Source organism: Bifidobacterium pullorum DSM 20433, from assembly GCF_000771405.1.
GTDB classification, from domain to species: Bacteria; Actinomycetota; Actinomycetes; order Actinomycetales; family Bifidobacteriaceae; genus Bifidobacterium; species Bifidobacterium pullorum.
Genome location: NZ_JDUI01000002.1, coordinates 57,672 through 173,014, shown reverse-complemented (window position 1 = coordinate 173,014; position 115,343 = coordinate 57,672). Strand labels below are relative to the sequence as shown.

General features: G+C 65.0%; 93 protein-coding genes and 2 tRNA genes (1 of these 95 only partly in view). 66 read left to right on the top strand and 29 right to left on the bottom strand.

What is annotated here, in order from left to right:
- From OU11_RS02050 to OU11_RS02025, 6 genes are all read left to right on the top strand, one after another.
- Positions 1-156: the final stretch of a DUF4192 family protein gene (locus OU11_RS02050; protein WP_052122550.1), read on the top strand. 462 nt of this gene lie to the left of the window's left edge; only the last 156 of its 618 coding nucleotides appear in the window; its start codon lies off the left edge, out of view; its stop codon occupies positions 154-156.
- Positions 157-296: 140 nt separating this feature from the next.
- Complete coding sequence (locus tag OU11_RS02045; protein WP_033514187.1) at positions 297-1,688, top strand: RNA polymerase sigma factor; 1,392 nt, start codon at positions 297-299, stop codon at positions 1,686-1,688.
- Positions 1,689-1,948: 260 nt separating this feature from the next.
- Positions 1,949-4,306 (top strand): DNA gyrase/topoisomerase IV subunit B, encoded by a 2,358-nt coding sequence (locus tag OU11_RS02040; RefSeq protein WP_033514186.1) that lies wholly within the window; start codon positions 1,949-1,951, stop codon positions 4,304-4,306.
- A 218-nt stretch (positions 4,307-4,524) separates the two neighbouring features.
- Positions 4,525-5,706 (top strand): MFS transporter, encoded by a 1,182-nt coding sequence (locus OU11_RS02035; RefSeq protein ID WP_033514185.1) that lies wholly within the window; start codon positions 4,525-4,527, stop codon positions 5,704-5,706.
- Positions 5,707-5,806: 100 nt separating this feature from the next.
- Positions 5,807-10,747 carry a DEAD/DEAH box helicase gene (locus OU11_RS09135; RefSeq protein ID WP_033514183.1) on the top strand — a complete coding sequence of 1,647 codons (4,941 nt, stop codon included), beginning with the start codon at positions 5,807-5,809 and terminating at the stop codon, positions 10,745-10,747.
- A gap of 126 nt (positions 10,748-10,873) precedes the next feature.
- On the top strand, positions 10,874-12,577 hold the full coding sequence (locus OU11_RS02025) for an ATP-binding cassette domain-containing protein (RefSeq protein WP_033514181.1): 1,704 nt from the start codon (positions 10,874-10,876) through the stop codon (positions 12,575-12,577).
- A gap of 15 nt (positions 12,578-12,592) precedes the next feature.
- On the opposite strand, the gene OU11_RS02020 is transcribed toward OU11_RS02025, so the two are convergent.
- Entirely contained in the window at positions 12,593-15,271 is a 2,679-nt protein-coding gene (locus OU11_RS02020) for a DNA gyrase/topoisomerase IV subunit A (protein ID WP_033514180.1), read from the bottom strand.
- A 241-nt stretch (positions 15,272-15,512) separates the two neighbouring features.
- On the opposite strand from OU11_RS02020, the gene OU11_RS02015 reads away from it, so the two are divergent.
- Entirely contained in the window at positions 15,513-16,736 is a 1,224-nt protein-coding gene (locus OU11_RS02015) for an alkaline phosphatase family protein (RefSeq protein WP_033514179.1), read from the top strand.
- Positions 16,737-16,749: 13 nt separating this feature from the next.
- Here the strand turns inward: OU11_RS02015 and sepH are convergent, their stop codons facing one another.
- Positions 16,750-17,658, bottom strand: a complete 909-nt coding sequence (gene sepH / locus OU11_RS02010; RefSeq protein ID WP_033514178.1) for a septation protein SepH — start codon at positions 17,656-17,658, stop codon at positions 16,750-16,752.
- A 149-nt stretch (positions 17,659-17,807) separates the two neighbouring features.
- Here sepH and OU11_RS02005 point away from each other — a divergent pair, with 149 nt between their 5' ends.
- From OU11_RS02005 to OU11_RS01995, 3 genes are all read left to right on the top strand, one after another.
- On the top strand, positions 17,808-18,101 hold the full coding sequence (locus OU11_RS02005; protein ID WP_033514177.1) for a DUF4193 domain-containing protein: 294 nt from the start codon (positions 17,808-17,810) through the stop codon (positions 18,099-18,101).
- Positions 18,101-18,580: a dUTP diphosphatase gene (gene dut / locus OU11_RS02000; RefSeq protein WP_033514175.1), complete on the top strand. Its 480-nt coding sequence runs from the start codon at positions 18,101-18,103 to the stop codon at positions 18,578-18,580. Before OU11_RS02005 ends, dut begins: the two co-directional genes overlap by 1 nt.
- Positions 18,581-18,653: 73 nt before the next feature.
- Positions 18,654-20,984 carry a RelA/SpoT family protein gene (locus OU11_RS01995; protein WP_033514290.1) on the top strand — a complete coding sequence of 777 codons (2,331 nt, stop codon included), beginning with the start codon at positions 18,654-18,656 and terminating at the stop codon, positions 20,982-20,984.
- Positions 20,985-21,266: 282 nt separating this feature from the next.
- Here the strand turns inward: OU11_RS01995 and OU11_RS01990 are convergent, their stop codons facing one another.
- From OU11_RS01990 to OU11_RS01980, 3 genes are all read right to left on the bottom strand, one after another.
- Positions 21,267-21,806, bottom strand: a complete 540-nt coding sequence (locus OU11_RS01990; protein WP_033514174.1) for a peptidylprolyl isomerase — start codon at positions 21,804-21,806, stop codon at positions 21,267-21,269.
- A gap of 89 nt (positions 21,807-21,895) precedes the next feature.
- Positions 21,896-22,378, bottom strand: a complete 483-nt coding sequence (locus OU11_RS01985) for a GNAT family N-acetyltransferase (RefSeq protein ID WP_033514173.1) — start codon at positions 22,376-22,378, stop codon at positions 21,896-21,898.
- Positions 22,369-22,647 (bottom strand): type II toxin-antitoxin system TacA family antitoxin, encoded by a 279-nt coding sequence (locus OU11_RS01980; RefSeq protein WP_033514171.1) that lies wholly within the window; start codon positions 22,645-22,647, stop codon positions 22,369-22,371. The genes OU11_RS01985 and OU11_RS01980 overlap by 10 nt, the downstream gene beginning before the upstream one ends.
- Before the next feature lie 317 nt (positions 22,648-22,964).
- Here OU11_RS01980 and OU11_RS01975 point away from each other — a divergent pair, with 317 nt between their 5' ends.
- The 4 genes from OU11_RS01975 (at position 22,965) to OU11_RS01960 (ending at position 26,774) form a co-directional block, all read left to right on the top strand.
- Positions 22,965-23,681 (top strand): DUF969 domain-containing protein, encoded by a 717-nt coding sequence (locus tag OU11_RS01975; protein ID WP_052122549.1) that lies wholly within the window; start codon positions 22,965-22,967, stop codon positions 23,679-23,681.
- 4 nt (positions 23,682-23,685) lie between these two features.
- The gene (locus tag OU11_RS01970) at positions 23,686-24,630 is read left to right on the top strand and encodes a DUF979 domain-containing protein (RefSeq protein WP_033514170.1); all 945 of its coding nucleotides are present in this window, start codon (positions 23,686-23,688) and stop codon (positions 24,628-24,630) included.
- A gap of 313 nt (positions 24,631-24,943) precedes the next feature.
- Positions 24,944-25,600, top strand: coding sequence for a pyroglutamyl-peptidase I (gene pcp, locus OU11_RS01965; RefSeq protein ID WP_262975275.1), 657 nt, complete (start codon positions 24,944-24,946; stop codon positions 25,598-25,600).
- A 52-nt stretch (positions 25,601-25,652) separates the two neighbouring features.
- Positions 25,653-26,774 carry an SLC13 family permease gene (locus OU11_RS01960; protein WP_033514168.1) on the top strand — a complete coding sequence of 374 codons (1,122 nt, stop codon included), beginning with the start codon at positions 25,653-25,655 and terminating at the stop codon, positions 26,772-26,774.
- 25 nt (positions 26,775-26,799) lie between these two features.
- Here OU11_RS01960 and OU11_RS01955 read toward each other — a convergent pair whose 3' ends face one another.
- Positions 26,800-27,606: a Cof-type HAD-IIB family hydrolase gene (locus OU11_RS01955; RefSeq protein ID WP_033514167.1), complete on the bottom strand. Its 807-nt coding sequence runs from the start codon at positions 27,604-27,606 to the stop codon at positions 26,800-26,802.
- A 67-nt stretch (positions 27,607-27,673) separates the two neighbouring features.
- Here OU11_RS01955 and OU11_RS01950 point away from each other — a divergent pair, with 67 nt between their 5' ends.
- From OU11_RS01950 to OU11_RS01880, 15 genes are all read left to right on the top strand, one after another.
- A complete protein-coding gene (locus tag OU11_RS01950; protein WP_033514165.1) occupies positions 27,674-29,371 on the top strand; it encodes an NAD+ synthase in 1,698 nt (565 codons plus the stop codon).
- Positions 29,372-29,582: 211 nt separating this feature from the next.
- Positions 29,583-31,958, top strand: coding sequence for a formate C-acetyltransferase (gene pflB, locus OU11_RS01945; protein WP_033514164.1), 2,376 nt, complete (start codon positions 29,583-29,585; stop codon positions 31,956-31,958).
- A 307-nt stretch (positions 31,959-32,265) separates the two neighbouring features.
- Positions 32,266-33,147: a pyruvate formate-lyase-activating protein gene (gene pflA / locus OU11_RS01940; protein WP_033514163.1), complete on the top strand. Its 882-nt coding sequence runs from the start codon at positions 32,266-32,268 to the stop codon at positions 33,145-33,147.
- Positions 33,148-33,323: 176 nt separating this feature from the next.
- Positions 33,324-33,953, top strand: a complete 630-nt coding sequence (locus OU11_RS01935) for a DUF3000 family protein (RefSeq protein WP_033514162.1) — start codon at positions 33,324-33,326, stop codon at positions 33,951-33,953.
- Entirely contained in the window at positions 33,928-35,229 is a 1,302-nt protein-coding gene (locus OU11_RS01930) for an HRDC domain-containing protein (RefSeq protein ID WP_033514161.1), read from the top strand. The genes OU11_RS01935 and OU11_RS01930 overlap by 26 nt, the downstream gene beginning before the upstream one ends.
- Positions 35,230-35,282: 53 nt before the next feature.
- Positions 35,283-36,653: a trigger factor gene (gene tig, locus OU11_RS01925; RefSeq protein WP_033514160.1), complete on the top strand. Its 1,371-nt coding sequence runs from the start codon at positions 35,283-35,285 to the stop codon at positions 36,651-36,653.
- 102 nt (positions 36,654-36,755) lie between these two features.
- A complete protein-coding gene (locus OU11_RS01920; RefSeq protein ID WP_223224139.1) occupies positions 36,756-38,033 on the top strand; it encodes a chloride channel protein in 1,278 nt (425 codons plus the stop codon).
- Positions 38,034-38,153: 120 nt separating this feature from the next.
- A complete protein-coding gene (locus OU11_RS01915; RefSeq protein WP_129238298.1) occupies positions 38,154-38,765 on the top strand; it encodes an ATP-dependent Clp protease proteolytic subunit in 612 nt (203 codons plus the stop codon).
- 19 nt (positions 38,766-38,784) lie between these two features.
- Complete coding sequence (locus OU11_RS01910) at positions 38,785-39,486, top strand: ATP-dependent Clp protease proteolytic subunit (protein ID WP_033506082.1); 702 nt, start codon at positions 38,785-38,787, stop codon at positions 39,484-39,486.
- A 106-nt stretch (positions 39,487-39,592) separates the two neighbouring features.
- Positions 39,593-40,927 (top strand): ATP-dependent Clp protease ATP-binding subunit ClpX, encoded by a 1,335-nt coding sequence (gene clpX, locus OU11_RS01905; protein ID WP_033514159.1) that lies wholly within the window; start codon positions 39,593-39,595, stop codon positions 40,925-40,927.
- A gap of 67 nt (positions 40,928-40,994) precedes the next feature.
- A tRNA-Arg gene (locus OU11_RS01900) sits at positions 40,995-41,068 on the top strand.
- A gap of 26 nt (positions 41,069-41,094) precedes the next feature.
- Positions 41,095-41,171 (top strand) — tRNA-Arg (locus tag OU11_RS01895).
- Positions 41,172-41,375: 204 nt separating this feature from the next.
- Entirely contained in the window at positions 41,376-42,551 is a 1,176-nt protein-coding gene (locus tag OU11_RS01890) for a MalY/PatB family protein (protein ID WP_033514158.1), read from the top strand.
- Positions 42,552-42,692: 141 nt separating this feature from the next.
- On the top strand, positions 42,693-44,084 hold the full coding sequence (locus tag OU11_RS01885; RefSeq protein ID WP_188599675.1) for a Na+/H+ antiporter NhaA: 1,392 nt from the start codon (positions 42,693-42,695) through the stop codon (positions 44,082-44,084).
- On the top strand, positions 44,077-44,892 hold the full coding sequence (locus tag OU11_RS01880) for an LOG family protein (protein WP_373869307.1): 816 nt from the start codon (positions 44,077-44,079) through the stop codon (positions 44,890-44,892). The genes OU11_RS01885 and OU11_RS01880 overlap by 8 nt, the downstream gene beginning before the upstream one ends.
- A 33-nt stretch (positions 44,893-44,925) precedes the next feature.
- On the opposite strand, the gene OU11_RS01875 is transcribed toward OU11_RS01880, so the two are convergent.
- Genes OU11_RS01875 through OU11_RS01865 form a run of 3 tightly spaced genes read right to left on the bottom strand, consistent with a single transcriptional unit; the run spans position 44,926 to position 48,463 of the window.
- Positions 44,926-45,597, bottom strand: coding sequence for an O-methyltransferase (locus OU11_RS01875; protein ID WP_033514157.1), 672 nt, complete (start codon positions 45,595-45,597; stop codon positions 44,926-44,928).
- Between the two features lie 30 nt (positions 45,598-45,627).
- Positions 45,628-46,557 carry a succinate dehydrogenase/fumarate reductase iron-sulfur subunit gene (locus tag OU11_RS01870; RefSeq protein WP_033514156.1) on the bottom strand — a complete coding sequence of 310 codons (930 nt, stop codon included), beginning with the start codon at positions 46,555-46,557 and terminating at the stop codon, positions 45,628-45,630.
- A gap of 58 nt (positions 46,558-46,615) precedes the next feature.
- Positions 46,616-48,463, bottom strand: a complete 1,848-nt coding sequence (locus OU11_RS01865; protein WP_033514155.1) for an FAD-binding protein — start codon at positions 48,461-48,463, stop codon at positions 46,616-46,618.
- A gap of 50 nt (positions 48,464-48,513) precedes the next feature.
- On the opposite strand from OU11_RS01865, the gene OU11_RS01860 reads away from it, so the two are divergent.
- Entirely contained in the window at positions 48,514-48,909 is a 396-nt protein-coding gene (locus tag OU11_RS01860; protein ID WP_308747441.1) for an MGMT family protein, read from the top strand.
- A gap of 6 nt (positions 48,910-48,915) precedes the next feature.
- Here the strand turns inward: OU11_RS01860 and dprA are convergent, their stop codons facing one another.
- From dprA to OU11_RS01840, 4 genes are all read right to left on the bottom strand, one after another.
- On the bottom strand, positions 48,916-50,208 hold the full coding sequence (gene dprA / locus OU11_RS01855) for a DNA-processing protein DprA (RefSeq protein ID WP_425541728.1): 1,293 nt from the start codon (positions 50,206-50,208) through the stop codon (positions 48,916-48,918).
- Between the two features lie 212 nt (positions 50,209-50,420).
- Positions 50,421-51,953 carry a YifB family Mg chelatase-like AAA ATPase gene (locus tag OU11_RS01850; protein ID WP_033514154.1) on the bottom strand — a complete coding sequence of 511 codons (1,533 nt, stop codon included), beginning with the start codon at positions 51,951-51,953 and terminating at the stop codon, positions 50,421-50,423.
- On the bottom strand, positions 51,953-52,402 hold the full coding sequence (locus OU11_RS01845) for a YraN family protein (RefSeq protein ID WP_052122561.1): 450 nt from the start codon (positions 52,400-52,402) through the stop codon (positions 51,953-51,955). The genes OU11_RS01850 and OU11_RS01845 overlap by 1 nt, the downstream gene beginning before the upstream one ends.
- Before the next feature lie 246 nt (positions 52,403-52,648).
- Positions 52,649-53,521 carry a bifunctional hydroxymethylpyrimidine kinase/phosphomethylpyrimidine kinase gene (locus OU11_RS01840; RefSeq protein WP_033514153.1) on the bottom strand — a complete coding sequence of 291 codons (873 nt, stop codon included), beginning with the start codon at positions 53,519-53,521 and terminating at the stop codon, positions 52,649-52,651.
- A 336-nt stretch (positions 53,522-53,857) separates the two neighbouring features.
- Between OU11_RS01840 and OU11_RS01835 the strand changes: the two genes are divergently transcribed.
- The 3 genes from OU11_RS01835 (at position 53,858) to OU11_RS01825 (ending at position 58,876) form a co-directional block, all read left to right on the top strand.
- Positions 53,858-55,159 (top strand): O-acetylhomoserine aminocarboxypropyltransferase/cysteine synthase family protein, encoded by a 1,302-nt coding sequence (locus tag OU11_RS01835; protein WP_033514152.1) that lies wholly within the window; start codon positions 53,858-53,860, stop codon positions 55,157-55,159.
- Between the two features lie 190 nt (positions 55,160-55,349).
- On the top strand, positions 55,350-56,210 hold the full coding sequence (locus tag OU11_RS01830; RefSeq protein WP_081963382.1) for an ABC transporter ATP-binding protein: 861 nt from the start codon (positions 55,350-55,352) through the stop codon (positions 56,208-56,210).
- Positions 56,211-56,251: 41 nt separating this feature from the next.
- The gene (locus tag OU11_RS01825) at positions 56,252-58,876 is read left to right on the top strand and encodes an ABC transporter permease (RefSeq protein WP_033514150.1); all 2,625 of its coding nucleotides are present in this window, start codon (positions 56,252-56,254) and stop codon (positions 58,874-58,876) included.
- Positions 58,877-59,034: 158 nt separating this feature from the next.
- On the opposite strand, the gene OU11_RS01820 is transcribed toward OU11_RS01825, so the two are convergent.
- Positions 59,035-59,748, bottom strand: coding sequence for a response regulator (locus OU11_RS01820; protein ID WP_033514149.1), 714 nt, complete (start codon positions 59,746-59,748; stop codon positions 59,035-59,037).
- Positions 59,749-59,847: 99 nt separating this feature from the next.
- Complete coding sequence (locus OU11_RS08595) at positions 59,848-62,559, bottom strand: sensor histidine kinase (RefSeq protein ID WP_152597032.1); 2,712 nt, start codon at positions 62,557-62,559, stop codon at positions 59,848-59,850.
- A gap of 211 nt (positions 62,560-62,770) precedes the next feature.
- On the opposite strand from OU11_RS08595, the gene OU11_RS01810 reads away from it, so the two are divergent.
- The 3 genes from OU11_RS01810 (at position 62,771) to ychF (ending at position 66,105) form a co-directional block, all read left to right on the top strand.
- Positions 62,771-64,117 carry an alpha/beta fold hydrolase gene (locus tag OU11_RS01810; protein WP_033514148.1) on the top strand — a complete coding sequence of 449 codons (1,347 nt, stop codon included), beginning with the start codon at positions 62,771-62,773 and terminating at the stop codon, positions 64,115-64,117.
- Between the two features lie 88 nt (positions 64,118-64,205).
- A complete protein-coding gene (proC, locus tag OU11_RS01805; protein WP_033514275.1) occupies positions 64,206-64,994 on the top strand; it encodes a pyrroline-5-carboxylate reductase in 789 nt (262 codons plus the stop codon).
- 16 nt (positions 64,995-65,010) lie between these two features.
- Positions 65,011-66,105, top strand: a complete 1,095-nt coding sequence (ychF, locus tag OU11_RS01800) for a redox-regulated ATPase YchF (RefSeq protein ID WP_033514147.1) — start codon at positions 65,011-65,013, stop codon at positions 66,103-66,105.
- A 110-nt stretch (positions 66,106-66,215) separates the two neighbouring features.
- Here ychF and OU11_RS01795 read toward each other — a convergent pair whose 3' ends face one another.
- Together OU11_RS01795 and OU11_RS01790 are read right to left on the bottom strand one after the other, a co-directional pair.
- A complete protein-coding gene (locus OU11_RS01795) occupies positions 66,216-67,694 on the bottom strand; it encodes an LCP family protein (protein WP_478209780.1) in 1,479 nt (492 codons plus the stop codon).
- 98 nt (positions 67,695-67,792) lie between these two features.
- Positions 67,793-68,926: a CDP-glycerol--glycerophosphate glycerophosphotransferase gene (locus OU11_RS01790; protein WP_033514145.1), complete on the bottom strand. Its 1,134-nt coding sequence runs from the start codon at positions 68,924-68,926 to the stop codon at positions 67,793-67,795.
- 222 nt (positions 68,927-69,148) lie between these two features.
- Between OU11_RS01790 and OU11_RS01785 the strand changes: the two genes are divergently transcribed.
- The 13 genes from OU11_RS01785 (at position 69,149) to OU11_RS01725 (ending at position 81,299) form a co-directional block, all read left to right on the top strand.
- Positions 69,149-70,789: a CDP-glycerol glycerophosphotransferase family protein gene (locus OU11_RS01785; RefSeq protein WP_223224111.1), complete on the top strand. Its 1,641-nt coding sequence runs from the start codon at positions 69,149-69,151 to the stop codon at positions 70,787-70,789.
- Positions 70,789-71,883 (top strand): acyltransferase family protein, encoded by a 1,095-nt coding sequence (locus OU11_RS01780; protein ID WP_338069910.1) that lies wholly within the window; start codon positions 70,789-70,791, stop codon positions 71,881-71,883. The genes OU11_RS01785 and OU11_RS01780 overlap by 1 nt, the downstream gene beginning before the upstream one ends.
- A 147-nt stretch (positions 71,884-72,030) precedes the next feature.
- Entirely contained in the window at positions 72,031-72,747 is a 717-nt protein-coding gene (locus OU11_RS01775; RefSeq protein WP_033514143.1) for an IspD/TarI family cytidylyltransferase, read from the top strand.
- 31 nt (positions 72,748-72,778) lie between these two features.
- Entirely contained in the window at positions 72,779-73,822 is a 1,044-nt protein-coding gene (locus OU11_RS01770; protein WP_033514142.1) for an NAD-dependent epimerase/dehydratase family protein, read from the top strand.
- A gap of 52 nt (positions 73,823-73,874) precedes the next feature.
- Positions 73,875-74,681, top strand: coding sequence for an ABC transporter permease (locus tag OU11_RS01765; RefSeq protein ID WP_033514140.1), 807 nt, complete (start codon positions 73,875-73,877; stop codon positions 74,679-74,681).
- Entirely contained in the window at positions 74,671-75,462 is a 792-nt protein-coding gene (locus OU11_RS01760) for an ABC transporter ATP-binding protein (RefSeq protein WP_033514138.1), read from the top strand. The genes OU11_RS01765 and OU11_RS01760 overlap by 11 nt, the downstream gene beginning before the upstream one ends.
- Before the next feature lie 122 nt (positions 75,463-75,584).
- Positions 75,585-75,794 (top strand): zinc ribbon domain-containing protein, encoded by a 210-nt coding sequence (locus OU11_RS01755; protein ID WP_033514137.1) that lies wholly within the window; start codon positions 75,585-75,587, stop codon positions 75,792-75,794.
- A 193-nt stretch (positions 75,795-75,987) separates the two neighbouring features.
- Positions 75,988-76,644: a haloacid dehalogenase-like hydrolase gene (locus OU11_RS01750; RefSeq protein WP_033514136.1), complete on the top strand. Its 657-nt coding sequence runs from the start codon at positions 75,988-75,990 to the stop codon at positions 76,642-76,644.
- 17 nt (positions 76,645-76,661) lie between these two features.
- Complete coding sequence (locus OU11_RS01745) at positions 76,662-77,456, top strand: alpha/beta fold hydrolase (RefSeq protein ID WP_033514134.1); 795 nt, start codon at positions 76,662-76,664, stop codon at positions 77,454-77,456.
- A gap of 95 nt (positions 77,457-77,551) precedes the next feature.
- Entirely contained in the window at positions 77,552-78,517 is a 966-nt protein-coding gene (locus tag OU11_RS01740) for an AEC family transporter (RefSeq protein ID WP_033514133.1), read from the top strand.
- A 17-nt stretch (positions 78,518-78,534) separates the two neighbouring features.
- Complete coding sequence (locus OU11_RS01735) at positions 78,535-79,362, top strand: LysR family transcriptional regulator (protein ID WP_033514132.1); 828 nt, start codon at positions 78,535-78,537, stop codon at positions 79,360-79,362.
- Positions 79,363-79,461: 99 nt separating this feature from the next.
- Complete coding sequence (locus OU11_RS01730) at positions 79,462-80,532, top strand: YeiH family protein (protein ID WP_033514131.1); 1,071 nt, start codon at positions 79,462-79,464, stop codon at positions 80,530-80,532.
- A gap of 311 nt (positions 80,533-80,843) precedes the next feature.
- Positions 80,844-81,299, top strand: coding sequence for an Hsp20/alpha crystallin family protein (locus OU11_RS01725; protein WP_033514130.1), 456 nt, complete (start codon positions 80,844-80,846; stop codon positions 81,297-81,299).
- Between the two features lie 196 nt (positions 81,300-81,495).
- Here the strand turns inward: OU11_RS01725 and OU11_RS09525 are convergent, their stop codons facing one another.
- Positions 81,496-81,621 (bottom strand): hypothetical protein, encoded by a 126-nt coding sequence (locus OU11_RS09525; RefSeq protein ID WP_262975276.1) that lies wholly within the window; start codon positions 81,619-81,621, stop codon positions 81,496-81,498.
- A 171-nt stretch (positions 81,622-81,792) separates the two neighbouring features.
- Between OU11_RS09525 and OU11_RS01720 the strand changes: the two genes are divergently transcribed.
- The 3 genes from OU11_RS01720 to OU11_RS01710 all read left to right on the top strand — a co-directional run bounded on the left by OU11_RS01720 (position 81,793) and on the right by OU11_RS01710 (position 85,315).
- Positions 81,793-82,569 carry a helix-turn-helix domain-containing protein gene (locus OU11_RS01720; protein WP_223224112.1) on the top strand — a complete coding sequence of 259 codons (777 nt, stop codon included), beginning with the start codon at positions 81,793-81,795 and terminating at the stop codon, positions 82,567-82,569.
- 310 nt (positions 82,570-82,879) lie between these two features.
- Positions 82,880-83,692: a histidine phosphatase family protein gene (locus OU11_RS01715; RefSeq protein ID WP_033514129.1), complete on the top strand. Its 813-nt coding sequence runs from the start codon at positions 82,880-82,882 to the stop codon at positions 83,690-83,692.
- 333 nt (positions 83,693-84,025) lie between these two features.
- A complete protein-coding gene (locus OU11_RS01710; RefSeq protein ID WP_033514128.1) occupies positions 84,026-85,315 on the top strand; it encodes a uracil-xanthine permease family protein in 1,290 nt (429 codons plus the stop codon).
- Positions 85,316-85,490: 175 nt separating this feature from the next.
- Here the strand turns inward: OU11_RS01710 and OU11_RS01705 are convergent, their stop codons facing one another.
- Positions 85,491-86,279 (bottom strand): ABC transporter permease, encoded by a 789-nt coding sequence (locus OU11_RS01705; protein WP_033514127.1) that lies wholly within the window; start codon positions 86,277-86,279, stop codon positions 85,491-85,493.
- Position 86,280: 1 nt separating this feature from the next.
- On the bottom strand, positions 86,281-87,129 hold the full coding sequence (locus OU11_RS01700; protein WP_052122545.1) for an ABC transporter ATP-binding protein: 849 nt from the start codon (positions 87,127-87,129) through the stop codon (positions 86,281-86,283).
- 267 nt (positions 87,130-87,396) lie between these two features.
- Here OU11_RS01700 and OU11_RS01695 point away from each other — a divergent pair, with 267 nt between their 5' ends.
- The 6 genes from OU11_RS01695 to OU11_RS01670 all read left to right on the top strand — a co-directional run bounded on the left by OU11_RS01695 (position 87,397) and on the right by OU11_RS01670 (position 93,332).
- On the top strand, positions 87,397-88,095 hold the full coding sequence (locus tag OU11_RS01695) for an SDR family oxidoreductase (protein ID WP_033514126.1): 699 nt from the start codon (positions 87,397-87,399) through the stop codon (positions 88,093-88,095).
- 135 nt (positions 88,096-88,230) lie between these two features.
- Complete coding sequence (locus tag OU11_RS01690) at positions 88,231-88,650, top strand: cupin domain-containing protein (RefSeq protein WP_033514270.1); 420 nt, start codon at positions 88,231-88,233, stop codon at positions 88,648-88,650.
- A 193-nt stretch (positions 88,651-88,843) separates the two neighbouring features.
- A complete protein-coding gene (locus OU11_RS01685; RefSeq protein ID WP_033514125.1) occupies positions 88,844-89,614 on the top strand; it encodes a response regulator transcription factor in 771 nt (256 codons plus the stop codon).
- Positions 89,607-91,016 (top strand): sensor histidine kinase, encoded by a 1,410-nt coding sequence (locus tag OU11_RS01680; protein WP_033514124.1) that lies wholly within the window; start codon positions 89,607-89,609, stop codon positions 91,014-91,016. Before OU11_RS01685 ends, OU11_RS01680 begins: the two co-directional genes overlap by 8 nt.
- 63 nt (positions 91,017-91,079) lie before the next feature.
- Entirely contained in the window at positions 91,080-92,633 is a 1,554-nt protein-coding gene (locus tag OU11_RS01675; protein WP_033514123.1) for an FtsX-like permease family protein, read from the top strand.
- Between the two features lie 51 nt (positions 92,634-92,684).
- On the top strand, positions 92,685-93,332 hold the full coding sequence (locus tag OU11_RS01670; protein ID WP_033514121.1) for an ABC transporter ATP-binding protein: 648 nt from the start codon (positions 92,685-92,687) through the stop codon (positions 93,330-93,332).
- 36 nt (positions 93,333-93,368) lie between these two features.
- Here the strand turns inward: OU11_RS01670 and OU11_RS01665 are convergent, their stop codons facing one another.
- The 5 genes from OU11_RS01665 to OU11_RS01645 all read right to left on the bottom strand — a co-directional run bounded on the left by OU11_RS01665 (position 93,369) and on the right by OU11_RS01645 (position 98,504).
- Positions 93,369-94,013 (bottom strand): YitT family protein, encoded by a 645-nt coding sequence (locus tag OU11_RS01665; RefSeq protein ID WP_033514269.1) that lies wholly within the window; start codon positions 94,011-94,013, stop codon positions 93,369-93,371.
- Between the two features lie 146 nt (positions 94,014-94,159).
- Complete coding sequence (gene brnQ / locus OU11_RS01660) at positions 94,160-95,554, bottom strand: branched-chain amino acid transport system II carrier protein (protein WP_052122543.1); 1,395 nt, start codon at positions 95,552-95,554, stop codon at positions 94,160-94,162.
- 103 nt (positions 95,555-95,657) lie between these two features.
- A complete protein-coding gene (locus OU11_RS01655; RefSeq protein ID WP_033514118.1) occupies positions 95,658-96,842 on the bottom strand; it encodes a MalY/PatB family protein in 1,185 nt (394 codons plus the stop codon).
- Between the two features lie 94 nt (positions 96,843-96,936).
- Positions 96,937-97,824 (bottom strand): DUF3737 family protein, encoded by an 888-nt coding sequence (locus OU11_RS01650; protein ID WP_033514268.1) that lies wholly within the window; start codon positions 97,822-97,824, stop codon positions 96,937-96,939.
- A gap of 179 nt (positions 97,825-98,003) precedes the next feature.
- The gene (locus OU11_RS01645; protein ID WP_206538215.1) at positions 98,004-98,504 is read right to left on the bottom strand and encodes a cyclophilin-like fold protein; all 501 of its coding nucleotides are present in this window, start codon (positions 98,502-98,504) and stop codon (positions 98,004-98,006) included.
- Between the two features lie 208 nt (positions 98,505-98,712).
- On the opposite strand from OU11_RS01645, the gene OU11_RS01640 reads away from it, so the two are divergent.
- Positions 98,713-99,627, top strand: coding sequence for a LysR family transcriptional regulator (locus tag OU11_RS01640; RefSeq protein ID WP_206538214.1), 915 nt, complete (start codon positions 98,713-98,715; stop codon positions 99,625-99,627).
- Positions 99,628-99,702: 75 nt separating this feature from the next.
- Here the strand turns inward: OU11_RS01640 and OU11_RS01635 are convergent, their stop codons facing one another.
- Entirely contained in the window at positions 99,703-101,013 is a 1,311-nt protein-coding gene (locus OU11_RS01635) for a glycoside hydrolase family 3 N-terminal domain-containing protein (RefSeq protein WP_052122542.1), read from the bottom strand.
- 154 nt (positions 101,014-101,167) lie between these two features.
- Between OU11_RS01635 and OU11_RS01630 the strand changes: the two genes are divergently transcribed.
- The 6 genes from OU11_RS01630 to OU11_RS01605 all read left to right on the top strand — a co-directional run bounded on the left by OU11_RS01630 (position 101,168) and on the right by OU11_RS01605 (position 111,104).
- Positions 101,168-104,419, top strand: a complete 3,252-nt coding sequence (locus tag OU11_RS01630; RefSeq protein ID WP_033514116.1) for a UPF0182 family membrane protein — start codon at positions 101,168-101,170, stop codon at positions 104,417-104,419.
- 234 nt (positions 104,420-104,653) lie between these two features.
- The gene (locus tag OU11_RS01625) at positions 104,654-105,160 is read left to right on the top strand and encodes a GNAT family N-acetyltransferase (protein ID WP_033514115.1); all 507 of its coding nucleotides are present in this window, start codon (positions 104,654-104,656) and stop codon (positions 105,158-105,160) included.
- Between the two features lie 233 nt (positions 105,161-105,393).
- Positions 105,394-105,993, top strand: a complete 600-nt coding sequence (pth, locus tag OU11_RS01620) for an aminoacyl-tRNA hydrolase (RefSeq protein WP_033514114.1) — start codon at positions 105,394-105,396, stop codon at positions 105,991-105,993.
- The gene (gene mfd / locus OU11_RS01615) at positions 105,983-109,543 is read left to right on the top strand and encodes a transcription-repair coupling factor (protein WP_033514113.1); all 3,561 of its coding nucleotides are present in this window, start codon (positions 105,983-105,985) and stop codon (positions 109,541-109,543) included. Before pth ends, mfd begins: the two co-directional genes overlap by 11 nt.
- Before the next feature lie 94 nt (positions 109,544-109,637).
- Entirely contained in the window at positions 109,638-110,543 is a 906-nt protein-coding gene (locus OU11_RS01610; protein WP_081963379.1) for a formate/nitrite transporter family protein, read from the top strand.
- Positions 110,544-110,588: 45 nt separating this feature from the next.
- Positions 110,589-111,104, top strand: coding sequence for a GNAT family N-acetyltransferase (locus OU11_RS01605; protein ID WP_033514263.1), 516 nt, complete (start codon positions 110,589-110,591; stop codon positions 111,102-111,104).
- 45 nt (positions 111,105-111,149) lie between these two features.
- On the opposite strand, the gene OU11_RS01600 is transcribed toward OU11_RS01605, so the two are convergent.
- The 3 genes from OU11_RS01600 to OU11_RS01590 form a co-directional block, all read right to left on the bottom strand.
- Complete coding sequence (locus tag OU11_RS01600) at positions 111,150-111,812, bottom strand: ABC transporter ATP-binding protein (protein WP_478209779.1); 663 nt, start codon at positions 111,810-111,812, stop codon at positions 111,150-111,152.
- Between the two features lie 34 nt (positions 111,813-111,846).
- Entirely contained in the window at positions 111,847-112,830 is a 984-nt protein-coding gene (locus OU11_RS01595; RefSeq protein WP_169743494.1) for an ABC transporter substrate-binding protein, read from the bottom strand.
- Between the two features lie 100 nt (positions 112,831-112,930).
- Positions 112,931-113,707 carry an ABC transporter permease gene (locus OU11_RS01590; protein ID WP_033514110.1) on the bottom strand — a complete coding sequence of 259 codons (777 nt, stop codon included), beginning with the start codon at positions 113,705-113,707 and terminating at the stop codon, positions 112,931-112,933.
- Between the two features lie 278 nt (positions 113,708-113,985).
- On the opposite strand from OU11_RS01590, the gene eno reads away from it, so the two are divergent.
- Complete coding sequence (gene eno, locus OU11_RS01585; protein WP_033514109.1) at positions 113,986-115,278, top strand: phosphopyruvate hydratase; 1,293 nt, start codon at positions 113,986-113,988, stop codon at positions 115,276-115,278.
- Positions 115,279-115,343 lie beyond the last annotated feature (65 nt).

Genomic DNA, 115,343 nt, shown 5'->3' with positions numbered 1-115,343 from the left:
CCGTTGACGATCATCGCGTACGTCCTATGGTGGCTGGGCGACCGGCGGGCGCCGTCCTACGCGCTGCAGGCGCTCGCCATTGATGCCGGTTGTTCGCTGGCGGCGATCGTGCTCGGCGCATTGCGTCGCGGGGCCTATCCGGTATGGCTGCGGTGAACACGCCGGATCCGGGTGTCCGCGGTGTCGGACGGGAATAATCGTCCTTGGAAGATGGTTAACTCCAAATAGTTGACGATTTGCCCTTGCTAGAAGTGCGCCCATATGCTACCGCGCTTCCGGCGGGAACCTGCAGGAGGATGAGTTTGGCCACGAAAACAGTGACGACCGAATCGGAACAGGACGAACAGACCGCTAAGGCCTCGTCGACGGCCAAGACCGCCACCACGCGCAAAGGCGCTTCGAAGAAGAAGGCCGCGTCTACGGGCAAGGCGGCCTCCGCATCGAAGCCCCAGCGCCGGAGCACGTCTCAGCCCAAGCAGACCGAAGCCGTCGAGGAGCCGTTGAAGGAGGACGCGCTGCTGGACGACGAGGACGGCGAGGTGGTCGATGACGATTTGGACGACATCGACGAGGGCATCGACAACCCCGGTGCGGGGGATGAGGATGACGATCTGGCCGATGAGTCCGAGCCCGAGCCCGAGGAGGATGAGGACGAACATCAGGACAAGCCGGAAGAGCCGAAGGAGAAGGGTGCATTCGTCGTTCGTGACGATGATGACGACGACAACCTGACCCCGTCCGGCAATCCGAAGCGTCGTGTGGTCGCCACGGGCGCCACCGCCGATCCGGTCAAGGATTACCTCAAGCAGATCGGCCGTGTCAGCCTGCTGAACGCTGAGCAGGAGGTGGACCTGTCCGAGCGCATCGAGGCGGGCCTGTACGCCCAGCATCTGCTGGACACCGAGGGTGATCAGCTGGACTTCAAGCGCCGCCGCGAGCTCAAATGGGCGGCCAACGACGGCAAGAAGGCCAAGGACCACCTGCTGGAAGCCAACCTGCGACTCGTCGTCTCGCTGGCCAAGCGCTACACCGGCCGCGGCATGCTGTTCCTGGACCTGATCCAGGAGGGCAATCTGGGCCTGATCCGCGCGGTCGAGAAGTTCGACTGGAAGAAGGGCTTCAAGTTCTCCACCTACGCCACCTGGTGGATCCGCCAGGCCATCACCCGCGCCATGGCCGACCAGGCGCGCACCATCCGCGTGCCGGTGCACATGGTGGAGGTCATCAACAAGCTTTCGCGCGTGCAGCGCCAGATGCTGCAGGATCTGGGACGCGAGCCCACGCCTGACGAGCTGGCCCGTGAGCTGGACATGCCGGTCGAGAAGGTCCAGGAGGTGCAGAAGTACGGCCGCGAGCCGATCTCGCTACACACCCCGCTGGGTGAGGACGGCGATTCCGAGTTCGGCGATCTGATCGAGGACACCGACGCCATCGCCCCGTCCGAGGCGGTCGCGTTCTCGCTGTTGCAGGAGCAGTTCAAGCAGGTGCTGGAGACCCTGAGCCCGCGTGAGGCCGGCGTCATCAAGATGCGCTACGGCTTGGAGGATGGTCAGCCGAAGACGCTCGACGACATCGGCCGCGTGTATGGCGTGACCCGCGAACGCATCCGCCAGATCGAGTCGAAGACCATGTCGAAGCTGCGTCACCCGTCCCGTTCCCAAACACTGCGCGACTTCCTTGACCAGTGACGGCCCGCTGGGCAGGCCGTCGCGCGAGGAGCGAGGAAGCCCGGTGGGCTTCCGAACGACGGAGCCATCCTTGGACGGCCCGCTGGGCAGGCCGTCACGCGAGGAGCGAGGGAGTCCAGTGGACTCCCGAACGACGGAGCCATCCTCAGCTGGCTCGCAAGAGGCACCGATTACCTTGGCGTCCTCCCCGCTCAAGGGGAGACGTCGCATCATGCCGGAAGCGTGTTGCTCCGGCGTACATCGACGATTGAATGGGGACCATGGCAAAGGAAAACTACGGCGCGGACAGTTTGACCGTTCTCGAAGGCCTTGACGCGGTGCGCAAGCGCCCGGGCATGTACATCGGCACCACCGACAGCCAGGGCCTGATGCACTGCCTGTGGGAGATCATCGACAACGCCGTGGACGAGGCGTTGGCCGGTGCCTGCGACCATATCACCGTCACCCTGCACGATGACGGTTCGGTCGAGGTGGCCGACAACGGCCGCGGCATCCCTGTGGACACCGAGCCGAAAACAGGCCTGAGCGGCGTGGAGGTCGTACTGACCAAACTGCACGCCGGCGCCAAGTTCGGCAATGCCTCCTACAACGCGGCCGGCGGTCTGCACGGCGTCGGCTCGTCCGTGGTCAACGCGCTGTCGGCGCGTCTGGACGTCGAGGTCGACCGCGACGGCAAAACCCATCACATGTCGTTCCATCAGGGGCATCCGGGCGTCTACACGGACGCCGACCCGGCCCACCCCTCGCCGGATGCGCCGTTCAAGCGTACGCGCAAGAACAAGGCGACCGAATTGGAGATCATCGGCAAGGTCAGTCCCAAGACCACAGGCACGCGCATCCGCTACTGGGCGGATCCGGAGATCTTCAACGCCACCGCCGAATTCAGCTATGAACAACTCATCGACCGCGTCCGGCAGACCAGTTTCCTGGTGCCGGGACTGAGGATCACCGTCATCGACGAGAACATTCCGGAAACCGGCGACGAATCGGTGGACGCGGTGCGTGAGATCGACGAAACGGAACCGATGTCGGGTGCCGACATGGTTGGCGACGTTGACGTTGCCGATACGACGGATGCCGCCGGTGCCGCGACCGTCGGTGTTGCCGACTCCGCCGACTCCGCCGGTGCGGCGGAGCAGGCGTCGGGGTTGGACGGATTCGTCACGGTGGGGGCGGAACCGGCGCAGCCTGCCGTGACCCAGCGGAACGTGGCGGCGGCCGCGCATGGTCACGCCCGCGTCGAGGAGTTCCTCCATACCGGCGGCGTCAAGGATTTCGTCGACTTCCTGTCCAAGGGGGAGCCCGTTTCGGACATCTGGCGCATCACCGGCGAGGACACCTATGAGGAGGAAACCCAGGCCGTCGACGACAACGGCGACCTGCATGCGCAGACGATCACCCGCACCTGCGGCGTGGACATCGCCCTGCGTTGGGTCAACGGCTACGACACCACGATGCGCAGCTTCGTCAACGTGGTCGAGACCCCCGGCGGCGGCACGCACGTCGACGGGTTCCTGGGCGGCATCACCAAGCAGATCCGCAAGGCCGTGGAGGATAACGCGCGCAAGCTCAAGGTGAACCTCAAGGACGGCGCCATGCGCGTCGAACGCGACGACATCTTGGCCGGACTGGTCGCCGTGGTCACCGTGCGCATCGCCGAACCCCAGTTCCAGGGACAGACCAAGGACGTGCTGGGCACCGCGCAGGTCAAGCCGATCGTCACCCGCATGACCGACAGACAGTTCGGCGAGATGATCACCGGCTCCAAGCGCGGCTATAAGGAGCAGTCCGGGCGCGTGCTCGAGAAGATCGTCGGCGAGATGCACGCCCGCATCCAGGCGCGCAAGACCAAGGAGGTCACGCGCCGCAAGAACGCGCTCGAATCCGCCTCGATGCCGCCGAAACTGTCCGACTGCCAGCCGGGCAACGACGACGTGGCCGAACTGTTCATCGTCGAGGGTGATTCGGCGCTCGGCACCGCCAAGGCGGCCCGCAACTCCGGGTTCCAGGCCCTGCTGCCGATCCGAGGCAAGATCCTCAACGTGCAGAAGGCCTCACTGAGCCAGATGCTCTCGAACAAGGAATGCGCGGCGATCATCCAGGTGGTCGGCGCCGGCTCCGGGCCGAGCTTCGACATCGAGCAGGCCCGGTACAACAAGGTCATCATGATGACCGATGCCGACGTGGACGGCGCGCACATCCGCATCCTGCTGCTCACGCTGTTCTACCGGTACATGCGCCCGCTCATCGAGCATGGTCGCGTGTATGCCGCGGTGCCGCCGTTGCACCGCATTGCGCTCGCCGGCTCGCATAAGGGTGAATACATCTACACGTATTCGGACGACGAGCTGGCCGGCAAGCTGGCCGATCTGGACCGCAGGCACATCGCCTACAACGACGACATTCAGCGGTACAAGGGTTTGGGCGAGATGGACGCCGACCAGCTGGCCGACACCACGATGGACCCGCGCACGCGCATGCTGCGCCGCATCCGCATGGAGGACGCCGCGCAAGCCAGCGAGATCTTCAGCCTGCTCATGGGCGACGACGTGCCGCCGCGCAAGCAGTTCATCGTGGATAACGCCGACGATTTCGACCGGTCCAAGATCGACACCTGATTCTCCCGCATCCTTCTCCGTCGCGAACGGATTGCCGTGTTGCTCTCCTCGGCGTCGCGGACGGTGACGAGGAGGGGAGGCGGCGTGTACGCCGTTCACGTTGACAGCGTTTGCAAAACCATTGGTGAAAACCGGGTTGAACGGCATGTCGTATATGGGCAGATGACAGAATGGCAACGTTGTCTACTGACCGTTTGGTATACGTTGAGGAGATGCTGATGGTCAACCTGTTGCTCGCCGTCATCTATCTGGCGTTTATCAGTCTCGGTTTGCCCGACGCCATGCTCGGCGCGGCCTGGCCGACGATGTATCACGATTTCGGCGTGCCGGTTTCGTTCGCCGGTGGCATCTCGATGGTCATCTCGGCGGGCACGATCGTCTCCGCCCTGCTCAGTGACCGGCTGACGCTGCGATTCGGTGCGGGAAGGGTGACCGCGGTTTCAGTGGGGCTGACCGCGGCCGCGTTGTTGGGGTTCTCGTTCGCGCCGAACTACTGGACACTGATCGCGCTGGCCGTTCCGTACGGTCTGGGGGCCGGCGGCGTGGACGCCGCATTGAACAACTATGTGGCGGTCCATTACTCCAGCCGCCATATGAGCTGGCTGCACGCCATGTGGGGCGTCGGCGCCTCGATCGGCCCGTACGTCATGGGATTCGCCTTGGGGCAGGGACAGGGGTGGTCCTGGGGATACCGGTATGTGGCCATCGTGCAGATCGTGCTGACCGCACTGCTGCTGTTCAGCCTGCCGCTGTGGCGGAACCGCTCCGATGAACGGCGATCGGCCGCGGAGGCTGGCGGGCAAAAGGATCCCGCCCGCAAACCGATGGGGTTGCGTGACGTGCTGTCCATCCCCGGTGCCAAGGAGATCCTGGTCATGTTCTTCTGCTATTGCGCGGTGGAGCAGACCGCCATGCTGTGGTCCAGCAGCTACATGGTGTTGGGCTGCGGCATCGACAAGCTGACCGCGGCCAGCTGGGCCAGCCTGTTCCTCATCGGCGTGACCGCCGGACGTTTCCTGAGCGGGTTCATGACCATGAAGTTCGACGATCCCGCGATGATCCGCATCGGCCAGGCGCTGGTGTTCGCCGGCGTCGTGGCCATGCTGCTGCCGTTGCCCGCCCATATGAACGTCATCGGCGGTCTGATGCTGATCGGTCTGGGGTGCGCGCCCATCTACCCCTGCGTGATTCATTCCACGCCGATGTATTTCGGTGAGGACAAGTCCCAGGCGATCGTCGGCGTGCAGATGGCCTGCGCCTATATCGGCACACTGCTGATGCCTCCGCTGTTCGGTCTGATCGCCAACCATATCGATGTGCGGCTGTTTCCGTGGTACCTGCTGGTATTCCTGCTGCTGATGATGGCCATGCATGAGCGGCTGCGCAGGCTGCGCGGCTGAACGGGCGCCGAAGGACCGGGCGCTCCGGTTGGGCGGGACCTGATGGCATGGCGTGCCGGGGTGGTTGCATCCGTCCCGGCACGCTGCCATAATCGAACATATGTACGAATGTCTGAACCTGTTCTCCGAGCCCACCGGGGCATGGTTCAGACATGCCTTCCCGCAGGGTGAGACGGAGGCTCAGCGCAAGGCGTGGCCGGTCATCGCGCAGGGTTCCGATACGCTGGTCGTTGCGCCGACCGGTTCCGGCAAGACGCTGTCCGCATTCCTGTACGCCATCGACCGGCTGATGAACCGTGCATCGGAGGCGGGGGAGACGGGGCGCTCACGCAAACCCACCAAAGGCGTCAAGGTGCTGTATGTCTCGCCGTTGAAGGCGTTGGGCGTGGATGTGGCGCGCAATTTGGAAACGCCGTTGGCTGGCATCGCCGCCCAGTGCAAGGCCATGGGGCTCGATCCGCCGTCGATTCGCGTGGCCACGCGCAGCGGCGACACCACGGCGCAGGAGCGGCGGGCCATCGCCTCGCATCCGCCGGACATCCTGGTCACCACGCCCGAATCGCTGTATCTGATCCTCACTTCCAAGGCGCGGCGCATCCTGTCCACGGTGAATACCGTCATCGTGGACGAGATCCACGCCATCGCCGGCACCAAACGCGGGGCGCATCTATCGTTGAGTTTGGAACGGCTTGATTCCCTGACGGGCGGACCTGCACAGCGCATCGGGTTGTCCGCCACGGTTCGCCCGCCCGAAACGGCGGCCCGGTTCCTCGGGGGCGCACGCACCGTCACCGTCGTCGGCGCGCAGTCGCGTCCGGCGATGGATCTGAGGATTGTCGAACCGGTCGAGCATATGCCCGAATCCGTCGGATCCTCGAATCAGGCCCAGTCCGCGGTCGGAGGCGGGAAATCGTCCGAACTCCCATCCATCAGCGGGGTCACGCCGGCCATGATGAGGCTCGCCAAGCGGCAGGGCACCGTCACGGTTCCGTCGATCCCATCCCGCGGCCCGCGCACCCATGGCGGCGCCGGGGCGGAGGAAACGACACCGGGGAACCCCTCATCGGCGGACGAACGTGCGGGGTCGGTGTGGCCCGCCGTGGAACGCAGCATCCTCAACGAGATTCTCAACCACCACACCACGCTCGTGTTCGTCAACTCACGTGGTTTGGCGGAACGGCTCACCGCACGGCTCAACGACCTGTACGCCGCCATGCCCGGTCACGGCGGCGCGGGGGAACCTCGGTCGGATGAACCGTACGCCGGCCAGCGGCATTTCGATCCCATGACGGGGCCGTCCACGAACCTCATCCATCCGCACGCGCCGGAGGACACGATCGCCATGGCCCACCACGGTTCGGTGTCCAAGGACCGCCGCAAACGCATCGAGGAGGATCTCAAGCAGGGCAGATTGCGTTGCGTGGTGGCCACCAGCAGCCTGGAGCTCGGCATCGATATGGGCAGCGTGGATCTGGTCATCCAGGTGTCCCCGCCGTTGTCGGTATCCTCCGGATTGCAGCGCGTGGGCCGCGCCGACCACCAGGTGGGCGGCGTCTCGCATGCGTTGTTCTATCCGCTGACGCGCGAGCAGATCATCGGCGCGGCGGCCACTGTGGAATGCATGGAAAGCGGTGCCATCGAGCCGCTCAACATACCGCGCTGCCCGCTGGACGTACTCGCCCAGCAGACGGTGGCCGCCGCGGCCATGGAGGACCTGAACCCCGACGACTGGTATCAGGTGGTGCGCCGAGCCGCCCCGTTCGCCGACCTGGACCGTTCCGTGTTCGACTCGGTGCTCGGCATGCTGACCGGCGCCTATGATTCGGAGGCATTCACGGCCTTCAGGCCCAGCCTGATGTGGAATCATGAGGAGCATCTGATCTCCGCACGGCCGGGGGCGCAGCGGCTAGCCGTCACCTCCGGCGGCACGATACCGGACCGCGGACTGTACACGGTGGTCCTGCCGGAGCAGGAGGCGGGCAAGGGGCCCCGCCGCGTCGGTGAGCTCGACGAGGAGATGGTCTACGAATCCCGCATCGGCGACGTCATCACGTTGGGCACCTCCACCTGGCAGATTCAGGACATCACCCATGACCGTGTGGTGGTGGTGCCGGCGCCCGGCCGCACGGCCCGGCTGCCGTTCTGGCATGGTGAGGGCTTCGGGCGCGACGCCGGATTCGGAGAGATGCAGGGGCGGTTCGTGCGGGATATGGTCAACGGCCTGCACGACGACGATCGTACGGTGTCGTCCGATCGCACAGTGTCGTCCGACCATACGGTGTCGTCCGACCATACGGTGTCGAGCAATCGCACGGCGTCACCCGAACAAGCGGCGTCATTCGCTCGTCCGGCGTCATCCGAGTGCGCGTCATCATCCGACGGCATGGCATCGTCGTCGGGTGCGGCCCCGTTCGATGACGACACGACGAATCGATTGCGGGCGGACGGACTCGACGGCAACGCCATCTCCAATCTGGCCCAACTGCTGCATGAGCAGCGTATCGCCACCGGCGCGGTGCCGACCGACCGCACGCTGGTGGTGGAACGATGCCCGGATGAGGAGGGCGACTGGCGGATCGTGCTGCACTCGCCGTACGGCAAGCGCGTGCACGAACCATGGGCGATGATCGTCGGCAACAGAATCAAGCAGCGCTACGGGTACGACGGTCAGGTCTACGCCTGCGACGACGGCATCATCCTGCTGCTGCCGCAGTCCGACGGGCATATCCCGGCCGCCGAGCTGTTCATGGTCGATCCCGATGACATCCAACGGCTGGTGGCCGAACAGGTGGGGGAGTCGGTGCTGTTCACCGCACGGTTCCGCGAATGCGCGGCGCGTTCGCTGTACCTGCCGCGCACCGACCCGGGCAGGCGCGTGCCGTTGTGGCAGCAGCGCCTACGTGGCATCCAACTGCTCAACGCCGCGCGGACGCAACGCAACTTCCCGCTGCTGCTGGAAACCACACGCGAATGCCTGCAGGACGTCTACGACCTGCCCGCGCTCCGGCGGCTGATGACACGGCTTGGCGCCGGCGAGATCGACCTGGTCGATGTTGAGACGCAGACGCCGTCGCCGTTCGCCGAAACCATCATGTTCGGCTATGTGGGGCAGGTGATGTACCAGTATGACCAGCCGCACGCCGAGCGCAGCGCGGCTCTGCTCTCGCTGGACTTCGACGCGTTGGAACGCCTGCTCGGCACCTCCGACATGACCGCCGTGCTCGACCCGGACGTCATCCGCGACGTGGAGCGGGAACTGGCCGGACGGACGTTCTGGAACGAGTTGGACGAACGGGATGTCGCGGGCCGTGTGGCCCGATACGCCAAGACGCATGGCCCGTTCACCGTCGACATGATGATGGCCGAGCTGCATCTGGACGCCGAACGTGCGGTGCGCGAGCTTGACGGGCTCAAAGCGCGCGGCGAGGTGCTGACCGGCTTGTTCATGGCGGATCCGGAACGGGGCACCGGTTCTCGCTCAACCGCCGATGATGCAGAACCTGGTGGAGGCGTGGAATCGTATGGTGGCATGGGCGGGTCTGCCGGCGGCATGGAGCAGGATGTTGCGATGGTGGATGACCATAGTCCCGTCCAATATCTGCACCGCGACGTGTTCCGTCGGATTCGCGCTCGCTCGCTGGGCAAGGCGCGTGAGGCCGTCAAACCGGTAGTGCCGGCGGTCTACCAGTCGTTGCTGCTGGACCGCCAGGGCGTCGGCCCGGTCGGCGGAGAACGGTACGACGGTGCGGACGGGCTGATGCGCGTCATCGAACAGCTGGAGGGCGTCTCCCTGCCGTTGCCGGTGTGGGAAGACGCGGTGTTTCCGGCGCGGGTGCGCGGCTACCAGCCCGCGATGCTGGACGAACTGCTCGCCTCCGGCGACGTGGTGTGGACCGGATCGAAAATCGCCGGCACCAACGCCAAAGACCCTGGACGCCTCACATTCCATCCCGCCGATTCGGAGCTGCTGTGCAATACGGCCATGGCCGGCGAGACCGGACATCTATCCGACGACGCGCATGACGCCACCGCCGACGACGATGCGGGGCGGGCGTCGCGGCCTGTGCGGACGCTGCCCGACGCCATCCTGCACGTCCTGGCGGCCGGCGGCGCGTTCCGGGCGGAACGATTGGCGGAACTGGTTCGTGCGGCATGGAGACCGGACATGGAATCGGTCGACCCCGAAACCGGGGAGATCCGTCCCCCGGGCTGGTCGAACAGCCAATTCGAGGACGCCCTGTGGTCGCTGGTCTGGCAGGGCGCGGTGACCAACAGTTCACTGACGCCGATTCGCGCCATGGCATCGGCTTCGAACTCTCGTGCCACTCGCAGCGTATCGGTGGGGCGCACGCGCCGCCGCGCCCGTGTGGCCGTGCAGGTGCCGGCGTTGATGCAGGGGCTGTGGGCGGCCGTGCCGGCCGCCGCCGTCACCGCCGAGCAGCGTTTGCTGGCGCAAGTCGAGATCCTTCTGGACAGATACGGCATCATCGCCCCTCCGTTGATCGACGTCGAGGATGTGCCGGGCGGCTTTTCCGCACTGTATCCGGTGCTGCGGCGCATGGAGGAACACGGCACGCTGGTGCGCGGCATGTTCGTGCAGGGGTTCGGCGCCGCGCAGTTCGCCCGCCGCGACACCGTGGATCAGCTGCGTCATGCCGGGGAGGGACACAGCCGGTCCTGCGTGGCCATCGAGGTCATGGATCCCGCCAACCTGACCGGTGCGGCCGTGGCCTGGCCGCACTATGACGGCAAGGCCACCAAACCGTTGCGGCGTGCGGGAGGCATGGTGGTGCTGGACCACGGCAGTCCGGTGGTCTATGCCGCGGTCAAGGGCCACCACCTGACCACGTTCACCGACGACGGGGACACATTACGCCGGGCCTTCACCGAACTCGCCTATACCTTGCAGCGCCGCCCCTCCGGCAGCGTCACCTTCGCCGACCTCAACGGCGAGCCGTTAACCGCCCGCACCGAAGCCGCCCGCATCCTGCACGCCGCCGGCTTCACCCCCTGCCCCCAGGGCATGAAGCTGTACCGGTGATGGGGCGTCCACGTTGTGGATGATGCCTGCTTCGGTCGGAAACCCGAGGGGTAGTCTGTCGAAGGTTTGATCGGTACCGTTGGGCGGGTTCCGGTGGATATTGAAGGGAAAGAGAGAGGGGGAGGCATGTTCAAGGTGCATAAGTCCCGTTGGGCGCGTCAGATTGTGCTGTGCATGGTTCTTGCCGTGGTGACGGTGGGTGACTCATTCATCATCCAGATGCTGATGGACGCCGTGCAGCAATCCCAGTGGAATCGTTTCGGGTGGCTGTGCGCGTTGAGCGTCGTGTGGATCGCCTTGCACGTGTTCATGTTTTTCTACCGCATGACGGATGCCGACAAGCTGGCGAATACGATGATCGCCGACCTGCGTGACGACCTCATCGATCGGCTCGACGGCTCCGTGCTGGTGAAGGCGTCGGACAACGCCGACCTGCTCTACTCCCAGTTCGCCTCGCAGCTGGAGGTGGTGAAGCGGGATTATCTGGATACGCTGCTGTGGGCGTTGTATCTGTTGTGCCAGCTGGCGCTTTCCGCGGTCGCGGTCGTCTGCCTGAACCCGGTGCTCGCCGCGGTGGCGCTGGTATTGTGCATCCCCATGGCGTTCGTGCCGGTATTGGCCAAACGCGTGGTGGAACGGGCGCGGCGGCGTCTGTCCTCCAGCGTGGACGAGCTCAACGACGCGACCGGCGACGTGCTGCACGGCCTGGTTGACTGGAGGCTGGCCGATGCCGGCCGATGGTTCCTGTGTTCCGTGCACGGGAAGGTGAAGGGGTGGCTGTTTGCTGCGAACCACGAGGCGACGGTCCGTCAGGGCGTGGATACCATCAGCCACACGCTGACGATCGTGGTGGTGTTCGGGGTCTGGATCGGCGGCGGCCTGCTGATCATGCAGGGCACGATGTCCGTTCCGCAGATTGTGGCGTTCTACAGCCTCATCGGCAACATCTCCGTGCCGCTGTTCCAGATGTCGGGACTGGTGGCGCAGTACCATGCCGGTGCCGCGGTGCTGGAACGGGTCAGGCGGACCTTCGACGAGTGCGTGTCTTCCGCCGGGCTCCCGGCTGCGTCGCATCAGGAGCCGGATGCCGGACGGCAGACAACCGCGGACACCGGCGTGCACATCATCACCTATGAGAGCGTCCGCTTCCACACGCGGCAGTCGGAGTCCGACCAGACCCAAAGCCCGGCGATCTCGGTGACCCTGTGTACGGATCGGCGGTATCTGGTGGTCGGCCCGAGCGGCGCCGGGAAATCCTCGCTGATCCGTCCGCTGTTCAGGCTGGATGATGACTACCAGGGGACGATCAGCGTGGATGGTGCCGATCTGCGGACGATGGGCGACGTCGGCATCGGCACGATGGCGGGGCTGCTTTCTCAATCGAGCCACATCTTCAACGCCGCGGTGCGGGAGAACATCCGCATGATGGACGAGCGTATCGGTGACCGATCCATCCTGGACGCCTGCGACCAGGCGATGATAGGCGACTGGGTCAGGCGGCGTGGTCTGGATACCGTCATCGACAACACGTTGACCTCGGTCTCGGGCGGCGAACGCCAGCGATTGCTGCTGGCCCGTCTGCTGGTCCGCAAACCGGCGTTCTGCGTGTTCGACGAGCTGGTCACCGGTCTGGACAACCGGACCGCGGCGATGGTCGAGGAGACGATGTTCCGCGCGGTTCAGGGGTTCGTGTACATCACCCATCACATCAATGACACCGTGCTGGAGCATGTGGATGAGGTGCTGGTCATCACCAAGCAGGGATTGACCGAGTTCGCCGATCCCGATGAGGCACGCCCCATGTTGGAGCAGCTAGGCCTTTTGGCGTAGCTGCTCCAACATCGTTCAGCCCGCGAATGCGATCGGCGCGGCCAGCTCGGTGCCCGATCCATCGCGGCGCATATCCGGCTTCGGCAGCTCCACCGGGTTGCCGCCCTCGGTCGAGGCGTGCAGCGGGTACAGGCCCACCCACGCGAAGATCAACGTGTTCTGGCCCTTGAGGAAGCGCTGCGACCGTACGCCGCCGGTGGCCCGGCCCTTGGTCGGGTACATCTCCAACGGGGTGACCTTGGCCGACCCGTTCTCGGTGCCGGGCAGCGCGTCCGCGTCACCGGCCACGGTGAGCACCACCGCGCCGGAGGCGGAGAACAAACCGTTCTCGCCCTCCTCATAGGTCCATGCCACCTTGCCGGCCGGAATCACGTTGAACGCCATCACCTGGCAGCCGTCGGCCAGTTTGATGCCGGCCATGCCGCCGGCCGTACGACCCTGCGGGCGCACATTGCCGGCCTCATAGGTCAGCAGCGAGGAGTCCGAGGAGACGAACACCAGTCGGTCCTCGTCGGCGGCGGGGGCGGCGAATACCACCGTGTCGCCGTCCTTCAGATCGATCACGCCCCACGAATCCATCGTGGTCGGCGACTCACGGTTCCACCGCTTGACCACGCCGTGGCGCGTGCCGATTGCCAACGGCGGCAACGGTTCGGCATCCGAGCCGGCAGAGGCCATCGGAACTGCCGTCACCACGCGCTCACCAATCACCGGGTCGGTATGCTCGGTGGTGGCCAGCAGCTCCTCGGCCTTGACGCCACCGGTCACGCTCAGCGTGGTGGAGGCGGGCAGCGCCGGCAGATCGGCCACATGGGCGAGCACCAGACGTCCCGCCGACGTGATCAGACCATACGAGGCCAGCGTGGTGGTCGGGAACAGGGCCACGATCTGGTCGCCATCCACGCGCGCGTCACCCGACGAACGCGACTCCCATACGTCCAAGGCACTGGGGGAGGTGCGGGCGATCAGTCCGGAGGCGCCCATCATCACCACGCACGGTTCGTCGTCCAACTGCAGCGCGGATACGGCGCCCGCATCCTCGCCGGCCTTCCTGGCGGCGGCAGCGGCGGCGGCCACGTCGGCCTCGGCGGAGGACACGGTGTGCGCGGTGCGCACGGCCTCCATCGCCCCCGCGGGCACGCCTTCGGCGCCGGCCGCGGTCACCGGACGCATCGAGCCATCCGCATCCACATCCAGCAGCACGGTGCGGCGCGGCGAGCCGTACTTGGCGGCCACGTCGTCCATTTCGGAGACCACCACGCGGTCCAGTTCGGCGGCGGACGCCAGAATGCGTTCCAGCTCCTCGATCCTGCGGCGCAGATCGTCGCGCTCGGCCTCCAGCTCGATCCGGCTCATCCGGGTCAGGCGGCGCAGCCGCAGATCCAGGATGTACTGGGCCTGCACCTCGTCCAGGTCGAACACGGCCATCAGGCGGCTCTTGGCCACGTCCGCGTCATCGGAGGAGCGGATCACCTGGATCACCTCGTCGATGTCCGCCATCGCCAGCAGCAGGCCCTCGACCAGATGCAGCCGCTCCTGCGCCTTCGTGCGGCGGAATTCGCTGCGGCGGCGCACCACCACGCGGCGGTGGTCGATCCACACCTGCAGCATCTCCTTCAGTCCCATCGTGTGCGGGCGGCCGTCCACCAGCGCCACGTTGTTCATCGTGAAGTTGTCCTGCAACGGGGTGTGCTTGAACAGCTGCACCAGTACCGCGTTCGGGTCGAACCCGGTTTTGATCTCGATGACGATGCGCGTGCCGTTATGCCGGTCGGTCAGGTCGATCGCGCCCGAGATGCCTTCGAGCTTGCGGTTCTTGACGCCCTCGGAGATGCGTTCCAGCACGCGCTCGGGGCCCACCATGAACGGCAGTTCGGTCACCACGATCGCCTTCTTGCGGGCCGTGACGTTCTCGATATGCGTGGCCGAACGGGTGGTCAGCGTGCCGCGGCCGGTCTCGTAGGCCTCACGAATGCCGTCGCGTCCGATGATGATGCCGCCGCCCGGCCAGTCCGGACCCGGCACGTAGCGCATGAGCTCCTCCAGCGTGGCGTCTGGATGCGCCATCAGGTGCTTGGCCGCGTTGATGACCTCGCCCAGGTTGTGCGTGGCCATATTCGTGGCCATGCCCACGGCGATGCCTGAGCCGCCGTTGACCAGCAGGTTCGGGATGGCGGCCGGCAGCACGGTCGGCTCCTTGAGCTTGTTGTCGTAATTCGGCGCGAAATCGACCGTGTCCTCGTCGATGTCGGCGTTCATGCCCAGCGCCGCGGGCGCGAGCCGTGCCTCGGTGTAGCGCGAGGCGGCCGGGCCGTCGTCGAGCGAACCGAAGTTGCCGTGGCCGTCCACCAGCGGCAGACGCATGGCGAACGGCTGCGCCAGACGCACCATGGCCTCGTAGATCGCCGAATCGCCGTGCGGGTGGAGCTTGCCCATCACCTCACCGACCACGCGCGCCGACTTCATGTACGGGCGGTCCGGGTTCAGGTTCATCTGGCCCATCTGGTAGACGATGCGGCGCTGCACCGGCTTCATGCCGTCGCGGGCGTCGGGCAGGGCGCGCGCATAGATCACCGAATACGCGTATTCGAGGAACGACTTGCTCATCTCCTCGTTCAACGGCGTCTCGACGATATGCTCCTTGACCGTGCGCGGGTCGAAGGCCGGCTGCGCCGTCTTGCGATGTGATGCCATGCGACAAGCTCCCAACACTGAAACCTACAAACCGAACCATGATACCGCATCGGCGGAACCAGCGGCTGGTGCGGCCATCATCCCGGACCCTGACACATCAGTCCGCAGCCGACCGCTCATCCGGACTCTGATCCATCGGGACCGTGACTCTGACACATCGTTCCGCAACCGAGCGTTATCCGGGACCTGACACATCGTGCACCCACACATGTTTTCGCCCGACGGTGGTTGAATGAACGGTATGAGTGTGGAAGTGCCCGAGATGGAGGAGCTGCTGCGGCCCATGCCGGTCGCCCGGTATGGGGATGATGCCGATGGGACGGTGCGAGGGGGAGCGTTGCACCTGTCAGCCCTGCTGCCGGCTCTGTCCTCGGCGATCGGCTGTCCGACACCGACGGCGGTGCATCGCGATCTGACCGCCCTGCAGCGGGCTTTGGGCCTGCCTGACGTGTCGTCGGCGGTTGTGGTGCTGGTGGACGGCCTGGGGTACTGGAATCTGGCGATGCGTCTGGGGCACGCCCCCTATCTGCGTTCCCTGATGAACGATGCCGCCAACCAGCGGCCGATCTGTACCTGCGCCCCCAGCACCACGGTGGCCGCGATGGGCGTCTTCGGCACCGGCACCTGCCCCGGCCTGACCGGTATGGCGGGCTACACGCAGCGCAACCCGGTGACGGGGCAGCTGGCGCAGCTGATCCAATTCCGGGATTCGATCGCGCCCCATGACCTGCAGCGGCAGCCGACGGTATTCGAGCTGCTGACGGAACGGGGCGTGCGCGTCACCAGCTCCGGGCTTCCGAAGTTCGCCGCGTCGCCGCTGACGGAGGCGGCGTTGCGCGGCACGCAATACATCTCGAACGTGATGCCCCGTGATAGGGTGCTCGCCGCCGCGCAGGCCGCGCGCGAACCGGGATTGACCTACCTGTATATCCGCGACGCCGACAAGGTAGGCCACGCCTACGGCTGGAACAGCGACAAGTGGATCGGGACCTTCGAACGCATCGACGCCCAGCTGTCGTTGTTGCGGCGCAGCGTGCCGCGGGGGACGCTGGTGGTCGTCACGGCCGATCACGGCATGGTCTCATCCGACCCCGGGCTGTGCGTCGACATCGCCGCGCAACCGGAATTGGACGAGGGCGTGGCGCTGGTCGGCGGCGAACCGCGCTCGCTGATGCTGTACGCGAAGGATGATGCCGATCCGCGGGATATCGCCGAGCGTTGGCGGAACCGGTTGGGGGAGCACGCCGTGGTCCGCACGCGACGTCAGGCGATCGACGAGGGGATGTTCGGACCGGTGGATCCCCGTGTCGAGCCGATGATCGGCGACGTGCTGGTCTCGGCCGCGGGACGGCTGACGGTCGTCGATTCACGCATCCAGACGGCGCAGGCGATGCAGCTGCCGAGCGTGCACGGCTCGCAGACGGCGTTGGAGTCGGATATCCCCTGCCTGGTGGATCTGGCCTGAGACGGTCTTCGGTTCAGTCGCCGAAGAGGATCTCGTCCCAGCTGGGGACCGCGGAACGGCCGGAGCGGCGCTTGGGCTTGGCCGTGGGTGACTGGTCCGCCGCAGCCGGAACGGGCTGGGCCGGCTCCGCCGCGGGGGCGTCTTGGGACTGGGCCGAATTGGGGGATTCGGGGGCGTCGGCCGCGCCCGAATCCTGTACCGCCGGTGCCGGGGCGTTCTCGGCGGTGTTCCATGACGACATGGTCTGCTCGATGAGCGCCGAACGCGTGGAATCGCCGGGCAGGTTCAGCGGTGCGGCGAACCCGTCGTCGGCCTCGGGATCGTCCGGCGGGGGAACGTCGGCCGGACGACCGCCGATGAGCTTGCCCGCGGTGCGGTTCAGACAGACCACCGCGTTGTCATGCATGTTCCACGACCATTCCGCCCGCACGGCGCGGCCTGCCGACATGAACTGCGCCGTGATCTTCCACGGTTCCAGGCCTCGTCGTGTGGCGCGCCACACGACTTCGTCGGGCCTGATCCGGGCGGCGGCCAGCGTGCGGTCGATCAGATCGGACAGCGTGTGGGCACGGCTCTCCTTCGGCGCCGGCACGGAGAGGAACTGTTCGATGGCGTACTGCTTCTCGGTCTCCACTGCGGACGAGAACCTGCGGACCAGGGCCTCGCTCAGCCCGTAGCGTTCGGCCACGCGCGCGGGGTCGGCGCCTGCCCGGATCAGGGATTGGATCTGCGAGATCGGCAGGGTCTGCGGCTGCGGCTGCCGCGGCGTCATCTCCGAGGTGATCTGCTTGGCCTCAAGCATGGCCCGTTCCAGCGTGTCGTCCACTGGCACGGCGAAGCGCTGCTCCCCGGCGGCGAACACCAGGCGACCCTCCCCGTCGACATGGTCGAAATGGGCTTGAACAAGCGGCTGGTCGGTCATCGGCGCATCACTTTCCTCATACGAAACGAACCTTCTACCATTGTGCCCCACGTGTCGGATTTTACGAGTATTTCACATCGTGTATCCTAAGCGGAGAAAATGTCATGTATTCTATGGCGCATACTCGCCATCGGGAAGAAAGGATCATCATGGCACAGGATTACGATTCGCCTCGCAACAAGGACGAGGACGAGGAGTCGCTGCAGGCGTTGGGCAAGGGGGCTCAGAACTCGTCGAGCGACATCGACGACGATGAGAACTCCATCGCCGAGGATTACGAGCTGCCCGGCGCCGATTTGAGCAACGAGGACGCTTCGGTGACGGTGATCCCGATGCAGGGCGACGAGTTCATCTGCTCGGAGTGCTTCCTGGTCAAGCACCGCAGCCAGCTCGCCGGCACGTCGGCGGACGGCCAGCCGGTGTGCAAGGAGTGCGCCGCCTGATGGCCTTCGACGAATCCTACAACGAGCCCGAACACGTGGAGGTGCTGATTCGTTCGGTCGACCCCTCCCATCCGGTCCAGCTGCGGTACGCGCATGCCGGTGACGCCGGCGCGGATCTGATGACCACGCAGGAGGTCACGCTCAAACCGTTCGAGCGCGCGTTGGTGCCGACCGGTGTGGCCATCGCGCTGCCCGCCGGATACGTGGCGCTGGTCCATCCGCGTTCCGGGCTGGCCGTCAAGCAGGGGGTGACGGTGCTCAACGCTCCCGGCACCGTGGATGCCGGGTACCGTGGCGAGATCAAGGTGCCGCTGATCAATCTTGATCCGGAGCATACCGTCGTGTTCCATCCCGGCGACCGGATCGCCCAGCTGATCATCCAACGGTATGTGGAGGCCAGGTTCATGCCCGCCGAGGTGTTGCCCGGTTCCGATCGCGCCGAACGCGGATTCGGCTCGACGGGGGTGTCCGCGGCCTGAACGCGACATTCCGCGCGTCCACCGATGCCCGCAAGGGTAGGATGGTGAGCATACGAGAGGAGGTACAACGATGATGTCCGATGTCGACGAGGAATATTTCTCCGCTCGTATGCTCGGCTGCGAGATCAGCGGCAACCCGCTCGATCCGTTGGAGCCGATTATGAACGCCTGTCTGGCGCACCACCCCGATGAGGATATGGACATCCTCAAACGCGCCTACCGCCGTGCGGTGCGCCAACATTCCGCGCAGCGCCGCAAATCCGGCGAACCGTACATCATCCATCCCCTGGCCGTTTCCCAGATCCTCGCCGATCTGGGCATGGGGCCGCTGGTGGTGGCCGCCGGCCTGCTGCATGACACGGTGGAGGACACCGACTACACGCTGGACGAGTGCCGCGCCGAATTCGGCGACACCGTCACCGGTCTGGTGGACGGCGTGACCAAGCTCTCGAAGATGGAATACGGCGACTCGGCGCAGGCCGAGACGATCCGCAAGATGGTGGTGGCGATGAGCCGCGACGTGCGCGTGCTGGTCGTCAAGCTCGCCGACCGCGTGCACAACGCCCGCACCTGGCGGTACGTCAAGACCTCAAGCGCGCAGAAGAAGGCGCGCGAGACGCTGGACGTCTACGCGCCGCTGGCCAACCGCCTGGGCATGAACGCCATCAAGACCGAGCTGGAGGAGCTGAGCTTCAAGGTCCTGTACCCGAAGATCTACAACGAGATCGTGGTGCTGGTGGCCCGCCGTGCCGGCCAGCGCGACGTGTACCTCAAGCAGATTCTGGCCGAGATCAACGAGGATCTGGACGCGCAGCACATCGACGCGTACGTGACCGGCCGTCCGAAGGACTATTTCTCGATCTACCAGAAGATGATCGTGCGCGGGCATGATTTCGAGAACATCTACGATCTGGTGGGCGTGCGCATCATCGTCGACTCGATCCGCGACTGCTATGCGGCGTTGGGTGCCGTGCACGCGCGGTGGAGCCCCGTGCCCGGGCGGTTCAAGGACTACATCGCGATGCCTAAGCTCAACATGTACCAGAGCCTGCACACCACGGTGGTCGGTCCCGGCGGCAAGCCGGTGGAGATTCAGATCCGCACGTGGGACATGCACCGGCGCGCGGAGTTCGGCATCGCCGCGCACTGGAAGTACAAGGCCAACGGCCAGGCCGGCCGCGCGCTGAGCTCGCCGGACACGGCCGACCGCAGGCGCGAGAACGCCGAGAACCAGGAGCTGAGCGAGGCCGACAACCTCAAGTGGATCCAGCAGCTGGCCGACTGGACTAGCGAAACCCCCGATTCGAACGAGTTCCTGGGTTCGCTCAAGGAGGATCTCGGCTCGGCCGAGGTGTATGTGTTCACCCCGAAGGGCAAGATCGTCTCGCTGCCGGCGCAGGCCACGCCCGTGGACTTCGCCTACGCCGTGCACACCGAGGTCGGCCACCGCACGATGGGCGCCCGCGTCAACGGCCGTCTGGTGCCGCTCGACACCAAGCTGGAGAACGGCGACACGGTGGAGGTGCTCACCTCCAAGTCGGATACGGCCGGTCCCTCACGCGACTGGTTGAGCTTCGTCAAGAGTCCGAAGGCCCGCAACAAGATTCGTCAGTGGTTCAGCAAGGAACGCCGCAGCGAGGCCATCGAGGAGGGGCGCGACGACCTGACCCGCGCCATGCGCAAGCGCAACCTGCCGATCGCCACGCTCATGTCGACCGAGGCGCTGATCGGTGTGGCCGACGAACTGAACTATCCGAACCCCGACAGCCTGTTCGCCGCCATCGGCGATGGGCAGGTCTCCACGCAGAACGTCATCGCCCATCTGATCAAGGACGCCGGCTCCGACGAGGTCGATGAGGAGGCCGAGCAGGAGCTGCTGCCGCTGCGCCGCACCCCGGAACGTTCCAAGCCCACGAACGCGTTGGGCATCTCCGTCAAGGGCGTCGGCGACGTGTGGGTCAAGCTGGCCCGCTGCTGCACGCCGGTGCCGGGCGACGACATCGTCGGCTTCATCACCCGCAACCAGGGCGTGTCGGTGCATCGCACCGACTGCCAGAACATGATCGACCTGCAGCACCGCCAGCCCGAACGCGTGATCCCCGTGCAATGGACCAGTACCAAGGGCCTGTTCATGGTCAAGATCCAGGTGGAGGCGCTGGACCGCCCGCACCTGCTGAGCGACGTGACCCGCGTGCTCTCGGACCACGGCGTGAACATTATGTCCGGTAACATCGCCACCGGTGCCGATCGCGTGGCCATCAGCCAGTTCTCGTTCGAGATGGCCGACCCGCAGCATCTGAACACGCTGTTGTCCGCGGTGCGCAAGATCGACGGCGTCTTCGACGTCTACCGCATCACCGGCGCTAAGGATTCCGCCGAACCGCGCCTGCGCCGCATGCAGTAGTCCAGCTGTTGTGACGCTGACGCATCGTGACCGTGATCCATACCCTCACGGACTCTGATCTATCGGTGACGTATCGGCAGGGTCCCGTACATCGCGTTTCCTGGACTCTGATCTATTGTGACTGTGATCTATTGGGTGGAATCCCAGTAAAGCCGCGGTTTTTCGTGACCGTGATCCTTCGTGTCACGGTCACGATAGATCAGAGTCACAAAAAACGGTGGTGGCGGCCCGCTGGGGAGTCGCCACCACCGATATCGATGAGTCGAACGATGGAACCGTTGCTTACTTGACCACTTCCACCGAGATGATGCCGGCGGGCTCCATCGGGCGGTCGGAACGGTCGGTCGGCAGCGCCTCGAGCTTGTCGACCACGGCCTTGGACTCGTCGTCGGCCACCTCGCCGAAGATCGTGTGATGGCCGTTGAGCCACGGGGTCGGCACGGTGGTGATGAAGAACTGCGAGCCGTTGGTGCCGTGGATCTTGCCGTCCATGCCACGGCGCAGACCGGCGTTCGCCATGGCCAGCAGGTACGGGTGGTCGAAGGTCAGCGTCGGCACGATCTCATCGTCGAAGTCGTAGCCGGGGCCGCCGGTGCCGGTGCCCAGCGGGCATCCGCCCTGGATCATGAAGTCCTTGATGATGCGGTGGAAGGTCAGTCCGTCGTAGAACGGCTCGTTGCTCTCCTCGCCGGTCATCGGGTCGCGCCAGGTCTTCTCACCGGTGGCGAGCCCCACGAAGTTGGCCACGGTCTCCGGGGCCAGGTCGTCGAACAGGTTGATGGTGATGTCACCCTCGGAGGTGTGCATGATAACTGTAGTCATGCTCCCCAGTGTCGCATGCCCGTCAGACCGGGACAACGTGGGCTGGCTCTGGCGGCTCTATCGGTTGTCACCGTAGATGGGAGGCGACGTCAAACGAGTTTGGCGAACATGCGGGTGGTGTCCTTGATATGCCTGAATCCGTAGCGCTCATAGAAGCCGATGGCGTCGTCGTCCAACGGGTCGACGATGAGGGCGCGGGCTCCGATTTGCGTGGATGCGGCAAGTGCGTGCTCTACCGCGTCCTTCAGGAGAAGAGTACCGAGTCCTTGGCCTTGGTGACGATCGTCGACGGCGAGCATACCCAGCAAGATGACGGGAATCTGTTCGGGGGTGTTGCGCGCCAGCCATCCACCGTGCACGTCACCGCGGCTTACGCTGTTTGCGGACAATGAGTAGAAGCCTGCCAGCAATCCGTTCTCGTCCATGGTCACGTAGGTGACGGCTGTTCCCCGATTCAATGCGTTGAGGGCGTGATTGAGCAGCCATGAATCCAGCAGCTCCTTGCCACAATGGAAACCTGACAGGTCATCACCCAGTTCGATCCTTCTTGGCTTGGTGAATCCTACAGCCATTGCGCGTCCCTCTTGAGCAGGTCCTGCAGCGCCTGAGGCATCGGCCCCTCCAAAGCTTCCTTGAACTCGTCGAACGCGCGAGCGGACAGGCGGATGGTGGTCTCCTCTTCGATGTCCTTCCGTGCGTCGGCCATGAGGTGATCCAGCGCCCATTGGGTGATGGTCGCACCTTTGAGAGTGGCGGCCTTGTCGATGGTGGAGCGTTGCTCGGGGGTCATCCTCACCGCCAATCGGGAGGAACGTATTGCGTCTACCGTTGTTGCAGTCATAGTTTTATTGTACGCCAAATTGGCATACAATAATAGTTGTGGTGGGTGTCCGTGACAAAATCTACTCCGAATGTTTCGGTCGTCAGCGGTCACCTTGCGGGGAATGCGTGTGATTGTCGGATTTCGCAGTGTGCGCAGTATGCAAAGCCTGGGTAACACGATGTAAATTGAACGCGCCAAACTTTATATGCATAAAAATATACGCAATCCCGAATGACTATGCATTGGGGTAATGTATCCAGCCGGTAATCATGTGGCGGGATTCGGAATCCGATTGTCCGGACCGCCCGCCCGAAGAACGAGGAAAGACTGAAGACATGGAATATCTGGTGCTGTTGGGCATCGCCGTCGTCATCGTCGGCTTCGCCCTGCGGCTGGACTCGATCCTCATCGTGTTCCTGGCCGCCATCGTCACCGCGCTGCTAGGCAATCTCGGCATCGACGGCTTCCTGACCACGCTGGGCGATTCGTTCGTCTCGAACCGCAGCGTGGCGCTGTTCATCATCATCCTGCTGGTCACCGGCACACTGGAGCGCAACGGCCTGAAACAGGCCGCCGCCGAGCTGATTGGCAAGGCCAAGGGCGCCACGCCCGGCATCATCATCGCGTTGTACGGCGTCATGCGTCTGGTGTTCGCCGCGTTCAACGTGAGCTTCGGCGGCGTGGCTGGTTTCGTGCGCCCGATCATCATGCCGATGGCTGTGGGCGCGATCGAGGCCTCCGGCCACGAGCCGGACGAGCGATACGTCGAACAGCTCAAGGGCATGGCCTCCGGCATGGAGAACGTGGCCTGGTTCTTCGGCCAGGTGCTGTTCGTCGGCACGTCGGGCGCGATCCTGGTCAAGACCACACTTGCGCCGCTCGGCTATGACGTGGACCTGCTGCGGCTGGCCATCATCGAGATCCCGGTCGCGCTGATCGCCGTGGGCGTCACCGCCTTCTACTACATCGTCAAGGACGCGCGGCTGCGCAGGAAATACTACGGCGGCGAATCCGGCGTCCGGATGCCGGCCGCGGTGAAGGAAGGGGAGTGACGTCATGGCGTTCTTCATGGATCCCGAGATTGCGTCCGCAGACAAGATCATGGAGGTGTTCTACATCGTCATGGGTCTGATGAGCATCTACGCGGGCGTGCGCAACCTGCGCGACAAGTCCAACCCGTCGCGCTACGGCACCTTCGTGTTCTGGACGCTGCTCGGCGTCGTCATCGCCTTCGGCCGGTGGATCCCGCCGATGGTCGACGGTCTGCTCATCGTCATCATGGTCGTCCCCGCCATCGCCCAGCGCGTCAAACCGGGCGTGGCCGCCAACCCGACGGATGCCGAAGTGGAGGCCAACTTCCGGCGCATCGGGCAGAAGGTGTTCATTCCCGCGCTCGCCATCGGTGTGTTCGCCATCGCCGGCGCGCTGATCCCCGCCATCGGCGCGCTCGCCGGCTGCTGCATCGGCGTGTTCGTCTCCGCGATTATCCTGTGGGCGCAGAACCGCGCCAACACGCCCGCCGTGTTCCTCGGCGACTCCGAACGACTGCTGTCCGCGATGGGCCCGCTGTGCATGCTGCCGATGCTGTTGGCCAGCCTGGGCGCGATCTTCGATGCGGCCGGCGTGGGCGACGTCATCGCGCGGATCGTCGGCGGGGTGATCCCCGAAGGCAACCGGACCGTCGGCATCATCGTGTTCGCGTTGGGCATGATGCTGTTCACGATGATCATGGGCAACGCCTTCGCCGCCATCACCGTGATGACCGTGGGCATCGGCGCGCCGTTCGTGCTGGAGCTGGGCGCCGATCCGGCCGTGGTCGGCATCCTGGCGCTGACCTGCGGCTACTGCGGCACGTTGCTGACGCCGATGGCCGCGAACTTCAACATCGTGCCCGTCGCGATGCTGGAGATGAAGGACCGCATGGGCGTGATCAAGAACCAGGTGCTGCCCGCGTTCGTGATGATTGTCGTGCAGATCGTCTATATGCTCATCGCCTGCTGAACGATTCGTGGAGTGGATGGCGGAACGCGTCCGAGTCCCTGGTTCGATGGGTAATCGGCTTGTGTTCGATAGTCAATCGCCTCGTGACTGATGGCTGATCGCTTCGTGACTGATGGCTGATCGCCTCGTGTTCGATGAAATTGCCTTGTGCTCAATGCCAATCACCTTTTGCTTGTCAACCGTCAAGTACTTGACATTTGACAAGCAAAAGGTGATTGGCATATACGTGACTATCATGGCGGACAGAGTCGTTCCGTATTGCGGAGTCGTTCCGTCTTTGAGGAAGATAAAGAAACGTGGTCGTGGAGGAGGCATGGTAATGCTGCATAAGGTTCTGGTCACCGGATTCGACCCGTTCGGCGGCGAGGCCGTCAACCCGGCGTACGAGGCGGTCAAACTGCTGCCGGACACCATTGCGGGGGCACACATCGTCAAACTGGAGGTGCCCACCGTGTTCACACGCAGCGCCCAGGCGTTGGAGCAGGCCATGGCCGCCGAACGTCCCGACGCCGTCATCTGCGTGGGGCAGGCGGGCGGCCGCAGCTGCGTGACCGTCGAGAAGGTGGCGGTTAACCTCGTCGAGGCCCGCATCCCGGATAACGACGGCGCCCAGCCGTTGGGCGAGCCGCTGCGCGCCGACGGTCCGGACGCCTATTTCGCGACCGTCCCCGTCAAGGCCATGGTCGCGAACATCCGGGCCAATCACCTGCCGGCGTTCATCTCCTACACCGCCGGCACCTACGTGTGCAACAGCATCATGTACCATGCGCTGTACCTGTGCGACAGGACGTTCCCCGGCACCATCGCCGGCTTTATGCATGTGCCGTACGAGCCCGGCCAGGTGGTCGACAAGCCCGAAGGCACCCCGTCCATGCCGCTGGACACCATCGCCAGGTCGCTGGAATACGCGATCGAGGCCGTGGTGCGCGGCGACGTGGCGGACGACATGGTGGCCGGCGCCACGCACTGACCTGACGCCGCGGCATCCGCATCCGCCGGATCCCAGTGATGGAGGGAACCACATGAGCCTGCCCGTTCGACGTGTCCTCGGTTTTCTGCGCCGCGAGACGGTGCTGTGCGTGGCCGTGGCGCTGGCCGTGATCTCGGCGTTCATCGTGCCGCCGTCCGCCGCGTACCTCGGTTACATCGACTGGGAGACGCTGGCGCTGCTGTTCTCGCTGATGGCGGTGATGAAGGGGTATCAGCAGATCGGCATCTTCGCGCGGCTGAGCGACGCGCTGCTGCAGCGGGTGGGCACCACGCGCGGCATGGTGATGACGCTGGTGTTCCTGCCGTTCTTCCTGAGCATGGTGGTCACCAACGACGTCTCCCTGATCACCTTCGTGCCGTTCGCGCTGGTGGTGCTGCGCATGGCCGGCAGGGAACGGCTGATCGTGCCGACGGTGATCCTGCAGACGATCGCCGCGAACCTGGGCAGCATGCTCACCCCGATGGGCAACCCGCAGAACCTGTACCTGTACGCGCAATCGGGGATGGACTTCGGTGAGCTGGTGGCGCTGACGCTGCCGTACGTGACGGTTTCGGGCGTGGTGCTGGCGGCGGTGATCGGTGTGGGATTGCGCCGGCCGAAACCGGTGCGGGGCGTGTCGGTTGACGTGCACATCTGCCGGCGGCGTTCGCTGGTGGGCTGCACCGGTGGTTTCATGCTCTGTCTGCTGGCCATCTTCGGTCTGGTGCCCCCGTGGACGACCGCCGCGCTGATCGCCGTCACGCTGCTTGTGGTGAACCGGCGGGTGCTGGCCAGCGTCGACTATGCGCTGCTGGCCACGTTCATCGCATTCTTCGTCTTCATCGGCAACGTGGGCAATATCGGCCCGTTCCGCGAGCTGCTGGCCACCATGCTGGAGGGGCGCGTGGAGATCGTGTCCGTGCTGGCCAGCCAGGTCGTCAGCAACGTGCCTGCGGCCCTGCTGCTGTCGGGGTTCACCGATGACTGGGCGGGGCTGATCGTCGGGTGCAATCTGGGCGGCCTGGGCACGCTGATTGCCTCGATGGCCAGCCTGATCTCCTACAAGATGGTGGTACGCGAATACCCGCAGCACCGCGGTCGGTATCTGCTGTGGTTCACCGTCGCCAACGTGGCGCTGCTGATGCTGCTCATGACGATATCCGCCGTGTGGTGAGGCGGATCGTGGGATTCGGCGGCCCCTACCGAATCACGCCGAAATGCCGCAACGCGTTCATGACGCCGTCATGGTCCACGTCGTCGGTCACGTAGTCGGCCGCCGCCCTGACCTCGTCGTTCGCGTTGCCCATCGCCACGCCGATGCCGGCGAATCGAAGCATCGCCATGTCGTTGCCGCCGTCGCCGAAGGCCATCGTCTGCTCCCGGGCGAACCCGTGATGCTCCATGAAGCAACGGATACCGCGCGGCTTGCCGCCGTCGGCCGGGATCATGTCGGTGAAATCCGGGTGCCAGCGCACGCCGGCCACGTTCCGGCACAGCCCGGTCAGCTCCGCCTCCTGCTCAGGGGTGATGAACGGGCTGATCTGGAACGTCTCGTGCGTCAGCGGCCGGGTGTGCGGGTCGTCGATGTACCGCGTGGGCGCCGTCTTGCCCAGCTGCCGCCATGTCTGCTCCATCGCGGCGGTGATCTGGTTGAAATAGACGTAATCGCGTTCGCTGAAGCTGGCGACGACATCGGGGTGACTGTCCAGCCAATCCACGATGACGGCGATGTCGTCGACGCCGATCGGCTGCGTGTCGAGGAATCCATGGTCGTCGAAGCAGTACTGCCCGTTGGCGGCCACGATGCCGTCGAAGGACACCGGCATCATGTCGGCCACGACGCCGAACTGGGAGGGGGCCCGGCCCGTGCAGATGAAGATGAGCACGCCGCGCTCCCGCAACATATGCAGCGCGTCGATGGTGGACTGCGGCACCGTGTGGGTGGTGAAACTGGTCAACGTGCCGTCCACGTCGAAGAACACGGCCTTGATGTCGGCGGTTGTCATCGGAACGCCTTTCCCGGGAAACGAATCATGCCGGTTCCAGTGTATCGGGACGATTACACTGGAACGCATGACACAGATTCGTTTCGCCCTAGCACAGATCGACACCTGCGTGGGGGACCTGGCCGGCAACGCGGCCAAGGTGCTCGACTACGCCCGCCGCGCCGCCGCCGAACACGCCCGCGTGGTGGTGTTCCCGGAGATGACGCTGACCGGATACCCGATCGAGGACCTTGCCCTGCGCGCCACCTTCCGGCAGGCCGCCTGGAACCAGGCGAACGATCTGGCCGCCGCACTCGCCGAGGAAGGACTGGGGGAGCTGTATGTGGCGGTCGGCACGGTCGGCACCGACCCGGAGAACGCAAAGCCCCGCAACCGGCTTGTGGTGCTGCACGAGGGCGTGGTCTGGGCGGGCTACGACAAGCACTTCCTGCCCAACTACGGCGTGTTCGACGAGTTCCGCATCTTCTCGGCCGGGGATCGGTCGGTGGTCTTCGACGTGGACGGCGCGCGCATCGGCGTGGCGATCTGCGAGGACATCTGGCAGGACGGCGGCCCCGTGGCCGATCTGGCCGGCCGTGGCATCAATCTGCTGCTGACGATGAACGGTTCGCCGTATGAGGAGGGCAAGACCCATACGCGTCTGGAACTGGCGGCCCGCCGCGCCCGCGAGGTCGGCGCGCCGCTGATCTACCTGAACCAGGTCGGAGGCCAGGACGACCTGATCTTTGACGGCGGCAGCTTCGTGGTCGACGCCGACGGCACGCTGCTGGAGCGCTCGCCGATGTTCGTGGAGGACCTGAGCTACTTCACGCTCGATACCGAAGCCGAGCATCAGACCCCGACCGGCATCGCCGCCGATCTGGACCCCGATGAGGAGGTCTATACGGCCTGCGTGCTGGGACTGAAGGACTACATGCGCAAGAACGGGTTCACCGGGGTGACTCTGGGCCTGTCCGGCGGCATCGATTCGGCGCTGGTGGCGGCCATGGCCGCGGACGCCTGCGGCGGTGGGAACGTCTGGGGCATCTCGATGCCCAGCATGTACTCGTCCGACGGTTCGAAGGACGACGCCGCCGATCTGGCCGCGAACCTCGGCGCGCACTACGACATCCAGCCGATCGAACCGCTGTTCGCCGCGTTCCAGAACCAGCTCGCCCTGGAGGGCGTGGCCGCCGAGAACCTGCAGGCGCGCATCCGCGGCGTCATCGTGATGGCGTACTCCAACTCCAAGGGGCTGCTGGCGCTGGCCACCGGCAACAAGTCCGAACTCGCCTGCGGGTACTCCACGATCTACGGCGATGCGGTCGGCGGCTACGCGCCGATCAAGGACCTGCTCAAAACCCGTGTGTGGGAGCTGGCCCGCTGGCGCAACAGGGCCGCCGCGGCCGGCGTCGGCATCGGCGGCATCGCGGTGGTCGGCAACGAATCGCATGATGCCGGCACGCCGCTGCCGGGCGGCGTGATGATTCCCGTCAACAGCATCACCAAGGCGCCGAGCGCCGAATTGCGCCCCGGACAGAAGGATTCCGACAGCCTGCCGGAATACGAGCTGCTGGACCGCGTGCTGGCCGCGTACATCGAACACGCCCACGGGCGCGCCGATCTGCTGGCGGACGGGTTCGACGAGGCGACCGTCGACACGGTGATGCGCCTGGTGGACCGCGCCGAATGGAAGCGTCGCCAGTATCCGCTGGGACCGAAGGTCACCGCGCTCGCCTTCGGCCGTGACCGCAGACTGCCGGTGACGACCGCGTTCCGCGAATAGTCCGCCCCGACGGGCACCAAGTATCGCGATGCGGCGCCGCACCCGACGGGTGCGGCGCCGTCGTGTTATCCGCCGGGCACGATGTGAGCGATAACGAAATGTGACGAAGCTCACGTTGCCCTCCAGCTTGTTTTCAGCTGCCTGCGGCTACAATAGGTAACCAACGACGGCGTAACGATGCGTCGCCGACGATCACCCAAAAGGAGTGGATATGACAGCAGTTGATGCAACCGCGGTCTCCCCGGAGGAGCTCAACGCCAAGGCGTGGGACGGCTTCGAAGGCGGTCATTGGCAGGAAGATATCGACGTGCGTGACTTCATTCAGAAGAACTACACGCCGTACGAGGGCGATGAGTCCTTCCTCGCCGATGCGACCGAAAAGACCAAGCATCTGTGGCAGTATCTCGATGACAACTACCTGTCCGTGGAGCGCAAGCAGCGCGTCTACGACGTGGATACCCACACCCCGGCCGATGTCGACGCCTTCCCGGCCGGCTACATCGACAGCCCGGAGGTCGACAACGTGATCGTCGGTCTGCAGACCGACGTCCCCTGCAAGCGCGCGATGATGCCGAACGGCGGCTGGCGCATGGTCGAGCAGGCCATCAAGGAGGCCGGCAAGGAGCCGGATCCGCAGATCAAGAAGATCTTCACCAAGTACCGCAAGACCCACAACGACGGCGTCTTCGGCGTGTACACCAAGCAGATCAAGGTCGCCCGCCACAACAAGATCCTCACCGGTCTGCCGGACGCCTACGGACGCGGCCGCATCATCGGCGACTACCGCCGTGTGGCCCTGTACGGCGTGAACGCCCTGATCAAGTTCAAGCAGCGCGACAAGGACTCGATCCCGTACCGCAACGACTTCACCGAGCCGGAGATCGAGCACTGGATCCGCTTCCGCGAGGAGCATGACGAGCAGATCAAGGCCCTGAAGAAGCTGATCAACCTCGGCAACGAGTACGGCCTGGACCTGTCCCGTCCGGCCCAGACCGCCCAGGAGGCCGTGCAGTGGACCTACATGGGCTACCTGGCCTCGGTCAAGAGCCAGGACGGCGCCGCCATGTCCTTCGGCCGCAACTCGACCTTCTTCGACATCTACATCGAGCGCGACCTGAAGAACGGCACGCTCGACGAGGCCGGCGCGCAGGAGCTCATCGACAACATCGTCATGAAGCTGCGCATCGTGCGCTTCCTGCGCACCAAGGACTACGACGCGATCTTCTCCGGCGACCCGTACTGGGCGACCTGGTCGGACGCCGGCTTCGGCGACGACGGCCGCACCATGGTCACCAAGACCTCGTTCCGTCTGCTCAACACCCTGACCCTTGAGCACCTGGGACCCGGCCCGGAGCCGAACATCACGATCTTCTGGGATCCGAAGCTGCCGGAGGGCTACAAGCGCTTCTGCGCCAAGATCTCCATCGACACCTCGGCCATCCAGTATGAGTCCGACAAGGAGATCCGCGGCCACTGGGGCGACGACGCGGCCATCGCCTGCTGCGTGTCCCCGATGCGCGTCGGCAAGCAGATGCAGTTCTTCGCCGCCCGCGTGAACTCCGCCAAGGCGCTGCTGTACGCGATCAACGGCGGCCGTGACGAGATGACCGGCATGCAGGTCATCGACAAGGGCGTGATCGATCCGATCCAGCCCGAGGCCGACGGTACCCTGGATTACGAGAAGGTCAAGAACAACTACGAGAAGGCCCTCGAGTGGCTGTCCGAGACCTACGTGATGGCGCTGAACATCATCCATTACATGCATGACAAGTACGCCTACGAGTCCATCGAGATGGCCCTGCACGATAAGGAGGTGTACCGCACCCTGGGTTGCGGCATGTCCGGTCTGTCCATCGCCGCCGACTCGCTGTCCGCCGTCAAGTACGCCAAGGTCTACCCGATCTACAACAAGGACGCCAAGGACATGCCGGGCCACGAGTACGAGTATGTCGAGGGCGCCGATGACGATCTGGTGGTCGGCTACCGCACCGAGGGCGAGTTCCCGGTCTACGGCAACGACGACGATCGCGCCGACGACATCGCCAAGTGGGTCGTCTCCACGGTCATGGGCCAGATCAAGCGCCTGCCGGTCTACCGCGGCGCCGTCCCGACCCAGTCCATCCTGACGATCACCTCGAACGTCGAGTACGGCAAGAACACCGGCTCCTTCCCGTCCGGCCACGAGAAGGGCACCCCGTACGCCCCGGGCGCGAACCCGGAGAACGGCATGGACTCCCACGGCATGCTGCCGTCGATGTTCTCGGTCGGCAAGATCGACTACAACGACGCGCTGGACGGCATCTCGCTGACCAACACGATCACCCCCGACGGCCTGGGCCGCGACGAGGATGAGCGCATCACCAACCTGGTCGGCATCCTGGATGCGGGCAACGGCCACGGCCTGTACCATGCCAACATCAACGTGCTGCGCAAGGAGCAGCTCGAGGATGCCGTCGAGCACCCGGAGAAGTACCCGCACCTGACCGTGCGCGTCTCCGGCTACGCGGTGAACTTCGTCAAGCTCACCAAGGAGCAGCAGCTCGACGTGATCTCCCGTACGTTCCACCAGGGCGCCGTCGTCGACTGAGTCGATGACGCGCACCGTGTGAACGGCTGAACGGTCCGGCGGGGTCTTCTTCGGAAGGCCCCGCCTTTCCTATTCCCTCCCTTTGACGGGAGAGGCTCCGCGCACGGCGCGGGTCGTAGTTTCCTCCCTTCGACAAGGAGGCAGCCGCAGCACGGTCGAAAGGCCCGCATGCGACGGTGGGGGAGAACCGCTCGGGACACGTGAGGCACCTCACAGCGGAAAGCCGCGTGTCCGGCGATGCAAGGCCTTACGATGGCAATCAGTATCATGTGTATGTGCGCGCGTTCGCGCGATAAGGAGGACGAGGATGTCTGAGACCACCGAATTCCGCACCACGACCCGCCATATGCTGAAGCGGTCGAAACAATACGCCAGCCAGACCCTGATGGGCGGCCTGTCCGGATTCGAATCCCCGATCGGCCTGGACCGGCGCGACCGCATCGAGGCCCTGCGCACAGGCGACATCGGCTTCGTGCACTCGTGGGACATCAACACCTCCGTGGACGGCCCCGGCACCCGCATGACCGTGTTCATGAGCGGCTGCCCGCTGCGCTGCCAGTACTGCCAGAACCCCGACACCTGGAAGATGCGCGACGGCCAGCCGGTGTACCTGGAGGCCATGATCAAGAAGGTCGAGCGATACGCCGACCTGTTCAAGGCCACCGGCGGCGGCATCACGTTCTCCGGCGGCGAGTCGATGATGCAGCCGGCGTTCGTCTCCCGTGTGTTCCGCGCGGCCAAGGAGATGGGCGTGCACACCTGCCTGGACACCTCCGGATTCCTCAACCGCAACTACACCGACGAGATGATCGAGGACATCGACCTGTGCCTGCTCGACGTCAAATCCGGTGACGAGGAGACTTACCACAAGGTCACCGGTGGCCTGCTCGCGCCGACCATCGAGTTCGGGCAGCGCCTGGCCAAGGCCGGCAAGAAGATCTGGGTGCGCTTCGTGCTGGTGCCCGGTCTGACCGATTCCGAGGAGAACGTGGAGAACGTGGCCAGGATCTGCGAGACCTTCGGCGAGGCCATCGAGCATATCGACGTGCTTGGTTTCCACCAGCTCGGCCGTCCCAAGTGGCATGAACTGCGCATCCCGTACCCGCTGGAGGACGCCAAGGGCCCCTCGGCCAAGCTCAAGGCGCGGGTCAAGGAGCAGTTCGAGGACCACGGTTTCGTCGTCTACTGACGTTTTGTGTGTGTGGGGGGTCCTCGAACTGCCGTTGTTTGTGCGCGGGCACCCCCGTGGTGGGGTGCCCGGCTACGTTCGGTCCACTGGACCGAACGTCACGGGTTTGTTGTCTACTGAGACGTCCCCGCGCGTGTGATACCACGAATCGGGGCCGAGACACGTAGCCTTGGAATATGGCGAGCATTTACTCGTTCCCGATGAACACGCCCGAGGAAGAGCGGACGGGAACCGCGCATACTGAGGACGACATCCGGCCGTCGCGTCCCGCCGGCGTGCCCGACGAGGTCTGGCATGCCGTCGAGTCGGTGCGTGTGATGCGCCGCCTCGACGGCGTGGACTATCGGGAGATCCCGGTGCCGTCCGCATCGGCCGACTACGGCATCGGCGTGGAATTGGAATGCGCGGAGCGCGACGGGACCGGTGTCCGTGTGGCTTCCGGGTGGATCATGATCCTGTATGCGGGCGTCGCGCGGTCGGGCTGGTGGTCGCGGTGGCGTTGCGTGGCGTTCGCCAGTCTGCCGTTGGAGGAGGGCGGCGACTGCCTGACGTCGTCGATGTACTGGGAGGATATGGCCGATGTGCTGAGCGGCGTCGATCCCAGCCATCTGAAGGGCACGGTGACGGTGACGCAGAACACGTCCTTCGGCGGTATGGAGGCCGAACCGCACACCGGGTGCGAGATGCGCGTATCATGGACGCCGGCGGAACCGCCGGAAGGCGTCGACGCCGGGGCACAGGTGATGGCGTGGGCTCGATTCCTGCGCGCATCGCTGCGGAATGGCGAAAGGGAGACGATTGAATAGGGAGCCGAGGCTGCAGACCGAGCCGCGGGATGGCGTCCCCGACGTCATCGACACACCTGAAGGGTATCGCCGGTACTGCGCCAGGTTGCGCGAGACCTCGGGGCCGTTGGCGGCCGATGCCGAACGCGCCTCCGGTTTCCGATACGGGCACGAGGATTGGCTGGTCCAGTTCAAACGTGACGGTGCGGGCATCGGTCTGCTGGACCCGGTGGCGTTGGACGCCGCGGGCGTGCGTTGGAACGAGTTCAACGACGCCGTGGGGGACGCGATGTGGATCATCCATGACGCCTCGCAGGATCTGCCGGGGTTCGCCCAGATCGGTCTTGAGCCTCGGGCCTTGTTCGACACGGAGATCGCCGCCCGGCTGTTGGGATTGCATCGGTTCGGTCTGGCGGCGGTGATGGAGCAGTATCTGGGCATCACCCTGGCCAAGGAGCATTCGGCGGCCGACTGGTCCTACCGTCCGCTGCCTCGGGACTGGCGCAACTACGCGGCGCTGGACGTGGAACTGCTCATCGAGCTTGAGCAGCGCCTGTCGCACGATCTCAAACGGCAGGGCAAGGACGAGTGGGCGCGCCAGGAGTTCGCACACACGCTGCATGAGGGCATGCTGCCCCGTCCGGGGCATCCGGTGCCTTGGATGCGGATCTCCCGGATCACCTCGTTGAGCCGTGACCGGCAGGGACTGGCCGTGGCCAAGGCGCTCTGGCAGGAGCGCGACCGGCTGGCGCAACACTACGATATAGCCCCGGGACTGCTGCTATCCGATGCGGCCATCATCGAGGCGGCGCAGAAGAAACCCCGCAACGCCAGGGAATTCAGGGCCATCCGTTCGTTGAACGAGCGGGTGCGGATCCATACCGGCGGCGAACAGGACAAGATGTTCGAGCGGTATGCGCCGATTCAACGCGCCGTCAAACCGAATGTCTGGAAGACCGTGATCCAGGAGGCGCTGGCGCTGCGGCCCGACCAGTGGCCCAGCGTGCCCGCGCAGCCCGCCGACGCCCCGAACAACGCGCCGCGTTCGATGCGGATATGGTCCACCCGGCATCCCGAACGGTATCGCCGGCTGCAGGCGGTCCGGCAGACGATCAATCAGATCGCCGAGGATACGCGGACCCCGGCGGAGATGATCATCAAGCCGCAGATCATTCGCAACCTGTGCTGGATGGACGATCCCGCCGGCGGGGATGTCGCGGAATTCCTCACCGAACAGGGTGCCCGGCCATGGCAGGTGTCGTTGGTCGCAGCGTCCGTGAGTCGCGTTATCATGTAACGGTTGCCTAACGGCAGGAATAACGAATACGAATATTTCACAGGAGCGCAAGCGTGAAAATCAGCGTCAGGAACCTCGAGCCCACCAAGGTGAAGCTCACCATCACCGTCGATCCCGAGGAGTTCAACCCGTATCTGGATGCCGCCCGCAAGGAGATCGCCAAGCAGGTCACCGTGCCCGGCTTCCGTAAGGGCCATGTCCCGGGCAAGATCATCGACCAGCGCATCGGTTTCGCCGCCGTTGCCGGCGAGGCCGTGAACAACGGTGTGCCGGAGCTGTATTCCAAGGCGCTCGAGGAGAAGAAGATCCGTCCGATGGCCCAGCCGGAGATCGACGTGCAGGAAGTGCCGTCCTCCGCCAAGGACGAGACCAAGCTCAAGTTCGTCGCCACCGTGGAGCGTCGTCCGGACATCGAGCTGCCGGAGCTCGAAGGCATGGAGATCGACGTGCCGAAGGCCGAGATCACCGATGAGGACGTGAACAACCGTCTGGAGAACCTGCGCCAGCGTTTCGGCACCCTGGTGGGCGTCGACCGTCCGGCCGCCAAGGGCGACTTCGCGAACATCGACCTGGTCGCGCAGATCGACGGCGAGACCGTCGACTCCCAGGAGGGCGTGAGCTACGAGCTCGGCTCCAACACCATGCTTGATGGTCTGGATGAGGCCCTGGACGGCCTGTCCGCCGGCGAGGAGACCACCTTCGAAGGCACGCTGGAAGCCGGCGAGCATGAGGGCGAGAAGGCCCAGATCAAGGTCAAGGTCAACTCGGTCAAGGCCGAGGAGCTGCCGGAGCTGGACGACGACTTCGCCCAGGAGGCCTCCGAGTTCGACACCCTCGACGAGCTGAAGGCCGATATCCGCAAGGCCTGCGAGCGTGACGCCGAAGGCCGCCAGGCCACCGAGGCCCGTGACGCGTTCATCGCCAAGCTCAAGGAAGGCCTGGAGATCCCGGTGCCGAAGGGCGTCAAGGCCGAGGCCGCCGAGCAGCACCTGAAGGGCATGACCCCGGATCCGGAGCAGGCCACCAAGGAGCAGAAGGCCGAGGCCGAGGAGGCCGCCGAGAACGAGCTGCGCGACCAGATGGTGCTCGATGCCCTGGCCGAGAAGATGGACGTCAAGGTCTCCCAGATGGATGTGACCAACTTCCTGGCCTCCATCGCCCAGCAGTACGGCATGGATCCGTCGGCGTTCATCAACGCGATCATCCGCAACGGCCAGCTGGGCTCCGCCGTGGAGGAGGTCGGCCGCTCGAAGGGCCTGCTGGCCGGTATGCGTGCCGTGACCTTCAAGTGCGAGGGCGAGGTGCTCGATCTGAGCTCCTTCCTCGGTGACGTGGCTGAGGATGAGGAGGCCGAGTCCGTTGAGGCCGCCTCTGCCGCTGCCGCCGTGGCCGACGAGCTCGCCCAGGCCGAGGACGCCGAGTGAGTTGTGACCTTGCCGTGGCAAGGGTCTGAATAACGATGATTGTGGGCTGGAACCGGTTGCGCCGGTTCCAGCCCACAATCGTTGATGCGGAGGGAGTGTGCGATGAGTGAACGTCGACGTGCGGTGGCGATGATCGCGGCGGTGCTGGGACTGGGCGTGGTCATCGGCATCGCCGCGGGTCTGCTGACGTTGATGCTGTACGGCATCGAACATGTGGCGCTGGGCTTCGTGGAGAGTCCCGAACAGCCCGGACCGTTCGGCACGCCGTCGTGGCGTCGCGCGCTGTCCGTGATCGTCGGGGCGACCCTCGCCGCGGTGATCTGGTGGCTGCTGCGCACCCGCAGCGCCAAGGTGCCCTCGGTGACCAAGGCGGTGGCGGGCGAGCGGATGCCGTGGTGGCAGACCATCGTGCATGTGCTGCTGCAGATCCTGATTGTCGGCTGCGGCATGTCGATCGGGCGCGAGGTGGCGCCGCGCGAGTTCGGCGCACTGGCCGGCCAACGCGCCTCGGGCTGGTTGAAGCTGGACGCCGCCGACACCCGCACGATTGTGGCGGTCGCAGCCGGCGCGGGCCTGGCCGGCGTGTACAACGCGCCGTTGGCCGGTGCGTTCTTCGCCGTGGAGATTCTGCTGGCCGACGTGACGCTGCGGACCGTGGCCTATGCGTTCGCCTGCTCCACCGTGGCGGCATGGGTGGGCACGTTGATCAAGGGCACGCACACGTTCTATGACATGGGCGAGCCCAGCGGGCTGTTCACGCCCGACCTGATGGGGTTCGCGCTGGTCGCGGGCCTGGTGTGCGGCGTTGCGGGCGCGGTGTTCCGATTCGGCTCGTCCTGGGCCGAGCGGCACCACGCCACGGGCAATGCGATACTCTGGCAGCTGCCGCTGGCGGGTGTGATAACCGGCGTGGTGGCCATCTGGGTGCCGCAGGTGATGGGCAACGGCCGCGCCACGGCGCAGATGGGATTCGGCGGCGACTGCGATTGGGCGCTGATCGGCGTGCTGCTGGTATCTTGCGCAGTCAAGGGCGTCATGACGCTGCTGACGATCCGCTCGGGCGCCTCCGGAGGCGTGCTGACCCCGGGCATCGCGTTGGGTGCCACGTTGGGCGCGGTGCTGGGAATCCTCTGGATGCAGGGCTTCGGCACCAATTCGATCGGCGTCTACGCGCTGATCGGCGCCTGCGCGCTGCTGTCCGCCTCGCAGCAGGCGCCGTTGATGGCCATGTGCCTGGTTATGGAGCTGACCGATGCGCCGTTGAACCTGTTCGTGCCGGTGTGCCTGGCGGTGGCGGCCAGCACGGTATGCGCCCAATGGCTCGGCGCGCGGCTCGATCGCGCCGGTGCCGCCGGTCCGAAGCCGGCCGTGCATGCCTGACATCGCGTGCCGGTTACCGGGCGCCGCGGCGGTGCGCTATGCGTTCCGCGCAAAAGCCGCGGGCCGTCGATTCGAGGCGGTAGGCTGAAGAACATCACGACTAATTGTGAAGGAGACATGGTGAGCAATCTGCTTGCAACATCGCCGGTCATGGCCGGCGAGGACGTGCCTGCCGGGCCCGTCGACCCGATCTTCAACCGTCTGCTCAAGGACCGCATCATCTGGATGGGTGAGGAGGTCAAGGACGACATGGCCAACCGCATCTGCGCCCAGATGCTGATGCTGGCCGCCGAGGATCCGAAGAAGGACATCTGGCTGTACATCAACTCGCCGGGCGGCTCGATCACCGCCGGCATGGCCATCTACGACACGATGCAGCTGATCGAACCCGATGTGGCCACCGTGGGTCTGGGCATGTGCGCCTCGATGGGCCAGTTCCTGTTGAGCTCCGGCGCCAAGGGCAAGCGGTATCTGACCTCGCACGCCCGTGTGCTCATGCACCAGCCGTCCGGCGGCATCGGCGGCACCACCACCGACGTGCGCATCAATGCCGAACTGATCATGGATATGAAGCGCACGCTCGCCGAGCTGACCGCGGAACAGACCGGTCACACGGTGGAGGAGATCTACCGCGACAACGAGTACGACCACTGGTTCACCGCGCAGCAGGCGTTGGAATACGGTTTCGTCGACAAGATCGTGACCACGCCGGACACCATCAACGCCGACTGAGGAAGGGAAAAGACGAGCAATGGCAAGTGAAGAAGCGAAGTTCGCGGCCCGCGCCGACCGTCTCGCCGGGGCGAGGGGCGTGGTCGGATTCGTGCCGTCCTCCGTCCGCGACGCGCGTTTCGCGCCGCAGGACCGGTACATCCTGCCGCAGTTCGAGGAGAAGACCCCGTACGGCTACAAGCGTCAGGACCCGTACACCCGCCTGTTCGAGGACCGCATCATCTTCATGGGCGTGCAGGTGGACGACGCCGCCGCCGACGACATCATGGCCCAGCTGCTGGTGCTGGAAAGCCAGGACCCGAACCGTGACGTGATGATGTACATCAACTCCCCGGGCGGTTCGATGACCGCGATGACCGCCATCTATGACACGATGCAGTACATCAAGCCGGACGTGCAGACCGTCTGCCTCGGCCAGGCCGCCTCGGCCGCCGCCATCCTGCTGGCCGCCGGCGCCAAGGGCAAGCGCCTGATCCTGCCGAACGCGCGCGTGCTCATCCACCAGCCGGCCATCGACCAGGGTTTCGGCAAGGCCACGGAGATCGAGATCCAGGCCCGCGAGATGCTGCGCATGCGCGAATGGCTGGAGAACACGCTGGCCAAACACACCGGCCAGGACGTCGAACGCATCCGCAAGGACATCGAGGTCGACACCTTCCTGACCGCCCCCGAGGCCAAGGAATACGGCATTGTGGACGAGGTGCTCGAACACCGTTCGTGAATGTCCTCATGACCTTTACACGGGTGCGCCCCTTATCGAGGAAACCGGCCGGTATCCTCGATAAGGGGCGCACCCGTATGGCGATGCGTCGGAACGGAGGAAACGTATGGGACGCGTGGTGAGCTACAACGAGGACGTGCCAAGGTGCACGTTCTGCGGCAAGACCGAGCATCAGGTGCGCAAGCTGGTCGCCGGTCCGAGCGCCTCGATCTGCGACGAATGCATCGCCCTGTGCGTCGACATCATCTCCGAGGAACGGCATCGCGACGCCGACGTCAACGCGCTGACGCTGCCCAAGCCGACCGAGATCAACGCGTATCTCGACCGGTACGTCATCGGGCAGGAGGCGGCCAAGCGCACGCTGTCGGTGGCCGTCTACAACCATTACAAGCGCGTCAACATGGAGCTGCGCGAGGCCGCCGACGATCTGGGCAAGGGGCGTGACGGCACGCCGGTGCGCGTCAGTGACGCCTCCGACCCGTTGGCCGGCGTGCAGGTGGCCAAGTCGAACATCCTGCTGATGGGCCCGACCGGCGTGGGCAAGACCTATCTGGCACAGACGCTGGCCCGCGTGATGAACGTGCCGTTCGTCATCACCGACGCGACCACATTGACCGAGGCCGGGTATGTGGGCGATGACGTGGAGACCGTGCTGCAGCGGCTGCTGCAGGCCGCGGACGGCGACGTGAACCTGGCCCAGCACGGCATCGTCTATATCGACGAAATCGACAAGATCGCCCGCAAATCGGGGGAGAACACCTCGATCACGCGCGATGTCTCCGGTGAGGGCGTGCAGCAGGCATTGCTCAAGATCCTGGAGGGCACCATCGCCTCCGTGCCGGTGGAGGGCACGCGCAAGCATCGCGACCAGGAGACCATCCAGCTGGACACGCGCGGCATCCTGTTCATCTGCGGCGGTGCGTTCGTGGGACTGTCCGACATCGTGGCCAAGCGGCTCGGCACACGGGAAAGCGGGTTCGGCGCCTCCTGGCACGAGCATGAGACCACGCCGGACGAGCTGCTGGAACAGGCCAATGCCGATGATCTGGCGGAATTCGGGCTGCTGCCGGAGTTCATCGGCCGTCTGCCGGTGGTGAGCGTGCTGGAGGACCTGACCGAGGCTGATTTGGCGGCCATCCTGACCCAACCCGCCAACGCGCTGACCAAGCAGTACCGCAAGCTGTTCGCCGTCGATGGCGTGGAACTGCGGTTCACGCGCGAGGCGGTCGAAGCCATAGCGGCGACCGCCATGCAGCGGGGGACCGGTGCCCGCGGCCTGCGGTCGATCATCGAGAGGACGTTGGAGAGCACGATGTTCCTGTTGCCGAGCATGGACGACGTGGCGCAGGTCATCGTCGACGCCGCCGCGGTGCGCGGCGAAAGCGAGCCGAAGCTGGTGCGTGCCGCCACGCAGGAGATCCCGAGGCGACGGTCGGCGTGACGACACGCCGATTTGCATATCGGAACACATCGGTGTAACTTATTTCGAGTTGCCGCAAAGACAACATGCGCGAGTAGCCCAGCGGATTAGAGCAGCTGACTACGGATCAGCAGGTCGCAGGTTCGAATCCTGTCTCGCGCACTCAGCCGTCATGCATGTGGCGGCATGCGCGAGTAGCCCAGCGGATTAGAGCAGCTGACTACGGATCAGCAGGTCGCAGGTTCGAATCCTGTCTCGCGCACCAGCGGCTGAACGCCTTGAGTCCCGTTCCGGTATGGAACGGGATTTTTCGTATCTGGCACGCAATGCGTGGATAGGGGTGAATCTCAGCGTAAAAGAACGATATCCGCGCGACGTGACGTGTGCGTCCATGGCGGCATTCGTGCGCGCGCTATCATGGTGTCGTTTGTGACTTCCGCTACGAGCGAACGACAAGGAGCAGTGACGCATGTACGATTTCGAGACGTTGGTGGACCGCAGGGGCACGACCTCGTCCAAGTGGCACATGATCGAAACCGATATGGGGCCAGGCAACGAGGACGTGATCGCCCTGTCCGTGGCGGACATGGAGTTCAAGCCCGCCCCCGAGATCGTGGACGCGCTGGTCCGGGCCGCCCAGCATGACATCTTCGGGTACGACTACGCCACCGACGGCTACTTCGAGGCTTTGACCGGCTGGATGCGCCGCCGCCATGCGCTGGAGGTCAAGCCCGAATGGGTGGCGCTCTCCGACGGCGTCATGCCCGCCGTCAACACCGCGCTGCGCGCCGTGACGCACCCCGGAGACAGCGTGATCGTGCAGAGCCCGTCCTATCCGCCGTTCGTGGCCGCCGCGCGCAACAACGGCCTGACCCTGCTCGACAACACGTTGAAGCTCGAGGACGGCCGCTACGTGATGGATTACGAGGATCTGGAGGCCAAGGCCGCCGACCCGCGCTGCACCGCCATCATGCTGTGCAACCCGCACAACCCGGTCGGCCGCGTCTGGAGCGCCGACGAACTGCGCCGTCTGGCGGATATCTGCATCGCGCACGGCGTGACGATCCTGTCCGATGAGATCCACGCCGACTTCGAGTATCCCGGGCACAAGGTCACGATGTTCTCGAATCTGGGGGAGCGTTACGCCATGCACTGCATGGAGTTCACCGCACCCACCAAGACCTTCAACCTGGCCGGACTGCTGTGCTCGAACGTCATCATCCCGAACCCGGAACTCAAGCGGGCCTTCGACGTGGCCGCCGAGAACATCGCAGGCCTGACCGTGAGCCATTTCGGCCTGGTCGCATGCCAGGCGGCATACAACCAGGCCGAGCCGTGGCTGGACGAGCTGATCGGCGTGCTGCAGGGCAATCTGGCGCTGCTGCGCGACTTCGCCCATGTCACCGGCACCACGCTGATCGAACCGGAAGGCACCTATCTGGGGTGGCTCGACTGCCGCAGCCTGGGCTTCGCCGATGCCGACGCGCTGTGCGCGTTCATGCGCGACAAGGGACGCGTCTATCTGGACGAGGGACGGATATTCGGCACCGCCGGAGCCGGATTCGAACGCGTGAACCTGGCCTGCCCGAAGCATCTGCTGGAACGGGCGCTCGACCGGATGAACGACGCGCTGGCCTCCCGCTGAGCGGTGGCGGCCATCTATGGCCGCCGCGGTCCGGCCGCGCACCCGGAGCACGTATGCGCGGGCCGTCTCCCGACGCCGAGGGGCGGTCTATCCGTTTTTCCCGGGCGAACACCGGCGACGTCGGTAGAATGATACCGGCATATGATTCGCACGGATGGAACGGAGCGTGGCATGGCGGCACGTCGGAAGGCATGGGCGGCGATTCGCAGAATCGCGGCGTCGGACCGTATCAGCGGACTGATCATGCTCGGGTGCGCCGTACTCGGCCTGGTCCTGGCGAATCTGCCGGCCACGGCGCATCTGTTCGAGACCGTGGCGGAAACCCATCTGGGCATCCCCGGCACCGATATCGACCTGCCGCTGGGCCATTGGGCCCAGGATGGCCTGCTGACCATCTTCTTCCTGACCGTGGGGCTGGACCTGAAGCAGGAGCTGACCACCGGCTCATTGGCCAATCCGAAGGCCGCCGCCGTGCCGATGCTGTGCGCCGTTGGCGGCATGGTGATGCCGCCCATCCTGTTTTTGACCGTGGTGGAGCTATACGCCCAATTCGGACCGCCCGCCGTGGGGCAGGCCACGGTGGCCTCCGGAACCGTGTTCGGATTCGACGAACTCGCCCAGGGCTGGGCGATTCCGACCGCCACCGACATCGCCTTCTCGCTGGCGGTGCTCGCCCTGTTCGCCAAGGCGTTGCCGGGCTCGATCCGCGCCTTCCTGATGACGCTGGCCACCGTGGACGATCTGCTGGCCATCATCCTGATCGCCGTGTTCTTCTCCTCGCTGGACGCCTGGTACTGGTTCGTCGGCATCGGCGTGTGCGCGCTGATCTGGTGGTATCTGGTGCGGCGCAGGCGCGTGCCGTGGCTGGTGGTGGCCATGGTCGGCATCCTGGTGTGGGTCATGATGTTCGAGGCGGGCATCCACCCCACGCTCGCCGGCGTGCTGGTCGGCCTGCTGACTCCGGCGCGTCCGATCCACGGCGAGGCCTCGCCCCGCGCCGAACGGTACTGCGCCAAACTCCAACCGTTCTCGTCGCTGCTGGCGCTGCCGATCTTCGCGCTGTTCGCCACCGGCGTGCACTTCGAGACGCTCAGCCCCACGCTGCTGACCTCTCCGGTGGTGATCGGCATCGTGGTGGCGCTGGTGGTGGGCAAGCCGATGGGCATCATGGCCACCGCATGGCTGTCCACCCATCCAGGCGGCCTGGACATGCCCAAGGGGCTGCGCGTGCGCGACATGTTCCCGGCGGCCTGCGCCTGCGGCATCGGATTCACCGTGTCGCTGCTCATCGCCTCGCTGGCCTATACGGATGCCGAACTGTCGGCGGAGAGCCGGTTCGGCGTCCTTGTGGCGTCGCTGGTGGCCGCGGCCGTCTCCGGCATTCTGCTCAGCCGGCAATCCAAGCGGTACGAGCGTGAACGGATCGCGCCGCCTGCCGGATCGGGCGTCGCCGCGGCGGGAATCGATGCCGAACCGGACGGATCCGAATTCGTCTGGCATGACCATATCGACGAGGAGATGGATGATGACTGATTGCACCGACCAACCCATGGGCCCCGAGGACCTGATCAGCCGCCGGCAGGTGGATCCCGCCGCCGGTGATATCGACACGCCGCCGTTCGCCGAAACCTACCACCGTGGCCCGGTCATCCTGCGCGGGCCGATGATCCCCCGGGACAGTACCACCGCCAACCTGCTGAAAGCCGAACAGTCGACCGACTGGCTGCACATGGACCCGTGGCGCGTGCTGCGCATCCAGGCCGAGTTCGTCGACGGGTTCGGCGCGCTCGCCGAACTGGGGGCCGCCGTCTCCGTGTTCGGCTCGGCACGGACCCAGCAGCACGATCCGGCCTACCGTGCGGCGCAGCGCATGGGCTCGCTGATCGCCGATCGGGGCATCGCCGTCATCACCGGCGGGGGACCGGGCATCATGGAGGCCGCCAACCGGGGCGCGGCCGCGGCCGGCGGCAAATCCGTGGGATTGGGCATCGAACTGCCTCACGAGCAGGGCATCAACGCCTGGGTGAACCTGGGCATGAGCTTTAGGTACTTCTTCGTCCGCAAGACCATGTTCGTCAAGTATTCGTCCGGCGTGATCATCTGTCCGGGGGGATTCGGCACGCTGGACGAGATGTTCGAACTGCTCACGCTCGTGCAGACGCACAAGGTGGAGCCCACGCCCATCGTGTTGTTCGACACGGCGTACTGGCAGGGCCTGTTCGATTGGATCACCGGCACGTTGGAGACGCGGGGCATGATCTCACCGTTGGACCCCGATCTGGTGACGCTGACCGACGATCCGGAACAGGCCGTCGCCGTGGCCACGAGCACGATCCGCTAACCTGCGGCCGCCCGGCGTCCGGGCGGAGTCGGCTCAACGCTTGACCGCGATGAGCAGGCCGGTGCCGGACGGGGTGAGCGTGGCGTCGAAGCGTTCGTCCGACTGCACGGTGTCCAACAGCCCACGCATGGCCACGGCCTTGTCGCCGCGGTCGGCGGGGTTGACCACGCCGCCGTTGGCATGGGGGTCCTCCAACGCCATGACGTCGGTGAACACGATGACGCCGTGCCCGCCGAGCACACGCGAGGCGTGCTCGAAGGCGGGCGCGTAGTTGGACGCATCGCCGGACACCACGATCAGGTCGTAGTCGCCGGCGTTGAGTCGGGGCAGATACGTGCCGACGGGGGCGTTGACCGCCCGCAGCGTGGTCTGGGTGCGGTCCGACAGCCCGGCGAACAGCTTCCGGATCAGGGCGATGCCCTGCGTGGAGGAATCCACGGCGGTCAGCTGGCCGCGTCCCTCCAGACCGGCGATCAGCTGGAGTGTTTCGACCACCGACGCGGTGCCGATGGCGATGATGGAGGAGGCGCCGGTCAGATGCACCAGCAGGGAGAGCAGTTCGGCCTGCGCCGCCGAGCCTTGCGGCATCCCCTCGCGTTCGACGGCCGAACGCACCTCGTTAAGGTCAGGGGATTGGCGGGAGAAGGCCCGGTCCTCGACGTACTCCCAGATCTTGGCCAGATTCGTGTATGACGTTTTGTTCATGGTTCCGCCTCTGAATGTCAACAGGGTGAATCAGCGTTCCTTGACCTGTGCGATCAGCTGCCAGATCTCCTCGCCGACGTCGATGCCGCGGGGACATTCGCGGGTGCAGGCGCGCACCGACTGGCAGGCCGCGATGCCGTCCGCCGTGTCGATGGCGTCCAGGCGTTCCGCGGCGGCGGTGTCACGCGAATCGTTGATGAACCGCGACGCCGCGATCAGGGCGGCCGGTCCGATGAACGCCTCGCCGCCGGCGAACACGGGGCAGCTGCCCTCGCACACGCCGCAGGCGATGCAGTTGCTGAGCAGCTCGTACCTGGCCAGCTGCTCGGGGCGCTGCAGGTATTCGAAGACGTCCACCTTGCCGTCGTCGGTGGTGGCCAGCACGCCGTCGGCCTGCAGATACGGCTTGAGCTTCTTGATCTGTTCGAGCATCGGATCGATGTCCGCGATCAGATCGCGCTGCACGGGGAACCCGGGCAACGCCGCCAGTTCGATGACACCGAGGCATCCGTCCGGTTGTCCTCCGGCGGGCGCGTCGGCGTCATCGGCTTCGCCGGTATGCCTGAACCCCTCCTCGTCGGTGGCCGGGGCATCCGGCTTCGCCCAATCGGCGACCGTGGCGGTACACAGCAGGGTGGGGGTGCCGTTGATCGCCACCGCGTCCGAGCCGCACAGGCCATGGCCGCAGGAATAGCGGAACGCCAGCGTCGGATCGACCGTACGTTTGATGGTCAGCAGGCAGTCCAGCACCGTATCCTCGGGACGCGCCGCGATCGTATAGTCCTGCACCCACTGCTTGCCGCGCGGACGGCGGCGGGCCGAATCACCGCCGAACGGCGAGGACTTCCTGGCGAACGGGCTGCTCGCGCGTGCGCGGTCACGCTCCCGTTCGGCACGGGGGGTGAACCGGTGCACACGTAACGTCACCGTGGTCGTCTCGTTGTTGGTTCCGCCGCTCATCGCTCCGCCTTTCCAGTCAAAACCGTCATATAGTCTGCCATATCCCGTACCCGCCGATTTAGTAGGAGCGGGCCTGCGGCGGCATGTCCTCGATGCGCACCGGCTGCCAGGAGATGCGCCCGGCCGCGTCGGTCATCGAATGGGCGAGGAAACGCTCGTCGTCGCGTTCCGGGAAGTCGGAGCGGCACAGCGATCCGCGCGACTCGTGCCGGGCCTCGCTCGTGCGCAGCATGGCCGAGGCCAACGCGATCAGATGACGGACCTCCCAGATGGCGGTCAGTTCCTGGTTGAAGGCCGCGGTCTCGTTGTGGGGGTGCAGCGCGGCGGCGCGCGGGGCGATGTCTGCCTCGATGGCCGCGACCGCGGCGGCGATGGAGTCGGCATCGCAATGGACTGCCAGAGCCGTCTCCATCAGCGAACCGAGGTCGGCCATCAGCAGGTAGGGGTTGTCGTCGGGCTGCGTGTCCGACTGCGGGTCGGCGTCCTTGGCCGCCGCGAGCAGATCGGCCACCTCCGTCCGGCGGCGTTCCGCAGCGGCGTCGACGCGATCGTCGCCGGTGGTGTCCGCCGGGGCGGCATCGGCCAGACGGGCGGCCAGCGCGTGTCCGGCGCGGGTGCCGAACAGGCAGGCGTCGAGCAGCGAGTTGCCGCCCAGACGGTTCGCGCCGTGCACGGAGACGCAGGAGCATTCGCCGGCGGCGAACAGGCCGTCGATCACCGCGCGCCGGTCATCGGCCCAACGATAGACCTCGCCATCCGTGGTCACGGGGATGCCGCCCATCGTGTAGTGCGCGGTCGGCTTGACGGGGACCAGGTCGGTGGTCGGATCCAGGTTCATGTACTTGTGGATTGTCTCGACGACCTGCGGCAGCACCTGGTGCATATGCCCGGCGTCGATGCCGCGCATATCCAGCCAGACGCAATCCTTGCGCCCGAGGGGATCCCTCGGGTCGGGCACGCCGCGTCCGGCGTCGGTTTCCGAACGGATCGCACGGCTGACCACGTCGCGGGCGGCCAGATCGGCATGTCCCGGGGCGTAGCGTTCCATGAACGCCTCGCCTTCGGCGTTGCGCAGCACGCCGCCCTCGGCTCGCGCCGCCTCGGACAGCAGGATGCCGGTGTGCGCCAGACCGGTCGGGTGGAACTGCACGAATTCGGTGTCCTCGAGCTGCAATCCGGCATCCAACGACAACGCCATGCCGTCGCCGGTCAGATCCCACGAGTTCGACGTGGTGTGGAACAGCCGGCCGGCACCGCCGGTGGCCAGCATGACATTGCGGGCGTGCACGGCGTGCACGGTGCCGGTGTGCGTGTCGAAGGCCACCACGCCCTCCACCTTGGCGCACGCCTCGTCCACCACCAGGTCGGTCACATACCATTCCTCGGCGAACTCGATGCCGGCGGCCACACACTGCTGCCAGAGCGAATGCAGGATCTGATGGCCGATGCGGTCGGCCGCATAGGCGGCGCGCTTGACCGGCTGCTGGCCGAAATCGGCGGTGTGCCCGCCGAAGCGCCGCTGGGCGATATGCCCGTCCTCGGTGCGGGAGAACGCCACACCCATACGTTCCAGGTTGATGACCGTGGCTGGGGCCTCCTGCGCGAGCAGCCTGGCCGCATCCTGATCGACCAGCCAATCGCCGCCCTTGACTGTGTCATAGTAGTGCCAATGCCAATCGTCGTGCTCCACATTGCCCAGGCTCGCGGCGATGCCGCCCTCCGCCGAACCGGTGTGCGAACGCAGCGGCTGGAGCTTGGAGATCACCAGCACGGCGGGATCCTCGCCCATGGCACGGCGTTCGGCGAATTCGGGGGAGTGCGCCAGGCCCAGCGCCGCCGACAGGCCAGCCGCGCCGGCGCCGACGATCACGACATCATACATTGCTTCGACATGCTTCGGACTCATAGTCTTGATTCTCGCACAACGGCGGTAATAATGGTGCCATGAGTGAGTCGTTGGTACCTGATGGCACCCAAGGCGGTGCATCGGCGTCCGAGGACGCGGGGCGGACACAATCGTTCAACGCCGGCGTCTACGAGGTCGTCAGGCGCATACCGCGTGGATGCGTGGCGACCTACGGGCAGGTGGCTGCGCTCGCCGGACGCCCCCGTGCCGCGCGGTTCGTGGGGTTCGCGCTGCACGCCAACCCCGAGCCCGGAGTGATCCCCTGCCACCGGGTGGTGTTCCGCGACGGTTCGCTGGCGCCCGGGTTCGCGTTCGGCGGCGAGGAGCGCCAGCGTGAGCTGCTTGAGGCCGAAGGCGTGGTGTTCGTGCCGCCTCCGGACGATGCCGCCAATGCCGGTGCGTCGGGCTGGCGCGTGGATCTGGGCCGTTGCCAGTGGCGTGCGTGAAACCGGTTATGACGCTGGAACGGCGTAGCCGTCGCGCGTGCGCACGATGACGCCCTCCAGCTCCAGTCGCGTCAGCTCGGCCAACAGCGCTTCGATGCTGAGGGTGACGCCGGAACGCTGCAAGACGGCGAGGATGGCGTCGGCGTTCGGTGGGGTTCGTGCGCGCCGGCAGGCGGCGATGGCGGCCGGAATCGAGCGGTACGGCGGCACTCCTGCGGACGTCCCCGTGCCGGTGTTCGTGCCGTTGTCTGTTCCTGTTCCTGTTCCTGTGCCCGTGTCAGGCCCTGCGCATGCGCCGACGTTCGTGCACGGGTCCGGGACCGCTGCGGGCTCGCCGATATCCGGTTTCGGATGGGCGGCGTGGCAGATCTCATCGATGCAGTGCAGCGAGGTGATGATGACCGCCTTGTTCTCGTGAATCAGCGTGTTGCAACCGGCGTTGTGCGGCGAGGTGACGGCGCCGGGGACCGCGTACAGCAATCGGTTCAGGTCGCAGGCCCATCCCGCCGTGTTCAGTGCGCCCGACCGTGGGCGGGCCTGCGCCACCACCACGGACGAGGCCAGCGCCGCGATGATGCGGTTGCGCAGCAGGAACCGGTGCCCCTCCGGTATGATGTCCGGCGGCAGCTCGCTGATCAACGCGCCGCCCTGCCGCAGCATCCGTTCGAACAGACGTTGGTTGCGTTGCGGGCCGATATGATGCAGCCCGCCGGCGAATACGGCCACGGTCCGCCCTCCGGACGGAGCCGCCGACAGCGCCCCCTGATGGGCGGCCGCGTCGATGCCCATCGCGCCGCCCGACACCACCAGATGCCCGGCGGAGGCGGCCTCGCTCGCGATGTCCCGCGCCACGGTGCACCCGTAGTCGTCGGCCGCCCTGGAACCCACGATCGCCAACGGTTGTTGGCAACAGGTCAGGGCGGCGGGGTCGCCCAATCCCCACAGGCATAGGGGCGGCGACCAATCCTTCTGGATCGACAGGTCGTCAACCTGATGCGGCCAATACGCGCTGTGCGGGGCGATGATCCACATACGTCCACCATCGGTCAGCGGCGCACGCAATGCATGCATCGAGCACGACGGCAGCCGCCGCAGGTGGTGAATCCACCGGTCCCATGAGGCGTGGAACGCCTTCATCCCTTCAGGGCGGACCTTTCTGCCCCACCGGGCGATGCCGGTGGCGAAGATCCGGTCCGATTCTCGGCGCAGCGCAGGGTCGCCGCCGTCGTGTCGAGCCGCGTCGAGCAGCATGTCGGCCACGGCCACGGCGCTGTCGGCCCCCTTGAGCATGGCGAACATCAAGGCGTCGGCGCTGTTGACGGCCACGGTGAGCACGGCGCGGGCCAGGGTCTCGTCGTCGGGTAGCGGCTGGGTATGCGGCGACGCCGACGGTATTGACGGTGATTGCGGTGACACCGGCGGCGGAACCGATGTCGGTGTCGGCGACGATATGGACGCCGCCTCCGACGGTGCCGGCGTTGGCACGGAAGATATCAACGATGACGCGGTGTTCATGGCTGCTCCTTGGTCCGCATGCCGATGGCCGTGAACATATGCTCCGGCGTGGGCGACACCGTCCCGGACAGGTCGGCCAGCGTCCATGCGAGCCTCATCGAACGGTCCACGCCGCGCAGGCTCAGCCGTTCATGGGCCAGCGCCCGGTCGGCGATCCGCAACGCGGCGCGGGAGGTGTGCTCCCGCAGCCACGACCCCGAGGCCTGCGCGTTGCAACTCCACCCGAAGGGGGCGAACCGCTCCTGCGCGGTCCGACGGGCTTGGATGACCCGTTGACGAATCCGCTCGCTGGGTTCCGATTCGGCGGTGTCGGCGTTGAGCAGCGTGGTGACGGGCGGCACCGTGATCTGGATGTCGATGCGGTCGAGAATCGGGCCGGACAGCCGGGCGAAATACCGCACTCGATCGCGCTCCCGGCAGGTGCAGCGCTCGCCGGTGCCGTAGTCGAAGCCGCAGGGGCAGGGGTTGGCCGCCATGACGAGTTGGAACTGGGCCGGATAGTAGGTGATGCCGCCGGAACGGGTGAGCGTCACATGACCGGATTCCAACGGTTCGCGCAGCGTCTGCAGGGCACGGGTGGAGAATTCGGGCGCCTCGTCCATGAACAGGATGCCGCAGTGGGCGCGGGAGATTGCCCCCGGCTGGGCCAGACCGCTGCCGCCGCCGACCAGCGAGGGGCAGGAGGCCGTATGGTGCGGCGCCTCGAACGGTGGGATGTCGGAGATGCCGTAATGCTGCAACGTGCCGCACAGGGAACGGATCGAGGCCACCTCCAGCTGCTCGTGTTCGTTCAGGGGACTCATGATGCCCGGCAGGCGCGAGGCCAGCATGGTCTTGCCGGAGCCGGGAGGACCCACCATCAGCAGATGGTGGCCTCCGGCTGCCGCCACTTCCAGCGCTTTCTTGGCCTCCTGCTGTCCGATGACCTCGGCCATGTCGCCGGGCGGTTCGGCATCGAACGCCGGCTGCCGGGGTTGCTCCCCGACAGGCAGATCGTGGGGCGGCTGGTATCGGGCGTCGCCTCCCAGCATCTCGATCAGCTCGCCCACATGCCTGACGCCGATCACGTGGGGACCTTCCACCAGACGTGCCTCGTCAAGGTTCGCATACGGCACCACGATGCGGTGCAATCCACGTTCCCTGGTGCGCAGCATGATCGGCAGCAGGCCGTTGACGGGCAGTACGGTGCCGTCCAGATTGACCTCTCCGATCACCACCGTCTCGTCCAACGAATCCGGGGGAATCGCGCCGGCGGCGCTCAGCACGCTGGCGGCGATCGCCAGATCGTGCGAGGAACCGCGTTTGGGCATCGAGGCGGGCGAGAGGTTCACGGTGACCCGTGTCTCCGGCCAGCGGAAGCCGCAGGCGTGACAGGCGGATTTGACGCGCTCGCGCGCCTCCGACAGTGAGGCGTCGGGTAGTCCGATGATGCTGAAATACGGCAGACCGGGGGAGATGAAGGCCTGCACCTGGATGATGAAGGCCCTGATGCCGATCAGTCCCACGGATAACGCTCCTCCGATGGCCATCAGAACGCTCCCGGGATATGGTCGAGCAACGGTTCGCCGCCCTGCAGCGTGATCGAGATGACGTCGAACCGGGTCCCATGGTGGGTGAGCCGGTGGTCGGGTTCCAACAGCCATTGCACGGCGGCGCGGCGCAGGCTCGTCTGCTTGCGGGGGTCCACGGCCTCCTGCGGTATGCCGCAACGCGTTGAACGCCGGGTCTTGACCTCCACGAAGACGACGATCCGCTCCGGGGTTACGGCCACGATGTCCAGCTCGCCGTATCGGGTGCGCCAGTTGCGCGATAGGATGCGCCAGCCATGGTGCGCCAGCCAGGCGGCGGCGTAGTCTTCGCCGGCGGCCCCCAACGCCTTGGCGTCAAGCGATCCGTCGCGCAATGTGCGGGCGAGCCGGTCCAGGTTCCGGCGGTCATCCGCCGCGGGTGCCGCCGCCTGTGCGGTGGCCGGAGCCATGGTCCGTGAGGTGTGCGGTGTGGTGGTCTGTTGCGTGGTCATACCACCAGTGCACCAGACTTCGCCTGCCGGGTACAGGGGCGGAGGGGGAAGTGGACGCAGACTCCGGTTTCGGGTGTGTTGTGGATAAGTCATATAAGAAATGCGACGTCACTGCCCGGAATGTCCAGTTCGCGATGTGCGTGGACGGAGGCAGTGACGCCGCATGACGTATCATCCGCCGTCGGTGGGCGGATTGCGCCACATTCAGTGCAGCAGGGCGGTCATTTCGCCGAGGTTGAGCTCGAAGCTGACGCCGCGCTCCTCGAAGTCGGGCTGGTTGCGGGTGCTGACCATCGCGTTGCGCACGAATTCGCCGGCGATGGCGGCGGCCTCGGACAGGCCCTTGCCCGCCATCACCGCGCCGCACAGCGCGGAGGCGAAGGCGTCTCCGGTGCCGTGGATCATGTACGGCAGCTTCTCATGGGCGTGCTCCTGCTTGGCTTCGGCGCCGGTTTCAGCGCTGGCCACGTAGTTGCGCAGCATGCCGTCGTTGCGGTCGATGCCCTTCAGGACCACGTTCTTGGCGCCGAGCTTGAGCAGCGCATCCAGCCAATCGGTCACCTCGGCGTCGCTGAGGTTCTGTCCCGGGTACTCGCGTCCGGTCAGGATGCTCGCCTCGGTCAGGTTCGGCATCAGCACGTCGGCGCCGTCGGCCAGCGCGCCCATCGCCTCGCACAGCTCGGCGGTGTAGGTCGGATACATCTGCCCGCCGTCGCCCATCACCGGGTCGACCAGGCGCAGCGCGTCCGGATATTCGTGGTACAGGCGCTGGATCACGGCCACCTGGCCGGCCGACCCGAGGAAGCCGCTGTACACGCCGTCAAGCCCCACGCCGATCTTGCCCCATGCGTCCAGGTATCCGTTGAGGATCTCCGTGGTGTCATGGAACGTGAACACCGGATACTTGGTGTGCGAGGAGAACAGACCGGTCGGCACCGGGCACACGTCGCAGCCCGCGGCGGACAGGATCGGGATCGCCGCGGTCAGCGAGCACTTGCCGTAGCCGCACATGTCATGCACGGCGGCCACGCGCGGGATATACGCCGGATTGCGGTTATACAGCTTCACATCACTCATAACCCCTCGATTCATTAGGGACTGTTGGTCTACGCTCCCGACATTACCCATTCGCGCGACATTCCGGGGCCCCGGGGACAGGGGGAGTCCCATACTGTCCGAAATGCGGACATAAATCCGAGAGAATTACGGCGTGTCGTCTCGAACCGCGACGGATCCGCCGAGGCGCTGCGCCGCGTAAGACCTCCAATGGCGGCGAATGATAAACGGCTATAACCAACGCCGATAGCCGTGAACCTTGCCGTACCGACGGCCCGCGGCCTACAGTCGCCACCAACGCCGATGCCCCGCATCGTCCGCAGCCAACCCAAGGAACCACCGAACACGGGAGCAACCATGACCACCGCACAACACCGCTTCGAAACCCTGCAGCTGCACGCCGGCCAGGAACAGCCCGACCCCGCCACCGGCGCCCGCGCCGTGCCGATCTACGCCACGACCAGCTACGTGTTCCGCGACTTCGACCAGGCCGCGGCCCGGTTCGCGCTCGCCGAAACGGGCAATATCTACGGGCGGCTGACCAACACGACGCAGGAGGTGCTCGAACAGCGCGTCGCCGCACTCGAAGGCGGCACCGCGGCACTCGCCGTCGCCTCCGGCGCGGCCGCCGTCGAATACGCGCTGCGCAACATCACCCAATCCGGCGACCACATCGTCGCCTCCCGCACCATCTACGGCGGCACCTACAATCTGCTGCGCCACACGCTGCCGCGCGACGGCATCACCACCTCGTTCGTCGACATCGCCGACCACGCCGCCCTGGAGGCGGCGATCGGCGAGCGCACCCGTCTCGTCTACCTGGAGACCTTCGGCAACCCCAACGCCGACCTGCCCGACTTCGAGGCGATTGCCGCGATCGCCCACCGCCACGGGCTGCCGGTGATCGTCGACAACACCTTCGCCACGCCGTACCTGTTCCGTCCGCTCGAACACGGCGCCGACATCGTCGTCGAATCGGCGACCAAGTTCCTCGGCGGACACGGCACCACGCTCGGCGGCGTGATCGTGGAGGGCGGACGGTTCGACTGGGCGGCCGGCGCCGGCGGATTCCCCACGCTGACCGAACCGGACCCCTCGTATCACGGGCTGCGGTTCTTCGAGGCGCTCGGACCGACCGCGTTCGTCACCCGCGTCCGCGCCGTGCTGCTGCGCGACACCGGCGCGACGATCTCGCCGTTCGCCGCGTTCCTGCTGCTGCAAGGCATCGAGACGCTGAGCCTGCGCGTGGAGCGGCACGTCGCCAACGCCCTGCGCGTCATCGAGTACCTGCGCGGTGTCCCCGAGGTCGTTTCGATCTCGCATCCCTCGATCGAGGGCCGCGAGGACCACGAACGCTACCTGCGCTATTTCCCGAACGGCGCCTGCCCGATCTTCACATTCGACATCCGAGGCGGAGTCGATGCGGCCCGCACGTTCATCGACGGGTTGAGCCTGTTCAGCCTGCTGGCCAACGTGGCCGACGCCAAGAGCCTGGTCATCCACCCCGCCTCGACGACCCATTCGCAGGAGAGCGAGGAGGAGCTGGCGGCGCAGGGCATCGGCCCCGGCACCATCCGTCTGTCGATCGGACTGGAGCATATCGACGACATCCTCGCCGACCTCGAACGCGGGTTCGCCGCCGTGCGGGACCTGCGCTGAGCGCCGGCCCATATCCGCACCGCCGGTCCGCACACGGGTCCGGAGCATCCTAGGCGTCGCCGTCATCCCCAGGGATGACGGCGACGCCGCGGTTCCGCCCGGCGCACGATGTGGGCCGACCCCGGACCGGGGATAGCTTGGGGGCAACAGCCGGGACGGACCCCGGCTCCGGATAACCAAGGGGTGCGACATGAACACTGCCATCGAGGCCATCGACCTGGTCAAGGATTACGGAAACGGCGAGAACGCCGTCCATGCGCTGCGCGGCGTGAACGTGGCGTTCGAACAGGGACGGTTCACCGCCATCATGGGCCCGTCGGGCTCCGGCAAATCGACGCTCATGCACACCCTGGCCGGGCTGGATTCGGCCACGCGCGGGCGCATCATGTTCGACGGCGACGACATCACCACGATGAACGACAACCAGTTGACGCTGCTGCGCCGCCACAAGATCGGCTTCATCTTCCAAAGCTTCAACCTGCTGCCGATGTTCACGGCCGAACAGAACATCATCATGCCGCTGACGCTGGCGGGGCAGAAACCGGACCGCGACTGGTTCGACCTGCTCGTCACCACGTTGGGGCTCGCCCAGCGGCTCGACCATCGTCCGAATGAGCTGTCCGGCGGCCAACAGCAGCGCGTCGCCATCGCGCGTGCGCTGATCGCCCGCCCGCAGCTGGTCTTCGCCGACGAGCCGACCGGCAACCTGGATTCCGTCTCCAGCGCGGAGGTGCTGAGCTTCCTGCGCAGGTCGGTCAACGAACTGAACCAGACCATCATCATGGTCACGCACGATGCGGTCGCCGCCTCCTACGCGGACAGGGCCATCGTCTTCGCGGACGGCCGCATCGTGGCCGACGAGGCGTCGCCGACCGCCGACCGCATGAACCAGCTGCTCATGGAGGAACGGGAGCGGGCCACCCGGCGGACGCTGACCCCCGACGGGGCCAAGCCGCCGTACACGCGCGGCGACGTGCCGCAGCCGCCGCGGGAGGAGCGCAGACCCCGCGCCGGCGCACACGCCGCAGCCAACGGCCGCCATCGGCGCTGAACATCGCATCGGATACGGAACGGATGTAAGGAGGAACCGCCATGTGGTCGGTAACGCTCAAACTCATGCGAAAGAACGCCAGGATGCTGATCCCGGCGGGCATCGCGATCCTGATCGGCACGATGTTCATCGCCAGCACGCTGCTGTTCGGCAACACGCTCGACCATTCGCTGCGCCGGCAGATCTCGGCGTCCTACGGGGAGGCGAACTATGCGATCGTGGCCAGCGACGACGACGCGCCGATGTACGGCATCACCGTCGGCGACCTGAACCTGGACCAGGTGCGCCGGGTCGAGGGCGTGGCCGGCGTGCGCGCCGACGTGACGCTGAACATCGACGTCACTGCCGGGGACCTCAACTCCAGCGGCATCGTGATCGCGAACGCCACACCGTCCACGCTGATGCCGGTCGAACTGGCGGAAGGCGACTGGCCCGCCGACGACGGGCAGATCGTGCTGCCGAGGGACATGGCGGTGCGGTTGAAGGTCGGCATCGGGGACACGGTCAGCGTATCCTACTCGGACGGCGCGCCGGTCGAACTGACCGTCAGCGGGTTGAGCCTGGACCCGGGCGGCGCCTACGCGTACTACGGCGGCACGGCCGTCGCCTCCGAGGCGACGCTCGGACGGCTGCTGGCAAGCGTGGCGGCGGAGGACGTCAGCTACGAGTCGTTCAACTGCTCGGTGCTGTATCTGGACATCGAGCCGCCGGCGGGCGTCGGCGCCGACCAGGTCATCGAGAAGGTCAACGCCCTGCTGCCCGCGCACTTCGCCGCGCTGGACCGTGCGGAGAGCGAGGACCAGGCGCTCGAACGGATGGGCGGCGGGCAGACCAGCATGATGACCACGTTCATGATGGTCTTCGGCGTGCTGGCCATGTTCGTGGCCGCGCTGGTGATCGCCAACACCTTCCAGGTGCTCGTGGCGCAGCGCCGCCGCACGCTGGCGCTGCTGCGCACCATCGGCGCGAAGAAGGGGCAGCTGTACCGGTCCGTGGTGGTCGAGGCGCTGCTGCTCGGGCTGATCTCCTCGCTGATCGCGGTCGGCCTGTCCATCGGGTTGATGCAGCTGCTGCATGTGAGCGGCGTGGAATTCTCCGGCATCAGCTTCGTGACCGTGCTGACCCCGCAGGTGTTCCTGGTGCCGATCGCCTTCGGCGTGGTGGTGACCATCCTGGCCTCGCTCGGCTCGGCCCGCACCGCCACCACCGTTACGCCGTTGGAGGCGCTGCAGCCGTTGGAGATCAGCGAGGCCCGCAAATCCGGCACCGCGCGATCGGTGGTCAGCGTGCTGCTGATGCTGTTCGGCGCCGCCGTCACCGCGTTCACCGTGGTGGACACCTGGCGGCAGGCGCACGGCGAATCCGCGTTGAGCAACGAGCAGTTCTCCCTGGTATTGCTCATGGCCATGGCCGGCGTCATGATCTTCTTCCTCGGCCTGCTGCTGTGCGCCAACCGGTGGGTGCCGCTGCTGCTCAAGGGCGTGGGAGCGCTGGTGGCGCATATCGGCCCGGCCTGCACCATCGCCACCGCGAACATCCAGAAGAACCCGCGGCGCGTGGCCGCCACCAGCACCGCCCTGCTCATCGGCGTGGCCCTGGTCGCCACCCTCGGCACCGGCGCGGCCAGCGCCCGGCAGACGCTCGCCAGTGAACTCGACGCCCGGTACAGTGTGGACATCCAGGTTTCCGGCGAAGGCGTGGACCAGTCCGTCCTCGACGACATCCGCAAGGTGGCCGGCATCCAGGATGCCGAACTGGTCGGCTCGTCGAACGCCGTCTGGCATACGGACGACTATGACAGCAACCTGCAGGTGTACACGCTCACCGAACGGCAGGGACGGGCCGTGATGAACGGCGACGCCATCGGCGACCTGCGCGACGGCGTGCTGCTCGTCCCCGACTCGATGGCTGGCGACACCGACGACTATTGGGTGCGCGACGGTGCCACGCTCGACCTGGAACTCAACGCCACGTATGACGACGAGGGCGAGATCACCGGCGGCATCGCCTTCAAGCCCACCGTCGAGGCCGCGCCGTTCCGCGGCGTCAACACCCCATACGGCATTTATGGCCTCGTCCCGCCCGAAACGCTCGACAAGCTGGGCGCCACGTCCGACGGCTACGAGGTGTGGGCGAAAACCGACGGCACCGTGACCCCGGCGGACGTGATCGACGACATCCAGACGGCGTTGAGCTCCATCCCCGGCATCAGCGTGGGCGGCTCGATCGCCGAACGCGTCAGCTGGGACGGCATGGTCAACATGCTGCTCATGGTGCTGGTCGCCCTGCTCGCCGTGGCCGTGATCATCGCGCTGATCGGCGTGGCCAACACGCTGTCGCTGTCGGTGATCGAACGGACCCGCGAATCGGCCACGCTGCGGGCCCTCGGCATGACCCGCGGGCAGCTGCGGCGCTCGCTGGCCGTCGAAGCGCTGCTGATCTCGCTGGTCAGCGGTGTGGTCGGCATCGTCGTCGGCACCGTATTCGGCTGGATCGGTTCGTACATCGTGTTCTCGATGAGCTTCGGATCGGTGGTGTTCCCGATCGACTGGGCCACCTCTGGGGCGATTCTGGCCATCGCCACGGTCGCCGCGCTGCTGGCCAGCGTGTTCCCGGCGCGCCGGGCCGTAAGGACCCCGCCGGTCGAGGCGCTCGCCGAAGCCTGAACCAGAACCAGAACGCCGACAGCCCCCGTTGAAGGGGACTGTCGGCGTTCTGTTGATTGGGGGAAATCGATAGGCGGGATCCCTTCGGGCGCTGCGGGCCACATGCCTTGCCGGAGACGGCGGAACGGGCGTGGCCACCTACCTCGTCAGAGGAAGGGTCACACCATGTGGTTGTCGTAGGCGAAGACCACGGCCTGCACGCGGTCCCGGGCGTTGATCTTGGCCAGGATGTGCGCCACATGCGTCTTGACGGTCGGCAGGCTGATGAACAGCTTGTCGGCGATCTCCTGGTTGCTCAGGCCATGCGCGATCTCGATGAGCACCTCGCGCTCGCGGTCGGTCAGCTCATCCAACTCCGGATCGGTGTACACGGGTTCGGCGGGGGAGGGAGCCGCGGGACGCGGCTTGGTGTAGCCGTCCTCCATCATCTTCTCGATCAGCCGCTTGGTGGCCGAGGGTGCGATGATCGCATTGCCCTGATGCACGGTGCGGATCGAACTCAGCAATGTCTCCGGCTCGGTGTCCTTGAGCAGGAATCCCGAAGCGCCCGCATTGATGGCAGCCATCACATACTCGTCCAGATCGAAGGTCGTCAGGATGATGACGCGCGTCGGCCGGACACCGTCGGAGGCCTCGGATTCCAACGCGGTGATGCGGCGGGTCGCCTCGATGCCGTCCATGCCGGGCATGCGCACATCCATCAGCACCACGTCCGGATGCAAGGATTCGGCCACGCGCACGGCGTCGGCACCGTCACGCGCCTGCCCGACCACCTGCATATCCTGCTGGGAGCCGATCACCATCGCGAAGCCGGCACGCACCAGCTCCTGATCGTCGGCGATAACCACGCGAATCCGTTGCATAGCATTCATGCTTTCCACTGTAGCGAACCGATGCCGTCACCATTCGTATTGCCCGAATCGTTGACGCGCCGCGGTGACGGACGGCGGGCGTCGCACAACGCATGCCGTTCACGGCGCCGATGCCGCGGCCGGCACCTCAGCCGATGCTGCAGCCCGCGTCGGCTCCGTGGCCTTGCCGCCCGCCGCCCTGAACTGGTCATCCAACGAGGCGGCCGGGGCCAGCGGCATCGTCTCCCGCTCCTGCGGTCGATGCTCGTCGCTGAATCCGGTCTCGCGCAGCACCCGCAGCAGCTGTCGCATATGCGCCAACGCGTCGCGGCCGCGCGACCCGATCGCTTCGAACGCGGAACCGATCGCCTCCGGGGCGGGCGTTTCGCCGCGTGCCGCACAGCCGTCCAGCATCGCCAGCCCGTCCACTGCCTGATCGATCACCGTGGTAAGCGTGGCCGTGACCTCGGCCTGGATATTGGCGCTGATCCGGTCACGCTCCATATTCGCCGCCAGCACGCGCTGCTTGGCCTCCTCGGCCTTGAGCGCCTCCTCGCGCGCCTGCAGGATCAGCACGTTCGCGCCGCGCGCACGGGTCCAGCGCCCATAGATGATCGCCGCGCAGCACAACAGGAACACCACGCCACCGGTCATCATCCCGGCGGCGATGTACAACGTCAGCCGAAGCGGCGGCGTGCCGAACATCAGCTCATAAATGGTGTTGAATCCCATGATATTGGCCGATACCTTGACGCCGAACAGGATGGAATCGATCAGCGAGGCCGCGGTCAGCCATATCCACGCGCGTGGCCGGCCATACGCCGATGCCGCATACAGCGCATACAGCACCAACATGTTGCACCAGGGCGCGCTGGGCAGGAACACCATCTCGAAGGCGCAGAACACCGCCAGAAAGGCCGCGGTGCCCTCCGGGAACCGCCGATGGAAGGCCAACGGGCCGATCACCATCACGCTGATGAACATATACAGTGCATGGTTGGACAGCGGGCTGCTGACGAAATCCGCGTGGACGAACAGATCGGAGGAGGCCATCAGAATCAGCAGCACTGTACCGATGACATCCATCATCAGATAATGGCGCTCGCTCCATTGCGAGAGTCGCTCGATCCAATTGAACCGTTCCCCGCCCGCCGACTTGGCCTGATCGATCGGCTTGGAACGCAGCTTGCCGGCGATCTCCTGCAGCGAAGGCGGCACGATGCGCTCCGGCAGCGGGAACGACGGCATGGTGAAGCGTGGCGGACGTGGTGTGTGGGAGGTCGGCGGCTGGCGGTCGATTGAGTCGGCGGTGCCGGATGCATCGACTGGGCCGGTTGCGTCGATTCCGGCGACGGCATTGGCTGCGCGCGCGGTCGCCGCGCCTGCCGGGGTCGGTGCGGCGGCATGAGCGCGCCCTTCGTCAGGCGTCATCGGGCCGATGCCGGGGGCAACGGCCGACGGCGGGACCGCGGTTTGCGTGGCAGCCGTGGCGACGTCGGCGGAGCGCGACGTTCCGACGGCGCTGTCGGCGGCATCCGGCGCGGCGGCGTACGGTATGGTGACGGACACCACGAACCCCCCGCCGATGCCGGGTCCCGCGTTGACCGTGCCCCCTACGGCCGCCACGCGTTCCCGCATGCCGATCAGGCCATAGCCAGGCGCATGCCCATCCAATCCGGAGGAGGCGCCACGGCCGTTGTCCGCGATTGTCAGGGACAGCCCGTCGTCGTCCCAATGCTCGTCGATGCGGACCGTGGGGCGCGGCCCCGCGTACTTGCGCACGTTGGTCAACGCCTCCTGCACCACGCGGTACACGGCCACACTCGCCTGTGCTCCCAAGCGTTGCGGCGCGGCCGTGCCTTCGATACGGCGGACGATCGCGGTGCCAGGGGAGGTCTCGCGCGCCTGGTCCACCAATGCGGTGATGTCGTCGTAATCGGCATGCGAGGAGCCGCCGAACACGCCGAGCAGACGTTTCATATCGTGCAACGCGCGCTCCGATTCACGACGAATCGTCTCCATCGTGCTGCGGGCCACCGCGGGGTTCCCGACACCGGCGTAGCGGCCGCCATCGGATTGGACGATGATGATCGAGAGCGTATGCGCCACCACGTCATGCATATCGCGGGCGATACGCGCGCGCTCGGCCAACGCGGCGATACGGCGCTCCTCATTCTGTCGCGCGGCAATCGCCTCGTTGCGTTCGCGCAGCATGCGGATCGTCGCCTGCCGGGCGCGCTGCCAGTAGGCGAGCACGATGGTGGCGACCAGGCACGCCGCCACCAGCAGCCCCATCTGGAAGCCTTCGGACAGCAGTATGGAGGAGCAGTCGCCGTTAAGACCTTCTTGATAGACGGTGTTGCACGCACCGTAATACATCTGGCGGTAGCCGACCCACACCTGGCCGAACGCCGGCCCCACATCCACCGACCAGGTGATCGCCATCGTGGCGAACAGGCCGAACGCGGCGGCCAACACGATGAACGCCTTGGTATTGCGCGGATCGCCATAGACGATCACCGAATACACCATGACCAGCGCAAGGAAATCGCTGTACAGCATGGCCGGGCCGAAGATCAGATGCAGCGCCACCAGACCCGCGTAGCACAACGCCGCCGCCTGCGGACGCCAACGGCGGAACATGACCGGAACCAGCGAAACCAGGGACCATATGATCTGAGACGTTGCATCATGCGCGAACAGGATGCCCGGCGTGTCCCCGGTGGAGGCGGCGACGCCGACCGCAAAGAACGCGATCGCCAGCGTGCCGATGATGTCAATCGGCAGCACGTTGCGCCCGCGCCACTGGGAGAACCGTTCCAACCTGTTCATGCCTTCAAGGCTACCGTGGGATGATGCCCGCCAGCCATCATGCTCGGGGATGAGGGACCGCGGGAATCGAGGGACGCCGGGATGAGGACGGACGGGCATGCCGCGACGTGTCCGCATACGCTCACGGCGACCGTGCGGCTCGCGCGTCTCGGATATCATGGAACCGCCCAAGGAACCGCCCGAACCGTGAAGAAAGGGAGAATCGGAACCGATGACGTTGCTGACGCAGTACTACGTGCCCGGACTGCATATCGAGGACCGGTCGATCCGCGTGCCGCTCGACTGGGCCGGCCACACGCCGGGCGAAGGATTCGACGGCGAATCAATCAGCCTGTTCTACCGCGTGGTCACCGCCCCCGAGCACGTGCATGACGATCTGCCGTTGCTGGTGTTCCTGCAAGGAGGGCCGGGAGGCGCGGGGCCGCGGCTGCTGAATCCGACCAGCGATGGGTGGATCGAGGAGGCGATCAAGCACTTCCGCGTCGTACTGCCCGACCAGCGCGGCACCGGACGGTCGAACCGCATCGACACGCATACGATGGCGCGGCTGGCCCCCGGCGGCGCCGAAGCGCAGGCCGCGTATCTCAAACGTTTCCTCGCCGACTCCATCATCCGTGACTTCGAACATTTGCGCCGCACCGAGTTCGGCGGCGCGCGCTGGGTCACGCTCGGGCAGAGCTACGGCGGGTTCCTGACCCTGACCTACCTGTCGCTGTTCCCGGAGGGGGTGGCCGCCAGCTTCACCACCGGCGGCATCCCGCACGTGCCGGCCGACGCCACCGAGGTCTACGAACACACGTTCCCGCGCATGGCGGTGAAGACCCGGCAGTATTACGAGCGTTACCCGCAGGATGTGGAGCGCGTGGCCGCCGTGGCCGACCGGCTGGCCGGCGAGGATGTGCGGCTGTCCAACGGCGACCGGCTCACCGTGGAACGCTTCCAGACGCTGGGCTCCGATTTCGGCATGAAGCCGAGCTTCGAACGGGTGCACTGGATCATGGACGACGCGTTCCTGGACGGTGACGGGTCCGTGTCCGCCGACTCGCCGTTGAGCGACGATTTCCTGGGCAAGGTGATGGCCGCCACCGGATCGAGGCCGCTGTACTGGCCGTTGCAGGAGTTCATCTACGCCAACGGCGAGCTGGACGAGCCGATCCGCTGGGCCGCGCAGCGCGTGCGCGACCGGCATCCCGAATTCGCGGGGGACCGGCGGCCGATGCTGTTCACCGGCGAGGCCATGTTCCCCTGGATGTACGAGCAGCAGGCCGCGCTCCGCCCGTTCAAGGCCGCGATGGACGTGCTGATGGAGGACACACGCTTCGGGCGCATCTACGACGCCGAACGGCTGGCCCGCAACGAGGTGCCGCTGCAGGCCGCGGTGTACTTCGACGACATGTACGTGGACTCGGGGATGCAGCTGGACACGCTGAGCCGGGTCGGGCGCTCGCACTACTGGGTCACCAACGAGTTCGAACACGACGGCCTGCACGGGTCCGCGGTGTTCCGCCACCTGTATCGGGAGGCGTTGAACCGGGGCGATCTGGAGGAGTTGTTCTGAGCCGGAGGGCCGGTAATCTCCGGCCGTCGTGCAGCCTCCCTCGTCGAAGGGAGGGGGATTCAAGGATTGACGAGAAAGGATGAAGGATATGCCTCTGCAGGATGTGACCATCGGATTCATCGGATTCGGCAATATGGGGCAGGGCGTGGCCCGCGGCCTGGTGAACGGCGGCGTGGTCGGCGCCGGCAACATCGTGGCCTTCGACATCGACCGTGACCGTCTCATGCGTGACGCCACGCAGCTCGGTGCACGGGCCGCCGCCAGCGCGCAGGAGGCCGTCGCCGAATCGGAGGTCGTCGTCATCGCGGTCAAACCGAACCTCGTCGCCGATGTCATGGCACCGTTGGCGGACGAGCTGGGCGGCAGAATCGTCCTGTCCATCGCCTGGGGCGTGTGGAACGAGCAGCTGGAGGCGATCCTGCCCGGAACCTGCCATCTGTCGGTCGTGCCGAACCTGCCGATCGGCGTGGGCAAGGGCGTGCTCGTCGTCGAGGACACGCATACGTTGGAATACGAGCAGATGGCGCTGATCCGTTCCCTGCTCGAACCGATCGCATTGCTGGAGACCGTCGACACCGCGCATATGTCGGCGGCGGGCATCGTCAGCAGCTGCGCGCCCGCGTTCACCGCCGTCTACATCGAGGCCCTGGCCGACGCCGGCGTCAAATACGGGCTCAGGCGCGACACCGCCTATCGTCTCGCCGCCAAAATGGTGGAAGGCACCGGCGCGCAGATCATCGAACAGGGCATGACGCCGGCGGCGCTGAAGGACGGCGTCTGCTCTCCGGGCGGGGCCACCATCAAGGGCGTGGTCGCACTCGAACACGAAGGATTCCGCGGGGCCGCCATCAGCGCCATCGAGGCCGTGCAGGGCTGAAGGTAGGCTGGAAGTCATGTCTCTTACCATTGGAATCGTCGGCTTGCCGAATGTGGGCAAGTCCACACTGTTCAACGCATTGACCCGCAACAACGTGCTGGCGGAGAACTACCCGTTCGCCACCATCGAGCCGAACACCGGTATCGTGCCGCTGCCGGACGACCGGCTGCCGGTGCTCGCCAAGCTCGTGCACACCGAGAAGATCGTGCCGGCCACCGTCACGTTCGTGGACATCGCCGGCATCGTCAAGGGCGCCTCCGAGGGCGAGGGCCTGGGCAACCAGTTCCTGGCCAACATCCGCGAGGCCGACGCGATCTGCGAGGTCGTGCGCGCGTTTGAGGACGACGACATCGTGCACGTCAACGGCCGCGTGGACCCGGCGGACGACATCGACACCATCAACACCGAGCTGATCCTGGCGGATATGCAGACCATCGAGAACGCACTGCCGAAGCTGGAGAAGGACCTGCGAGGCAAGAAGGTCAGCCCGGAATACATGGCCGCCGTCAAGCAGGCCAAGGAGATCCTGGAGGCCGGTGAGACCATCGACCATGCGGCCGCGGCCGGCAAAATCGACAAGGCCGACATCGCCGAGCTGCATCTGATGACCGCCAAGCCGTTCATCTACGTGTTCAACGTGGATGACAACGAGCTGGGCAACGAGGAGTTCAAGGCCAAGCTGGCGGCCTCCGTGGCCCCGGCCAAGTCGATCTTCCTCAACGCGCAGTTCGAGGCCGAACTGACCGAGCTGGACGAGGCCGACGCCCGAGAGATGCTCGAGGACGCGGGGCTCAAGGAATCCGGTCTGGACCAGCTGGCCCGTGTCGGCTTCGACATCCTGGGCCTGCAGACCTTCCTGACCGCCGGTGAGAAGGAGGTGCGCGCCTGGCAGATCCACAAGGGTTGGACCGCCCCGCAGGCCGCCGGCGTGATCCACACCGACTTCGAGAAGGGCTTCATCAAGGCCGAGGTCATCTCCTATGACGACTTCGTGGCCGCGGACGGTTCCTACGCCAAGGTCAAGGAGGAGGGCAAGATGCGCCTGGAGGGCAAGGATTACGTCATGCGCGACGGCGACATCGTGGAGTTCAAATTTAACGTCAGCAAGTGATTTGATCTGAGAACGGGGTTCGCACTACCTCGGGTTTGAAATTTCAAACCGCGGTTTTCCGCGGGTTTGATTCCCGAACCCTGAAGTAGTGCGAACCCCGTTTTTCGAACCTATTCTTCGGACGGCGTGGCACAGACGACGTTGTTGAGGTACTGGTCCGCCAAGCCGACGAACTGCCCGGTTTCGATATCCCGGATGGCGCCGGTTTCCGGGTCCACGATGCCTCCGGTCTCCGGGTCGATGAGATTGCCGTACTCGTCGGTGATCAGCCCGGAAACCGGATCCGGCTGAGGGGTGGCCGGTTCGGAGGATTCCACGGTGGATTCTCCCGTCTCACCGGTGGCTTCGCCCTGCTCGTCCGTCTCGCCGTTGGCGGAGGATGACTGGTTCCCGTCTTCGCCGGTGGCATTGTCCTCGGCATCCGTTTCGGAGCCGTCATCGGTCGTGGCGTCATCGGCATCATCCGTGTTTTCGGGCTCCGCCTGTTCCACCAGAGGCCGTCCCTGGCGGAGTTTGGCCCAGACCTCGTCCGCCTTGGGCGCCCACACCACACGGTTGGGGTCGTACGGTGCCTGGGTGATGGGCACGGTCTGCGAATACAGATGGTCGGTGTCCAGATTGACCAGACTGGTGGCCAGTCCGACGAGTGCCGTGAGGTCGGCGAGCCCCTCGCTGAGGTTCAGGGATTGCAACGCCGTTTTGCCTAACTGGTACAGCTGGCCTGATTGCGTGAACAGGTTCTTGGACGTCGCCTCGTGCAGCAACTGTTTGATGAGGTATTGCTGGCGGGTGGTACGCATGGTGTCGGAACCGTCTGTGCCGGTGCCGTGGCGCATGCGGGCGTACTGGGTGGCCTGCTTGCCGTTGAGGCGCTGCATGCCCTTCTTGAGGTCCAGCTTGGTCGTTTTATCGTACAGGTCCACGGGGATGCAGATGTCCACGCCGCCGAGCGCGTCGATCATGTTCTTCAAGCCTTGGAAGTCGACGACGGCGAAGTATTGGATGTCCAGCCCGGTCAACGCGTTCACGGCGGTGAGGGTGCAGCTGGCCGCCGAGGCCAGGTCCTCGCCGGTGTTGTATCCCATGGCGAAGATCGAGTTGAACAGCACGCCCTGCATGGCCGGCAATTCGCCTTTGGAGGTCATGCAGCTGGGCATGTCGACGATGGAATCGCGGGGGATGGAGACCAGGTTGATCCAGGAGCGGTCCGCGGCGATCTGCAGCACCATGGTGGTGTCGGCCTGATGGTTCTCCTTGAGATAGTCGGCTTTGCCGCCGATGTCCGAGTTGCCTTCGCCCTCGCGGGTGTCTTGCCCGAGAATCAGGATTTCGATGGTCTGCCCGCCGAAGGGGTCGAGGATCTCCTCGCGCTGCTGTCCGGTGCCGTCGGCGCGCAGCACCTTGACCTGCCCCTGTTCGATGGTGGTGTTGATGTCGGCCCACACGGCGGCGGCCATCGATCCCAGGAAGACCAGCACCGCGACGACCGCCATGGCGATGATGCGGACCACCGGATTGACCGCGCGCTGCTCGAGCAGGTGGTGGGGAGCTGTCTTCCGCAGTGACTCGGGAATCGTGAATCGCACTATGCCGCCTTCCTGAAGGATGTGGGTCTTATCAATTCATCCTAATACAGCGCCGAGGGTTTGAGCAGAAGCGAATGTTCCTCCTCGTCCGCGTCCGAATGCTATTTCGTCCTGCGGTTTCGGCGGATGAGATCGAAGATGTGGTCGACGACGCGGGCCGTGCAGGTTCCATGCTCCGGAAGCGTGATGTTGCGTGCGATGAAGGCCGCATATGCGTCGGCATCGAAATCGTCGTTTTCGATGGCGTGCATGATGGCTCGGGCGTCGTCGGTAAACAGTGTGGGGATGTCTCGTTCCAGATCGATGTATAGGCTGCGGCGTGACGAATATTCGGCCCAGTCGTATCCGTAGAGGAAAACGGGGGCACCGATGAGCCCCGCTTCATAGATGACGGTGGAATAATCGCTGATGACGTAGTCGGCCGCGAACAGCATGTTGTCTTTGTCGGAGTAGTTCTGGATGACCCGCGGATCATCGAACCGAGTGTCATCCAAAGGATGCGCCTTGAGGATGAGGTTGTACCGGCTGAAATCGACGGCGGACGCCAGATCCGACCAGGCCTTTTTCTGGTTGGACGGCGTACGTTTGCGGAACGTCGGGCAATACACGATGTTGCGTTTGCCTGCCAACATCGGATATTTGCGGAGCAGACGTTCGCGCTGCACGGAACGGTTCCGCGGGTCAACGAGGAGGTCGGTGCGCGGAAGCGGTGCCTCGTAGATGAGTGATTTGTCGATGCCGAAACCCGCCGCATAGTCGTCGATGAACGACATGGAGGAGATGAGCACGGAAGTGTAGCCCCGGTGCATGTTGAGCAGGGCGGCGGCGTTCGATCCGCGTCCTTCGGAATCCTGAAGCGCGGTGTACCCGAATCGTTTCATGTTGCCGAGGGCATGCCACATCTGGATGACGGGAACGCGGATGTGACCGGCGAGCAGACTGATGGTCGGCGCATAGGTATCCAGGACGACGGCGTCGCTGGTGGCGATGTAATACAGCTGCCGGAGCATATGGAACGCGTAGGTGATGGGCGAATCCAGCGTTTTGGACATGATGACCACATCGTATCCGGGGTGGGTTCGGGCTACATAGTCCCTTATGAGGATGAAGTCGGTGGACGGTGTGTCGCTTTCCCGGCTGCAGCAGACGATGCGGCGATGATGCGGCAGGTGGCGGAAAAGGGTATAGAGAAAGAGAAGCAACGCCTGTGCCAGTCTGATGACGCAACGCTTCATCGGTTCTCTTTCTCGCTACAGTCTCGAGCTTTGAGACATCTCTGGGGTTAGTATACTCTATGAGTTACGTAGTGGAAGAAAGGGAAGTCTGTGTCGGTCACCATTCATGACATCCGGTGGAAGGCCAGTTATCTGCAGGTGGAATACAGCAGTGATACTGATGACCGTCTTTATCTGTACCGTGTGAAGTCAAAGCGGTTCGTTCCTTTCCAAACCATTCCCATGGCCGAGGGCCGTTATCTGGCTCAGGTGAATCTGGTGCTGGGCGGAGGCCGCGAGGTTCTGCCCAAGGGCGAGTGGATTCTCTGCACGAAGATCGACGACGATCTGTTGGTGGATTTGGATACGTTGCTGGCGGCCAAGCCTCACCTGATTACGCGTATCGAGCATGATGCGCGGCGAAAGCTTCCGGCGGCCCTGAGGGATGACGAGACTGCGGTCTCGGAAAACATCAGGGAGTTCGGTCTGAGTCGTATCGCGGCGCACCCGTACGACACGCATGACATCGTCTATGATTCGTCGGTGCTGGAACGTCTCGATAATCTGGACCGTGTGTTCCGGTACGGCAAGAACCATTACGCGTATGCGGGCGTGTTCGTGCCGAAGACGAACGTCGAAGGCCGGATCTATCTGGTTCTGGACATGTTGTTCTATATGAGGAACAAGACCCCCCGTCGCCGTGTTGGCAGCAAGCGGCAGCGCGAGAAGGACATCTTCGCCGCGGTGTACTCGATGATGACTCGGGTCGTGCCTCGCAAACAGGACCGCATCCTGTTCTTCAAGGAAAACGGCGACGAGCCGACCGAGAACATGGCGGCTTTGCGTCAGCGCATGTATGAGCGCGGCATGCAGCATGAATTCGACATCCAGTGCCGTTTCCGCAACGTTTTTTCCGGAAAGCAGCGGGTTCTGCCATGGTTGCGCGATCTGTTCGCCATCGCGCGGAGCAAGTACATCTTCATTGATGACTACACGCCGGTGTTCAACTTCATCGATCCCGGCGATGATGTGGTGCTCACCCAGATCTGGCATGCGGGAGTCGGTTTCAAATCGGTCGGCTATGCCCGCTTCGGCCTGAAGGGTTCGCCCGATCCGTATAATTCCGCGCATCGTCGATACACGTATGCGCTGATCGGAAACCGGTATCTGCGCACGATCTATTCCGAGGTGTTCGGCATCGAGGAGGAGGCGCTGTTGGCCACCGGTATGCCCAGGCTGGACCATTTCCTCGATGAGGAGACCGGCAAGGCCTCGCGGTTGGAGATGGTGGAACGGTATCCGTGGGCGGAGCAGGGGCGCGTGATTGTGTTCGCCCCGACGTTCCGCGGCACGGGTCAGCGTACCGCCCACTATCCGTACGATGTGATCGATATGGATCGGCTGTATGAGATGTGTGTGAAGACGAATTCGTATTTCGTCTTCGAAATGCATCATTTCATCAAGCGGCGCCCGAATATCCCCGAGGAGTACGGTGATCGCATCTTTGATCTGTCGGACGAAAGCCTCAACAAGCTGTTCTTCATTGCGGATGTGTTGGTCACGGATTACTCGTCGTGCTTCTACGATTACCTGCTGCTGAAGAAGCCGGTGGTGTTCTTCGTGCCGGACAAGACCGCGTATTCGTTGATTCGTGGAGTGCAGCGTTCGGTCGACGAGCTTGCCCCCGGTGCGATATGCAACGATTTCGACGAATTCGTGGACGTGCTGGAACACAGCCGATATGAGGCCGTCACCCCGCATCCCTCGTCGATTGACCGTGCCATCGAGCGCAGCGGTTTGGCGAGCGATCGAGCCATCGACACCATCATCTACGGCAAGGATGTTCCCGGTGTGCGTATGGGCCCCAATCTGCGCGAAGAGTAGTGGCTGATTGTCCTCAATATCGTATAGAAGGCGGTCGTTTGTTGGTGGGGAATAGGCGGATTGAATGGATTGATGTCCTTAAGGCAATTGGTATGTTCACCGTTGTCTTGGGGCACTGCGTTCAAGGTGTAGTAAGCTCGCAGGATCCCAATCCTGTGTTCGCGTCGATTGTGTTGAAGACGATTTATTCCTTTCACATGCCGTTGTTTTTCATCATTTCCGGGTTGACATTCAATCCCCACACGGAACAGAGCTTTTCACATTTCGCAAAGCATAAGGCGCAAGGTTTGATATATCCGTATCTGACCCTGTCCGCTTGCGTGTTCCCGATATGGCTACTCGAACGCCATGTTGGCGCTGTACAGCCGGATAGCGTACTCAGCATACTTGTCGGTACCGTTTACTCCAATGCCTCAGTGATTCGCGGAATAGCCAACGCGGGTTGGTTCATGCTGTCACTGTTCGTTGCTGATTGTCTGGTAGCCGTGATTTGCCGGATGACGGATGATTGGCTGCGTCGGGGGGAACTAAGCATAGCAGTTCTTGTGCTTGGCATGCTGGCCACTGTCGACAGCGGTAGCGCACTTGGAACTCCGTGGCATTTTGAGGCTGCCTGTGTGTGCCAGTTCTACGTGTTTATAGGATTTGTTCTGCGTCAGCAGATGACTATGCTCGATGATTGGGAGAAAAGGTGGGGCAGATTGCCGTTGGCTGCGGCATGTGCTGTAGCCGCATTCCTCTGCGCCTACATCAATGGAACTTGCGATTATTCCAATTACAAGTATGGAAACATCCTGCTCGCAATTGGATCCGCGTTAGGCTTCAGCCTTGCGCTCATCATAGTCCTGCGTCACATCTCTCACGGTGGAATCCTGACGTATATCGGAAGGAACACCGTTGTGTTTCTGATGTTCCACGTTAACATTCTTCGCTTGGTGCAGCACTACTTCCCGGTTGTCGAACATCGTACGTTGTTCGCTGCGCTTGCTGCCGTATTACTTTATTGGTTCTTGCTTTTGCCCACTGTGTTTTTTACGAAACTGTTCCCGTTTGTCATTCGTTGGCCGAAAAACATCGGACGTAACGTTCGGTAGCGGGAGTCTTGACGACTCCTGATGTGTGTGTTCAGCGTGCAAGTTGAACGTTGTGCGAATTCAAGTTGAACGTTGTGTGAATTGTGCGTAAACTACTGTTGGTTATTTGCGATTACGTAAGGTGTACGACGGCGCGAACGGAGGAGCATGAACATCGCGGTGGTTTTCGCTGGCGGAACTGGCCAACGGATGAATTCCAAATCCAAGCCCAAGCAGTTCCTGATGCTCCACGGTCGTCCCATCATCATCTATACCCTCGAGCGCTTCGAGCAGCATCCCGATGTGGATGCCATCGTCGTCGTGTGCCTGAGCGATTGGATCGATGAGTTGAAACGGTACATCAACAAGTACGGACTGACCAAGATCGCATCCATCGTCCCCGGAGGGGATTCGGGGCAGGCATCCATCCGCAATGGTGTATACGAGGCGGCTCGGCTGTTCCCCTCCGATTCTGTCGTATTGGTCCATGACGGCGTCCGCCCGCTGGTTGATAGCCGAACCATCTCGGATTGCATTGACTGCGTGGAGGAACGTGGCAGTGCCGTCACCGTCGTTCCCGCAATCGAAACCATCGTGCAGAGCACTGGCGGGGTCATCGACAACATCATCGACCGCAAGCGCTGTCAGCTGGCCCGAGCGCCGCAATGCTTCCGGTTGGGGGAGCTTCGCGAGGCTCATGAGCGCGCCTTGGACGAGGGCCTGACCGAGTTCATCGACTCCGCTTCGCTGATGGCGCACTACGGCCATACGCTGTATGAGGTCGAAGGCTCGTCGGCGAACATCAAGATCACCACGCCTTCCGACTACTACATCATGCGTGCCATCATGGATGAGCAGGAAGACTCCCAGTTCTTCGGATTCTGACGAATCGGAAAGTCACAAGAGAGGATTCGCAATGTTTGACCTTGCTTCGGAGTACGCGTCGCTCGCCCGTGACCTCGACCTCGATTGGGAGGCCCTGAATGGCTCCCATGTGGTGGTCACCGGTGCCACGGGACTCATCGGCTCGCTGTGTGTCCGCACCCTGTTGGAACGCAACCGCGCGGAACAAGCCGATATCACCGTGCACGCCCTTGTCCGCGATGCCGACAAGGCGAAGGCCATGCTCGGCTCGTATTCGCACGAGGACGGATTGCAGGTGCACGCCGTGCAGTTGCACGATATGCCTGATTCGGACATCCCCGCCGACTATGTCATTCATACCGCGTGCCCGACCGCTTCGAAATTCTTCATGGAACATCCCGTCGAGACCTTTGACGCAATCGTGTATGGAACCCGTTCCATGCTTGAGTACGCCCGCGCCCGCCGTGTGCGTTCGTTCGTCTACGTGTCCAGCATGGAGGTGTACGGCATGGGCAATGCCGAGTGCGGGCTGGACCATAGGCTGACCGAGGCGAACGTCGGATACGTGGACCCCTGCTCCGTCCGCAGCTGCTATTCGGAAGGCAAGCGCGCCGCCGAGAACCTGTGCGTCGGCTACCAGTCGGAATACGGCGTGCCGGTGAAGACCGTCCGTCTGGCGCAGACCTTCGGCCCCGGCATCCCCATGACCGATACCAGGCTATTCGCGCAGTTGGCCCGCAGCGCCATGGATGGCACCGATTTCGTGATGAAGACGACGGGCGAAAGCACTCGCATGTACGTATACACGTCCGACGCCGTCTCCGCCATCCTGACGGTGCTGCTTAACGGACAGGACGGCCTTTCGTATAACGTGGCGAATCCCGAAACCTATTCCTCCATCAGGCAGATGGCCGACATGGTGCTCTCGCGTTTCTCGGATGGACGGGCCCACCTCGTCATCGACGTGGACCCGAACGCCCCCTACCCGCCTGAGCATCATCTGCCGCTGGACACCTCCCGGCTGGAGGGATTGGGCTGGACCCCGCAGGTTGGTCTGGAGGAGATGTACCGCCGTCTGATCGCGTATTTGGGATAGGATGCTGGATTGCATCGTGGTGGCGTGGATGACGCGCCGGGAGGATTAAGACGTGTTCGAGACTCTGAAACATATCGTCAGCGAGAACTGGCGGTGGCGCAGACAGGTGTGGGGGCTGGCGAAGATCGACCTGGTCCGTACCTATCGCGGTGCCGCGCTCGGCAAGGTGTGGCTGTTCGCCAAGCCTGCCGTATACATTCTGGTGTACTGGTTCACGCTGTCGTTCGGGTTGCGCAGCGCGTCGGATATCAACGGCAAGCCTTTCATCCTGTGGCTCGCCACGGGCGTGTTCCCCTGGTTCTTCATGTCGGATATGATCACTACCGGCAGCGATATCTACCATAAGTACCCGTATCTGGTGAACCGGCTAAAATTCCCGCTGTCGCTGATTTCGACGTTCTACACGTTGTCGTTGCTGATGGTGTTCGGCGGCATGATGGTGTTCACCATCCTCGCGTGTCTGTTGACGGGTGTACCGTTGAGCGTCTATCTGATTCAGCTGCCGTTGGTGATGGCGCTGATGTTCGTGTTCTGGCTGGCATGGTCGGTCATGCTGTCGCCGTTGAGCGCGATCTCCAAGGATTTCGGCAACCTGCTGAAAACACTGAGTACCCCGTTCTTCTGGATTTCGGGCATTCTGTTCCCTCTGGACGCGTTGCCGCGCATCGGCCGGATCATCATGGCGTTCAACCCGGTGTCGTGGTGCGTGGAATCGGTGCGCGACTGCTTCGTCAACGACCAATGGTTCTGGATGCAGCCCAAGCGGTTCCTGCCGTTCCTGGCCGTCCTGCTTGTGGTGATCATCCTGGCCCTGCACAATTACCGTCGTCTGTACACGGAGGTTCCGGATGTCATCTAAGGCTGTTTCCACGGTCACCAGACTGGGCGAAGCCACGGTGATCCGTGACGAGGATGTCTCGAACCCCATCGCCATCAGATTCGACCATGTGCGCAAGACGTACAAGCTGTTCAAGAACGATCGGCAGCGGCTGCTCGCCACGTTCTCGAGGCGCGTGAAATACGACACCATCAACGCCAACGATGATCTGAGCTTCATCTGCCGGCGTGGTGAATCGTTGGCATTGCTGGGAGACAACGGTGCGGGCAAGTCCACGGCGTTGAAGATGATCACCGGTGTGTGCTTTCCGACGTCCGGATCCGTGGAGGTGCATGGTCGTGTCTCGGCGCTGCTGGAACTGTCCGCCGGATTCGATGCCAAACTTTCCGGCATGGAGAACATCCAGATGCGCTGCCAACTCTGGGGGTTGTCCAAGGAGGAATCGGAGGAACTGATTCCCGAGATTGTGGAGTTCTCCGAGCTTGGCCGATACATCGACCAGCCGCTACGCACTTACTCCAGCGGTATGAAGGCCCGTTTGGGCTTCGCATTCGCCTCGTCGATCCGTCCCGACATTCTGGTGGTGGACGAGGCCCTGTCGGTGGGCGACCGCAAGTTCTCGAAGAAATGCCGGAATAAGGTGCGCGACATCATGGCCAAGGAGGATGTGACTGTATTGTTCGTCACACATTCCACGAACATGGCGAAGGAATTCTGTCAGAACGGCATCGTCATCCAGCGCGGACATGCCGTGTTCTCCGGCACGATCGGCGACGCCATCGATTTCTACACCAAGCAATAATGAGAGCTGTGGTTTTTGCTGGAAACTAATAACTTTTGACGATTCCGGGTATTGCGTGTGTTCTATACGTGAAATTATGGTCATAGAGGGAGCAGAGTCCGGACGAAATTAAGGAGGTCTGAATGGAGCAGCGTCAATATGTCTGCCAGAAATGTGGTTGCCGCGAGTACGTCAGTGATCAGTTCCAGGCTACCGGCGGCAACTTTGCGAAGATCTTCGATATCCAGAACAAGCGGTTCATCACCATCAGTTGTCGGCAGTGCGGGTTCACGGAGCTGTACAACTCGCAGACCGATGGTGGAATGAATGTGCTGGACTTCCTGCTCGGCTGACCTGCGACTGCCTATAGCAGAGCCGAGGAATCATTCTCAAACTTTCTTATACGACACCACTGCGTGCCCCGTCTGTGTCCCGAAACCTACAGAATATGCAACGGCGTCTGGCGCTGCCGGAGTCGAGCGGTTACAGTGGAACCATGAGGAGCAACGGCGCATGCCGCATATCGGGTGAGGTTGTGGAGAGACGATGAGGGTCTTCGACTTCGATGGGACGATCTACAAGGGCGAGAGCCTGTTCGATCTGTACCTGTTCAGCGTCCGCTACGAGCCGCGTGTGCTGAAGTACGTGGCGCCGGTGGCCCAATGCGGCATCCGGTACAAGACCGGCCACGCCGAACTCGCTCCGATGGAACGCAAGCTGGGGCGCATCATCCGCCGGTATTTGCAGGACATCGACTCGTCGAAGCGTGTGGCCAGGCTGTGTGGTTCGGGCTCGGCGCCAACGGTTCCGGGGAAGCGGGAAGGCGTCCCCGATGCGGCCGCGCACGCCGGGCTGAACGCGTTGTCGGAGGCCTTCTGGAACCGTAAGTTCCGCAAGATCAAGTCATGGTATACGCCCCAGCCGGACGACGTCATCGTCACCGCGTCGTTCGACCTGACGGTGGGGGAGGCCTGCCGTCGTCTGGGCATCACCAATCTCATCGCCTCCACCATCGACCCGGAGACGCTGGAGATCTCCCACCTGAACTTCCGCACGAACAAGGCCAAACGGTTCCGCGAGGTCTACGGTCCCGACGCCGTGATCGACGAGTTCTACACCGACAGCTACCATGACCAGTCCATGATCGACATGGCCCGCACCGCCTACCTGGTCAAAGGCAACAAACTCATCCGCATCAAGTGACCGAACAAGGAGGGGCATTGGAACCGCAGGCGTATCTGGTCACGCAGGGAGAGGGTTTCCCGATCGTCTTCGCGCACGGCATGGGCGTCGACCACCGGTCGCTGATGATGCTCGACGGCTACTTCCCGGATCACACGCAGCGCATCTACCTCGACCTGCCCGGATACGGCCGTACTCCGGCGTTGGACGGTCCCGGCGGATTGCCCGAGTACGTGGAGTGGTTCTGCGAAGCGATCGACGATGTCGTCGGTCCGCGCGCGCCGTTCGCGTTGGTGGGCAATTCGATGGGCGGGGCGTTGGCCCGCGCCGTGATCGCCCGCAAGCCGCGACGGGTGGCCGGCATCGCGCTGATTGCGCCGGTGATCGACCCGGTGATCGCGCACCGTCGCGTCGCCGAACATGTGGTCAGCGAACCGAATCCCGATCTGATGCACAAGCTGCCGCTCGACCAGGTGCTCGATTTCATCCGCATGGGGGTCAACCAGTCGTTCGAGGCGTGGCGGCGGTATCAGATGTACGTGCTGCCGGGCATTCGCGCGTTCGACCGTGACGCCTACGCCAGGCTCGAGGCCCGGTACTGGCTGGCGGAGGAACCGGAGCGCGTCTTCGGGCGTTTCGACGGACCGGCGTTGATGGTGTGCGGCCGGCAGGACCAGATCGTCGGGTACGAGGATCAGGAGGAACTCCTGCCTCACTATGCGAACGCGCGATATGCGGTGATCGAGAACGCGGGGCACAATGTCTACGTGGACCGGCCCGAGCAGGTCGGCGCGTTGCTGCGTGATTGGGCCGAGCAGCTGCCGATTCGATAGCCCCGGTGGGAGACCGGTAAGACGCCGGCGGATATTCGGCCGTCATTCGGCGGGCAGCTCGATGGCGGCCTCGACAGGAACCCAAGAGGAGAGGGATGCAACAGTTCGCGGTGGTGCTGGACCAGCTGATCGGCTTCGCGATCATGCTGGTCATCGGCTATATCTGCATTCGGTGCAAGGTGTATGGGCAAAAGGCGCTTGATGGCATCTGCCAGCTGATTCTCAAGGTCGGTATCCCGCTGATGGTGTTCTCCAACGCCACGGCCGGCGCCACCCGCGCCGACCTGTTCGACTCCGGCATCATCCTGGTGTTCCAGACGGTCATGTACGTGCTGCTGGTCTCATCCACCTGGCTGATAGCCAAGGTCATGCGGCTGCAGGTCGACCGCGGGCACATGTTCCAGGCCGCGTTCATCTTCGGCAATGTCGGCTTCATCGGTCTGCCGCTGCTCATCGCCCTGTTCCCGGAGCGTGGCGCGTTGTTCTACTCGCTGATGGCGTTGCTCGACCAGTTGCTGATGTGGACGTACGGCGTCTGGCTCACCCGCTCCGAGCGGACCCGCCGCGAGCGGCCCGCCGCGTCGTTGGTCCAGCAGCTGCGGGGATTGCTGAGCCCCGGGCTGGTGTCGGTGGTCGTGTCGCTGCTGGTCATCCTGATCGGCATCCCGATCCCCGAGGATATCAACACGCCGCTGCACACGGTCGGCTCGATCTCCACGCCGTTGTCGCTGATGTACATCGGCGGCCTGTTCGCGTTGCGTGATTGGAAGACCACGCTCAGGCAGCCCGAGGTGTATGTGGGCATCGTGGTCAAGATGCTGATCATCCCGATCGCCCTGTTCGCGCTGCTCACCTTCGTGCCGCCGATGTTGGGGCTGGGCGTGGCGAACGCGGATATGGTGCACGCCGTCACGGTGGTGTGCGCGATGCCGACGATGGCGGCGTTGGTCATGTTCGCCGAGCGGGAGCGCAACATGCCCGAATACGCGGTCGGTCTGGTGCTGGTGACCACCGCGGCCAGCCTGCTGACGCTGACCGGTGTGTCGTACGTGGTGTTCTGATGCGGGATACTGGTGGTATGTTCGCGCTGTTGGAGACGCTGATCGCCGTCTACGAAACCGGGCAGTTCACCATTGCCGCCGACGAGCTCAAGGTCTCGCAATCCACGGTGTCCTCGCGTATCGCCTCCCTGGAGACGATGGTGGGTGCTCCCTTGTTCGTGAGGCATGCCAAAAGCGACGTGACGCCCACCGAGGCGGGTACGCTGCTGTACCGCGCGGCCACGCAGATCGGCGGCGTATGGCGTGACGCCCGTGAGGAGATCGCCCGTTCCCGCGCGAATCGCGAACCGTTCTCGATGCTGGTCTCCCATACCGCCGCCGCGGTGCTGATTCCCTCGGCGTTGCGTGCAACGCTCGGCGAGTTGGACCGATTCGAGATCGCCGTGGCGGCCTCGAACTCGGATGGCATCCTGGAACGGGTGGGGCTGAAGGAGGCTCATCTGGGCGTGGTCGAAAAACCGATCATCAGCGAATCGGTCGAGCGTGTCACCTTATGCGAGGACGAGCTGGTGTTGGCCGGAGATCCCTCACACGTGTGGCTGGTGCGTGAGCGCGGATCCGGCGTACGCTACTACACCGAACTGTATTTCAAAACGGAGGGCATCGTGCCGGCGCACGCCATCGAGGTGGCGAGCAACGCCTCGATCGTCGCCGCGCTGGCGGCGGGGGTGGGCTGTTCGATCGTGTCGCGCGCCGCATGCCCCGACGGGGTGCCGATGCGCGATCTCGGTCCGGAATTCGTGCGGCGTTTCTATGCGCTGATTCCCCGGTCTGGCCTGACGCGCGATCAGCGTGCGTTGGCCGATGGCATCATCGCGGCGTTGCGGGATGTCAGGTTGCGCTGAGCGGTCCTGTGCCGTTCGGATAATTGTATTGAAAAAGGTGATGATATCCATCGATGTGTTCTATTTGACCGATGTATATGGGCGCGGTTCAATGGAGGCATGAAGGAATTCTGTGTGAAATGGTGGAATCGCATCGCGACCACCGATATGTTGTTCATCGCCGTGCTGACGCTGATCGCCTCGTTCGTCGGCACGTTCCTCAAGCAGTTCGACGGCTTCTCGCTGCTCGGCCCGCTGATCATCGCCCTGCTCATCGGCATGGTCATCCAGTTCCCGATCCGTTCCCTTTACGTCGGCACGAACGACTCCCGTCGTGCGGGCGTCAAGGATGCGGCGGGCCTGATCTCCAACAAGCTGCTGCGCCTGGGCATCATCCTGCTCGGCTTCAAGCTCAACCTGCAGGTGCTGTTCACCCAGGGCGTCAAATGCCTGCCGATCGCGGCGGTCATCGTCGCGCTGGTCATCGTCGTGACCTATCTGATCGCCCGTGCGCTCAAGGTCAGCCCGATGCTCGCCATCCTGACCGCGGGCGGTACCGGCATCTGCGGCGCGGCCGCCGTCATGGGTCTGTCCGGCTCCATCACCGTTCCGGAGGAGGACGAGGAGGAGAAAGCCGACAACGAGGTGATGGCCGTGGCCACCGTGGCCATCATGGGCACCATCTTCGCGCTGATCGAGATCGCGCTGTTCCCGGCGCTCGGCCTGACCCCCGCCCAGCAGGGCGTGGCCGCCGGCGCCAGCCTGCACGAGATCGCCCACGCGGTCGCCGTCGGCGGCGCGTTCGGCGAGGAGGCCCTGAACATGGCCACCATCATGAAGCTCAGCCGCGTGCTCATGCTCGTCTTCGCGGCCATCATCATCGCCATCTGGTGGGATCGCACGCACTCCACCGTCAAGCACGAAGGCAAGCGCAAGGTCGCCTTCCCGTGGTTCATGCTCGGCTTCATCGCCGCGTCGGTGCTGGGCACCTACGTGCCGTTCCTGACCGCCATCTCCGCCCAGCTGGTGGACGTGGCCTACATCGTGCTCGGCATGGCCATGGCCGCGCTCGGCATCAACGTGAACTTCAAGGCCATCGCCTCCAAGGGTGCCAAGGCCGTGCTCGCCAGCTTCATCGCCTCGGTGCTGCTGGTGGCGTTCGCGGTGCTGGTCGCCAAGCTGTTCTTCTAATTCCGGGTGCGCCCGGCTGAGGCGGGCGCACCACATGCCGCGGGGTTCTCCGAATCATATCGGAGGGCCCCGTTCGCATATGGCGGCGCGGCCGGCCGTCCGCGTCCGGTATTCGGGTTGCAGGGGGCTCACGCGCATATGGGCGGTCTCGTTCCGCATGTTCGCTCACGGTAAAACGGCGGAAGTATGAGGCCGGTATCCGGTTGGTGGAAGTGAACGTCAAGGATGCGAGCCCGGAAGGGTTCCGGGGCCGGCGGCAGCCACAACGGTTGCGGCCAAGGCCCTCTCCGAGTTAAGGAGTGTGTTCGACGATGGCTATGTTTCCTTCCCTGATGCATGATTCCCTGTTCGGCGATCTGTTCGACGACCCGTTCTTCACCGGGCTGCGTCGCGTCTCCGGCAATCCCGACACCGTGGTGGCGGGCAATATGATGAACACCGACGTGCGCGAGACCGACAAGGGCTACGCCGTCGATATCGATATGCCCGGTTTCAAGAAGGAGGATATCGCGGTGGAGCTGAAGAACGGCTACCTGACCGTCAGCGCCCATCGTGACACGCACCACGATGAGAAGAACGACAACGGTCGCTGGCTACGCCGCGAGCGTTACGTCGGCTCCTGCTCGCGCAGCTTCTACGTCGGTGATAACGTCAAGGACAGCGACATCCACGCCAGCTACAAGGATGGCACGCTGTGCATCGAGCTGCCGAAGCCGGAAGCCCAGCAGCAGGTCGAGCAGAAGCACACCATCGCCATTGAGGGCTGATTGGCTGTGTGATTGCAATCCGGCGCGTTCGCGACCGGTGGGGCCGGTGGTCGTCCGCATTCGCATGGACGGCCACCGGCCTCTTTCCGTTGCTGCGGACATGTGTCGTGTGCGGATGCGTTTGGAATGAGAGCGGGCCCTGTTCCGATGGTGTTTCGGAACAGGGCCCGCTGTGGTAGGTCTAACGAGGTTGGACTTACTTGTTGAGCAGGCGCTTGATGCCGCTCCACACGGTCTGGGAGAGCGCGTAGTGGCCGAACGAGGGGTCGGTGGCGGCGAGCGGGGAGCGCAGGGCCTGGTCCATCATCTTCTGGTTCATCATGGTTGGTTCCTTTCGTTGTGGCATCCGTCTTGGTCTGCGGGTGCCGTGTTGGTGATATTCGATCTTCTGTTGTGGCAAGCACAGCTTACGTCCTCCGAGCCGCCGGTTTCCTGCTGAGATTTCCAGAAAACTATCAAAAATATCGGGTATTCTTGAAATAAAGATAAAGAAATGGTGAAGAACGGAGGGGATGCGATGACGGAACCGGTGGTCAGCGAGGCCAGACTGCGTTATCTCGACTTCCTAAGCCGGGAGGACCGCGTACGGCACCATCGGTACGTGGAGGAGATGAAGCAGTACGAGCTGATGAAGAACGGCGACCTCTCCGCCATCGGCGAGAGCGCACGGTTGTGGACATCCGGTCTGTACGGCCATGTCTGCGACGATCCGCTGCGCAACGCGAAATACCTGTTCGTCACCTCGATCACCCTGGCCACGCGGTTCGCCATCGAAGGCGGCATGGACGAGGAGGACGCCTACAACGCCTCCGACCTGTACATCCAGGACGTCGACCGCTGCGCCACCACGGATGAGGTACGCCGGCTGCACGCCGATATGATGACCTTCTTCACCTGGGCCATGGCCGACATGCAGCGCGGCGAGGTGCATTCCACCGCGGTCGTCGAATGCATGGACTACATCCGCTACCACCTGCACGAGCGCATCACGGTGCCGATGCTCGCGAACCACGTCCACCTCAATCCCACATACCTGTCGGAACTGTTCGCGCGGGAGACCGGGGCCACGATTTCGCAGTACATCACCGATCAACGCATGGAGGCGGCGCGCAACATGCTCAGGTATTCGCAGTATTCGGTCGGGGAGATCGCGCAGATCCTGGCGTACCGCTCGCCCAGCCATTTCGGCAAGGTGTTCAAGGACCATATGGGCGTGACGCCGCGCGAATACCGCAACGCCAATGCCCAGGCCGGCATCTGGCCGGAATAGCCGGCTCCCGGGGTCCGGCGCCATGCAGGCATTCGGGCGTGCGGTCCGGCCATGGTCGTCGGCGCGGTCACGATGCCGAAGGTCCGGCGGACGCTGCCACATGCCCAACGGCTTCACATGGCCGTCGGTGCGTCTGAGGTGCCGAAGGTGAACGCGGCATGTGCCTCCGGTGAATTCTGTACGGGCCCATCGAAAAAACGTGCCCGGTCGCGCCGTTGTTCGACTACGGTGGAATCGGAACGGGTCCGCACGTCTGATGCGGACTCGATCGATATCGGTACGGCAATCGACGAGTTCAGGAGGAGCGACCATGGGGATGCCGTTGGACCTGTATGTCATCCGTCACGGCCAGTCCGAGGCGAACGTCATCGTGCAGGCGGGGGAGCAGGGTGATAACTCCCTGTACACGCAGGACAACGTCACGGTGCCGGACCGCTCCTGGCGTCTGACCGCGATCGGGCGCAAGCAGGCCGATTGCATCGGGCGATGGCTGGTGTCCCAACAGGAGCTGTTCGATCGGTACCTGGTGTCGCCGTACGTGCGCACGCGGGAGACGGCGGCCACGATGGCCCTGCCCAAGGCGCGTTGGGAGGAGAGCCGCGTGCTGCGTGAACGCTCATGGGGTGAGATCAACACCATCACCCGGGACGAGTTTCGCACCAACTATGCGCGCAACTGGATGTTCAAACGCACCGACCCGCTGTACTGGCGTCCGCCGGCGGGTGAATCGATCGCCGACGTGGCCGAGGACCGTGTCCATAACCTGCTGACCTCGTTGAACCGCAGGGCTGAGTCGGAATCGGTGGTGGCGGTGACCCATGGCGATTTCATGCTGGCGCTGATGCTCACGCTTGAGGACATCTCGGACGAGGAGTTCCTGCGCCGTGCGGACAGCCCCGAGTGGCAGATCACCAACTGCACCTGCCTGCACTACTCGCGCCGCGATCCGCATACCGGCCGCACCTCGCAACGCGTCCGGTGGGAGCAGACCGCGCGTCCGGTGCTGGATGAACGGACCGGGCGTTGGGAGGTCAAGGTCGAACCATGGCGCGAGTTCACCAAGCCGATGCTGTCCAATGGCGATTTGGTTGATGTCGTGCACTCCGTCGATCCCCACCTGTGAGCCGGATCTGATCCGATAGTCGCAGTTGCGCTGTGGCACTGCGACTTTTGGTCCAGTTCGCTAACGCCATCTGACCCTTCTGCGGCAGTGGTTTGGTGTTGCTGCGTCTTTGGTCCAGTTGGCCGGGTTGAACTGGCCCTTTTGCGGCAGTGGCTTGGTGGTACTGCATCTTTTGGTCCAGAAAGGCGATGCGATCTGGCCCTTTTGACGCAGCGCTGTGGTGTTGCTGCGGCAAAAGGGTTTGGGCGGCGATGGACTAGGCGTGTCGCTATACTATTCTGCGGCGCGCGGACGGAGTGTTCCGCGCTGAGAGAGTTCAAAGGAGATAAACAGATGACGAATCTGTTCAGCTGGGCCATCCATGGCGATGGCAAGACGCTGCATCCCGGCGAGGTCGTCGAACCCGATGAGCGTCTGACCTGGGGCCGTACCGCAGGTATCGGCGCCCAGCATGTGGTGGCCATGTTCGGCGCGACCTTCCTCGTGCCGATCCTCACCGGCTTCGATCCGTCGACCACGCTGTTCTTCACGGCCATGTCGACCGCCCTGTTCCTGCTCATCAACAAGAACGTCCTGCCGAGCTACCTGGGTTCGTCCTTCGGCTTCATCGCCCCGATCACCGCCGTCACCACGGCGAACAAGGGCCTGGCCGTCGCCAGCTTCGGCATCATGGTCACCGGTCTGCTGCTGGCCCTGATCGGCCTGCTCGTGCACTTCGCCGGCTCCAAGTGGATCGATGTGGTCATGCCGCCGGTCGTCAACGGCGCCATCGTGGCCATCATCGGCTTCAACCTGGCCCCGAGCGTGTGGAACAACTTCCAGCTCGCCCCCGACACCGCGCTGGTCACCCTGGTGGCCGTGCTGGTCATCTCCGTGCTGTTCAAGGGCCTGCTCGGCCGTCTGAACATCCTGCTCGGCGTCATCGTCGGCTACATCTACGCCTGCTTCCGCGGCCAGGTCGACTTCTCCGCCGTGAACGAGGCCGCGTGGATCGGTCTGCCGAAGTTCCACCTGCCGCAGGTCGACTTCTCCATCCTGCCGATGTTCATCCCGGTGGTACTCGTGCTCATCGCCGAGAACGTCGGCCACGTCAAGTCCGTGGCGCAGATGACCGGCCGCGACTATGACGACAAGATGGGCACCGCCCTGTTCGCCGACGGTCTGGGCACCGCCATTGCCGGTTTCGGCGGCGGCTCCGGCACCACCACCTACGGCGAGAACATCGGCGTGATGGCCTCCACCAAGGTCTACTCCACCGCCGCCTATTGGTTCGCCTCCGGCTTCGCGCTGCTGCTGAGCCTGTGCCCGAAGTTCGGCGCGATCATCAACACGATCCCCGCCGGCGTGCTCGGCGGCGTGACCACGCTGCTGTACGGCATGATCGGCATGATGGGCGTGCGCATCTGGGTGGACAACCATGTCAACTTCGACAAGTCGCTCAACGTCATGACCGCCGCCATCGTCATGATTATCGGCATCGCCGACTTCACGTTCGCCATCCAGGGCGTGCAGTTCAACGGCATCGCCATCGGCACCATCGCCGTGCTCGTCGCCTACCACGGCCTCAAGGCCATCGGCAAGGCCACCGGCACCATCGAGAAGGACGATCCGGACATCAAGTGATGACGGTCCATCCGAACACGGATGACCGACTCCCGTGGGGCGGCCTGAACAAGCCGCCCCACATTCATATCCGCCATGTCCGCCTTCTCCCTGCGATGGGGAGAAGATGCATGGCCCGTGATCGACTTCGCCGACACCTCTCGCGCCGACCGAGGCGCACGCCGTCAGGCATCGGCTACCATGCCATGAGGTATTGGTCCTTGTCGGTGAAGCAACGCCGGTACACCAGCAGCATGATGATCGTGTCCGCCAGCAGGGTCAGCGCCGAGATCGCGGCCAGAATCACGAACTGGTATTTCGCCGCATCGAACGGATCCCCGCCGGCGATGACCTGTCCCGCCATCATGCCGGGGATCGTCACGATGCCGCTCGATGCCAGGGAGGCCGTTGTGGGCAACAGACCGAGTCTCAACGAGGAGACGATCGACGGCCGGGCCGCCTCCCACGTCGTGGCGCCCAACGCCAGCATCATCTGGATTTCATCGCGCCGCTCCCGCATGCTTTCGAAGAACCGCGTCAACCCCACCGCCAGCGCGGACACCGAGTTCCCCAACAGCATGCCGGTCAGCGGCACCACCAGCTGCGGCGAATACCACGGCGTCGGACGCACGATCAGCTCGGCCACCAACGTCAGCATCAGCAGCATCGTGATGACCAACGCCAACAGCACCGGTCCGGCCATGCCCCGCGGCACGCCCTTGGCCCGGGACAGTGTGATCTGCACGCCGGCCCCCAGCATGACCACGATCAGCAGGGCCACCAGCCAGGGATTGTCAGCGCGGATCACGAACCCGATGATCAGTCCCATCGCGCACAGCTGCAGCAACGCGCGGCAGGCCGACCACAGCAGCGTCCGGCCGATGCCCAGCCGCATCCGCCAGGACACCGCGGCGGCGGCCGCCACCATCAGCATGGCCGCCATCAGTCCCCAGACGTCGATGGGGTAGTAGGTTCCTCCGTTCATGTCACGCCTCCTCTTCCGGCCGCGCAGTACCGGACCGTGAACCATCGGCATGTGCGGCGGCCAGTATATCGGTGCTGCCTGAATCATGGGCTGCGTCGTTGCCATGCAGCCGACCGTCGCTCAATACCAGCGTGCGTGAGGACGCTCCGTCCGGTGGCCGGTGCCGTATGCGGATGATCGCCATACCCTCGTGCGCCGCCCGCGTCATGATCGCGGCGACCTTGGCCGCGTTGTCGTCATCCAATCCGGCGTCGACCTCGTCGGCCAGCAGCAGCTTCGGCCGGGTCAGCAGCGTACGCGCCAGCGCGACGCGCGCCGACTGACCGCCCGACAGGTCGTGCGGCGGCCGATCCAGCTCGATGTCGCCGCAGCCCAGCGCATCCAGCATCCGGCGGATCGCTGCGTCGTCCAAACGATCGGTCGTGTGGTGGGCGGCACCTCGGAGCAATGACGGGAAACGTCTCCGGCCGCCGTTATATGCGTCCTCCGCGATCTCCGCACCGTTCGAGCCGCCGTCGCGAACGGCCAACGTGAACGGCAGACGGATCGCCTCGGCCACGGTCTGTCCGGTCAGGATGGCCTGTTGCGGCAGGTAGGTGACCTGCGTGCGCCACTGCTGCGGGGTGAAGGCGGATACGGGCCGCCCCTGCAGGGTCAGATCGCCGGACGCGTGCGGATTGAGCTGCGCCAGCGCGGTCAGCAGACTGGATTTGCCGGAGCCGGAAGGGCCGGTCAGATCGACGATCTCGCCGGATTCGACCTGCAGTGACAGGTCGCGGAACAACGCGCGCTCGCCGCCGTCCGACGGCAATGCGCAGGACAGGTGTTCGGCGCGTAGTAAGGCTGTCATGTTCTCAGTGTAGGCGGAGCCGATGCGGCTGTGGGATATGCGGGGTGTATGTTGCCGTTGCGGATGGGATGGTGGGGTATACGGATGCATGACTGCGATGCATGCCCGCAACAGGTGTGGTGTGTACGGCGTGCCGTTCGCCGGAGTCGCACCTGGTGGACGGCACGCCTCCGCCGTGATGGCGGGTGTGCAACATGCCGTTCGCTGGAGTCGTACCGGTTCGATACAGTGAAGGGCGATTGGTTCCGGCAAGACAGGGAGGTCGTGATGGACAAGCGGATCGCAATCGTGACGGGCAGCGCGTTGGGACTGGGGTATGAGCTCACGCGGCAACTGATCGAAAGGGGATGGTTCGTGTGCGGCGTGGATTTCAACGCCGCACGTCAGGAGGAGCTCGCCGTGGAGTTCGGAGCCGACCGCTACCGGGCGTTGACCGGCGACATCTCGGATGAGGCGTTCGCCAGGGCGGCGGTGGCCGAGGCCGCGTCGATCGGGCACATCGACCTGCTGATCAACAACGCCGGACAGCCCTCGTTCAAGGTGCCGACCGCATACGAAGCCGCCGACGTGGACAAGTGCCTCAAGGGTCTCAAGGGCATGATCCTGTTCAGCGTCGAAACGCTGAAGGCGGATGGCGAGCGCGACCTGAAGATCGCCAACGTCATGAGCACCGCCGCCACGCGCGGCAACGCCAACGAATCCGTGTACTGCGCCACCAAGTGGGGCGAGCGTGGCTATACCGAAAGCCTCAAAGCCGCCTACAAGGGCACCAGCGTCAAGATCGTGGGCGTGTGCCCGGGCGGCATCGACACCGAGTTCTACCGCGACAGCCACGACTACGTCTCCGAGGAGAAGCAGCACACGTTCATGAGCCCGGCCGACTGCGCCAACGTCATCCTGTTCAACCTGGTCAACGACGCGAACCTGACCGTCTCCGACATCCTGATCGAACGCAACTACGTGTGATCGTATGCGTAACAGGCATAACGACCATGTTGATGCGGCATTAGCAATCCGAAGGGCATGCGGGTAGGAATGGAACCGTGTGGCTCCGTCCCCGTGCCGACGGATTCGACGGGGCCGATCAGGAAGGACAACACCATGAACAATCCCAGCCTGTTCCCGATGGGCGAACCGAACGACGCCTACGCGCGGTATTTCATCGGCCAGAGCTATCTGGCGCCATTGTTGAACAAGGAGATCGCGCTGTCGAACGTCACGTTCGAACCGGGGTGCCGCAACAACTGGCATATCCATCACAACTCGCCGCAGATCCTGATCGCCGTGGGCGGCGTCGGCTACTACCAGGAGTGGGGCAAACCGGTGGTCACGATGCAGCCGGGCGACGTGGTCTACGTGCCCGCCGGGACCAAGCACTGGCACGGCGCCACGCCGCACGCCTCGTTCGCGCATCTGGCGATCATGATTCCGGGCGCCGACGTGAGCAACGAGTGGCTGGAACCGGTGGACGACGAGACGTATTACGCGCTCGATGCCGAGGCAGCCCAGTCCTCTAAGTGAACGGCTTGGGACAGCCGGACGCTGTAGCGATAACGGTCCGTGCCCCGCGGTGGCGCCGCGGGCACGGACCGTTGGTTTTCCGGGCGATTCACCGTCCGCATCCCCGGTGCAAACCAAAACCAAATCATCGTCCTGTACCATAGGCTGTTCGGCGGCGGATGTGGGGCCGCCGCGGGATGCAAGGACGGTGCCGATGGCAAGATTGCTGATCATCGAGGACGAGGCGGAGCTGCTGCACGCGTTGGAACAGCTGTTCGTGCATGACGGCCACGACGTGCTGACGGCCGCCGACGGGGAACAGGGGCTGTGCCGTTTCCGTGAGGGACGTGTGGACCTGGTGATCGTAGATATTCTGCTGCCGAAACTGGACGGGTTCGCCGTCTGCAAGGCGATCCGGCGCGGCAGCGACGTGCCGATTATCGTGACCACCGCGCTTGATGACGAGAGGCATCAGTTGCAGGGGTTCTCCCTGCTCGCCGACGATTACGTGACCAAACCGTATTCGTTGAGCGTGATGCGCGAACGCGTGCGTGCGGTGCTGCGCCGTTGCGCGGCGCGGTCGGATGCAGCCGCCTCACCCGCCATCGAGCCGACGACTGCGGGCGGACCGGCGGGCGGGGCTCCGATAGCCGCATCCGCAGCGGAGTGCGGCACCGGGACTGCCGCCAGGGGCCTGCTGGGATTCGGCGACATCATCGTGGACACGGAGTCGCATGAGGTGTTGCTCCGCGGCGATGTCGTGGCGCTGACGCGCACCGAATTCGACATCATACGGTTGCTCGCCGAGCATCCGCGTCGTGTCTTCACCCGCGATGCGCTGTCCCGGCAGGTGTGGGGGTACGCCGATGATTGCGGGAACAAGGCCATCAACATCCATGTGATGAACCTGCGCCGCAAACTTGGAGCGGATAGCGTGGAAACGGTGCGCGGCGTGGGATACCGGGCGGGGACGCGCCATGGCTGAGCGCGGGAAAGTCGAGCCGGGCGATCGGGATCGGTCTGCCGCGCATGCCCCGGCGCGGTTCGCCGGCTGGGTGCGACGTGCGGTCGGCCGCCTGTCGGTGAGGCTGTTCGTGGGGCTGCTGGCCGCGTTCAGCCTGTGCGGTGTGCTGGTCTACGGCATCGTGTCATGGGCGTTCCCGTACGGCTTCGACTCCGTGGTGGCCGCGCGCGAGGCGGGTGCGGCCGACGTCATGCAGGGGGATGGCGTCTCGACGTGGACGTTCGCCGAGGCGGGCGGCGACCCGCCCGGCACCGGGGCCGCGGTATCCATCACGGTCGATGCCCAGCGTGCCGCCATCGAGGATACGTTCGTCACGCTGCTTCTGCCGATGATCGGCGTCATCGTGGCGCTGTCCGCGGTGGTGGCGTGGCTGTGCAGCCGGCTGATCATCCGCCCGATGCAGCAGGCCAACCGTCGGCTGGCCGAACTCAACGGGCGGCTCGCGTCCGCCAATGACGAACTGGCCCGTGAGACGCGGGTGGTGCGTGCGATGGAACGCGAACGTCGCGATTTCTTCATGGCGGCCTCGCATGAGTTGAAAACCCCGGTCGCCGTGCTGCACGCGCAGGTCGAGGGCATGATGATGAACCTGGGCGACTATGCGGACCGGGACGCGGTGCTGCCGCGCGCCTTGCGCACCGTGGAGCGGATGCAGCGCATCGTCGGCCAGACGCTGACGGTGTCGCGCATGGATGCCGCCGAACTCGGGGAACGGCGTTGGCTGCGCCTGCGCGATCTGATCGAGGACGCAGTCGAGGGGCATGACGCGTTGGCACGCCGCAGGGGTGTGACGGTGGAGTGCAACGTGGACGGCGGGACGGCGCTGCATGCCGTGCTGGGCCTGCTGGACAAGGCCTTCGACGCGGTGATCGGCAACGCCGTGGCCTACGCGGCACCGGGGAGCGCCGTCCGCATCGAAACAGGGACGGTTCCGGCGCCGGACCGCTGCGAGACGGTGCCCGGCGCCCTGACGGTGACGGTCCGCAACCGGGCGGAGCAGCTGCCCGAAGCCGACCTGGCTCGTCTGGGCGAGCCGTTCTTCCGCCCGGACGGCTCGCGCAATTCGGCCACCGGGGGCACGGGACTCGGCATCCATATCGCGCACACGATATTCCGGTCCCAGGGCTGCACACCGTCGATCGATATGACGGATGGAATCTTCCGGTACAGGGTGGTCGTGCCGGCGGCGATCGTGCGGGAATGGGGCGACGGGCTGGGCGGGACCGCGCCCGACGCGGATGGGGACGCCGGCGAACCAAACCGACACCAAACCGGAACGATACCGAACCCACACCGTCATCCTGTTGAATCGTCGTTGGCGGGGAGCGCGGCTCCGGTCGGCGGCGGTGCCATCGCCGACTGAACGAATCGCCCGGAGCCGCGCTCACCGCCGCCATCAATCACGGAAGGAAAGGCGGAACACGGCATGCGGAGCATCACGTTGGCGGTGCGGTATATATGGCGCAAACGCGGCAGGACCATCAGCCTGCTGCTCATCCTGCTCGTCGTCGCCACGACGACGCTGACCGGATTGGCGGTGCGTGGCGCGGCGGCGGATGCGCAGCAGGCGATACGGCAGGCGCTCGGCGGGGTGTTCACCATCGAACAGGACGAATCGAACCCCGACAACTGGACCAACCGGCAGATCGAGGGCATGGGCTATCAGCAGGTGTTCGCGGGCAAGCCGATCACCGCCGAACTGTGCGGCAGGGTGATGACGCAGGTCCAGGGCATCCGCGGCTGTGACGCGACGACCGAGCAGGTGCTGGTGCCGGAGACCACGGACGGCCGGACACTGAAGCTCATCGACGACGGCTCGGGCACCGACCCGGCCAGCGAACAGGCGTTCTCGACCGACGACTTCGGCGACACGGTAACCGTCATCGGCGGCACCGACTCGCGGTTCGATGCGAATTTCGCCAAGGGGTATCTCGTGCTCGCCGACGGGGAGCCGGTGATCGACCCGGCCGCGCGTGCGGGGACTGAGCGGGACGGATCGGATGACGACGCGGACGCCGGGACGGGTGTCGGGACGGACGACGGCGTGGTCGGCGACGTGCTGATCGGCTCGCAGCTCGCCGAACGCAACGGTTTGCGGATCGGCGACACGATCGTGCTGCGGCGTGCCACCGTCCACGCGCAGATGAGCGGCACCACCGTCGAGCGGACGCGCACGCCCGTACGCATCGTCGGCCTGTTCGACCAGACCGCGAAATCCAGCGCGCTGACCAGCAACTGGTCGATGACCAACGCGATGTTCACCACCATGGACGTGGTCGACCACTCACGCGAAGGCACCGCCGAGGAAGGATTCGACAAGGTGAGCTTCTACGTGACCGATCCCGAGCGCACGGCCGACATCGCCGCCCGCGTGCGGGCGCTCGACGAACTGTCGGGCGGCCAGTATGTGGTCAGCCAGGACACGGCGGACGCCGATGCCGTATCCGAACCGCTGCGCAACCTCGATGCTCTGGTGCTCGCGCTCGTCGTGCTCGCATTGGTGGCCGGCATGGTGATCCTCTGTCTGGTGCTCGCCTCGCGCGTCAAGGAGCGCATGCACGAGAGCGGCGTGCTGCTCTCGCTCGGCTTCGGCCGCTGGGCGATCCTCTCGCAGTATCTGGTAGAGGCGGCGCTCGTGGCCGTCGTCGCGTTCGCGTTGAGCGTGCCGATCGGCGCGATGATCGGACAATTCGTCGGAGACGGGTTGCTCGGCATGTCACGCGCCGGCACGGGAGACGGCACGGGCGGCACGGGCGGCGGGCTCACCTCGAAGGACGGCATGACCGTGGCCAACAGCGACATGATGTCGCCCAGCTTCACGCCGAACGCCGACATGGGCAGCATCCACGTCGTCATCGATGGCTGGACCATCGCCGGCCTGTACGGGCTCGGCCTGGCGCTGGTCGCCGTGTCGGTCGGCCTGTCGAGCATGGTGCTGATGCGCCGCCGCCCCAAGGACATCCTCGCCGCCATGTCGTGACCCCGATCCGATCCCAGCCACAAGCAATTCGTATGCGAAAGGAGTTCACCGATGGCGATCATCGCACTCGACAACGTCACCTATGCCTATGAGGACGGTCATGGCCGCACGCGCACCGTGCTGCGCAACGTCAGCGCCGGATTCGAGCCCGGGGTCATGACCGCCGTGGTCGGCCCGTCCGGTGTCGGCAAAAGCACGCTGCTCGCGCTGCTCGGCGGCCTCGATCTGCCCGACGCGGGGCGCATCGTCTATGACGGCCGGCCGCTGACCGCGGGCGGGCTTGTCGCGCACCGCCGCCGCCACGTCTCGTTCGTCTTTCAGGAGTTCAACCTCATCGACTACCTGAACGCCATCGAGAACGTCGCGCTGGTCGCCGACCGCGCTCGCGCCCGTGAACTGCTCGACGCGGTGGGACTCGACGCCGAGGATATGCGGCGCGGCGTGACGCAGCTGTCGGGCGGGCAGCGGCAGCGCGTCGCCATCGCACGGGCGCTCGCGGCCGGCACCAAGGTGCTGCTGGCGGATGAGCCAACCGGTAGCCTCGACGCCGACAACGCCGAAGCCATCGCCGCGCTGCTGGCCGGCAACGCCCATGAGCACGGCATGTGCGTGATCGCCGTCACCCACTCCGAACGATTCGCCGCCCACGCGGATGCGGTGCTGCGGCTGAACCACGGGCATCTCAAGCGGATCCGCTGATTGCCTCATCCGTGGCCTTCGCGTCACGGGCGGCGGTCAGCCGTTGCGGCGCTTGGGCAGCAACGAACGCATTGCGTCCGGCACGCCGTCCTTGACGATGTCGATGAGGAACGACGAGACGAACACCGTGACCAGCGAGAAGGCGATGCGCTGCACCGGGATATAGGTCAGCGACAATCCCAGTACGGTCAGGTCGGTGAACAGGTAGGCGCGTGCCAGACGCCAATGTGTCAGATGCGAGATGACGAGCGCCAGCGCGTCATCGCCGCCGCTGGAGCCGCCCTGGCGCACCACCAGTCCGACGCCGATGCCGACGAACGCGCCGCCCAGCAGCGCCGCCAGCAGCGGCATGCCGGACAGGTCGGGCAGCATCGGCGGGAACAGGTCCCACAATCCGAAGAACAGGGACATCGACGTGGTCGAGACGATCGACAGCAGGATGAATCGGCTGCCGAGGAACCGCCACGCCAGCAGGTAGCAGGTGATGTCCAGCGCCGGGGTGGTGATGGATGGCGGGATGCCGAACCAATGGTCGAGCAGGAGCAGCATGCCGAGCACGCCGCCTTCGGTGATGTCGACGCGTTGGTGGATGTTGTGCAGGCCGAACGTGGCGATGGCGGTGCCCAGCATGATGAGCAGGATGCGCCTGAACGTCAGCGTTTCGGGGATCTTCCGCAACATGTCGTGGACCTTGGCCCATGGCATGGATATCACGTCCCTTGCAGATGCGAATCGAAGGTAATAATGCTTGTCGGCCGGATCGGTCATGCCGGCCGACATAGCAGTCTAGCATGTCCGCCTGCGAACGCCGAGGGCGGACGACGGGATTATGCTCGTTGCCGTTCTCGCAGCCGGCTGTCGACGATGCCGACGACCACGCCGATCAGCGCGGGGATCAGCCATCCGATCTGCAAGTCGTTGAACGGGATGGCGCCGACCAGCGCGTCCAGCCAGCCGAACGACACGCCGAGCAGCGTGATGAGCTCGGCGAGGCAGTTGATGATGCTGACGACGCCGGCCAGCAGCACCGCCCAGAAGTAGACGCGCGGGAAACGTTCCGAGAATACGCCGTGGACGAGCGAGAGCACCACCAGCACGATGGCGATCGGGTACAGCGCCGACAGCACCGGCACTGACACCTTGATGATGGTGTTGAGGCCGGCGTTGGAGACCAGGAAGCTGAACGCGGCGAAGACGGCGCTCCAGACGCGGTAGGAGACCGGATGCCCCATTACGGTGGGGAAATGGTTGTGGAAGAACGTGCCGCAGGTGGAGATCAGTCCCGTGCAGACGTTGAAACAGGCGATGACGAAGATGACGCCGATGAACGCGGTGCCCACCGGTCCGAACGCGGCGTGCGAAAGGTTCGTCAGCACGGTGGCGCCGGTGTCGGTGGCGGGGTCGACCGAGGCGATCGAACCGGAAACCATGCCGATGAAGGCAAGCGCGCCGTAGATGATGATGAGCAGCATGCCGGTGCCCAGCCCCGCATACCCGGTTTCGCGCCGGTTCTGGGAGACGCTCGTGATGCCCATCTGCCTGACGTTGGCGGAGATGACGATGCCGAAATACAGCGCGGCCAGCAGATCCATGGTCTGATATCCGTCTAGGAATCCGCGGGACAGCTGCAGCTGCGCGTAGTCGCCGCTGGGTGAGGGGAAGCCGTCATGCGGCATGATCAGGCAGGCGACGAACAGCACGGCGATCATGGCGAGCAGCAGCGGGCCCATGAACCGGCCAAGGGTTTTCGAAAGGATCTCCGGACGCTGCGCGAGGAAGAACGACAGGATGAAGAACACCGCCGAATAGACCAGCTGCGTGATCCAGGTGGGGACGCCGGGGGTGAACGGGACCACCATCATCTCGAAGGACGTGGTGGCGGTGCGCGGAATGGCGAAGCAGGGGCCGATGGTCAGGATGATGGCCAGCGCCAGCACGATGGCGAACTTCGGGGAGACACGGTCGGCCAGATATTCGAACCCGCCGGCGGAGGAGACCGCCAGCACGCCGAGCACCGGCAGGCCGACGGCGGAGATGATGAACCCGATGGCGCCCAGCGGTGTGGCCGAGCCGGCCTGCGCGCCGAGGAACGGCGGGAAGATCAGGTTCGCCGCGCCGAAGAACATGGAAAAGAAGGTGAACGTGATCAGGATGCGGCTGCGGGAATCCAGGCGTTCCCGCGTGGCGTTGGCCGCCAATGGCTCCTCGGTGTCTTCTCTCATGAGCACTACCGTAGTACGCCCCCGTCCGAATGGTGGAATCGGCCGGCGCGCCCCGCATCGGAGTGCGCCGGCCGCGATCGCATCGGTAAGACCCGGTGTGTCGTCAGCGGAACGAACGCAGGCCGGCCACCAGCCGTCGCATGCCCTCGTCCACACGCGCGCGCTGCGTCGCCGCGTTGATGCGGACGAAATACCGTCCGTTGCCGCCGAACTGGGCGCCGGGGGAGAGCATGAGCCCCTGATCGGCGAGCAGATGGTCGCACAGCCGTTCCGTATCGTCGGTCAACGCCGAGCAGTCGAGCCACAGCAGGTACGTGGCGTCGCCCTCGACCAGCGAAACCCGTCGCGCAGGGTCGGCCGATGCGTTGTACCCGTCGATGGCGGCGCGGACCGCGCGCTTGTTCTCCGCCAGATACGCGCGCAGTTCGTCGAGCCAGGGGGCGCCCCCGGTGAACGCGGCGACGGCCGCCGTGATCGCGAAGGCGTTCGGTTCGGCCACCTCATCGGTGTTCAGGCCGCGCCACACCTTGTGCCGTAATACGGGATCCGGCACCATGACGGCCGCGGTCTGCAAACCCGCAAGGTTGAACGTCTTGGTCGGTGCGATGCAGGTCACCGAGTTCATCCGGCAATGCTCGCTCACCGAGGAGAACGGCACGTAGTCGTACCCGGGGTCGGTCAGGTCGCAGTGGATTTCGTCGCTGACCACCGTCACATGGTGCGTCCAGCACAGTTCGCCGATGCGCGCCAGGGTGTCGCGGTCCCAGATCTGGCCGGAGGGGTTGTGCGGGTTGCACAGGATCATCAGCGTGGTCTGCGGGTCGGCGAGCTTGCGTTCCAGGTCCTCCCAGTCGATCGAGTAGCGGGAGGCCTCGGCGTCGTAGACGAGCGGCGCCTCAAGCGCATTACGGCCGTTGTTGAGGATCGAGTTGAAGAAGATGTTGTACACGGGCGTCTGGATGACCACGTTCTCGGCCGGTGTGGTCAGCTTGCGCACCATGCTGGAGAGGGCCGGGATCACGCCGGTGCAGAAGATCAGCGACTCACGCTCGAAGGTCACGCCGTGGCGGTCCCGCCACCAGCCGATGTAGGCGTCCGCCCACTCGTCGGGCACGATCGAATAGCCGAAGACGCCGTGCTCCAGCCTGCGGCGCATCGCCTCGCGGATCGGGGGCGCGGTCTCAAAATCCATGTCGGCCACCCACATCGGCAGCGCGTCGCCGGCTTCCTCCCACTTCAGCGAGTAGGTGCCGGAACGGTCGGTCAGGACGTCGAAATCGTAGGTCATCGGTTCTCCTGTCGGCTGGTACGGGCGCCCTGTCGTGATGCCGCATGCTGGTGCGCGACGGCAAGGCGGATACGTCGCGCATCGCGGGAATCGCTCAGCGGTCCGTGGTCTCGATGACGGTGGCCGCGGGGTCGATGCGCGCCGGATCCAGCGTGATCTCGCCGATCGATCCGGCCTTGATGCGGCCGCCCGCCGGGTTGAACACGCTGTCGATATGACCCTCGATCTCGGCGTCGACCGTCGAATACTCGAACGCCAGGTTCGTATGGTTGAGCCGGCAGCCGCGCATCACCAGATTGTCGATGTAGCACAGGCCCTGCAGGCTCTCGATCGTGCAGTTGATCAGCGTGAGGTTCCGGGCGTTCCACCCCAGGTACTCGCTGGTGATGAACGAGTCGCGCACGGTCACGTTCTCCGAGTTCCAGAACGCGTCCTTGGTGATGAGCCGCGAATTGGCGATCTCCACGTTCCTTGCGCCGTCGAACGAGTACCCGCCGACCAGGCGCAGGCCATCGACCTTCATGTCCTCGCAGTTCATCGCGAAGTAGTCGCCGTGCACGGTCACGTCGTCCAACGTCACGTCGCGGCAGGACCACAGGGTCTCCTCGGCGTTCGGGAACTCCACATGCCGCAGCGTCACGCCGTTGCAGCGGCGGAAGTTCTTCGGGGCGACCACGGTGGAGTCCTCCACGGTGATGTCGTCCGTGTACCACACGCCGGCGCGGCCCATCTCGAACCAGGTGCAGCCGCGCACGGTCACGTCCTTGCAGTACCACAGCGGATACTTCCACTGGAAGGAACTGTCGATCAGCGCGATGTTCCGGGCATGCTTGAGCGGGGATTCGCCTTCGGCGAAAATCGTGTCGACGTAGGTCACGCCGTCGGCGGCGAACGCCGCGCGTTCGCCGGTCAGATACCCCTGCTCGACGCGATCGGCGGTGCCGGCGGCCTTGCCGTTGTTGGGGTTGGTGGGTTCGGTCATCATACGTCCATTCGTGATGGGGAGTCGGGATTGTAGTCAGTAACGCTGCTCGGGATGATAACCCCGGCGAGGATGATGCGCAAATGCTTGGGTTGAGTGGCATTCATGCCAAATGGGCATGGGATGGGTCGTGTCCGGTCCGCGTCGTCATATGGCGCGGCGGTATGGTGCTGAACGTCTTATGCCGCCTGTTCCGGCGAGAAGGTCACCGACGCAGTGCCGGCGCCGAGCGCGTTGGACAGTCGCCCGGGGTCGGCGATCGAGCCGATGCGCGTATAGGAATACGGGGTGCGGAAGGTCTGGTAGAACAGCACGATGCAGTCGCTGCCGTAGAGCATGATGTCGCCCGCGTGGATCGTGCCGACGCGTTGCGGTTCCGAGGGCAGGGGACTGTCCAGGTAGTGGTACTTCTCGTTACCGTTGAGCTCGTCCATGGTCAGGGTCGTCGGCAGCAGGTCGAGGAAGGCCCGTGCGGTGGCGTTGTCCTCCAAGTGCGCCGTGAACGTGGTGCCGTCGATGTCAATGTCGATGATGGTCATGTCGGTGTCCTGTTCGATGGTGTGTGCGCCGCCGGTTGTGGAGTCGGCTGACGGGGTTGATGAGCACGAGGCCGCAAGGGCGAATGCGACGGCGGCCGTCATCGCGGCGATGGCGCGTGCCGTTGCTGTGAGTCTGGTCATTGGCGCTCCTTTCCGTGAAGCGATGTTCTGCAGGATACGGAATGACGGAATCCATATCAAATGTCTATGTGCAATGGAAATATATACTTGTTTGGTATGGGAGCGACGTGGGGCCGACACCCGACAGTGGGGTCCGGCGCATTGGATTCGATCTGATGCACTCGGCCCGTGCAAGCGCCGTTCCCGGGAAATCATTCAGGAGGCCGTGATGGCGCATAACCGCAATGGCGGCATGGAGCTGCGGATTTTGCGGTATTTCCTGGCGGTGGTGGAGGAGCAGAGCATCACCGGTGCCGCCGAATACCTCGGCATGTCGCAGCCGTCGCTGTCCCGTCAGTTGCGCGAGTTCGAATCCAGGCTCGGCTGCACGCTGTTCGAACGCGGCAGTCGGACGATCACGCTCACCCCGGAGGGGGAGCTGTTGCGCGAACGCGCTGAGGAGATCGTGACGTTGGCGGACCGTGCGGAGGCGGAGATCACCTCGATGGAGGAGCCGGTCGGCGGTCCGGTGTACATCGGCGCGGGGGAGACCGATGCGATGCGTCTGCTGGCGCGCGCCGCGCGGGCGATGACCTCCTGCTACCCGCAGACCCGGTTCCATATCTATTCAGGCAACACCGAGGATGTCACCTCGCGTCTGGATTCGGGATTGCTTGACTTCGCGCTGCTGTTTGAACCGTATGACACGACCAAGTACGCGTATATCACCCTGCCCGTCCGCGATGTCTGGGGCGTGATGATGCGACGCGACGACCCCCTGGCCGCACGGGAGTCGATCACCGTCGACGACCTCAAGGGGTTGCCGCTCATCGTATCCCAGGAGACCCGCTTCGACCGTGAATTCGGCGCCTGGAGCGGGATGGGGCAGAGCGACCTGCGGGTCGTCGGCACCTACAATCTGCTGAACAACGGTGCGCTGATGGTTTCGGAAGGGCTGGGCTATGCGCTGTGCCTTGACCGCATCGTCAACGTGACGGGGGACACCAACCTCACGTTCCGTCCGCTCAGCCCGCGCCTGGAGGCCCGGCTCAATGTGGTGTGGAAATCCGACCGCCGGTTCACCCGTGTGGCGGCCTGCTTCCTGCAGGCGTTGCGCGAGGAGCTCGCCGATTGGGCGCGCTGACGCCAATCCCCATCGACGCGCATTTCGGCGACGGGTTCATGCGGCTGCATTTCCCGAATATGCGGGTGTGAGCGGTTACTGCGCCAGACCCATCTCGTATTTGAGCGTCATCACGCGGATGGCGGAACGGGTCACCTTCTCGGCGAACGCCTGGTCGGAGGCCGCGCGCTCGTTGAGTCCATCCAGGATTGGCTGCACGTACTCGCTGGCGCCGATGCAGGCCAGATCGGCCCCGGCTTCCACGAAGCGCACGCCGATCTCCCGGGGCTCAAACGCGCCCAACGCCGCGGCGGAGAGCGAATCGGACGTGATCACGCCGTCATAGCCGATCGTGTCGCGCAGATACCCGTCGATCAGCGTCGACGAGAACGCGGCGGGATTGTCCGGGTCGATCTGCTGGTACGTCGCGAGCGACATCATCACCATCGCGGGGTCGGCCTCCAATGCCGTGATGAAGGCTTCGACCTCCGGACCGTCGAGCGTGGTCGTGGTGTCCAGGATGCCGCTGGCGGTGAAGTCGGTGTTGCCGGTCACGCCGCCCAATCCGGGGAAGTGCTTGATGACCGACTGCACGCCGGAATCCCGCATGCCGTCGATGAAGGCGATGGCATGTTCGGCGTTGCCCTGCGCGTCCAGGCCGAAATCGCGGTACAGCGCGCCGATCGGGGCGTTCGCGTTCCTGTCCACGGTCACCGTGCCCACCACGGGGGCCAGGTCCACGTTGATGCCGGCCTGGTTGAGCTGCGACCCCCATACGGAGGCCGACTGGCGCAGCACCTCGGTGCTCATCATGCCCTGGTCGAGCGCCGTCGGCATCGAGTCGAAACCGGGGCCCTGCAGATGTTGCACCAATCCGCCCTCCTGGTCGGTGGTCATCAGCAGCCGGTTGTTCTCGGGCGCATAGGACTGCAGCGCATCGGTGGCCTGCCGCACGCCGTCGGTGCCGGACCACCAGTTGCCGATGATCAGCACCGATCCGACATGCTGGTTGGCGATCAGATCGTACAGGGCCGAGGGGTCCGTGCCCGCATACAGCGGAGCCATGACCAGCTGGCCGACGCGCTCCTCGATGCTCATCGCCTCGACTGCGCGCTGCGCCTTGGCCTGCGGGGAATTATCGTCGGGCTCGGGGATCGGCTCCTTGTCGGCGTCCTCGTCGACGGGTGCCGTGTCGTCGTCGGTTCCGGCCGGATCCTCGCCGTTCTGCGTCTCATCGTCCCCGCCGGCGGGGGCCGACGCCGACGGCGGAACGGACGGCTCCTGCGAGGGGCGTGCCACGGCCCACCAATATACGGCGGCCGCCAGTACGGCCAATACGCAGACCACCGCCACGACGACGGGCCAACGCCGGGCCTTGCCGGGCGCTCCTGTACGACTATGATGCATTGCGGGTTCCTCCATACCCCCGATTATTCCATCGAGGACGTAAAACCACTGTGTTGCCGCGGGTTCCGCCAGGGGCGGCGCGGCCGGTCGTATGGCATGAAAGGGGAACATTCCGCTGGCCGAGTACTTCCGAACCACCCGGTAGGCTGGACGCATGTCTTTTTTCGATGCGTTTGGCATGATGTTCGATCCTGACGATGATCCGCGTCGCCGTGGCGATACCGGCGCCGACGACGATCCGGTAATCATCAACGTGGAGGCGGATGGAGACGACGCCTCGCGTCGCACCCCGCCTCCGAGCAGGCCTTCCGGGCCGCGGATCACGCGGCGGCCGGAACGTCCGCGCCGGTCCGGCGCCGGCAACCGCATCCTCATCGGCATCGTGCTGGCACTGGCCGTCATCGTCGGCCTGTTCTTCGGCCTGTCGCGGTTCATCACCGACCTGATGTGGTATGGGCAGCTCGGTTTCCAGAGCGTGATCTGGACCCAGCTGGGCGTGCGCGTCGGCGTATGGGTGGCCTATGCTCTGCTGGTGGCGGCGGTCGGATTCCTGTCGGCCACGTTGGCCATCCATGCGCGTCCGGCCGACGCCGACGGCTCGACGGTGCGCATCCACGGTGACGTGGTGGAGATCGCCAACGGCATCAGCTCCAAGCACGCCCGCATGGTGGCGGTTATCGTGGCGCTGGTGGTGGGCGCGGTGTTCGGCTCGCAGTTCAACGCCAACTGGTCCGACATCCTGCTCATGTTCAACGCCCAGAGCTTCGGCACCACCGACCCGCAGTTCGGGCTCGACAACGGGTTCTACGTCTTCATCCTTCCCGGCCTCAAACTGATCATGGGCGCCGTGTCCACGCTGCTGCTCGTCGGCATCGTGTTCTCGGTGATCACCCACGTGCTGATGGGCGGCATCCGCATCACGATGCCGGTCGACGGACGCGGGCTGTTCGCCATCACCAAGCGCGCCCGCCGCCAGCTGGGCGTCTGGCTCATGCTCAACATGTTCGCGTTCGCCGTGCAACTGGCCATGGGCGTGTTCGGCCATCTGACCACGCAGGGCGACCGGTTCACCGGCGCCGCCTACACCTCGGTGCATGCCACAATCCCCGTCACCTTCGTCATGGCGGCGCTGGTCGCCATCCTCGGCGTGGTGCTGGGCGTGTGGCTGATGACCTCGCATGCGCTGGAGGGCAGCGCCCCGCTCGGCGTCCGCGCGATCACGGCGCTCAAGGCCTGGCGTGTGCCGGTGGTTTCCGTCGCCGTCGTCGTGGTCGCCGCCGTGCTGCTCACCGGCGTCTGGCCGGTCGTGCTGCAGCGCTTCCGCGTCGATCCGAACGCGCAGGAGATGGAGTCGACCTACATCGAACGCAACATCGCGGCCACCAAGCAGGCGTACGGACTCGACGACATCGCCGTCGAACAGTACGACGCTACCACCGAGGGCGAGGCGGGCGCACTGTCCGCGTCGGCCGAATCGACCGCGCAGATCCGACTGCTCGACCCGCAGATCGTCTCGCCGACCTTCAAGCAGCTGCAGCAGTCGCGCCAGTACTATACGTTCGCCGACACGCTCGCCGTCGACAAGTACGACGTGGATGGCGTCAGCCAGGACACGGTCATCGCCGCGCGCGAACTCGACCTGAGCGGCCTCGACAACCGCAACTGGGTCAACGACCACACCGTGTACACGCACGGCTACGGCATCGTGGCCGCCTACGGCAACAAGGTCACGGCCGACGGCCAGCCCGAGTTCTTCGAATACGGCATCCCCACGCAGGGCGCGCTGACCGAATCCGAACAGTACGAGCCGCGCATCTACTTCTCGCCGAACGCCACCGAGTATTCGATCGTCGGCGCGCCGGAGGGCACCGAATCCTGGGAGTTCGACTACCCGACCGGTTCGGACGAGGGCGCCACGAACACCTTCGACGGCGACGGCGGCCCGTCGGTCGGCAACATCTTCTCCCGACTGCTGTACGCGGTGCGCTTCGGCTCCGAGCAGATCCTGTTCTCCGATCGTGTGACCTCCGAGTCGCAGATCCTGTACGACCGCAGCCCGCGCGAACGCGTCGCCAAGGTGGCCCCGTACCTGACGCTCGACGGCCGCGTCTACCCGGCCGTGGTCGACGGCCGCGTCAAGTGGATCATCGATGGCTACACGACCTCCGACGCCTACCCGTATTCGCAGATGACCGATCTGGGCGCCGCCACCGAGGATTCGACCACCGAAACCTCGCAGACCGTGCAAGGGCTCAACTCGCAGCAGGCCAACTACATCCGCAACTCGGTCAAGGCCACCGTCGACGCGTACGACGGATCGGTGGACCTGTACGTGTGGGACGAGGACGATCCGATCATCAAGGCCTGGCAGCAGATCTTCCCGGGGCAGTACCACCCGCTCTCCGAGATATCGGGCGACCTGATGAGCCATATGCGCTACCCGGAGAGTCTGTTCAAGGTGCAGCGCCAGCTGCTCGAGCGGTACCACGTCTCCAGCGCCAGCCAGTTCTTCTCCGGCGAGGACTTCTGGCAGACGCCGAAGGACCCGACCGTATCCCAGAGCGCGCAGGCGCAGGGCCAGTCCGTGCTGCAGCCGCCGTACTATCTGACGTTGCAGACCGGCGGCAGCAGCGAGCCCGTGTTCTCGCTGACCTCCACCTACATCCCGGCCGGTTCCTCCACCCGCGAGATCCTGACCGGATTCCTGTCCGTGGATTCGGATGCCGGCAACGAGGCGGGCGTGATCGGCGAGCACTACGGCACGATCCGCCTGCAGGAGCTGCCGCAATCCTCCAACGTGCCGGGTCCGGGCCAGGCGCAGAACAACTTCAACGCGAACGCGGACGTGTCCCGCGAGCTCAACCTGCTCGAATCCGGGTCCACCAGCGTGGAGCGCGGCAACCTGCTGACCCTGCCGCTCGGCGGCGGCCTGGTGTACGTGCAGCCGGTATATGTGCGCTCCAGCGGCGCGACCAGCTATCCGATGCTGCAGAAGGTGCTCGTGGCCTTCGGCGACCAGGTCGGCTTCGCCGATACGCTGGACGAGGCCCTCGACCAGGTGTTCGGCGGCGATTCGGGCGCCTCGGCCGGCGACGCCGAGAACGTCGGCGAAACCGAGGAATCATCGAGCGGCGATGATTCGTCCGCGTCGTCCGACGGCTCGTCCGGCACGACGGGTGACGGCATGTCTGACAAGGGCACGTCCGGTGCGACGGGTGGCGATCCGTCATCCGACAAGGGCACCTCCGGCGCGACATCCGCGGACCTGAAGGCAGCCCTGAACGACGCCGCCCAGGCCATGAAGGATTCGGACGCGGCCATGAAGGACGGCGACTGGACCGCCTACGGCGAGGCCCAGGACCGTCTGGAGGAGGCCATCAACAAGGCGCTGGAGCTGGGGAACTGACCGATTCCCGCTGACAGATCCTGTGGGGCGTGGTGCTTGCCGCGCCCCACAGTCGTATCCGGGGACCCGTCCATCGACACGCCGATGGTGGTGGCAAACCTCCCCGGGAGGTTTGCGCAGATTGGCGGAACACGCGACATGGTGGCAAACCTCCGGGGTAGGTTTGCCGCACCTCTCGGCGTGTCGTCTGTGGGACGACGCTTCGCAAAGCGCGACACGATAAGCTGGTACCCCATGGGCGAACTCATCATCCGTGGCGCGACCGACGCCGATTTGGCCGCCATCACCGACATCTACAACGAGGCGGTGCTCGAACGCATGTCGAGCGCCGACATCGAACCGCGTACGCTCGCACAGCGCAAGGCCTGGGTCGATGCGCACGAGCCGCGCTCCCTCTACCCGGTTGTGGTGGTCGAATCCGGGGACGGGCAGGTCATGGCCTTCGGATCGCTCTCGCGGTTCCACGAGCGCGCCGGCTATGACGGCGTGGTCGAGCTCAGCTATTACGTGGGTTCGGCATGGCGTCGTCAGGGCATCGGCCGCCAGCTGGTCGCCTGGCTGCTGGATGAAGCCCGGCGGGCGGGACATCGCATGGCCACCACGCTGATCTTCGCCGACAACGAGGGGTCGAGCGCGCTGATGCGCCGTTTCGGTTTTGAACGATTCGGACTGATGCCCGACGCCGTGCATCTGCCCGGCGGCATCAGGCACGACATCGCCTACTGGTATCTTCCGCTGTAAGGCGATTCACTGTTCCGGTCCTCGTCATTGTTGTGAATCAGCGAATCGTACAGAATCTACTATGCTTTCCTGTCATCATGCGGAAGTGCGGCAAGAGGCATGTTCGCTTATGCGCTATTCGAATTCACGATTTTCAAGGGGTGGGAACTGTGAATTGCTTCACGCTGTGAGGTAAACGGCCCAATGGTACAATCGTTCCGTTTGACAGGCATGATGACGAAGGATCGAACGACATGGCATCGGATTTCTGGTTGATTGTGGGGTTGGGCAACCCGGGTAAGAAATACGAGGACACCCGGCACAACATGGGCTTCATGACGGCCGACCTGCTGGCCGAACGCTGGTCGGTGGCGTTCTCCGACCACAAGGGGCTGGCCATGCTCGGCAAGGGCGCCATGAACCTGAACGGCCGCAACGTCAAATTCTTCCTGGCCAAGCCGCTGACCTACATGAACGACTCGGGCAACGCGGTCGCCTCGATCAGCGCCTACTACCAGATCGAACCCGACCACATCGTCGTCGTCCACGATGACATGGATCTGGACTTCGGCCGCATCAAGGTCAAGTCCGGCGGGTCCGCCGGCGGCCATAACGGCATCAAATCCATCGACAAATCCTTGGGAACCCCGAAGTACGCGCGCGTACGGATGGGCGTCGGCCATGCCCGCCGTGGCGGCAACGCGCACGACAACACCATCAACTGGGTGCTGGGCGGCTTCGGTCCCGAACAGCGCAAGCAGCTGCCCGAGTTCCTGGCCGACGGCGCCGACGCCGCCGAGTCGATCATCTTCAACGGACTGGCCAAGACCCAGGAGCAGTTCAATGGCCGCTGAACGCGCCGACGCGCTGATGAACCAGCTGGTGGGCGGATCGTTGTCCGGCCTGCTGGAGTCGCTGGACAAGGACCAGGGTTTCCGCAGGCTCGTCAACGACGAGGTCGAACCCCCGGAAGGCGATGTGGCCCCCGGCATCATCGTGGGCGCACCCGACGGCATCCGTCCCGCATTGGCGGCGGCCGTGGCCAAACGTCATCCGGTCGTCTACGTCGTCGCCTCCGGCCGTGAGGCCGAGGAGACGGTGGATGCGCTGCGTTCCTGGTACGACGGCGACCCGCGCGACATCGCCCAGCTGGAGGCTTGGGAGACGTTGCCGCACGAACGGCTGTCGCCCCGCGCCGACACGGTGGCCAGCCGTATGGCCGTGTTTCGCCGCCTGCGGCATCCCGAACCCGGCAGTGCGATGTTCGGACCGATCCGCATCCTGGTGATGCCGGTGCGTTCGCTGATCCAGCCGGTGGTCGCCGGATTGGGCGACGTGACACCGTTGGTTTTCACGGTGAACGAGGAGCTGCCGCTGGAGGAGGCCGCCGCCAGGCTGGTGGAGAACGCGTACACCCGTGTCGATCTGGTGATGGACCGCGGCGAGTTCGCCGTCCGTGGCGGCCTGCTCGACGTGTTCCCGCCGACGGCGCCGCATCCGGTGCGCATCGAGTTCTTCGGAGACGAGATCGACTCGATCCGCGAGTTCCATGCGTCCGACCAACGGACCTACGGCGACGGGTTGCGGACGATCTGGGCCACGCCCTGCCGCGAAATGCAATTGACCGACGCGATCCGCGACCGCGCCCGCAGCCTGGTCGGCCAGATCCCCAACGCCGAGGACATGCTGGAGTCGATCGCCGATGCGATTCCGGTGGAGGGCATGGAATCGCTGCTGCCCGCGCTGGTCGACGACATGGAACCGGTGGCCGGCATGCTGCCCAAGCGGTCGGTGGTCATGCTGTCCGACCCGCAGAAGCTGGAACGTGCGGCCGAGGACCTGATGAAGACGGCGAACGAGTTCCTCGCCGCCAGCTGGCATGTCGCCGCGTCCGGGCATGGCGCCGGCGCGCCGATTAGCTTCGACCAGGCCAGCTTCCTCGATTTCCATGAGACGGTCGCCTCGCTGACATTCTCCGAGCATGACGTCTGGCGTCTGACCAATTTCGGCGTGGACGACAGCCTGCCGGGGCGGGTGAGGCTCGCCGCGCACGCGCCCGCCGAATACCGTGGCGACGAGACCCGTGCCGCCGCGGGCATCGAGGGGCTGCTCGACGCGGGGCTGGATGTGACGATGACCGCCGCCGCGCACGGCACGCTCGCCCGTCTCAAGCGCGCGATCAACGAGACCGGCATCACCCGGTTCGATACGGTCCGTTCGCAGGCCCTTGACGGATTCGTCGACACGGCCGCCGGCATCGCGCTGCTGACCGAACGCGACCTGACGGGCCGCACCAGCGCCGCGGCCCAGGCCAAGACCCCGAAGCGCCGCCGCAAGGCCATCGACCTGATGGAGCTGAAAACCGGCGACTATGTGGTGCACGAGCAGCATGGCATCGGCCGGTTCGTCGAGATGCGCCAGCGTTCCGTCGGCACGGCGGACGCGAAGACCACGCGCGAATACCTGGTCATCGAATATGCGCCGAGCAAACGCGGCGCCCCGCCGGACAAGCTGTTCATTCCCACCGACCAGCTCGACCAGGTCAGCAAGTACATCGGCGCGGAGGCCCCGAAACTCAACAAACTGGGCGGCTCCGACTGGGCGGCCACCAAGGCCAAGGCCCGCAAGCACGTCCACGAGATCGCCGAGGACCTGGTCAAACTGTATTCGGCCCGCCAGCGCACGCCCGGCTTCGCGTTCAGCCCCGACACCCCGTGGCAGAAGGAGCTGGAGGACGCGTTCCCGTACCAGGAGACCGCCGACCAGCTGACCACCATTGACGAGGTCAAGGCCGACATGGAGAAGCCGATCCCGATGGATCGCCTCATCTGCGGCGACGTGGGCTTTGGCAAAACCGAGATCGCCGTGCGCGCCGCGTTCAAGGCCGTGCAGGACTCCAAGCAGGTGGCCGTGCTCGTGCCGACCACGCTGCTCGTCCAGCAGCATTACGAGACCTTCTCGGAGCGCTACGAGGGCTTCCCCGTCACCGTCCGGGCGATGAGCCGCTTCCAGACCGCCAAGGACATCAACGACACGATCAAGGGGCTTCAGGACGGCACCGTGGACGTGGTCATCGGCACGCATAAGCTGCTCAACCCCAAGATCCAGTTCAAGGACCTGGGCCTGGTCATCATCGACGAGGAGCAGCGCTTCGGCGTCGAACACAAGGAGACGCTCAAGGCGCTGCGTACCAACGTGGATGTGCTCTCCCTGTCCGCCACGCCGATTCCGCGCACGCTGGAGATGGCGGTGACCGGCATCCGTGAGATGTCCACGCTCGCCACCCCGCCGGAGGACCGTCTGCCCGTGCTCACCTATGTGGGCGCCTACGAGGACGCGCAGGTCACCGCGGCGATCCGACGCGAGCTGCTACGCGGCGGCCAGGTGTTCTATGTGCATAACCGCGTGGCCGACATCGCCCGCATGGCCGCCAGGATCCAGGAGCTCGTGCCCGAAGCGAAGGTCGGTACCGCCCACGGCAAGATGGGGGAGAAGCAGCTCGACCAGATCATCCGCGACTTCTGGCATCGCGACATCAACGTGCTCGTGTGCACCACGATCATCGAGACCGGATTGGATATCTCGAACGCGAACACGCTGATCGTCGACCATGCCGACCGGTTCGGCCTGAGCCAGCTGCACCAGCTGCGCGGCCGCGTCGGCCGTGGCCGCGAACGCGCCTACGCGTACTTCCTGTACGATCCGAGCAAGCCGATGACCCAGCAGTCGCACGACCGTCTGGCCACCATCGCCCAGAACACGGCGCTCGGCTCCGGCTTCGACGTGGCGATGAAGGATCTGGAGCTGCGCGGCACCGGCAACCTGCTGGGCGATGAACAGTCCGGCCACATCGAGGGCGTGGGCTTCGACCTGTACGTGCGCATGGTCTCCGAGGCCGTGGAGGCGTACAAGGAGCCGGAGCGCACCGAGCCGGTGGCCGTCAGCATCGATCTGCCGATCGAGGCGTCGATTCCGGTGGACTACATCGACTCCGACAAGCTGCGTCTGGAGGCCTACCGCAAGCTCGCCGCCGCCCGCAACGAGCAGGATCTGGAGGAGCTGCGCGAGGAGCTCACCGACCGCTACGGCAATCCGCCGATCGAGTTCGCCACGCTGTTCGCCGTCGCACGTCTGCGCAACAAGGCGCGTGCGCTGGGCCTGACCGAGATCATCGCCCAAGGCAACCGTGTGCGCGTGGCCAAGATCGAACCGCCCGAGTCGGTGCAGATGCGCATCGCCCGCATCTACAAGGGCGTGCAGTACCGGCCGGTCACCAAGACCTACCTGATCCCGACCCCGTTCGCCGGCTCCTTTGGCTCCGAACCGATGGGCTCGGACGAGGTGGTGGCCTGGACCGACCAGCTGCTCGACGACCTGGCCTGGAAGCCCCAGCCGCGTGGGTGAGTGTCACGGACAGCGGTTTGGCCCGGGTGGGCCGCGTTGCTACAATGTCCGACGGATATCAGTCCCCTGTCTGCAACGAAAGAGAACGATTCCGATGACGCAATCCGAGACCACGCCCGTCGCCGACCATGCGGCAACCATTCCGGCGGCGGTTCCCGCCGTACACGTCAACGCGCTGAACACGGCCGAAACCGAGGAGGCCGTCGAGAGCGCCGGCGTGAGCAAAACCAAGCAGAGCAAGTCCGTCACCTTCATCCTGGCGCTGTTCGCCGGCGCGTTCATCGGCTTCGGCGCCCTGTTCTTCCTCATCGTCACCTGCGATCCGGCGATGACCTGGGGCCCCAAGCGCTTCGTCGGCGGACTGGCGTTCTGCATGGGCCTGATCCTGGTGCTGTGTTGCGGCGCCGAACTGTTCACCGGCAACTCGCTGATGGCCTCCAACCTGGCCGCACGCCGTATCTCCTTGCCCGCTCTGGTCCGCAACTGGGTGATCGTCTGGTTCGGCAACCTGCTGGGCGCCCTGATCCTCGTCGCCTTGATCGCCATGGCCGGCACGATGGGCCTCAACGACGGCCTGGTGGGGGAGACGGCCGTATCCACCGCCATCTCGAAGGTCACGCTCGACCCGCTGACATTGTTCGCGCGTGGCGTGCTGTGCAACGTGCTCGTGTGCCTGGCCGTGCGCATCGGCTACTCGTCGCGCTCCACGGCAGACAAGGTGCTCGGCATCCTACTGCCGATCTCCGGATTCGTGGCGATGGGTTTCGAACACTGCGTGGCCAACATGTTCTTCCTGCCGACCGGACTGGTCGCCAAGGCCATGGGCTACGGCGCCGGACTGGACGGCATCGCCGACCTGACCGTACAGGCCTCGCTCTATAACATCGGTGTGGCCACGCTGGGCAACATCGTCGGCGGCGCGGTCGTGGTGGCGCTCGCGTACTGGTACGTGAACAACCACAAGCCATCGAAACGCAGGAAGAGCATCGAGGAGCGCTGAATGAACGAACAGGATCGGAACCGGAACGATACCGATGCGGGGCGCATGACCATCCGCCGCGCCGAGCCGCAAGACATCCCGCAGATCGATGTGCTGCTCCATCAGGTGCTGGACGTGCACCACGCGGAACGGCCCGACCTGTTCAAACCCCACGCCACCAAGTACACCGACGACCAGCTGGCCGGCATCATCGCCGACGACCGGACCCCGGTGTTCGTGGCGGTCGAGCCGGGCGCCGGTTCCATCGCCGACCCCGCGCGAGAGGACGCCGAGGGGGCGGACCGCCTGCTGGGCTACGCGTTCTGCCAGTTCCAGCGGCATGTCGATGACAACATCCTCACCGACATCCTGACGCTGTACATCGATGACCTGTGCGTGGACGAGGCGCAGCGCGGCCGGCATGTCGGCAACGCCCTGTACCGCCACGTCCTCGGTTTCGCCAGGAATTCCGGCTGCTACAATGTGACGCTCAACGTGTGGGCGTGCAACGAGGCCGCGAAGGGCTTCTACGAGCACTGTGGCCTGAAGCCCCAGAAGATCGGCATGGAGACGATTCTCTAGCCGCCTGCAACCGTCCCCACGCCGTCTGCCGCTATGTCCGCGACGTCAGCGCAACGCCGCGCGCAACCGCCGTTCGATCGCCTCATGGTCGCGGGGCAGACCCTCGTCGTCCATATCGGTTCGGTCGACATCGACGATTGTGCCGATTGTGCCGTCGGCAAGCACCAGGATGCGGTCGGACAACCGCGCCGCCTCCGGAATATCATGGGTGACCATCAATATGGTCCACTGCTGCTCGGCCTGCAAGTGCGCCAGCAGGTCCTGCATATCCAGACGGGTCAGCGCATCGAGCGCGCCGAACGGTTCATCCAACAGCAACAGTTTCGGCTGTCGTACGATCGCGCGTGCCAACGACGCCCGCTGCGCCTGCCCTCCGGACAGTTCGCCGGGCCATGCGTCGGCGTGGTCGGCTAGTCCCACCCGTGCCAAGGCATCCAGTGCCAGCTGGCGTCGTTCGGTGCGCCGCCCGGGCAATCCGAGCGTGACGTTGTCCCACAGGCGGATCCACGGCACCAGACGGGCGTCCTGAAATCCGAAGGCCATATCGGCATCGGCACGCACCGAGCCCGCCGTCGGTTCGATCAGGCCCGCCGCCACGCGCAGCAGCGTGGATTTGCCGCAGCCGGAGCGTCCGATCAGGCTGACGAACCGCCCGTCGTCGACGTGGACGGTCACGTCGCGCAGCACCTCGACGCCGTCGAACGCCATGCGGATGTGATCGAGCATCAGCGTCATCGGAGCCTCACTCCGTGCAATCCATGACGTGGCCCTTGACGTCGGGCATCGCGTCGATGAATCCGAAATCGACGTACTGCTGCGCCTGACGTTCCAGCATGTCCAGCCCGTCGGCGTCGATCGGCAGGATCTCGGGGACGTCGAACTTGGCCACCTGGTCGATGATCTCGTCCGAGGCGCCGAATTCGCGGTAGGCGTCGGTGATGATCTCGGGATGCTCCTGGGCCTTGTCCGATTCCTTGACCAGCGCGCGGTACATGGCCTTGACCAGATCCGGGTGCTGGTCGGCGAAGGACTGGGAGACGATGTGAATCGAGACGTTCAGGTTGCCGTAATCCTCGGCGTTGACCAGCAGCTTGGCGCCGGGCGTGACCATCGCCGAGGCCAGGTTCTGGTCGAAGGTGGCGATGGCGTCGACCTGTCCCGAGCTGAACGCCGCGCTGAAGTTGCTGGGGCTCATCTCCACCTCGGTGACCTGCGAAGCGTCCAGTCCGGCGTTGGCGAACGCCTGGTGCACGATGTAGTCGCCGGTCGCGCCCTTGGAGTCGATGGCGATGGTCTTGCCGTACAGATCCTTGAGGGAGTCGATACCGGTGTTCGGCGCGGCGACGATGCCCTGCGAATCGCCGTCATAGTATTCGATGGCGAACGCGACCCACGGCTGGTCCTGGGCGAGCAGGTTGATGAACGAGCCGGTGCCCGTCGACGTGGCGTCGGCATTGCCCGACTGGACGGCGGTGCGGGCGTCGGCTGGGTTGTAGGGGCCGGTGAACTCGACTGTGGCGGGGGCCAGCTCATTCTGGGCGAACTGCTCGTTCTTGAGCGTGGTGAGGTAGTTGGCGGTGGACAGATACGCCACGCGCATGGTGTCGGTGCCGGCATCGGCGGACGCCTGGCCGTGCGCCGAACAGGCGGTTGACGACAGCAGCAGGGCCGCCGCCCCCAGCGCGGCGAGCTTGCGGATGATGGTGTGGTTGGTTCGGATCATCATGGTTCCTTTCCTGATGGTGATGATGATGGTGGTGACGCGACGGCATGCGTCAAGGGACGCCGGGGCGCCACCGGGTATGGTGTTGCGGCGGATGTGCCGCTCAGTGGCGGGCGTGGCGCCAGGGGAGCGCCGCGCGTTCCAGCAGGGTGACGATCGTCTCCGACAGCAGGCCGAGGATGGCGTACAGCACGATGCACAGCACGGTCTGGTCGGTGCGGGAGAACTGCTGGGAGCGGGACAGCATATAGCCGATTCCCGTGGAGGAGTTGACGGTCTCGCAGGTCACCAGCGCGATCCACGCCACGGTGAGTGCGAAGCGCAGGCCGGTCATGAATCCCGGCAGCGCCCCGGGCAGCAGCACCCGCAGGAAGAGCGTGGCGCGGCTGAAGTGGTACACCTTGGCCAGTTCGAATAGCCGCGGGTCGAGATTGCGCACGCCATCGCGCAGGTTCACGTACACCAGACCGAACACGCCGACGGTGATCAGCCCGATCTTCATTGTCTCCCCAATGCCGAACACGACGATGAACAGCGGGGCGAGCGCCGGGAACGGCACGGCCCGCAGCATGTGGATCGGCTTGTCGATGACGGCCAGGCCGACACGTGAGGCCCCGGCGATCAGTCCCGCCGGCACGGCCAGGACGATGCCCAGCGCCAGACCGGAGGCGACCCGCAGCAGACTGATGCCAATCGAAGGCCACAGCAGGCCTTCCGCGTCCAGATCGTTCCAGGCGCCGACGACCTCGGCTGGGGATGGAAGGGGACGGGCGTCCGCGGGACAGCGTGTGGCGAGGTACCACCACACCAGCAGGAGCAGCGTCGAAGCCCATGCGGCCGCAACGGCCGCGATTCGATGGCGCAGGGCATGCTTGCGCATGATGACATTCCCTTCGATAGTACTGGCTATATCAGGTTCGACGAGTGTGATCTCAGCCCAGCCGCCGGCTTTCGGCGTGATCTGCGCCTCCAGCGTGTTTGAGGGAATCGGCCCGGGCACCCCGTGTCAGGCAACATTGTGGGGACGTGCCGTGGACAATGCGTGTCTCCGGGTGATGTGAGCGCTAACACGACATGCCGCGGAAATTCCCGCCCAACGTCCATCAACTCAACTATTCTTAACAGTGTCATCACAACCCAACGTCGTAAGGAGTAGTTGTGGCAGTAATTGAAAGCGTGTACGCGCGTCAGATTCTTGATTCCCGTGGCAACCCGACCGTCGAGGTCGTGCTGGACACCGAGGACGGCGCCCAGGGCCTGGGTCTGGTTCCCTCCGGTGCCTCCACCGGCGAGGCCGAGGCCTGGGAGCGCCGCGATGGCGACAAGGCCGTGTACCAGGGCAAGGGTGTCCTCAACGCCGTCAAGGCCGTGAACGAGGAGATCGCCCCGAAGGTCATCGGCATGGACGCCGCCGACCAGCGCGCCCTTGACGAGGTCATGATCGAGCTCGACGGCACCCCGAACAAGGGCCGCCTCGGCGCCAACGCCATCCTGGGCGTCTCGCTGGCCGCGATCTACGCCTCGGCCGAGTCCGCGGGCATGCCGCTGTACCGCTACCTCGGCGGCACCAACGGCCACATCCTGCCGGTGCCGAACATGAACATCATGAACGGTGGCGCCCACGCCGACTTCGCCACCGACATCCAGGAGTACATGATCTCCCCGTACGGCTTCGAGACCTATTCCGAGGCTCTGCGCGCCGGCGTCGAGGTCTACCACACCCTGAAGTCCGTCCTGAAGAAGCAGGGCCTGAACACCGGCCTCGGCGACGAGGGCGGCTTCGCCCCGAAGATGAAGTCCAACGAGGACTCCATCAAGTTCATCATGGACGCCATCTCCGCCGCCGGCTATGAGCCGGGCAAGCAGATCGGCATCTCGCTGGACGTGGCCTCCTCCGAGTTCTACAACAAGGAGACCGGCAAGTACCGCTTCGACGGCGAGGAGCGCGAGTCCGCCTACATGCTGGACTACTACGAGAAGCTCGTCAACGAGTACCCGATCGTCTCCATCGAGGATCCGTTCCAGGAGGAAGGCTGGGAGGACTGGGCGGCCATCACCGCTCGCCTGGGCGACCGCCTGCAGTTCGTCGGCGACGACCTGCTCGTGACCAACCCGGCCCGTCTGGCCAAGGGCATCGAGCTGGGCGCCGCGAACTCGCTGCTGGTCAAGCTCAACCAGATCGGCACCGTGACCGAGACCCTCGACGCCATCGAGCTGGCCACCAAGAACGGCTTCACCTCCATGGTGTCGCACCGTTCCGGCGAGACCCCGGACACCACCATCTCCGACCTGGCCGTCGCCAAGAACACCGGCCAGATCAAGACCGGTGCCCCGGCCCGTGGCGAGCGCATCGCCAAGTACAACCGCCTGCTCGAGATCGAGGAGGAGCTCGGCTCCACCGCTCAGTACGCCGGCTACAGCGCCTTCAAGGCCTGCAAGAAGTACATGTGATCGCTTGAGGCCCTAGGCCTGTAGCGAGCTCATAGCTTCCCGCCCGCCGCATCCGCTAAGTCGAA

Excerpts from the sequence above, each read along its gene's own strand:
- OU11_RS02045 (WP_033514187.1), top strand. The coding sequence starts at position 297 with ATGAGTTTGGCCACGAAAACAGTGACGACCGAATCGGAACAGGACGAA.
- OU11_RS02040 (WP_033514186.1), top strand. The coding sequence starts at position 1,949 with ATGGCAAAGGAAAACTACGGCGCGGACAGTTTGACCGTTCTCGAAGGC.
- OU11_RS02035 (WP_033514185.1), top strand. The coding sequence starts at position 4,525 with ATGGTCAACCTGTTGCTCGCCGTCATCTATCTGGCGTTTATCAGTCTC.
- OU11_RS09135 (WP_033514183.1), top strand. The coding sequence starts at position 5,807 with ATGTACGAATGTCTGAACCTGTTCTCCGAGCCCACCGGGGCATGGTTC.
- OU11_RS02025 (WP_033514181.1), top strand. The coding sequence starts at position 10,874 with ATGTTCAAGGTGCATAAGTCCCGTTGGGCGCGTCAGATTGTGCTGTGC.
- OU11_RS02020 (WP_033514180.1), bottom strand. The coding sequence starts at position 15,271 with ATGGCATCACATCGCAAGACGGCGCAGCCGGCCTTCGACCCGCGCACG.
- OU11_RS02015 (WP_033514179.1), top strand. The coding sequence starts at position 15,513 with ATGAGTGTGGAAGTGCCCGAGATGGAGGAGCTGCTGCGGCCCATGCCG.
- sepH (WP_033514178.1), bottom strand. The coding sequence starts at position 17,658 with ATGACCGACCAGCCGCTTGTTCAAGCCCATTTCGACCATGTCGACGGG.
- OU11_RS02005 (WP_033514177.1), top strand. The coding sequence starts at position 17,808 with ATGGCACAGGATTACGATTCGCCTCGCAACAAGGACGAGGACGAGGAG.
- dut (WP_033514175.1), top strand. The coding sequence starts at position 18,101 with ATGGCCTTCGACGAATCCTACAACGAGCCCGAACACGTGGAGGTGCTG.
- OU11_RS01995 (WP_033514290.1), top strand. The coding sequence starts at position 18,654 with ATGTCCGATGTCGACGAGGAATATTTCTCCGCTCGTATGCTCGGCTGC.
- OU11_RS01990 (WP_033514174.1), bottom strand. The coding sequence starts at position 21,806 with ATGACTACAGTTATCATGCACACCTCCGAGGGTGACATCACCATCAAC.
- OU11_RS01985 (WP_033514173.1), bottom strand. The coding sequence starts at position 22,378 with ATGGCTGTAGGATTCACCAAGCCAAGAAGGATCGAACTGGGTGATGAC.
- OU11_RS01980 (WP_033514171.1), bottom strand. The coding sequence starts at position 22,647 with ATGACTGCAACAACGGTAGACGCAATACGTTCCTCCCGATTGGCGGTG.
- OU11_RS01975 (WP_052122549.1), top strand. The coding sequence starts at position 22,965 with ATGGAATATCTGGTGCTGTTGGGCATCGCCGTCGTCATCGTCGGCTTC.
- OU11_RS01970 (WP_033514170.1), top strand. The coding sequence starts at position 23,686 with ATGGCGTTCTTCATGGATCCCGAGATTGCGTCCGCAGACAAGATCATG.
- pcp (WP_262975275.1), top strand. The coding sequence starts at position 24,944 with ATGGTAATGCTGCATAAGGTTCTGGTCACCGGATTCGACCCGTTCGGC.
- OU11_RS01960 (WP_033514168.1), top strand. The coding sequence starts at position 25,653 with ATGAGCCTGCCCGTTCGACGTGTCCTCGGTTTTCTGCGCCGCGAGACG.
- OU11_RS01955 (WP_033514167.1), bottom strand. The coding sequence starts at position 27,606 with ATGACAACCGCCGACATCAAGGCCGTGTTCTTCGACGTGGACGGCACG.
- OU11_RS01950 (WP_033514165.1), top strand. The coding sequence starts at position 27,674 with ATGACACAGATTCGTTTCGCCCTAGCACAGATCGACACCTGCGTGGGG.
- pflB (WP_033514164.1), top strand. The coding sequence starts at position 29,583 with ATGACAGCAGTTGATGCAACCGCGGTCTCCCCGGAGGAGCTCAACGCC.
- pflA (WP_033514163.1), top strand. The coding sequence starts at position 32,266 with ATGTCTGAGACCACCGAATTCCGCACCACGACCCGCCATATGCTGAAG.
- OU11_RS01935 (WP_033514162.1), top strand. The coding sequence starts at position 33,324 with ATGGCGAGCATTTACTCGTTCCCGATGAACACGCCCGAGGAAGAGCGG.
- OU11_RS01930 (WP_033514161.1), top strand. The coding sequence starts at position 33,928 with ATGGCGAAAGGGAGACGATTGAATAGGGAGCCGAGGCTGCAGACCGAG.
- OU11_RS01920 (WP_223224139.1), top strand. The coding sequence starts at position 36,756 with ATGAGTGAACGTCGACGTGCGGTGGCGATGATCGCGGCGGTGCTGGGA.
- OU11_RS01910 (WP_033506082.1), top strand. The coding sequence starts at position 38,785 with ATGGCAAGTGAAGAAGCGAAGTTCGCGGCCCGCGCCGACCGTCTCGCC.
- clpX (WP_033514159.1), top strand. The coding sequence starts at position 39,593 with ATGGGACGCGTGGTGAGCTACAACGAGGACGTGCCAAGGTGCACGTTC.
- OU11_RS01890 (WP_033514158.1), top strand. The coding sequence starts at position 41,376 with ATGTACGATTTCGAGACGTTGGTGGACCGCAGGGGCACGACCTCGTCC.
- OU11_RS01885 (WP_188599675.1), top strand. The coding sequence starts at position 42,693 with ATGATTCGCACGGATGGAACGGAGCGTGGCATGGCGGCACGTCGGAAG.
- OU11_RS01880 (WP_373869307.1), top strand. The coding sequence starts at position 44,077 with ATGACTGATTGCACCGACCAACCCATGGGCCCCGAGGACCTGATCAGC.
- OU11_RS01875 (WP_033514157.1), bottom strand. The coding sequence starts at position 45,597 with ATGAACAAAACGTCATACACGAATCTGGCCAAGATCTGGGAGTACGTC.
- OU11_RS01870 (WP_033514156.1), bottom strand. The coding sequence starts at position 46,557 with ATGAGCGGCGGAACCAACAACGAGACGACCACGGTGACGTTACGTGTG.
- OU11_RS01865 (WP_033514155.1), bottom strand. The coding sequence starts at position 48,463 with ATGAGTCCGAAGCATGTCGAAGCAATGTATGATGTCGTGATCGTCGGC.
- dprA (WP_425541728.1), bottom strand. The coding sequence starts at position 50,208 with ATGTTCGCCATGCTCAAGGGGGCCGACAGCGCCGTGGCCGTGGCCGAC.
- OU11_RS01850 (WP_033514154.1), bottom strand. The coding sequence starts at position 51,953 with ATGGCCATCGGAGGAGCGTTATCCGTGGGACTGATCGGCATCAGGGCC.
- OU11_RS01845 (WP_052122561.1), bottom strand. The coding sequence starts at position 52,402 with ATGGCTCCGGCCACCGCACAGGCGGCGGCACCCGCGGCGGATGACCGC.
- OU11_RS01840 (WP_033514153.1), bottom strand. The coding sequence starts at position 53,521 with ATGAGTGATGTGAAGCTGTATAACCGCAATCCGGCGTATATCCCGCGC.
- OU11_RS01835 (WP_033514152.1), top strand. The coding sequence starts at position 53,858 with ATGACCACCGCACAACACCGCTTCGAAACCCTGCAGCTGCACGCCGGC.
- OU11_RS01830 (WP_081963382.1), top strand. The coding sequence starts at position 55,350 with ATGAACACTGCCATCGAGGCCATCGACCTGGTCAAGGATTACGGAAAC.
- OU11_RS01825 (WP_033514150.1), top strand. The coding sequence starts at position 56,252 with ATGTGGTCGGTAACGCTCAAACTCATGCGAAAGAACGCCAGGATGCTG.
- OU11_RS01820 (WP_033514149.1), bottom strand. The coding sequence starts at position 59,748 with ATGAATGCTATGCAACGGATTCGCGTGGTTATCGCCGACGATCAGGAG.
- OU11_RS08595 (WP_152597032.1), bottom strand. The coding sequence starts at position 62,559 with ATGAACAGGTTGGAACGGTTCTCCCAGTGGCGCGGGCGCAACGTGCTG.
- OU11_RS01810 (WP_033514148.1), top strand. The coding sequence starts at position 62,771 with ATGACGTTGCTGACGCAGTACTACGTGCCCGGACTGCATATCGAGGAC.
- proC (WP_033514275.1), top strand. The coding sequence starts at position 64,206 with ATGCCTCTGCAGGATGTGACCATCGGATTCATCGGATTCGGCAATATG.
- ychF (WP_033514147.1), top strand. The coding sequence starts at position 65,011 with ATGTCTCTTACCATTGGAATCGTCGGCTTGCCGAATGTGGGCAAGTCC.
- OU11_RS01790 (WP_033514145.1), bottom strand. The coding sequence starts at position 68,926 with ATGAAGCGTTGCGTCATCAGACTGGCACAGGCGTTGCTTCTCTTTCTC.
- OU11_RS01785 (WP_223224111.1), top strand. The coding sequence starts at position 69,149 with ATGGCCGAGGGCCGTTATCTGGCTCAGGTGAATCTGGTGCTGGGCGGA.
- OU11_RS01775 (WP_033514143.1), top strand. The coding sequence starts at position 72,031 with ATGAACATCGCGGTGGTTTTCGCTGGCGGAACTGGCCAACGGATGAAT.
- OU11_RS01770 (WP_033514142.1), top strand. The coding sequence starts at position 72,779 with ATGTTTGACCTTGCTTCGGAGTACGCGTCGCTCGCCCGTGACCTCGAC.
- OU11_RS01760 (WP_033514138.1), top strand. The coding sequence starts at position 74,671 with ATGTCATCTAAGGCTGTTTCCACGGTCACCAGACTGGGCGAAGCCACG.
- OU11_RS01755 (WP_033514137.1), top strand. The coding sequence starts at position 75,585 with ATGGAGCAGCGTCAATATGTCTGCCAGAAATGTGGTTGCCGCGAGTAC.
- OU11_RS01750 (WP_033514136.1), top strand. The coding sequence starts at position 75,988 with ATGAGGGTCTTCGACTTCGATGGGACGATCTACAAGGGCGAGAGCCTG.
- OU11_RS01740 (WP_033514133.1), top strand. The coding sequence starts at position 77,552 with ATGCAACAGTTCGCGGTGGTGCTGGACCAGCTGATCGGCTTCGCGATC.
- OU11_RS01735 (WP_033514132.1), top strand. The coding sequence starts at position 78,535 with ATGTTCGCGCTGTTGGAGACGCTGATCGCCGTCTACGAAACCGGGCAG.
- OU11_RS01730 (WP_033514131.1), top strand. The coding sequence starts at position 79,462 with ATGAAGGAATTCTGTGTGAAATGGTGGAATCGCATCGCGACCACCGAT.
- OU11_RS01725 (WP_033514130.1), top strand. The coding sequence starts at position 80,844 with ATGGCTATGTTTCCTTCCCTGATGCATGATTCCCTGTTCGGCGATCTG.
- OU11_RS09525 (WP_262975276.1), bottom strand. The coding sequence starts at position 81,621 with ATGATGAACCAGAAGATGATGGACCAGGCCCTGCGCTCCCCGCTCGCC.
- OU11_RS01720 (WP_223224112.1), top strand. The coding sequence starts at position 81,793 with ATGGTGAAGAACGGAGGGGATGCGATGACGGAACCGGTGGTCAGCGAG.
- OU11_RS01715 (WP_033514129.1), top strand. The coding sequence starts at position 82,880 with ATGGGGATGCCGTTGGACCTGTATGTCATCCGTCACGGCCAGTCCGAG.
- OU11_RS01710 (WP_033514128.1), top strand. The coding sequence starts at position 84,026 with ATGACGAATCTGTTCAGCTGGGCCATCCATGGCGATGGCAAGACGCTG.
- OU11_RS01705 (WP_033514127.1), bottom strand. The coding sequence starts at position 86,279 with ATGAACGGAGGAACCTACTACCCCATCGACGTCTGGGGACTGATGGCG.
- OU11_RS01700 (WP_052122545.1), bottom strand. The coding sequence starts at position 87,129 with ATGACAGCCTTACTACGCGCCGAACACCTGTCCTGCGCATTGCCGTCG.
- OU11_RS01695 (WP_033514126.1), top strand. The coding sequence starts at position 87,397 with ATGGACAAGCGGATCGCAATCGTGACGGGCAGCGCGTTGGGACTGGGG.
- OU11_RS01690 (WP_033514270.1), top strand. The coding sequence starts at position 88,231 with ATGAACAATCCCAGCCTGTTCCCGATGGGCGAACCGAACGACGCCTAC.
- OU11_RS01685 (WP_033514125.1), top strand. The coding sequence starts at position 88,844 with ATGGCAAGATTGCTGATCATCGAGGACGAGGCGGAGCTGCTGCACGCG.
- OU11_RS01680 (WP_033514124.1), top strand. The coding sequence starts at position 89,607 with ATGGCTGAGCGCGGGAAAGTCGAGCCGGGCGATCGGGATCGGTCTGCC.
- OU11_RS01675 (WP_033514123.1), top strand. The coding sequence starts at position 91,080 with ATGCGGAGCATCACGTTGGCGGTGCGGTATATATGGCGCAAACGCGGC.
- OU11_RS01670 (WP_033514121.1), top strand. The coding sequence starts at position 92,685 with ATGGCGATCATCGCACTCGACAACGTCACCTATGCCTATGAGGACGGT.
- OU11_RS01665 (WP_033514269.1), bottom strand. The coding sequence starts at position 94,013 with ATGTTGCGGAAGATCCCCGAAACGCTGACGTTCAGGCGCATCCTGCTC.
- brnQ (WP_052122543.1), bottom strand. The coding sequence starts at position 95,554 with ATGAGAGAAGACACCGAGGAGCCATTGGCGGCCAACGCCACGCGGGAA.
- OU11_RS01655 (WP_033514118.1), bottom strand. The coding sequence starts at position 96,842 with ATGACCTACGATTTCGACGTCCTGACCGACCGTTCCGGCACCTACTCG.
- OU11_RS01650 (WP_033514268.1), bottom strand. The coding sequence starts at position 97,824 with ATGACCGAACCCACCAACCCCAACAACGGCAAGGCCGCCGGCACCGCC.
- OU11_RS01645 (WP_206538215.1), bottom strand. The coding sequence starts at position 98,504 with ATGACCAGACTCACAGCAACGGCACGCGCCATCGCCGCGATGACGGCC.
- OU11_RS01640 (WP_206538214.1), top strand. The coding sequence starts at position 98,713 with ATGGCGCATAACCGCAATGGCGGCATGGAGCTGCGGATTTTGCGGTAT.
- OU11_RS01635 (WP_052122542.1), bottom strand. The coding sequence starts at position 101,013 with ATGCATCATAGTCGTACAGGAGCGCCCGGCAAGGCCCGGCGTTGGCCC.
- OU11_RS01630 (WP_033514116.1), top strand. The coding sequence starts at position 101,168 with ATGTCTTTTTTCGATGCGTTTGGCATGATGTTCGATCCTGACGATGAT.
- OU11_RS01625 (WP_033514115.1), top strand. The coding sequence starts at position 104,654 with ATGGGCGAACTCATCATCCGTGGCGCGACCGACGCCGATTTGGCCGCC.
- pth (WP_033514114.1), top strand. The coding sequence starts at position 105,394 with ATGGCATCGGATTTCTGGTTGATTGTGGGGTTGGGCAACCCGGGTAAG.
- mfd (WP_033514113.1), top strand. The coding sequence starts at position 105,983 with ATGGCCGCTGAACGCGCCGACGCGCTGATGAACCAGCTGGTGGGCGGA.
- OU11_RS01610 (WP_081963379.1), top strand. The coding sequence starts at position 109,638 with ATGACGCAATCCGAGACCACGCCCGTCGCCGACCATGCGGCAACCATT.
- OU11_RS01605 (WP_033514263.1), top strand. The coding sequence starts at position 110,589 with ATGACCATCCGCCGCGCCGAGCCGCAAGACATCCCGCAGATCGATGTG.
- OU11_RS01600 (WP_478209779.1), bottom strand. The coding sequence starts at position 111,812 with ATGGCGTTCGACGGCGTCGAGGTGCTGCGCGACGTGACCGTCCACGTC.
- OU11_RS01595 (WP_169743494.1), bottom strand. The coding sequence starts at position 112,830 with ATGATGATCCGAACCAACCACACCATCATCCGCAAGCTCGCCGCGCTG.
- OU11_RS01590 (WP_033514110.1), bottom strand. The coding sequence starts at position 113,707 with ATGCGCAAGCATGCCCTGCGCCATCGAATCGCGGCCGTTGCGGCCGCA.